The sequence below is a fragment of the Enterobacter sp. BIDMC 29 genome, from assembly GCF_019378755.1.
GTDB lineage: Bacteria > Pseudomonadota > Gammaproteobacteria > Enterobacterales > Enterobacteriaceae > Enterobacter > Enterobacter ludwigii.
The window spans coordinates 3,547,176-3,661,696 of record NZ_CP080000.1 but is presented as its reverse complement, the minus strand read 5'-3'; the positions used below and the strand labels follow the sequence as shown (position 1 = coordinate 3,661,696).

The following is a 114,521-nucleotide window of genomic DNA, read 5'->3' as shown; positions in this document are numbered from 1 at the left end:
TGAGCGGGGAGGTCACGCGGCAGATTTCCCCTTCACTCTGGAACACCACACCGGGGAAGGCGAACCAGGGTACGCTGTCCGCCTGACGGTGCCGCCAGGCGAGGATCCCGGTTTCGGTGCTGCCATAGATTTCATCCGGCCAGACGTTAAGCCAGCCATGGGTCTCCGTGACATCGCACCAGGGCAGCATTCCCCCAGCGGAGATCAGCATCACGACGGGAGGGGCAGTCAGCTCGGTATCCAGCCGTTTCAGGAACGCCGGACTGCTGATAAAAAGGTACTGCCTGTCGTGAGGGAGTGCCGCCAGCTGCTCAGCGTAATAAAGCATGGCGGCGTGCAGCGGAAGCCCCATCGCCATTGGCAACATGATGCGGAACGTCAGGCCATAGAGATGTTGTGGTACGACCGAGGCCACAATGCTGCAGCCCGCCAGGCGTTCGCCAAAACGGTTCGCCAGCAGGCATGCTTCACGGTCCAGGCTGGTGATGTGCTTAATGACCCGGCGTGGGGTGCCCGTGGAGCCCGAGGTAAAAAGCTCAACAAAGCGCGCGTCGTCAATGACGGGCAACGGTGCCCATTGGCGCGCGGTCTGGGGGGAGGAGGTCACCACAATGACCTTTCCCTGAATATCCAGCGTCTGATCGCTCAGGACACCGCTAAACAGCGACTGCTGTTCGTCGAGCAGAGAGACCCGGCTATGGCCTGGAATGACCGGGGTTTTACCGGCATGCAGTGAGGCCAGCAGCGCAACAATAAACAGGTAGCTGTTTTCAAAGCACAGCGCCCAGCGTTCACCCTCCTGCTGTCGCAATGCTTCTACCAGCAAGGTGACATCGTGGCGCAACTCACCCAGCGTCCAGGTGCGATCGTCAAGCCAGGCGATCGGCGTGTCGTCAGGGCGTGGAGCATTTAACCACTGGCCCAGCGGGAGGGGTTTATTCATCGAGCTTCTCTTTTTTCATCACCCGTTGACGCACCAGCCACTCTGTCGCCATCAGCGTGCCCATCAGAAAATAAGCCACCATACCGTTCCACACTGTCCAGACATGCATATCGCCGTGTAGCACGGTAAACAGGGCTATCGCACCGTTACCGAGGAAAAACCCGCACCACACCAGCGTCACCTTACGGGTATATCGCACACCCGCCGGAGGCAAATTCGATTCACGCAGACGTGCCAGCCGTTCAACCAGCGGCATGGTTGTCCACAGTGAGCCGCCAAACACGGCCAGCATCACGAGATTAACCACCACCGGATAGAGCAGCAGCCACTGGTGCGCTTTCAGCAGATAGCTTGCCGCGCAGAGCGCCAGGCCTGCCAGCGCAATGCACTGCACCACATACCGCATCGGGCCTGCGTTTCGCCGCGCCTGATGCAGACGCAGCACCAGCACCAGGGCCATCAGCGGCAACAGCCAGTGCAGACCGTTGTGCGTCAGCCCCAATCCAATCAGCAATGGCCACGCCAGCAACACGACTCCCGTCAGGAGTGGGATCGCCGGAAACGCTCGTCCTCCAGGCACGGTGGTTTACTCGTCGCGCAAAAGCTGAGCGACAGCGTCAACCACATCCTGCACGGTACGGACAGATTTGAAGGTTTCCGGTTTGATTTTCGTCCCCGTTTTCTTCTGCAGGTGAACAATCATGTCCACTGCATCGATACTGTCCAGATCCAGATCTTCGTACAGGCGAGCCTCAGGCGTGATTTCCTGTGGGTCGAGTTCAAACAGCGTAGCCAGGAGTTCGCAGACTTCCTGATAAATGGTTTCTTGTTCAGTCATAACGGATCACATCTCAGGCGCGTTGAGCGTTGATAAAAGAAGCCAGCGTGGCGACGGAAAAGAAGTGCTGACGCATCTCTTCGCTTTCGGCAGACAGCACCACGCCATACTGGTTTTTCACGGCCAGGCCAAGTTCGAGGGCGTCGATAGAGTCGAGGCCCAGTCCATCACCAAACAGCGCAGCATCGGTATCGATATCCTCGGCGGTAAGCTCGTCCAGATTCAGCGTAGTGATGATGAGATTTTTAATTTCAAGATGAAGCGCTTGCATCATTAATTCCTGACAAAGATTGAAGGCCTGATGTTAATCGATGCTGCAGATGCCGGTTTAACTGCCTTGCCGCCAGTGCCGGTTCTTGTGTCTTCGCATCGTAAAAAGCGTCGATATTCACGCGATCGCGAACATCTACGGTGAAAACAGGTTTTACGGGCGGTACGTCGTACCAGTGACTTTTTTTATCCAGCAGAGGTTCGCTGCAGTGGATCACCACGATGCGCAGGTCGCTGTGGCAGCGCACGGCAATATTTGCCGCGCCGCGCTGGAGGGATATTGCCTCTCCCGAGCGGGTTCGTGTGCCCTCCGGAAAGATTAACAGCGTGTCGCCCTGGGCCAGACGCTGCTGGCTTGCACTGAGGAGCGTTTCCGCTTCGCTGTTAATCAGGTAATCCGCTGCGCGAATGACGCCGCTGACAAATGGGTTGCGAAGCAACGCACTTTTCACCAGACAGTCGGTTTCGGGCATGACGGACGCCAGGATCACGTAATCAATCAGCGTCGGGTGATTGGCCACCACCAGACAACCGCGGTCCCCGCGAAGGGCGTCAAGATTGTGAATGCGATAGTCCAGTACCCCGGTGCCACGGGCGACATGTAAGAAAAAGCGGAAGCTGCCCGCGATACTGCGACGCGCCAGGCGACGGCGTCTGGCGCGGTCGCGCTGAACCAGCAACAGCAGATTGAACCACACCAGCGACAGCAACAGCCCGCCCGTGCCAAACAGCACGAAGCAGAAGCCGGTCATCATCAGACGCCATAACCAGTTGATACGGGCAGTCAGGCGGCTCATTCGCGTGTCCATTGCCACAGCAGACGTTCGCCTGAAACCACAAACTGCCGTTCATCGCGGAGGTAACGTTTCAGGAACATCAGGCTCTGCGGCAGGGGAGGTTCTTCACCCGTGCTGCCGCTGCGGGTTTCGCACTGCAGTGTGCTCCCGGCTTCAATCACCAGGGCCAGCGCGTAGGGCCAGGTGGGCATCTGCGGCGGTAAACCCGGATGATAAAAATCGGGCAGGGCGCCGTCAAAATCGACCAGCAAGACGCGGGAATAGCCCGCCTGAAGCAGGCTCAACACTTCACATAATGCCTGCTGGAAGGTGTCCTGCCCGGCAGAAACAGAAGACGAGACGATGGGGTGTTGCGCAGTGATCGTCAGGTTGCCCACCGCCGAATTGTGCACGGACATGGCAAAGTCTGTCGGCGAGACGGCCTGACCGGTCGCCAGGGAGTGCAGGATGCGGAAATTACGCTCCAGTTCGCCATGACGGCTGGAATAGACAACGGCATCAATCGCGTGACGGCGAAGCAGGGTGAGTCCGAGGTCTACCGCCAGCTTACTGCCCGAGTTGAGGCGGCGCGCGGTCATCATCGGCAGTTCGGTAAGCTTAGGCAGCGGCGCAGCCGGGTCGAGGGTTAGGTGCTGGCGTGACCACGCCTGCCACTCTGCGGCATCGCTCAGGCCTGGCGCTCTTGCCTGCCAGTCAATTATGTTCAGTGAAAATTTCATCTACGCGCGTCCGCGGAAAACCATCATTAAAAGACAGGCAAGCCTGCCGGGCAGTTCAACTGCTCTATTGTTCAATTTTTTGACAAATCAATAGGGTATGACCTACCCCTAGGTTGTCCAGCCGCTGTTCTACGTGGAAACCGGCCCGCTCCAGGTAGTGATAAAATTTCTCTACACTGTAAAACCGGCTGTTGCCGTTCGCCATACAGGTGAAATAAAGCGAGGTAGCATTCAGGCTGAATGAGGCGGCTTCAAATTTTTGGGCATCCCAGAACAGTTCCATGATGCACAGTCGCGCGCCGGGCTTCATAACCTGTGCAACGCGAGTCAACATGGCGACAATCTGGTCCGGAGAGAAACAATCCAGGAACTGGCTCATCCACCAGATATCGGCTTCACCCGGCAATGTCGCATGACTAAGCATATCGACAGCATGGAAGCCAATGCGATGAGATAAACCTGCTTTTTCGATGTTTTCCTGCGCCAGCGTTATCTGCTGTGGCAGGTCAAGGATCGTCACGGCAACATTGTCGTCATAGCGGCAGCAGCGTAACGCCCATTTACCCGTATTTCCGCCCACATCGTACAATTTTGTCGGCGAGCTTGCGAATATATATGGCAGCGCCGCGTCGAAAGCGGCATCAGAATAGTAATGATCAAAAGCGAACCAGCTCTCTTTTGCCTGCGCGGGTAGTTGTGATAATGCCGGATAGATGGTTGGCCAGTTGCCAAACACGGATAATCCCGCCGGTTTTTCTTCCTGCAGGGCATCGGCCAGATGGAATAACCCCTGGTAACAAACATCCTGCGTGAAATCCATATTCACGCGAGTCATGGTGTCATGCAATAAGAAATGGCCCACCTTTGCCAGGAAATAGCGCCCTTCTTTACAGGTAACGATCCGTCCGCTTAATCCCATATCCAGCAATACGCTTACACTATAACTGCTCAGGGTACTGTTTTCGGTTATTTCCTCGAGACTTGCCCCTGTTTTCCCTTTTTTATCCAGCCAGGAAAGCACGCCCGAATTACGCAGACAACGCGCGGTCTGAAACAGCATCGGCGCAAAAGCGATGCGTTGCGCTTCGGTAATGGCGTCCAGCGCGTTGAGGGTGTCCTTTTCGTACATGCGTGCGTAACCTTATGAGGCCGAGAAAAACGTTATCGGGCCATTTCGGCCCGACATGAGGAAAATATTACAGCGCGGCGCCTGCAGAGAGGTTCATCTGAATATCGTGGTCGAGGTTATGCACCCAGCGGTTATAGTTTTTGTGAATTTTACCGTCGGCGGCTTTCAGGTTCATACTGCTTTCGTAATTAATTGAATAGCTTGTCGCAGAATAAGGAATACGGATTTCGACCGAGTGGTCGCGTGCCTGCAGACGGCCTTTAATTACGCCCGGGCCCGCTTCGCTCATGATCCAGTCGCGCTTCTGGCCTGCTTTCAGAATGGCGGTTTTCACCTGCTCAGCAGTGTGGCCTGTACTGACAGTAGCGTGAACCTGATCGATTGGGGCGGTACGCGCGCAACCGGCCAGTGCGCCGACGACAGCAACAGCAGCAAACCATTTAATGATCTTTTTCATCAACAACTCCGTATCAATAATAACAATTTAAATCAGTAATTTTAAAAAATTATATTTTGGCGGGGTATTATCGCTAATGAGGATAATTGTTGTCGATATAAAAGTGGGTATTTATTTTACGTGACGGGAGGTGTAATGCATTGAAATGAAAGGGTGAGAATTATATGCCGTGTAATTTGCGTTAAATAAATATTTGCATGACGATTCATTTATTAGGGCGGGATAAATAACGCGAAATCCTCCTTACCGAAAATGAAAATTACCGCGCGGTGAGCGTCGCGGTAATTTTCGGTGTGTTGCACAGTTACGCGCTGTGGGACCCGTTATCCCGGCAGTCGGCTTTTCGGTCGCCCGGGACCCAACAGGATCGCCAGTTTGCTGCCACCTTTGGTGGTTTCCATCCAAATCTTACACACGCTGGTCAGCGGGACTGACAGTAACATCCCGACCGGTCCCAGCAGCCATCCCCAGATCAGCAATGACAAGAACACCACCAGCGTCGACATTCCGAGACGGTGGCCCATCATGCGCGGCTCAAGGATATTGCCCAGCACCATATGCACGACCAGAAACAGCGCCCCCACCAGCATGCACTCGTAAAAGCCATTGAACAGAAACGCCTGAATCATCGGCGGCACGGCGGAAAGCACCGCGCCGATGTTGGGTACGTAGTTCAGCAGAAACGCCAGTACGCCCCACATCAGCGCGAACTGCACGCCCATCAGCATCAGTCCCAGCCAGACAATCACCCCGGTCCAGACGCTTAACAGCGTTTTCAGGGCCAGATATTTGGACACGCCCTTCAGGGCCCGGTGTAAACCCGCAATATGAATTTGCGGGTTATTCAGCGCAAAGCGCAGCTTATAAGGAACATGGCGGACCTCGAACAGCATAAACACCACCGTCATCACCAGCAGCAGGATGCTGGCCATCGCGCCGGAAAGGCCGGTCATCAGGGTGGTGGCGTAGGTCATGACCTTCTCTGAATCCATGCGGCGTAACATCCGCTCGGGTGAGATATGCAGGTTAAGAAAAGGCATCATCTCCTGAAGCGAAACGATCTTACGCGTCAGCTCTTTGTTGTACTGCGGGAGCATGGTGGAGAATTCACTGAGCGACGCCGCCAGCACGCCGAAAAGCGCCGTCAGGGCAATCATCATCACGATGACCACGATAGTAATGGCCACCGGACGGCTGATGCCCCGGCGCAAAAACCAGGTCACCAGCGGATTAAGCACAATGGCAAAAAAGAGCGCCAGCAGGAGCTGGACAATAATGTCAGCGGCAGCATGGATACCTGCGAGGATAACCACCAGGCAGGCGAGTTTTAATAAGATGTGAAGTCCTGCTTTGTCGGACTGGTTCGGTATCATGCGGGTTCCTTAATGTGATAGCCCGTTAAGTGTAGTGCCCGGCGGCCGCTTCGTCTGGAGCCGATAATCTGAAAGTCAGTGCTGATTTTCTTATCCTGCCGTGGTAATAGTGAAACACTGTTGTAAAAATTCAGGTTAAACCCCATGCCAGAGTATGCCGCCGAACCGGCGCTGAGCGGATTGCGCCTCAATCTGCGCATTGTTTCCGTTGTGATTTTTAACTTCGCCAGTTATCTGACGATTGGCCTGCCGCTGGCGGTGTTGCCGGGCTATGTCCATGACGTCATGGGTTTTAGCGCATTCTGGGCGGGGCTGGTCATCAGCCTGCAGTATTTCGCCACGCTCCTGAGCCGCCCGCATGCCGGGCGCTATGCGGATCTGTTTGGGCCAAAGCGCATCGTCATTGTGGGGCTCTGCGGCTGTTTTCTGAGTGGTCTGGGCTACCTGCTGGCCGCCACCACCAGCCACTGGCCGCTGGTCAGCCTGGCGCTGCTCTGTCTGGGGCGAGTGATTCTGGGTATCGGACAAAGTCTGGCGGGTACCGGTTCGACGCTGTGGGGTGTGGGTGTGGTGGGTGCGTCCCATATTGGCCGGGTGATCTCGTGGAACGGTATCGTCACCTACGGCGCGATGGCACTGGGCGCACCACTGGGGGTGATCTGTTATGCCTCTGGCGGGCTATCCGGGCTGGCTATCACCATTATGGTCGTCGCGCTGCTCGCGATTCTGTTTGCCCTGCCGCGCCCCAAGGTGAAGGCCAGCAAAGGCAAGCCACTGCCGTTCAGGGCGGTGCTGGGGCGCGTCTGGCCTTATGGTATGGCGCTGGCGCTGGCAACCACCGGCTTCGGCGTGATCGCCACGTTCATCACTCTCTTCTATGACGCCAAAGGCTGGGACGGCGCAGCCTTTGCCCTGACGCTGTTTAGCTGTGCGTTTGTCGGCGCGCGTTTGCTCTTCCCGAACGGTATCAACCGTCTGGGGGGACTGAATGTGGCGTTGATCTGCTTTGCGGTAGAGATTGTCGGGCTGGTGTTGACCGGGATTGCCACCGCACCGTGGATGGCGAAAATGGGCGTTTTCCTCGCCGGCGCTGGCTTTTCGCTGGTCTTCCCGGCACTCGGCGTGGTCGCGGTAAAAGCCGTGCCACAGCAGAACCAGGGGTCGGCGCTGGCGACCTACACGGTGTTTATGGACATGTCGCTGGGCATTACCGGGCCGCTGGCGGGGCTGGTGATGGCGTGGGCAGGGGTTCCGGTAATCTATCTTGCCGCGGCGGGGCTGGTGGTTATCGCATTGATGCTGACATGGCGGCTAAAAAAATGGCCCCCGGTGCAGGCACCGGAGGCCACGTCATCATCGTGAAGAATTACTGGATCACGATGGTGTTAATGATGTTTTCAGCAGCCGTCTGCGCTTTCTGCTGATTTTCCGCCGGCAGGGTGATCTGCAGGGTCAGCAGTTTATTATCGACCTTACCAAGCACCACGGAAGAGTAAGCGGTCTGGCCTTTTGCTGAAATGATGCTGTCCAGCTGTTGCAGCGTGTGGCCTTTCAGTTCGATAGATTTATTGGTCACAACTTGCAGCTGCGGATCGCGGCTGCGCTGCTGATCTTCCAGACGTTTGGTCATGACGGCCAGGTCTTCGCTGGTGTCGTCGCCCACAATCACAATAACGGCTTTCTGCCCGGTTGCATCGGAGTAAACGTGCATATTGTTCGCCTGGGTACCCAGCTTGCCGCTCTGGTCAGTCATATCTGCTGGCAGAGAGAAACTGAGTTTACCGTCCAGCAGACTCACCGGCTGACCGGTGGCGTTGCTCTCTGCAGACGCGCCCTGAGCAGGCGTTTTCGTGTCGCTGTTATCACAGGCTGCAAGGCCCACAACCAGCAGGCCAATCCCGACATATTTAACCAGATTGCGCATTAACTTCTTCCTTTCGATAAACGGCCATAACGGCTGATTGGCTCATCTTATCACAACTGATAAAGCGAACCCTTAACCAGCCTGCAATGCTGTGATTTCAGATTTATCTGCGAGTCTTTTCAGCAGCATATTCAGCAGGACGCCGTACATCGGCAGGAAGAACACAATGCTGATAAGCACCTTGAAGCAGTAGTCCACAAGGGCGATTTCCATCCAGTGCTGGGCCATAAATGCGTCCGGGCTACGCCAGAATGCGATAAAGAAGAAGGCCAGCGTGTCGCTGACGTTGCCGAACAGCGTGGACGCCGTGGGTGCCATCCACCAGCGATGATTTTGACGCAGGCGGTTAAACACGTGAACGTCGAGGATCTGCCCCAGCGCGTAGGCCATAAAGCTGGCGGAGGCGATACGGGCGACAAACAGGTTGAAGTGCGTTAACGCCTCGAACCCCTGCCAGCTTCCCATATAAAACAGGGAAGAGATCACGTACGAAATGAACAGCGCCGGCAGCATGACCGCAAAAATAATGCGGCGAGCCAGCGGTGCGCCGAAAATACGCACGGTCAAATCAGTGGCGAGAAAAATAAACGGGAAACTGAACGCGCCCCACGTGGTATGAAAACCAAAGATGGAGATCGGGAGTTGCACCAGATAGTTGCTGGAGGTAATCACCAGCAAATGAAAAAGCGAAAGCCAGAACAACGCTTTAACGCGCTGCGAATCAGAAAACTGCATCATGTTGTAACCTTTTTATACGTTGGGGTGAGGGAACCCAATAAAAACCGCAGCATGATACTGCTTTGGCCGGACATTGCAATGGTTAGTTTTTACGCAATCGTTAACCTGGTTGCATTGCCGACGATGGGGCGTAAACTACAGCCGTTTTTACCTGACCGAGAAGAACATGACCGATCTGTTTTCCAGCCCAGACCACACCCTTGATGCTCAGGGCCTTCGCTGCCCGGAGCCGGTAATGATGGTACGTAAAACCGTGCGCAACATGCAGACCGGTGAGACGCTGCTGATCATCGCCGACGACCCCGCCACCACCCGCGACATTCCCGGTTTTTGTACCTTTATGGAACATGAGCTAGTGGCACAGCAGACCGAAACGCTGCCGTACCGGTATGTGATCCGTAAGGGGTAAGTGCGGCCTGATGGCCTCACCACGACCCTCTCCCACCGGGAGAGGGAGAAAACCTTTCTAAACCATCGTTTCAAAATTTCACGCTTTTGTGAGGCGCTTCACCTCCGCTTTTCCGGCCGTAGTCTAGTTTTTAAGCGTACAAAAATAAAACACTGTTTTAACGCTTATCTCACTACCCTGGAGTTGACCCGATGAAAACGACCCTCAAGCCGTTACTGGCCGCCCTGTGCCTCTCCGCTTTTGCCTGCTCTGTCGCTGCGCAAACCATCAAAGCCGCCGATGTGCACCCTGAAGGCTACCCGAACGTGGTGGCGGTTCAGCAAATGGGTGAAAAACTCAAACAACAAACCGATGGCAAGCTGGAGATTAAGGTTTTCCCCGGCGGCGTGCTGGGGGATGAAAAACAGATGATTGAGCAGGCGCAGATGGGGGCGATCGATATGATCCGCGTCTCGATGGCGCCGGTGGCGGCCATCCTGCCCGATATCGAAGTCTTCACGCTGCCCTACGTTTTCCGCGATGAAGACCACATGCACAAAGTGATCGACGGGGATATCGGCAAGCAAATTGGCGATAAGCTGACCGCCAACCCGAAATCACGACTGGTGTTCCTCGGCTGGATGGACTCCGGCACCCGCAACCTGATCACCAAAGATCCGATTGTTAAACCCGACGATCTGAAAGGGAAGAAAATCCGCGTACAGGGCAGTCCGGTGGCGCTGGCGACGCTGAAAGATATGGGTGCTAACGCGGTGGCAATGGGGGTGAGCGAAGTTTACAGCGGGATGCAAACCGGCGTGATTGACGGCGCGGAGAATAATCCACCGACCTATGTCGCGCATAACTATATGCCGGTCGCCAAAAACTACACCCTCAGCGGCCACTTTATCACCCCGGAAATGCTGCTCTACTCAAAAGTGAAGTGGGACAAACTCAGCGCCGACGAGCAGAAAAAGATCCTGACCCTGGCCCGTGAAGCCCAGTTTGAACAACGTAAGTTGTGGGAAGCCTATAACGCCCAGGCGCTGGAAAAAATGAAGGCTGGCGGGGTGCAGTTCCACGAGATCGACAAAACGGTATTTATCAAAGCCACAGAGCCGGTGCGCGCCCAGTATGGCGAAAAGCATCAGGATCTGATGAAAGCCATCGCTGACGTCAAGTAACCGGAGTACGTATGTCCGAACTTTATCTGAAGTGGATGGACCGTCTCTACCTGCTGGCGATGGCCGTGGCGGGCATCTCGCTGCTGGTGATGACGATTGTGATCCCCATCGGCATCTTTTCGCGCTATGTGCTTAACCGCGGTGAATCCTGGCCGGAGCCGGTTGCCATCATCTGCATGGTGACCTTCACCTTTATCGGCGCGGCGGTCAGCTACCGTGCCGGTTCGCACATTGCGGTGAATATGCTCACCGACCGGCTGCCCGGGCCGTTAAAAACCGTCTGCGCACGGGCCGTTGATCTGCTGATGCTGCTGATCGCTGGCCTGATGTTCTGGTACAGCTACTGGCTGTGCGTCGAACTCTGGGAGCAACCGGTCGCCGAATTTCCGGTCCTGACCTCCGGCGAGAGCTATCTGCCGCTGCCGGTGGGCTCTGCCGTTCTGATCCTGTTTGTGATTGAGCGCCTGCTGTTTGGCTCGCAGGAAAACCGTCCCGTCGTGCTGATCGGCAACCACAGTTAAGGGGTGAACAATGGATGCATTCGTTTTGTTATTCACCCTCGCCATTTTGCTGGCGCTGGGGATGCCGGTGGCCTTTGCCGTCGGGCTAAGCGCCGTCGCGGGCGCGTTGTGGATAGATTTACCCCTCGAGGCGCTGATGATTCAGATAACCAGCGGGGTGAATAAATTCACGCTGCTGGCGATCCCCTTCTTTATTCTCGCGGGTGCGATTATGGCGGAAGGGGGGATTGCCCGACGGCTGGTCAATTTCGCCTACGTGTTTGTTGGCTTTATTCGCGGTGGGCTGTCGCTGGTGAATATTGTGGCCTCCACGTTCTTCGGCGCGATTTCCGGCTCGTCGGTGGCGGATACGGCCTCCATTGGCAGCGTAATGATCCCGGAGATGGAGAAGAAGGGCTATCCACGCGATTATGCGGCGGCGGTGACCGCCAGCGGATCGGTACAGGCGATTTTGATCCCGCCCAGCCACAACTCGGTAATTTATTCCCTCGCGGCAGGCGGAACGGTCTCTATCGCGACGCTGTTTATCGCGGGGGTGCTGCCAGGGCTGCTGCTCGGCGTAAGCCTGATGGCAATGTGTCTGGGCTTTGCCCGCAAACGTGGCTACCCGAAAGGGGAAAAAATTCCCTTTAAGCAGGCGCTGAAAATCACGCTGGACGCGCTGTGGGGGCTGATGACTGTAGTGATTATTCTCGGCGGGATACTGTCCGGGATATTTACCGCAACGGAATCCGCTGCTGTGGCCTGTCTGTGGGCGTTCTTTGTCACCATGTTTATCTACCGGGACTACAAATGGAACGAGCTGCCGAAGCTGATGTGCAGGACGGTGAAAACCGTCACCATCGTGATGATACTGATTGGCTTTGCGGCGGCGTTTGGCGCGGTGATGACCTACATGCAGCTCCCGAGCCGTATCACCGAGTTCTTCACCTCGCTCTCCGATAACAAGTACGTGATCCTGATGTATCTCAACATCATGCTGCTGCTGATCGGCACGTTAATGGACATGGCGCCGATCATCCTGATCCTGACGCCAGTGCTGTTGCCGGTGACCAATTCGCTGGGCATCGATCCGGTGCATTTTGGGATGATCATGATGGTGAACCTGGGGATCGGGCTGATTACGCCGCCGGTCGGTTCGGTGCTGTTTGTGGCGAGCGCGGTAAGTAAACAGAAAATCGAGCATGTGGTTCGCGCCATGCTGCCGTTTTACGGCATGCTGCTGGTGGTGCTGGCGATGGTGACGTACATCCCGGCCATCTCGCTGTGGCTGCCGCGCGTGTTAGGGATGCAGTGACGCCGTTTTCCGCCCTCTCCCGGTGGGAGAGGGCATCTCGTGTTATTGTCGACGTAATAAGCGGAGCGCGTTCGCCGTCACCAGTACCGTCGCGCCGGTATCCGCCAGTACCGCCAGCCACAGGCCGGTTATACCGAGCAGCGTGGTGACCAGGAAAATCCCCTTCAGGCCCAGCGCAATCCCGATGTTCTGACGGATATTGGCCCGCGTGGCGCGCGCCAGAGCAATCATCTGCGCCAGCCCGGTCAGGCGGTTATGGGTGAGCGCCGCGTCGGCGGTTTCGAGCGCCACGTCGGTGCCGCTGCCCATTGCAATGCCAATGGTGGCGGCTTTCATCGCCGGGGCATCGTTGATGCCGTCACCCACCATTGCCAGCGGTGCATGGTTGTTCAGTTCCGTTACGGCGCGTACTTTATCCGCAGGCAATAACCCGGCTTTAAACGCCAGCCCCAGCTCACCGGCAATCGCTGCCGCGGCTCGCGGGTTATCCCCGGTGAGGATCACCCCCTGCACGCCCAGTTGATGCAGCGCGGCGACGGCGTCTTTTGCATCGTCACGCAGCGTGTCACGCAGTGCCAGCATCCCTATCGCCACGCCGTTTTGCACCACCATCACCACGGTTTGCCCGGCCTGTTCCAGCGCCTGGACTGGCTGGCTCAGCCCGGCCGCCGGAAACGTATTCGCGGCAACGATCAGGACGTTATTCCCTTCAACGTCGGCTTCAATCCCGGACCCGACCAGCGCCCGCTGTGCGGTGGCGGCAGGGATGTCCAGCCCACGCGACTGCGCTTCGCGGACTATTGCCTGTGCCAGCGGGTGGGTGGAGCCTTGTTCGACGGCAGCGGCCAGGGTGAGCAGCGTGTTTTCACTGACCTCCTGAGGATAAATGCCCGTGACCTGCGGTTTACCCACCGTCAGCGTACCGGTTTTATCGAAGGCGATATGTTGCACCTGGCTCAGCTGCTCCAGCGCCGCACCGCCTTTAATCAGCGCTCCACGACGCGCCGCGGCCGCCAGGCCGGAGGTAATGGCCGCCGGCGTGGAGATCACCAGCGCGCACGGGCAACCAATCAGCAGCAACGTCAGACCTTTATAAACCCAGCCTTCCCAGGCTGCGCCCAGGAACAGCGGTGGAATAATTGTCACCAGCAGGGCGACCAGCATGATGGCGGGGGTGTAGATCCGGCTGAAGCGATCGATAAAGCGCTCAACGGGTGCGCGACGCTCCTCGGCCTCTTCAATCAGCTTCAGGATGCGGTCGATGGCGCTCTCACCCGGTCCGGAGAGGACCGTGAGTTGCACCAGACGATCGACGCTGGTGGCGCCTGCAGGCACTTTCTCGCCCGCTGAGCGTTCAACCGGAATCGACTCGCCGGTGAGGGCACTTTCATCGAAACTCGCCGTGGCGGTAAGCAGTTCACCGTCCGCAGGCAGACGCCCGCCGGCGGCGACCTCAATCACATCACCCGGGCGCAGCGTGTTAATTGCCACCGTCTGGCGTTCGCTGCCCGTCACCCGCGTTGCGGTTTCCGGTTTCAGCGCCATCAGCGCGCTGACCCCTTTCCGTGCCCGACTCGCCGCCCAGCCCTCAAGGCGCTCGCCAATTAAGAACAGCAACAGCACCATGGCCGCTTCCGCCGTCGCGCCAATAAACAACGCGCCGATCGCCGCCACGCTCATCAGCGTTTCGATGGCGAACCAGCTTCCGCTTTTCATCAGCCGCACGGCCTGACGGGCAATCGGAAACAGTCCGACAAGCGTCGTGGCGATGAACGCCAGGTTACCGAACGGGTGGTTAAACTGCTCCAGACCCCAGCTCAGGGCCATCATGATGACAAGGGTGATAATGGGCAGGTTTTCTCGCAGGGCTGACGTCTTTTCGACAGATGCGGTTTCGCTGCGCAGGCTGTAACCGGCCTTACTGACGGCGGCTTCAACCAGCGTGCTGATGTCATTATCGGCGCTGACCAGCAGCTTCTCGGTGGCGAAAAGTACCTGGACGTGGCTGACGCCCGGGACCTGTTTTACCGCGTTTTCGACTTTACGGGCGCAGGCCGCGCAGTCCATACCGTTGACCACCCAGCTGTAGCGGTTTGCGCTTTCCGGGAGCGGCGGCGTGTTTTGCGTTTCGCATGCGCCGTCGCAGCAGCAGTCGTCCTTCGCGGGAACAGGGCTGAACTTAAGTGCCGAGAATTGTGGAACTTTTTTAGGTGTTTCTGGAGTCGACATGGCAGTCTCCGGTAATGATAATTTTCTCATTAACCGCAGCATACACTCTGGAGTCGACTCCAGAGTCAAGGCTTATTTAGATATACAGTGAACGCACAATCAGGAAGTGCCCGGCAAAGTAGCAGGCGGCGGCAATCGCGTTATCCGCACGGAAGCGGCGACGATAGTGGCTGCCCAGCCAGACGATATTCCCGAGTAACAGCAGCGTGGCACCAAAGAACGCGGACATTGCCGGTGCCGTCGGACGGAAGAACCACAGTTCACCCGCCAGCCATACCATCACCAGCGTCATGGCGATAAACGTGCAGACAGGCAAGCGCATCTCTTCCAGACGCGTCCAGATCACCGCGATCAGCAGCGCGCCAATGACCAGCAGCACCAGCGGCAGCGGCCAGAAGAAGGAGAGCGTCATCTGGCTGGCGAAGTAAATGGTATAAAGCAGATGCGACAGGAAAAATGCCCCAACGGCATACAGCAGGCGCTGTCGCGGCAACAGGGTTAAGGCATCACCAATCAGGGACGCACACAGACCGGCAAGAACCAGATAGCTGACGGCGTTAAACATGGGCGCTTGCCAGGCAAGCAGCAGGAGTAACAACAGCGTGACGGGTTTAAACAACCATCGCTGCCAGGCAGGGCCGCGATAGGATGCATCGACGTAAAGCCATGCGGAAAAACAGACAGCGATAAATGACCAAAGCATATTAACTCCCTGTAACTGTTGAGTCTGAATAATCAGTTTCTTATTCAGTGTAGTGATGGGGGCAGGCGTTTGGCAATGCCGGGGAAGGCAAGGTATCCTGAATTCCGTATAATCTGATGGGATTTTTGAATGAGCAAGATGCCGCTTTTTTTCGTTATCGTGGTGGCGATTATCGTCATTGCCGCCTCCTTTCGTTTCGTGCAGCAGCGCCGTGAGAAGGCGGACAACGATGCCGCGCCGTTGATGCAAAAACGCGTGGTGGTAAGCAATAAACGCGAGAAAGCCCTCAATGACCGACGCTCGCGCCAGCAGCAGGTTACGCCGGCGGGAGCCACCGTGCGCTATGAAGCGAGCTTTAAGCCGGAAACCGGCGGGCTGGAGATGACCTACCGTCTGGAGGCGCAGCAGTACCATCAACTGACGGTGGGAGAAAAAGGGATTCTGAGTTACAAAGGGTCGCGGTTTGAAGGGTTTACGCCAGATCGGTAATGTTCCCTCTCCCGCAGGGAGAGGGGTAGGCTGAGGCTTGAGGCGCCTTACTTCTTCGCCTGGGCCTTAAATTTCTTCATCCACACCAGCAGTTCAAATACGCCAAAAATAAACACGCGCAGCTGCTGCCAGCCGGTCATCTGCGGACCGTCTTTTGGCAGGCCGTTTTTCAGCATCACCATCTGCAGGGCGTGCATGAAGGTGGTAAAAATAAAGGCCACGTTCACAAAGATGTTCATCGGGCGCGGGAACGGGTGCACCAGATTGAGGAGCAGAAATGCCCAGACGCCCAGCATCAACAAACGTCCCACATTAATCAGTACTGGCATTGGATTCTCCTTGTGCCTGACGGTGATACAGACGATAAGCGACCTGACCTGCCACTTTTTCTCGGTGCAGATCCCAGTGAACCGGGACCGGCGGTAAACCATTTTCGACTTCGCTTTCGACGTAGATTAACGCGTCATCCGCCAGCCAGCCGTTGTTTTCCAGCAGGGATAACGTCTCTTCCAGCAGCCCCTTGCGGAACGGCGGGTCGACAAACACCACGTTGTGCGGCGTGCCCTTTTGCGCGAGGAAGCTCAGTGTGTTGGTATTCACTACTTTGGCATTGGTCGCTTTCAGCGTTGCCAGATTTTGCTGCAACGTCTGCGCGACGCCGCGCTCCATCTCCAGCAGCGTGGCGCTGGCGGCATAGCGCGACAGCGCCTCCAGACCCAGCGCGCCGCTGCCCGCGAAGCAGTCAAGGCAGTGGGCATCCACCATTGAGGGGGCCAGCCAGTTAAACAGCGTTTCGCGTACGCGGTCCGTGGTTGGGCGTAGTCCGGGGCTATCCGGCACCGGTAATTTCCGGCCTCGCCACTGGCCGCCGATAATACGAATTTGACCGGCTGGGGCGCGGTTGGGTTTCTTCATCTCTGGAAAGCTCTGTTAACAATTGGCCTGCGATTGCGGGCGGTGATGTCAATTAAGTAAAGTGTTAGACTATTTCATCATTTTTTTAGCTTCCATGTATATAGCGCCGCGAGGAGTGTAGTCGCAGATGGCAAAACAAAAAAAACGTGGCTTCTTTTCCTGGCTGGGCTTCGGTGAAAAAGAGCAAGAAACAGAGCAGAAAACCGAAGAACAACAAGCCGTTGAAGAGCAGTCTCAGCCTGAAACGCCGGTAGAAACTGCCGCCGTTGTCGACGCGGAAGAGCACGCGCACAGCAAAGAAGAGACCGAAGCCTTTGCTGAAGAGGTGGTGGAAGTTACCGAACAGGTTCAGGAAAGCGAGAAGCCAGAACCCGTTGTGGTAGAAGACGTTATCGATACGCCGCAGGCGATTATCGAGCATGAAACGTTGCCGCTGCCGGAAGAGGTGAAAGCCGAAGAGGTTTCAGCGCAGGAGTGGCAGGCCGAGGCAGAAACCGTCGAAATTGTTGAGGCGGTGGAAGAAGAAGCACAAGACGAGCCAGCGCTTACCGACGAAGAGCTGGAAGCCCAGGCGCTGGCGGCAGAAGCGGCGGAAGAAGCGGTTATCGTCGTGCCGGTGGAAGCGCAACCAGAGCAGGGTGAAGAGGTCGCTCAGGAGCAGGAAAAACCCACCAAAGAAGGGTTCTTCGCCCGCCTGAAGCGTAGCCTGCTCAAAACCAAAGAAAACTTAGGTTCCGGATTTATCAGTCTGTTCCGCGGCAAGAAGATCGACGACGATCTCTTTGAGGAGCTGGAAGAGCAACTGCTGATCGCCGACGTTGGGGTGGAAACAACCCGTAAGATCATCGCCAGTCTGACCGAAGGGGCGAGCCGCAAGGAGCTGCGTGACGCCGAAGCGCTGTACGGTCTGCTGAAAGACGAGATGGGCGAAATCCTCGCAAAAGTTGACGAACCGCTTAATATTGAAGGCAAAACGCCATTTGTTATTCTGATGGTTGGCGTGAACGGTGTGGGGAAAACCACCACCATCGGCAAGCTGGCGCGACAGTTTGAGCAGCAGGGCAAATCGGTAATGCTGGCGGCAGGTGATACCTTCCGTGCGGCGGCGGTTGAGCAGCTGCAGGTCTGGGGCCAGCGTAACAACATCCCGGTGATTGCGCAGCATACCGGTGCGGATTCCGCCTCCGTTATCTTTGACGCTATCCAGGCGGCGAAGTCGCGTAATGTGGATGTGCTGATTGCCGACACCGCAGGGCGTTTGCAGAACAAAGCGCACCTGATGGAAGAGTTGAAGAAAATCGTCCGCGTCATGAAGAAGCTGGACGAAGAGGCACCGCATGAAATTATGCTGACCATTGATGCCAGCACCGGACAGAACGCCATTAGCCAGGCGAAGCTGTTCCATGAAGCGGTAGGGCTGACCGGGATCACGCTGACCAAACTGGACGGCACCGCGAAAGGCGGGGTGATCTTCTCCGTGGCCGATCAGTTCAATATTCCTATCCGTTACATCGGTGTGGGCGAGCGTATTGAGGATTTACGTCCGTTTAAAGCGGACGACTTTATTGAGGCACTATTTGCCCGAGAGGACTAACAATGATTCGCTTTGAACACGTCAGCAAGGCCTATCTCGGTGGGAGACAAGCGCTGCAGGGGGTGACATTCCACCTGCAGCCAGGCGAGATGGCATTCCTGACCGGCCATTCCGGCGCGGGGAAAAGTACCCTGCTCAAGCTTATCTGTGGGATCGAGCGGCCGAGCGCCGGGAAAATCTGGTTCAGCGGCCATGATATTAGCCGTCTGAAAAACCGTGAGGTGCCGTTCCTGCGTCGTCAGATTGGCATGATTTTCCAGGACCACCACCTGCTGATGGATCGCACCGTTTTCGATAACGTGGCCATTCCGCTGATTATTGCCGGTGCCAGCTATGATGATATCCGTCGTCGCGTCTCTGCGGCGCTGGATAAAGTCGGGCTGCTGGACAAAGCGAAGAACTTCCCGATCCAGCTGTCTGGCGGTGAACAGCAGCGTGTGGGGATTGCCCGTGCGGTGGTGAACAAACCTGCGGTACTGCTGGCGGATGAACCGACCGGTAACCTGGACGACGCCCTGTCAGAAGGGATTTTGCGTCTGTTTGAGGAATTTAACCGCGTTGGGGTGACGGTATTGATGGCGACGCACGACATCGGGCTGATTTCCCGTCGTTCGTACCGCATGCTGACCCTGAGCGACGGTCATTTGCACGGAGGCCTCGGTGAATAAGCGTGATGCAATAAACCAGATTCGGCAGTTCGGAAACCGGTTTGACCGCTTCCGTAAGCCGCAGGGCGGCGGTGACGGCAATCGTAATGCGCCAAAGCGTGCGAAAGCGGCGCCTAAGCCGAACTCCCGCAAAACCAACGTGTTCAACGAGCAGGTGCGTTATGCCTTCCACGGTGCGCTGCAGGACCTGAAAAGCAAACCGCTGGCGACGTTCCTGACGGTGATGGTGATTGCCATCTCCCTGACGCTGCCAAGCGTCTGCTACATGGTCTATAAAAACGTTAACCAGGCGGCGTCGCAGTACTATCCTTCTCCGCAGATCACGGTCTATCTGGATAAGGCGCTCGACGATAACGCGGCGGCGCAGGTTGTGGGGCAAATCCAGGCCGAACAGGGCGTAGAGAAAGTGAATTATCTCTCTCGTGAAGAAGCCCTGGGTGAGTTCCGTAACTGGTCAGGCTTTGGCGGTGCGCTGGACATGCTTGAAGAGAACCCCCTCCCGGCCGTGGCGGTGGTGATCCCGAAACTCGATTTCCAGGGGACCGATTCGCTCAACACCCTGCGTGACCGCATCACCCGTATCAACGGGATTGATGAAGTGCGCATGGATGACAGCTGGTTTGCGCGTCTTGCTGCGCTGACCGGGCTGGTAGGGCGCGTGGCGGCGATGATTGGTGTGCTGATGGTGGCGGCGGTCTTCCTCGTCATCGGTAACAGCGTGCGCCTGAGCATTTTCGCGCGTCGCGACACCATCAACGTGCAGAAACTGATTGGTGCGACGGATGGCTTCATCCTGCGTCCGTTCCTGTACGGCGGCGCATTGCTCGGTTTTTCCGGCGCATTTCTTTCACTGATATTGTCAGAAATTTTGGTGATGCGGCTGTCCTCTGCCGTAACCGAAGTGGCGCAGGTTTTCGGAACGAAGTTTGATATCAGCGGCTTAGGGTTCGATGAGTGCCTGTTACTGCTGCTGGTGTGCTCGATGATCGGCTGGGTGGCAGCATGGCTGGCAACCGTGCAACATTTACGTCACTTTACTCCCGACTAATAAAAGCGTGATATAATCTTTCCCTGCACCGAGATGTTCGCTCTGCAGGGAAAGCGTCCCTGTTGTCTCTTCCCCTGTTATCATCTCCATGTCACAATTTGTGCGTAATTTATTCACCGTTGCACCTGGAACTTGTGGATAAAATCACTGTCTGATAAAAGAGTGAATGCTAATCTCGTGGCTCAAACGCTTTGGCATGGTTGTTGCCTGATGGGGACAGCCTGGACCAGAAGAAACATTGAGAGGAATGAATGACCAAAGAAATGCAAACTTTAGCTTTAGCCCCTGTTGGTAACCTGGAATCTTATATCCGGGCTGCGAACACCTGGCCGATGTTAACGGCCGAGGAAGAAAAGGAGCTTGCTGAAAAGCTGCATTACCAGGGCGATCTGGAAGCAGCGAAAAAGCTGATCCTGTCTCACCTGCGCTTTGTTGTTCACATTGCTCGTAATTATGCGGGCTATGGCCTGCCGCAGGCGGACTTGATTCAGGAAGGTAACATCGGTCTGATGAAGGCTGTACGTCGCTTCAACCCGGAAGTGGGTGTGCGACTGGTCTCCTTCGCCGTGCACTGGATCAAAGCAGAAATTCATGAATACGTGCTGCGCAACTGGCGTATCGTGAAAGTCGCCACGACAAAAGCGCAACGTAAACTGTTCTTCAACCTGCGTAAAACCAAGCAGCGTCTGGGCTGGTTCAATCAGGATGAAGTTGAAATGGTGGCGCGCGAGCTGGGCGTATCCAGCAAAGACGTGCGTGAGATGGAATCCCGTATGGCCGCGCAGGACATGACCTTCGATATGTCCTCCGACGACGACGGCTCTGACAGCCAGCCAATGGCACCGGTTCTGTATCTGCAGGATAAAACCTCTAACTTTGCTGACGGCATTGAAGAGGATAACTGGGAAGATCAGGCCGCGAACAAGCTGACTTCAGCAATGGAAGGCCTCGACGAACGTAGCCAGGATATTATCCGCGCCCGCTGGCTGGACGAAGACAACAAGTCCACGCTGCAGGAGCTGGCCGACCGCTACGGCGTCTCCGCTGAACGTGTGCGTCAGCTTGAAAAGAACGCCATGAAAAAACTTCGCGCCGCTATCGAAGCGTAATTTCCGCGATGTTCCCGATAACCCTCGAATGCAAATTCGGGGGTTTTGTTTTTTTATCTCCCGCTCTGGCGAATTCCCTCCCCCTGGCAAACACTTACAGATGCGCTAAGCAGGTGAATTTCTCAGGGGGACAGGGTGAAAAACAGTGAACTGAATGACCGGCGTTTGCAGGCGACGCCGCGCGGTATCGGCGTGATGTGTAACTTCTACGCCGATAAAGCCGAAAATGCCACGGTGTGGGACGTTGAGGGTAACGAGTATATCGACTTCGCCGCCGGGATTGCGGTGCTGAATACCGGCCATCGGCATCCAAAAGTTATTGCCGCCATCGAAAAACAACTCCACGCATTTACCCATACGGCATATCAGATTGTCCCGTACGAAGGCTATGTGGCGCTTGCCGAGCGCATCAACCAACGTGTACCCGTTGATGGGCCTGCCAAAACGGCTTTCTTCTCTACGGGAGCAGAGGCGGTCGAAAACGCGGTAAAAATTGCCCGCGCGTATACCCGTCGTCCTGGCCTGATCGCCTTTGGCGGTGCCTTCCACGGCCGTACCTTTATGACGATGGCGTTGACGGGGAAAGTGGCGCCGTACAAACTCGGTTTCGGTCCGTTTCCCGGATCGGTTTATCACGCACACTATCCAAATGATCTGTACGGCGTCAGCACGGCAGAAGCGTTAAAAAGCCTCGAACGCATCTTCAAAGCCGACATTGCGCCGGACCAGGTGGCGGCCATTATCCTGGAACCGGTTCAGGGGGAGGGGGGATTCAACATTGCCCCCGCCGATTTTATGCAGGCCCTGCGCGAACTGTGCGATACGCACGGAATTTTGCTGATTGCCGATGAAGTGCAAAGTGGCTTTGCGCGAACCGGCAAGCTGTTCTCGATGGAACACCATTGCGTGAAGCCGGATTTGATCACCATGGCGAAAAGCCTGGCCGGCGGAATGCCGCTCTCGGCGGTCTCTGGCCGGGCGGAGGTGATGGATGCCCCCGCACCTGGCGGGCTGGGCGGGACTTACGCCGGCAACCCGCTGGCGATTGCCGCAGCCCATGCCGTGATGGATGTGATTGATGAAGAGGATCTCTGCACGCGCGCGGCGCATCTTGGCCATCATCTGGTGGAAGTGCTGAACAAAGCGAAGGGCGACTGTCCGTTTATTGCCGATATCCGTGCCCAGGGCTCAATGGTGGCGGTGGAGTTTAATGACCCGCAAACCGGGCTGCCGTCGCCGGAATTCACGCGTCAGGTCCAGGAGCGTGCGTTACAGGAAGGTCTATTGCTGCTGAGCTGCGGCGTGTACGGCAACGTTATCCGTTTCCTCTATCCGCTTACCATCCCCGAAGTTCAGTTCCGTAAAGCGCTGGATATTATCTCCGCGTCGCTGACACGTTAAAGCCCTGGCCCGGCGGTGATCCCTGCCGGGCTTATCATATATTCATTTCAAATTAGCTATTCCAAAATCATAAAAATGGGGTATGTTTTAGCAGAGTATGCTGAAAAAGCGCGACTGTCATACCTATAACTGAAATAAAGCGCTACACAACAACATCACGACAATCGTAATAACCATAATAATGGGGAATCTCAGGATGAATATGAAGGGTAAAGCGTTACTGGCAGGATGTATCGCGTTGGCATTCAGCACGATGGCACAGGCCGATATTAAAGTGGCTGTCGTGGGCGCGATGTCCGGTCCGGTAGCACAGTACGGCGACCAGGAATTTACCGGCGCAGAACAGGCGGTTGCAGACATTAATGCTAAGGGCGGCATCAAGGGCGAAAAACTGCAGATCGTAAAATATGATGATGCCTGTGACCCGAAACAAGCGGTTGCCGTGGCGAACAAAGTGGTGAACGACGGAATCAAATACGTTATCGGTCACCTGTGCTCCTCTTCCACGCAGCCCGCGTCTGATATCTACGAAGACGAAGGCATTCTGATGATCACCCCGGCTGCAACGGCGCCGGAGCTGACCGCACGTGGCTATAAGCTGACCCTGCGTACCACCGGTCTGGATTCAGACCAGGGCCCAACCGCGGCAAAATACATTCTGGACAACGTGAAGCCGAAGCGTATCGCGATTGTTCACGACAAACAGCAGTATGGTGAAGGTCTGGCACGTGCCGTGCAGGATGGTCTGAAGAAAGGCAATGCCAATGTGGTCTTCTTCGACGGTATCACCGCCGGTGAGAAAGACTTCTCCACTCTGGTGGCGCGTCTGAAGAAAGAGAATATTGATTTCGTTTACTACGGTGGCTATCATCCTGAAATGGGCCAGATCCTGCGTCAGGCACGTGCGGCCGGCCTGAAAACCCAGTTTATGGGCCCGGAAGGGGTTGCGAACGTTTCCCTGTCTAACATCGCCGGTGAGTCTGCTGAAGGCCTGCTGGTGACCAAACCGAAGAACTACGACCAGGTGCCTGCGAACAAACCGATCGTGGATGCCATCAAGGCGAAGAAACAGGATCCAAGCGGCGCGTTCGTCTGGACCACCTACGCTGCGCTGCAGTCTCTGCAGGCGGGTCTGAACCAGTCAGCCGATCCGGCTGAGATTGCCACCTGGCTGAAAGCCCACTCTGTCGATACCGTGATGGGTCCGCTTTCCTGGGATGCGAAGGGCGATCTGAAAGGCTTCGAGTTCGGCGTGTTTGACTGGCATGCTAACGGAACGGCGACCGACGCCAAATAAAAGCAAACGGCAACCTTTCGGTTGCCGTTTTAGTATTTTCACCCTCTCCTGTGGGAGAGGGGCGGGGTGAGGGCATCAGGCGGCATTCAGCAAACCTGACGTTTCTCCCACCCGTTTTCCTGCGCCGTAAACCCTAACGCCTGCATAAACGCCGCCATCACGCCGCGGTCTTCCACGCCCACGTCGGCCATCCACCAGGAGGTAACGTTCGGGTTTTCACGGATTATCTCTTCAATTAAATACTGCCCCACACCGCGACGACGGGTCACGTCACGTACGCGCAGTGAGTCCAGCGCCCCTTCGGTGCCGCTCAGGGTCACGCGAACCGCGGCGAGCAGACGCTCGTTAAAGCGTGCGGCGTAGATGCGGTGTGTCTCATCGACGCGGAGCGACGAAGGGGAGTATTCCGGCCAGATCTTGCCCAGGTCGATATGATCCTGGTCGCTAAAGGTCACCAGACGCACGATAGTCAGTTTCATTAGCTGCTTGTCCAAATCAAATTGAGTAGGGGCAGTGTACTCAATTTATTCCCTCAGCGGCTTCCTCTTTTTATCCCGGTTCACCAGGTGATTAGTTTTTTGGCAGCGCAAAGGGCAGTTTGAAAACACATGGATCGAAAAATAAGCAGAATTTTAACCTGAATGGCAGTGAATTATTCGGCGCTTTGTACCGTTATTTTATGCTGCAAACTGCAATTTTATTTGTTTATCTCTGCCTTGTTTCAGAATATTATCTTTGCTTAATCGCCTGAAAAATAGAGATTTTAGTCTGGTTTTTATGAAAAAACTGCGCTAAACCATTAAAGGCGCTGGTAAAAATAGCGTTGTGCATTAAAAGTACAGAATGCTTTTTAACCATAATAAAACAAAATATATACACGACATCACGAATGGGGATTCAGAGATGAAAAGGAACGCGAAGACGTTACTCGCGGGGATGGTTGCATTGGCGATTTCGCATGCAGCCATGGCGGAAGATATTAAGGTTGCTGTAGTGGGTGCGATGTCCGGTCCTGTTGCCCAGTGGGGGGACATGGAGTTCAACGGTGCTCGCCAGGCAATCAAAGACATCAACGCCAAAGGCGGCATCAAAGGCGACAAGCTGGTTGGCGTGGAATATGACGACGCCTGCGATCCCAAACAGGCCGTCGCGGTTGCTAACAAAATCGTGAACGATGGTATTCAGTACGTGATTGGCCACCTGTGCTCGTCGTCCACCCAGCCTGCGTCTGATATCTACGAAGACGAAGGCATTCTGATGATAACCCCGGGCGCAACCAACCCTGAACTGACTCAGCGCGGTTATCAGCACATCATGCGTACTGCCGGTCTGGACTCGTCTCAGGGACCAACCGCCGCCCGATACATCCTCGACACCGTCAAGCCGACGCGCATCGCCATTATTCATGACAAACAGCAGTACGGCGAAGGCCTGGCGCGCTCCGTTCAGGACGGGCTGAAAAAAGGCGGCGCGAATATCGTCTTCTTTGATGGCATCACCGCTGGCGAGAAAGATTTCTCCGCGCTGATCGCCCGTCTGCAAAAAGAGAATATCGATTTTGTTTACTACGGCGGCTACTACCCGGAAATGGGTCAGATGCTGCGTCAGGCGCGTTCGGTCGGGCTGAAAACCCAGTTTATGGGGCCAGAAGGCGTCGGTAACGCCTCCCTGTCGAACATCGCCGGGGACGCAGGCGAAGGCATGCTGGTGACGATGCCAAAACGCTATGACCAGGATCCTGCGAACAAGGCTATCGTAGACGCGCTCAAGGCGCAGAAGAAAGATCCAAGTGGTCCGTACGTCTGGATCACCTACGCGGCGGTGCAGTCTCTGGCAACCGCGCTGGATCGCACCGGCAGCAAAGAACCGCTGGATCTGGTGAAAGATTTAAAAGCACACGGGGCGAACACCGTGATTGGGCCGCTGAACTGGGATGAGAAAGGCGATCTGAAGGGATTTGAGTTTGGTGTCTTTAAGTGGCACGCCGACGGTTCGTCCTCGGTCGCCAAATAATTATCCCACCGCCCGGACCGCCGGGCGGGTATAAAAAGGTTTGCATATGTCCGAGCAGTTTCTCTATTTCCTGCAGCAGATGTTTAACGGCGTCACGCTGGGAAGCACCTACGCGCTGATCGCCATCGGCTACACGATGGTTTACGGCATTATCGGCATGATTAACTTCGCCCACGGCGAGGTCTACATGATCGGTAGTTATGTCTCCTTTATGATTATCGCCGCCCTGATGATGATGGGTATCGACAGCAGCTGGCTGCTGGTCGCCGCCGGGTTTGTCGGCGCGATTGTGATTGCCAGCGCCTATGGCTGGAGCATTGAACGCGTGGCGTACCGGCCGGTGCGTAGCTCCAAACGCCTGATTGCGCTGATCTCCGCCATCGGGATGTCGATCTTCCTGCAAAACTACGTCAGCCTGACGGAAGGCTCGCGCGACGTGGCGCTGCCAAGCCTGTTCAACGGTCAGTGGGTGGTCGGTGCCAGCGAGAACTTCTCTGCCTCTATCACCACCATGCAGCTGGTGATCTGGGTGGTGACCTTCGTTGCGATGCTCGCCCTGACGGTCTTTATCCGCTACTCGCGTATGGGACGCGCCTGCCGTGCCTGCGCAGAAGATCTGAAGATGGCGAGCCTGCTTGGCATCAACACCGACCGCGTTATCGCCCTGACCTTTGTGATTGGGGCAGCGATGGCGGCGGTCGCGGGTGTCCTGCTGGGGCAGTTCTACGGCGTTATCAACCCGTACATCGGCTTTATGGCCGGGATGAAAGCCTTCACCGCGGCGGTCCTGGGCGGTATCGGCAGTATTCCAGGCGCGATGATTGGCGGCCTGATCCTGGGCGTGGCCGAAGCGCTCTCCTCCGCGTATCTGAGTACGGAATATAAAGATGTGGTGTCGTTTGCCCTGCTGATTCTGGTTCTGCTGGTAATGCCTACCGGTATTCTGGGTCGTCCGGAGGTAGAGAAAGTATGAAACCGATGCATTTCGCAATGGCGCTCCTCTCTGCCGCCATGTTCTTCGTGCTGGCAGGCGTCTTTATGGGCGTCCAGTTAGAGCTGGACGGCACAAAACTGGTGGTGGATACCGCCGCCGACATTCGCTGGCAGTGGATATTCATTGGCACCGCGGTCGTGTTTCTGTTCCAGATGCTGCGTCCTGTGTTCCAGAAGACGCTGAAAAGTGTCTCCGGTCCGAAATTCGTTCTGCCGGCTCTCGACGGCTCAACCGTTAAGCAGAAGCTGTTCTTCGTGGCGCTGCTGGTGGCTGCGGTGGCGTGGCCGTTTGTGGTCTCTCGCGGTACGGTCGATATCGCGACCCTGACCATGATCTACGTGATCCTCGGTCTGGGCCTGAACGTGGTGGTGGGGCTGTCTGGCCTGCTGGTGCTGGGCTACGGTGGTTTCTACGCCATCGGGGCCTATACCTTCGCGCTGCTGAACCACTATTACGGTCTCGGCTTCTGGACCTGTCTGCCGCTGGCGGGCCTGGTCTCCGCCGCGGCGGGCTTCCTGCTGGGCTTCCCGGTCTTACGCCTGCGCGGTGACTATCTGGCGATTGTGACTTTAGGCTTCGGCGAAATCGTGCGTATCCTGCTGCTCAACAACACCGAAGTGACCGGCGGCCCGAACGGGATCAGCCAGATCCCGAAACCGACCTTCTTTGGTCTGGAGTTCAGCCGTACGGCTCGCGAAGGGGGCTGGGATACTTTCAGCAACTTCTTTGGCGTGAAGTACGATCCGTCCGACCGGGTGATTTGGCTCTACCTGGTGGCGCTGCTGCTGGTGGTGCTTACCCTGTTCGTGATTAACCGTCTGCTGCGTATGCCGCTGGGCCGTGCGTGGGAAGCGCTGCGTGAAGATGAAATCGCCTGCCGTTCACTGGGCCTCAACCCGACCCGCATCAAGCTGACTGCGTTTACCATCAGCGCCGCGTTTGCCGGTTTTGCCGGTACGCTGTTTGCCGCGCGTCAGGGCTTTGTCAGCCCCGAATCGTTCACCTTTGCTGAATCTGCCTTTGTACTGGCGATTGTGGTGCTCGGCGGTATGGGCTCGCAGTTTGCCGTTATTCTGGCGGCCATTCTGCTGGTGGTCTCCCGTGAGCTGATGCGCGACTTTAACGAATACAGCATGCTGATGCTGGGTGGTTTGATGGTGCTGATGATGATCTGGCGTCCGCAGGGCTTGCTGCCGATGACCCGTCCACAGCTGAAGCTGAAAAACGGGCAAGCGAAAGGAGAGCAGGCATGAGCCAGCCATTATTATCCGTTAACGGCCTGATGATGCGTTTTGGCGGCCTGCTGGCCGTCAACAACGTGAATCTGGATCTGCACAAGAAAGAGATTGTCTCCCTGATTGGCCCTAACGGCGCGGGGAAAACCACGGTCTTTAACTGCCTGACCGGTTTCTACAAGCCGACGGGTGGTACCATCAAGCTGCGCGACCAGCATCTGGAAGGGCTTCCGGGCCAGCAGATTGCCCGCATGGGGGTGGTGCGTACCTTCCAGCACGTGCGTCTGTTCCGCGAGATGACGGTGATAGAGAACCTGCTGGTGGCGCAACACCTGCAGCTCAAAACCGGCCTTTTCTCTGGCCTGCTGAAAACCCCGGCCTTCCGCCGTGCTCAGGATGAAGCGCTCGACCGCGCCGCCACCTGGCTTGACCGTATCGGCCTGCTGCAGCATGCGAACCGTCAGGCCAGCAACCTGGCCTACGGTGACCAGCGTCGTCTGGAGATCGTGCGCTGCATGGTGACGCAGCCAGAAATCCTGATGCTCGATGAACCGGCGGCAGGGCTTAACCCGAAAGAGACCAAAGAGCTGGACGAGTTGATTGCCGAACTGCGCGATCATCACGACACCACCATCCTGCTGATTGAGCATGATATGAAGCTGGTGATGGGCATTTCTGACCGTATCTACGTGGTAAACCAGGGCACGCCGCTGGCAAACGGGACGCCGGAAGAGATCCGCAACAACCCGGACGTGATCCGTGCATACCTGGGCGAGGCATAAGATGGAAAAAGCGATGTTAACGTTCGACAAGGTTAATGCTCACTACGGCAAGATACAGGCGCTGCACGATGTCAGCCTGCATATTAATCAGGGCGAAATCGTCACCCTGATTGGCGCGAACGGTGCGGGTAAAACCACGCTGCTCGGCACCCTGTGCGGCGACCCGCGCGCCACCAGCGGGCGGATTGTCTTTGATGGCAAAGATATTACCGACTGGCAAACCGCCAGAATCATGCGTGAAGCGGTGGCGATTGTCCCGGAAGGGCGTCGCGTCTTCTCACGCATGACGGTGGAAGAGAACCTTGCGATGGGCGGCTTCTTTGCTGACCGCGACCAGTACCAGTCCCGCATCAAATGGGTCTATGAGCTGTTTCCGCGTTTGTGGGAGCGCCGTATTCAGCGGGCCGGCACGATGTCCGGTGGTGAACAGCAGATGCTGGCGATTGGCCGCGCGCTGATGAGCCAGCCGCGTTTGCTGCTGCTGGATGAACCGTCGCTCGGTCTTGCGCCGATCATCATTCAGCAGATCTTCGACACCATCGAACAGCTGCGTAAAGAGGGGATGACCATCTTCCTCGTCGAGCAGAACGCCAACCAGGCGCTGAAGCTCGCCGACCGCGGCTACGTGCTGGAAAACGGCCACGTGGTGCTCTCCGATACCGGCGACGCGCTGCTGGCAAACGAAGCGGTGCGAAGCGCCTATCTCGGCGGCTAGATAAAAGCAAAAGCAAAAAGGCAACGTCAGTTGCCTTTTTTCATGCAGGGCACCAGACCGCACCGAACTTACCCCAACCGCCTTCACACAACCATCATCCGCCTGACGTTTTGTTGTCATCTCACTGTAAAGAAACAGTTATTTTTCTGTCATTCGAGCATGTCATGTTACCACGCGAGCATAAAAACGCGTGATATCGCGCATCCGGCACAATAAGAGAGATGACAATGACATCGTTACGACACACAGCTTTGGGTCTGGCAATGGGGCTGACTTTTGCGGCGAACGCAATGGCTGTCACCACCATTCCGTTCTGGCATTCCATGGAAGGGGAGTTGGGTAAAGAAGTTGACTCCCTGGCGCAGCGTTTCAACGACACCCATCCGGATTACAAAATTGTGCCGGTGTACAAAGGTAACTACGAGCAGAGCCTGAGCGCGGGCATTGCCGCTTTCCGTACCGGTAATGCACCTGCGTTGCTTCAGGTTTACGAAGTCGGTACTGCGACCATGATGGCCTCTAAAGCCATTAAACCGGTCTACGAAGTGTTTAAAGACGCAGGTATCAACTTCGACGAATCGCAGTTCGTGCCGACCGTAGCGGGTTACTACACCGATTCCAAAACCGGTCATCTGCTGTCTCAGCCGTTTAACAGCTCCACGCCGGTGTTGTACTACAACAAAGACGCCTTCAAGAAAGCCGGTTTAGATCCGGAACAACCGCCAAAAACCTGGCAGGATCTGGCGGCGTACACCGCTAAGCTGAAAGCGGCAGGGATGAAGTGCGGCTACGCCAGCGGCTGGCAGGGCTGGATCCAGATTGAAAACTTCAGCGCCTGGCACGGCCTGCCGGTGGCCACTAAAAACAACGGCTTCGACGGCACCGACGCGGTACTGGAGTTCAACAAGCCAGAGCAGGTGAAGCACATCGCTCTGCTTGCCGATCTCAACAAGAAGGGCGATTTCAGCTACTTCGGGCGTAAAGACGAATCCACCGAGAAGTTCTACAACGGTGACTGTGCGATTACGACCGCCTCTTCCGGCTCTCTGGCGGATATCCGTCATTACGCAAAATTCAATTACGGCGTAGGCATGATGCCTTACGACGCTGACGTGAAAGGCGCACCGCAGAACGCCATCATCGGTGGGGCGAGCCTGTGGGTCATGCAGGGCAAAGACAAGGGCACCTACAAGGGCGTGGCCGAGTTCCTCGACTTCCTGGCGAAACCAGAGAATGCCGCCGAATGGCATCAGAAAACCGGCTACCTGCCTATCACCACGGCCGCGTATGACCTGACCCGCGAGCAGGGCTTCTACAGCAAAAACCCGGGCGCGGATATCGCGACGCGTCAGATGCTCAACAAGCCGCCATTGCCGTTCACCAAAGGCCTGCGTCTGGGGAACATGCCGCAGATCCGTACCATCGTAGATGAAGAGCTGGAAAGCGTGTGGACCGGGAAGAAAACCCCACAGCAGGCCCTGGATTCTGCGGTAGAGCGCGGTAATCAGCTGCTGCGCCGCTTTGAGCAATCAACAAAGTCTTAATCATTTTACCCTCATCCTGTCCCTCTCCCTGCGGGAAGGGCTGGGGTGAGGGCTACCTACGCTGAGCTAAACTATGTCCTCATCCCGTCCGGTGTTCCGTTCGCGCTGGCTGCCGTATTTGCTGGTCGCGCCGCAGCTGGTCATCACCGTTATCTTCTTTATCTGGCCTGCGGGCGAGGCGCTCTGGTACTCGGTACAAAGCGTCGATCCGTTTGGGCTTTCCAGCCAGTTTGTCGGGCTGGATAACTTTACCGCGCTGTTCCATGACAGCTATTACCTCGACGCCTTCTGGACGACCATGAAGTTCAGCGCGCTGGTCACTGTCAGCGGCCTTGTCGCATCGCTCTTTTTCGCGGCGCTGGTGGATTACGTGGTGCGCGGCAGCCGTCTGTATCAGACGCTGATGCTGCTACCTTACGCCGTGGCGCCTGCCGTCGCCGCCGTGCTGTGGATCTTCCTGTTTAATCCAGGGCGCGGGCTGATTACCCATTTCCTGGCGGAGTTCGGCTACGACTGGAACCACGCCCAGAACAGCGGTCAGGCGATGTTCCTGGTGGTCTTTGCATCGGTGTGGAAACAGATCAGCTACAACTTCCTGTTCTTCTTTGCTGCGCTGCAGTCTATTCCGCGCTCGCTGGTTGAAGCTGCGGCGATTGATGGTGCAGGGCCGGTCCGTCGTTTCTTTAGGCTGTCGCTGCCGCTGATTGCCCCGGTGAGTTTCTTCCTGCTGGTGGTCAACCTGGTTTACGCCTTCTTCGACACCTTCCCGGTGATCGACGCCGCTACGGCCGGTGGCCCGGTACAGGCCACGACGACGCTTATCTATAAGATCTATCGCGAAGGCTTTGCCGGTCTGGATCTCTCGGCATCCGCCGCCCAGTCGGTCGTGCTGATGTTCCTCGTCATCCTTCTCACGGTAGTGCAGTTCCGTTATGTCGAAAGTAAGGTGCGCTACCAATGATCGAGAACCGTCGCGGGCTGACGATGTTCAGCCACACCATGCTGATTTTGGGCATCATCGTTATTCTGTTCCCGCTGTACGTGGCCTTCGTTGCCGCCACGCTGGACACCAAAGCGGTGTTTGATACGCCGATGACGTTGATCCCAGGCGGGCATCTTTTCGAAAACATGAAAACCATCTGGACCCAGGGCGTGGGCGCTAACAGCGCGCCATTCTGGCTGATGATGCTGAACAGCTTCATCATGGCGTTCGGTATTACGGTGGGCAAAATCACGGTGTCGATGCTCTCGGCGTTCGCCATCGTCTGGTTCCGCTTTCCCCTGCGTAACCTGTTCTTCTGGATGATCTTCATTACCCTGATGCTGCCGGTCGAAGTGCGTATCTTCCCGACGGTGGAAGTGATCGCCAACCTGAAGATGCTGGACAGCTACGCAGGTTTAACCCTGCCGCTGATGGCCTCGGCCACCGCCACCTTCCTGTTCCGCCAGTTCTTTATGACCCTGCCGGACGAGCTGATTGAGGCCGCGCGTATTGACGGAGCCTCGCCGATGCGCTTCTTCCGTGACATCGTGCTGCCGCTGTCGAAAACCAACCTTGCGGCGCTGTTTGTCATCACCTTTATCTACGGCTGGAACCAGTATCTGTGGCCGCTGCTGATTATTCAGGACGTCAATCTTGGCACCGCCGTGGCGGGCATCAAAGGCATGATCGCCACCGGTGAAGGCACCACGCTCTGGAACCAGGTGATGGCGGCGATGCTGCTCACCCTTATCCCCCCGGTCGTTATCGTTTTAGCCATGCAACGTGCGTTCGTGCGTGGTTTAGTGGACAGTGAGAAATAAGATGGCAGGTTTAAAATTACAGGCAGTGACCAAAAGCTGGGACAACAAAACCCAGGTCATTCAGCCGTTAACGCTCGACGTGGCGGACGGGGAATTTATCGTGATGGTTGGCCCGTCAGGCTGCGGAAAATCGACGCTGCTGCGCATGGTTGCCGGGCTTGAACGTGTGACCAGCGGCGATATCTGGATCGATCGCCAGCGCGTGACCGAGATGGAGCCGAAGGACCGGGGTATCGCGATGGTGTTTCAGAACTACGCCCTTTACCCGCACATGAGCGTGGAAGAGAACATGGCCTGGGGGCTGAAAATCCGCGGGATGGGCAAAAGCCATATCGATGAGCGCGTGAAAGAGGCGGCGCGTATTCTGGAACTGGATGGCCTGCTCAAGCGACGTCCGCGTGAACTGTCCGGCGGACAGCGCCAGCGTGTGGCGATGGGGCGCGCCATTGTGCGTGACCCCGCGGTGTTCCTGTTCGACGAGCCGCTCTCAAACCTTGATGCCAAGCTGCGCGTGCAGATGCGCCTTGAGCTGCAGCAGTTGCACCGTCGTCTGAAAACCACCTCCCTGTATGTGACGCACGATCAGGTGGAAGCGATGACCCTCGCCCAGCGCGTGATGGTGATGAACAAAGGCGTCGCCGAGCAGATTGGCACCCCGGTAGAGGTATACGAGAAACCGGCCTCCCGCTTTGTGGCGAGCTTTATTGGCAGCCCGGCGATGAACCTGCTGGAAGGGCGGATCAGCAGCGCGGGTACGCACTTTGAGCTGGAAAGTGGGATGGCGCTGCCCGTAAACGGGTACTATCGTGGCTATGCCGGGCGTAAGATGACGCTCGGTATCCGCCCGGAACATATTGGGTTAACCTCACAGGCGGAAGGCGGCGTGCCGCTGGTCATGGACACGCTGGAGATGCTGGGGGCTGACAACCTGGCGCACGGACGTTGGGGTGAACAAAAAATGGTGGTGCGTCTGGCCCATCAGGAGCGCCCTAAAGCAGGCAGCACGCTGTGGCTGCATCTGCCGGAAAATCACCTGCACGTATTCGACGGTGAAACAGGACAACGTATATGAGTAACTGGCCTTATCCCCACATCGTCGCCCACCGGGGCGGCGGTAAACTGGCGCCGGAAAACACGCTGGCGGCTATCGATATGGGCGCGCATTACGGTCACACGATGATCGAGTTCGATGCCAAGCTATCGAAAGACGGCGAGATTTTCCTTCTGCATGATGACAACCTCGAACGCACCAGCAATGGCTGGGGCGTGGCGGGAGACCTGCCGTGGCGCGATCTGCTGAACGTCGACGCCGGAAGCTGGTACAGTAGCGAGTTCAAAGGCGAGCCGCTGCCGCTACTGGCGGAAGTGGCCGACCGCTGTCGCCTGCATGGCATGATGGCCAATATCGAAATCAAACCAACCATCGGCACCGGGCCACTCACAGGTAAAGTCATTGCGCTGGCCGCGCGTGAGCTGTGGGAGGGCATGACGCCACCCCTGCTGTCGTCGTTTGACATTGATGCCCTGGAGGCGGCGCAGGCGTCCGTTCCGGCGTTGCCGCGCGGACTGCTGCTCGACACGTGGCGTGATGACTGGCGTGAGCTGACCAGCCGTTTAGGGTGTGTGTCGATTCACCTGAACCACGCGCTGCTGGATGAGGCACGGGTAAACGTGTTGAAAGAGGCAGGGCTGCATATTCTGGTCTATACCGTCAACAAACCCCAGCGCGCGGCGGAGCTGCTGCGCTGGGGGGTGGACAGTATCTGTACCGATGCGATTGACGTGATCGGCCCGAACTTTAGTTCTGTGAAGAATTAAGCATCCCGCCATTCGACGGTGACTGGGACGGCAGCATATGCTGCTGTCCGCTGCCCGACGAGGTCATCCCGCCCAGCATTCCGCCGTTCGGGTTAGGCAGCGGCTGCTCACGCACCTGACCCTGCTGTATGCGCTGGGTGTTGGTGTTCATCTGGTTTTGCAGGCTTTGCTGCTGCATCTGGGTCTGCGTTTTCAACTGCTGGTTCAGCATCCCTTTCTGCTGTTGCTGCTGGCTCATCATCTCCGTTTGCATACGCTGCTGGCTTGGAATGACGTAGCCCTGCTGGTTCGGGTTGTTCATCGTATTGAGTGGCTGTGCGAGCGCGGCAAACGGAAGCAGCGCCGTAAGAATCAGTAAGCGTTTCATTGTCATCTCCTTCTTTTGAGGCTTCTCTTAAGTTTACCCTGATTTCACCATGACGATGATTTTTTAGGAGTTGTGAACCAGGCTTAAGCGGGGAATATGGCCCTCTTCACCTGGAGAACAATAATGATGAAACCAACGTTTTTGCGCTGGATAGCGATCGCCGCGCTGATGGCAGGCGGCACATTTAGCGTGGCGGCCAACCCGCCAGCGGCTCCGCCAGTCTCGTACGGCGTGGAGGAAGATGTTTTTCATCCCGTGCGAGCAACGCAGGGTATGGTGGCGTCGGTGGATGCGCTGGCAACGAAAGTGGGCGTTGATATTCTCCGGCAGGGCGGTAATGCGGTGGATGCGGCAGTCGCGGTGGGCTATGCGCTGGCGGTGACGCATCCGCAGGCGGGGAACCTGGGCGGCGGCGGCTTTATGATGCTGCGGACCAAAGACGGCAAAACCACCGCCATCGACTTCCGTGAGATGGCCCCCGGACAGGCTTCCCGCGATATGTTCCTTGACGATCAAGGCAACCCGGACAGCAAAAAATCTCTGACCTCGCATCTCGCCTCCGGTACGCCGGGCACCGTCGCAGGCTTCTCCCTGGCGCTGGAAAAATATGGCACCCTACCGCTCAACAAAGTGGTACAGCCTGCGATTAAGCTCGCCCGCGAAGGTTTTGTGGTGAATGACGCCCTGGCTGACGATCTTAAAACCTATGGCAGCGAAGTGATTCCGAATCACGAAAACAGCAAGGCTATCTTCTGGAAAGACGGTGAACCGCTGAAGAAGGGCGATAAGCTGGTGCAGAAGAACCTGGCGAAAAGTCTGGAGCTGATTGCGGAGCACGGCCCGGATGCGTTCTATAAAGGGGCGATTGCCGACCAGATTGCCGAAGAGATGCAAAAGAACGGTGGGCTTATCACCAAAGCGGATCTCGCGGAGTACAAGGCCGTCGAGCGTGAGCCGATTCACGGAAGCTATCGCGGCTATGACGTTTTCTCGATGCCACCTCCGTCTTCCGGCGGCATTCACATCGTGCAGATCCTCAACATTCTTGAAAACTTCGATATGCACAAGTTCGGCTTCGGCAGTGCGGATGCCATGCAGGTGATGGCAGAGGCGGAAAAACGCGCCTACGCCGACCGTTCAGAATACCTGGGCGACCCGGACTTCGTGAAGGTGCCGTGGCAGGCGCTGACCAATAAAGCCTATGCCAAATCGATTGCTGATGAGATTGACATCAACAAGGCCAAACCGTCGAGCGAGATCCGCCCGGGCAAGCTGGCACCGTATGAGAGCAACCAGACCACCCACTTCTCGGTGGTGGATAAAGACGGTAACGCGGTGGCGGTGACCTATACCCTCAATACCACCTTTGGTACAGGCATCGTGGCAGGCAACAGCGGGATTCTGCTCAATAACGAGATGGATGACTTCTCGGCCAAACCGGGGGTGCCGAACGTCTACGGCCTGGTGGGCGGGGATGCAAATGCGGTCGGGCCGAAGAAGCGTCCGCTGTCGTCCATGTCGCCTACCATCGTGGTCAAAGACGGTAAAACCTGGCTGGTGACTGGTAGCCCTGGCGGCAGCCGTATTATCACCACGGTGCTGCAGATGGTGGTGAACAGCATCGACTTTGGAATGAATGTCGCCGAAGCGACGAATGCACCGCGTTTCCACCATCAGTGGCTGCCGGACGAGCTGCGTGTTGAGAAGGGCTTTAGCCCGGACACCTTAAAACTGCTGGAGCAGCGCGGACAGAAGGTGGCGCTGAAAGAGGCAATGGGCAGCACCCAGAGCATTATGGTCGGCCCGGACGGCACGCTGTTTGGGGCCTCGGATCCGCGTTCGGTGGACGATTTGACGGCGGGGTTCTGATTTTATTGCCCGGTAAGCGTCGCGCTACCGGGCAATTTATCACTTCAGCCGCGCCATGTAATACGCGTCCACATAGTCGCCGTTACGCAGGGCGAAGTTCCTGCCGGTCCCTTCGATTTCAAACCCAAACTTCTTATACAGCGCCAGTGCCGCTGGGTTATCCGCAAAAACCGTGAGCTCAATGCGTTCAATGCGCAACCAGTTGTCGCAGAGATTGACCATTTCGCGCATGAGCGCACGACCCACACCGCGTCCCTGTACATCAGCGGCCACGCTAATGCCGAACGTTGCAACGTGGCTGCGGCGGGGATTTTCCATCACATCGAGTGCCATATGGCCAACCACTCGCTGGTCAAGACAGGCGACGAGATGCCGTCTTCCCGGTTTCGTCGCGACCCGGTCATGCCACATATCCATTGAGGGATGGGGAAGTTGTAGCGTGTCGTGATACACCCCAGGATGCGACATAATGTCACGTAACGCTTCTGCATCGCGGGCTTCGATATGGCGTATCACAATCTCACTCATTCCTTCATCCTCAGTCAGTTAAACGTCCATTCCAACATCAGTGAGATTAAAATTTGAGTCAACTGCTAATTTTTGCAAAAAAGATTGGACAAGTGCGAATGAGAATGATTATTATTGCTCTGCGTTCAGGAAGACCACGACGGGAACCTGAAAGCACGACATTGCTCACATTGCTTCCAGTATTACTTTAGCCAGCTTTTCGCTGGCTTTTTTTTGTCTTTTTTCGCCCGCTCCCCGTGGAAGAGGGCTGGGGTGAGGGCAAAACTTGCGCTATGGTTGCACTCAGTAACCTTAAAAAGGACTGAGCCATGACATTACATTGCGCATTTATTGGATTTGGCAAAAGCACCACGCGTTACCACCTTCCGTATGTTCTCAACCGCAAAGACAGCTGGCACGTTGCCCATATCTACCGGCGTCGCGCGAAGCCGGAAGAGCAGTCTCCCCAGTACTCCCATATTCATTTCACCTGCGATCTTGATGAGGTCCTCAACGATCCGCAGGTCAAACTGGTGATTGTCTGTACCCACGCTGACAGCCATTTCGAGTACGCAAAACGCGCGCTGGAGGCGGGCAAAAACGTGCTGGTGGAAAAGCCGTTTACCCCGACAATGGCAGAGGCGAAAACGTTGTTTGACCTGGCGAAGCGCAAAGGGCTGACCGTCACGCCGTACCAAAACCGCCGCTTTGACAGCTGCTTCCTGACGGCAAAAAAAGTGATTGAGAGCGGTAAACTGGGTGACATCGTCGAGATTGAAAGCCACTTTGATTACTACCGCCCGGTGGCCGAAACGCATCCCGGCCTGCCGCAGGATGGCTCATTCTATGGTCTGGGCGTGCATACGCTCGATCAAATCATCTCTCTGTTTGGCCGACCGGACCACATTGCGTACGACATCCGCAGCCTGCGCAACAAAGCCAATCCGGATGACACCTTCGAAGCCCAGCTGTTTTACGGCGACCTGAAAGCCATCGTCAAAACCAGCCATCTGGTGAAAATTGACTACCCGAAATTTATTGTGCATGGCACCGGAGGCTCGTTTATCAAGTACGGTATCGACCAGCAGGAGACCAGCCTGAAGGCGAACATTATGCCCGGCGACCCGGGGTTTGCGGCGGATGACTCCGTGGGCGTGCTGGAGTATGTCAACGCAGAGGGCATCACCGTTAAAGAGGACGTGAAACCCGAAGCGGGTGACTATGGCCGCGTTTACGATGCGCTGTATGAGACCCTGACTAACGGTGCACCCAATTACGTCAAGGAATCTGAAGTTATGACCAATCTCGAACTCCTTGAACGGGCCTTCGAACAGGCCTCTCCTGCCACGATAACCCTCGCCAGATAAGAAATTATGACTCCTCTTTGCTTGTTCTAAATTTTTGAACAGAGGAGTCAATTTTCACCCTCTATGATCCCAGGCCGTTTGCGTCCACACTTACTCCATCGAAACGAACTGAGGGTGAAACAATGATCTACTTACGCAAAGCAAACGAACGTGGTCACGCGAATCATGGCTGGCTGGACTCATGGCATTCATTCTCGTTTGCTGACTACTACGACCCGAACTTTATGGGCTTCTCCGCACTGCGCGTCATTAACGATGACGTGATTGATGCAGGCCAGGGCTTCGGTACCCACCCGCACAAAGACATGGAAATCCTGACATATGTGCTGGAAGGGGCGGTTGAGCACCAGGACAGCATGGGCAACAAAGAGCAGGTTCCGGCGGGTGAATTCCAGATTATGAGTGCGGGTACCGGGGTGCGTCACTCTGAATACAACCCAAGCAAAACGGAAAAACTGCACCTGTATCAAATCTGGATCATTCCGGAAGAAACCGGCATCACCCCGCGCTACGAACAGCGCCGCTTTGATGCTAAACAGGGCAAACAGCTGGTGCTCTCTCCGGATGCGCGTGACGGTTCGCTGAAAGTGCACCAGGATATGGAACTGTACCGCTGGGCGCTGGCAAAAGACGAACAGTCTGTCCATCAGATTGCCGCTAACCGCCGCGTCTGGATCCAGGTGGTGAAAGGCGAGGTGTCTATTAACGGCACGAAAGCTACCACGGCGGATGGTCTGGCAATCTGGGATGAGCAGGCACTGTCCGTGCATGCCGACAGTGAAAGCGAAATTCTGCTGTTTGATCTGCCACCGGTGTAATAAATCATAAATAAATGCCCATCCTTCCCTTTGACAGGGGAAGGATGGGCTTTGTCCGTGATAAACTGAGCAAATCTATCACTTACGATTTCTCAGGACGATGAAAAAGAAACGCCCCGTACTTCAGGATGTAGCCGATCGCGTCGGTGTGACCAAAATGACGGTCAGCCGGTTTTTACGTAACCCGGAACAGGTTTCCGTGGCGTTGCGTGGCAAGATTGCCGCTGCCCTCGATGAACTGGGGTATATCCCTAACCGCGCCCCCGATATTCTTTCGAATGCGACCAGCCGCGCGGTTGGCGTCCTCCTGCCTTCCTTAACCAACCAGGTTTTTGCCGAGGTGTTGCGCGGCATTGAAAGCGTGACCGATGCCTTTGGCTATCAGACCATGCTCGCTCACTATGGGTACAAGCCGGAACTGGAAGAAGAACGTCTTGAGTCCATGCTCTCCTGGAACATCGACGGCCTGATTTTAACCGAACGTACTCACACCCCCCGTACGCTAAAAATGATTGAAGTGGCAGGCATTCCGGTGGTGGAGCTGATGGACAGCCAGTCGCCGTGTCTCGATATTGCGGTGGGCTTTGATAACTTCGAAGCGGCGCGCCAGATGACGGCGGCCATCATCGCCCGCGGCCATCGGCATATTGCCTACCTGGGTGCACGTCTGGATGAACGTACTATCATCAAACAGAAGGGATACGAGCAGGCAATGCTCGACGCCGGTTTAACACCGTACAGCGTGATGGTTGAGCAGTCCTCATCCTACACGTCGGGTATTGAGCTGATGCGTCAGGCACGACGCGAGTATCCGCAACTGGACGGTATTTTCTGTACCAACGATGACCTTGCGGTCGGTGCAGCGTTCGAATGCCAGCGTCTGGGGCTGAAGATCCCCGAAGATATGGCGATTGCCGGTTTCCACGGCCACGACATCGGCCAGGTGATGGAACCCCGTCTGGCGAGCGTCCTGACACCGCGTGAACGTATGGGCCGTATTGGCGCAGAACGCCTGCTGGCGCGCATACGTGGCGAGACGGTGACGCCGAAAATGTTAGATTTAGGTTTCACCTTGTCACCGGGTGGATCTATTTAAGCTGACAAATTTGAAGTGGGTCACACTTATTCACTTCGCGCACGTTTGGATATTGCTTCTCTTTTGCCCCAGCAGGACAATGTTACCGATAACTGTTACCCGTAACAATTGACTGAGGGACACCCTTTGAGCACGACTAATCATGATCACCACGTTTACGTCCTGATGGGCGTTTCCGGTAGCGGTAAATCTGCCGTGGCCAGCGAAGTGGCGCATCAACTTCATGCGGCGTTTCTTGATGGCGACTTCCTCCATCCGCGCAGCAATATCATGAAAATGGCCTCCGGCGAGCCGCTGAACGATGACGACCGCAAACCGTGGTTGCAGGCGCTGAATGACGCCGCGTTCGCGATGCAGCGTACCAACAAGGTCTCCCTGATCGTCTGCTCCGCGCTGAAAAAAACCTACCGCGACCTGCTGCGTGACGGCAACCCGAACCTCTCTTTCATCTATCTGAAAGGCGATTTCGAGGTGATTGAAAGCCGTCTGAAGGCGCGTAAAGGCCACTTCTTCAAAACCCAGATGCTGGTGACGCAGTTCGAAGCGTTGCAGGAGCCGGGTGACGATGAGAAAGACGTCTTAGTGGTTGATATCGATCAGTCACTGGAGGGTGTTGTTGCCAGCACCATCGAGGTCATTAATAAAAGGCAGTAAGTTTTGAGTACATTAACGCTAGTTTTAACAGCAGTTGGTTCCGTATTGCTGCTGCTGTTTTTAGTGATGAAAGCGCGTATGCATGCTTTCGTTGCCTTAATGGTGGTGTCTATTGGTGCAGGTCTCTTTTCCGGTATGCCGCTCGATAAGATCGCAGCGACGATGGAAAAAGGGATGGGAGGCACGCTGGGTTTCCTGGCCATTGTGGTCGCGCTGGGTGCGATGTTTGGCAAGATCCTGCATGAGACGGGCGCAGTCGACCAGATTGCCGTCAAAATGCTCAAATCCTTCGGACACAGCCGTGCGCACTACGCGATTGGCCTCGCCGGTCTGATTTGTGCACTGCCGCTGTTCTTCGAAGTGGCCGTGGTGCTGCTGATTAGCGTGGCGTTCTCGATGGCGCGCCATACCGGCACTAACCTCGTGAAGCTGGTGATTCCGCTGTTTGCGGGCGTGGCGGCTGCGGCGGCGTTCCTGCTGCCTGGGCCTGCGCCGATGCTGCTGGCTTCTCAGATGCACGCCGATTTTGGCTGGATGATCCTGATTGGCCTGTGTGCGGCAATCCCGGGAATGATTATTGCCGGCCCGCTGTGGGGCAACTTCATCAGCCGTTACGTTGAGCTTCACATTCCGGATGACGTCACCGAGCCGCACCTTGGCGAAGGCAAAATGCCGTCCTTCGGCTTCAGCCTGGCGCTGATCCTGCTGCCGCTGGTGCTGGTGGGGCTGAAAACCATCGCCGCGCGTTTCGTGCCGGTGGGGTCTACCGCGTACGAATGGTTTGAGTTTATCGGCCACCCGTTCACCGCGATCCTGGTGGCGTGTCTGGTGGCGATGTACGGCCTGGCGATGCGCCAGGGCATGCCGAAAGACAAAGTGATGGAAATCTGCGGCCATGCGCTGCAGCCTGCGGGTATCATTCTGCTGGTGATCGGTGCCGGTGGCGTGTTCAAACAGGTGCTGGTGGATTCCGGCGTGGGTCCGGCGCTGGGCGAAGCCCTGACCGGCATGGGGCTGCCCATTGCGGTGACCTGTTTCGTACTGGCTGCGGCGGTGCGTATCATCCAGGGCTCTGCGACGGTGGCATGTTTAACCGCCGTGGGTCTGGTGATGCCGGTGATTGAACAGCTTAACTACTCCGGTGCCCAGATGGCCGCGCTCTCAATCTGCATTGCGGGCGGTTCGATTGTGGTGTCACACGTCAACGACGCCGGCTTCTGGCTGTTCGGTAAATTTACCGGTGCGACCGAAGCGCAAACCCTGAAAACCTGGACACTGATGGAAACCATCCTCGGCACGACGGGTGCCATTGTCGGGATGATTGCGTTTACGCTGCTGAGTTAAACCCGGCTAAAAGCAAAAGGACAACGTGAGTTGTCCTTTTTTGTTTTTACCTAGCCCTTCATCCACGCGCGGATCCCGTCCAGGAACATCTGCGTTGCCATCATCACCAGAATCAACCCCATCAGGCGCTCCAGCGCGTTTACGCCTTTCTCACCCAGCAGACGCAGGAACAACGACGACTGCAGCAGAATGATAAACGTCCCGCCCCAGGCAATCAGCAAGGCAATCACCAGATGGCTCATCTGATTGGGGTACTGATGCGACAGCAGCATCAGCGTTGCCAGAATCGTCGGTCCGGCGACAAGGGGAATCGCCAGCGGCACAATAAACGGCTCTTCCCCCGCGGGCAGGCCGCTGCTGCTGCCTTCGGCGCTCGGGAAAATCATCTTAATCGCTATCAGGAACAGGATAATCCCACCGGAAATCGAAACCGTTTCGGCACGCAGATTCAGGAAGGCGAGGATTTTCTCACCGGCAAACAGGAAGATGAACATCACCAGCAGCGCGATAAGCAGCTCGCGGATCATGATCGCCCGACGGCGTTTGGGTTCGGTGTGCTTCAGCACCGACATGAAGATAGGCAGGTTGCCCAGAGGATCCATTATCAGGATCAATAAAACCGCCGCGGATATGATTTCACTCATTAAAATTATCCCTGAAACTCTCTATGGTTATTATGATGATTAGCGCTATTTCTGATTGGCGGGCCATCATCGATTAATTTCGCTTGCGACTTTGGCAGCATTTTGTAATGTGAAGCATATCCCAGTTGAATACTGGTTTGCACAATCAGCACACACCCTCTGCAGGAAAAAAATGCTATGAAAAACGTTGGTTTTATCGGCTGGCGCGGTATGGTCGGCTCTGTTCTCATGCAACGCATGGTTGAAGAGCGCGATTTTGACGCCATCCGCCCGGTCTTCTTCTCCACTTCCCAGCTCGGCCAGGCTGCACCTTCTTTTGGCGGCAGCACCGGTACGTTGCAGGATGCTTTCGATCTGGAAGCGCTGAAGGCACTCGACATTATTGTCACTTGCCAGGGCGGCGATTATACCAACGAAATTTATCCAAAGCTGCGTGAAAGCGGCTGGCAGGGCTACTGGATTGATGCGGCGTCTTCACTGCGCATGAAAGACGATGCCATCATCATTCTCGACCCGGTCAACCAGGACGTCATCACCGACGGCCTGAACAACGGCGTAAAAACCTTTGTCGGCGGTAACTGCACCGTCAGCCTGATGCTGATGTCCCTCGGCGGCCTGTTCGCACAGGACCTGGTGGAGTGGGTCTCCGTGGCGACTTACCAGGCCGCATCCGGCGGCGGTGCGCGTCATATGCGCGAGCTGCTGACGCAGATGGGCCAGTTGCACCACAGCGTTGCGACCGAGCTGACAAATCCGGCCTCCGCTATTCTCGATATCGAGCGTAAAGTCACCGAGCTGACCCGCAGCGGCGAGCTGCCGGTGGATAACTTTGGTGTACCGCTGGCCGGTGGTTTGATCCCTTGGATCGACAAACAGCTGGATAACGGCCAGACCCGCGAAGAGTGGAAAGGTCAGGCTGAGACCAACAAAATACTCAATACCGCGAACACCATTCCAGTTGACGGTCTGTGCGTACGTATCGGCGCGCTGCGCTGCCACAGCCAGGCCTTCACGATTAAACTGAAAAAAGATGTGTCGATTCCGACCGTGGAAGAGCTGCTGGCTGCACACAACCCGTGGGCGAAAGTGGTTCCAAACGATCGCGACATCACCATGCGTGAATTGACCCCGGCTGCCGTCACCGGCACGCTGACCACCCCGGTGGGTCGTCTGCGTAAGCTGAACATGGGGCCGGAGTTCCTTTCTGCATTCACCGTCGGCGACCAGCTTCTTTGGGGCGCAGCCGAGCCGCTGCGTCGCATGCTGCGCCAGCTGGCGTAATAATTTGTTAAACCCCGGGGGGTGATTTTCACCCCCTTTTCCGCGTACTACATGGAGTAAAACGCATATGTCTTATTTTTTATCAGGAGTCATTTAGAGCGTTGGCTATGCTTTAAGGAAGAGTTATTTCTTACCTGAGGTTAGGACGGGGCTGAGAGGATGCCCGTTCAGGTCAAATTAAAGTCGTCCCAGGCGCTAAAAAAGGACGACATAAAAAACAGGATGAATACCATGTCCGATCGTGTGGATAGAGACGTGATTAATGCGCTTATTGCGGGTCATTTTGCCGACCCCTTTTCCGTACTGGGGATGCACCGTACCGAGGCCGGGCTGGAAGTCCGGGCACTGTTACCGGATGCCACAGAAGTGTGGGTTATCGAACCCAAAACCGGCCGCAAGGTCGGCAATCTGGAATGCCTCGATTCTCGTGGCTTCTTTTCGGGCGTAATGCCCCGTCGTAAAAACCCTTTTCGTTATCAGCTTGCCGTTATCTGGCATGGTCAGCAAAATCTCATCGATGATCCCTACAGTTTTGGGCCTCTTTTACAGGAGATGGACGCGTGGCTGCTGTCTGAAGGTACCCACCTGCGACCTTATGAAACGCTGGGTGCCCATGCCGATACGATGGATGGCATCACCGGCACGCGGTTTGCCGTGTGGGCGCCTAACGCCCAGCGAGTTTCCGTTGTCGGCCAGTTCAACTACTGGGATGGCCGTCGTCACCCGATGCGTCTGCGCCGTGAAAGCGGTATCTGGGAGCTGTTTATCCCCGGCGCGCACAACGGCCAGCTGTATAAATTCGAGATGATCGATGCGCACGGCAAGCTGCGTATTAAGTCCGACCCGTACGCCTTCGAAGCGCAGATGCGTCCAGAAACCGCGTCAATGATTTGCGGCCTGCCGGAAAAAGTTGTCCAGAGTGAAGAACGCAAGCAGGCCAACCGCTTTGATGCGCCAATCTCCGTCTACGAAGTGCATCTCGGTTCCTGGCGTCGCCATACCGATAATAACTTCTGGCTCAGCTACCGGGAGCTTGCCGACCAGCTGGTTCCGTACGCGAAATGGATGGGCTTTACCCACCTTGAGCTGCTGCCAATTAATGAACACCCGTTCGACGGAAGCTGGGGTTATCAGCCGACCGGGATGTATGCCCCGACGCGTCGCTTCGGCACGCGCGATGACTTCCGCTATTTTATCAATGCCGCGCACGCCGCCGGGTTAAACGTGATCCTCGACTGGGTGCCGGGCCATTTCCCGTCCGATGATTTTAGTCTTTCAGAGTTTGACGGCACTAAGCTGTACGAGCACAGCGACCCGCGCGAAGGCTATCACCAGGACTGGAACACGCTGATCTACAACTACGGTCGTCGTGAAGTGGCAAACTACCTCGTGGGCAATGCGCTGTACTGGATTGAGCGCTTTGGCATTGATGCCCTGCGCGTTGATGCCGTGGCGTCGATGATCTACCGCGACTACAGTCGCAAAGAAGGCGAGTGGATCCCGAACGAGTATGGCGGCCGTGAAAACCTGGAAGCGATTGAGTTTCTGCGCAACACCAACCGTATTATCGGCGAGCAGGTAGACGGTGCGGTGACGATGGCGGAAGAGTCCACCGACTTCCCTGGCGTCTCCCGTCCACCGTCAACCGGCGGACTGGGGTTCTGGTACAAATGGAACCTGGGGTGGATGCACGACACGCTCGACTACATGAAGCTGGATCCCGTCTACCGTCAGTATCACCATGACAAACTCACCTTCGGGCTGCTCTACAACTACACCGAGAACTTCATGCTGCCGCTGTCGCATGACGAAGTGGTGCATGGCAAAAAATCCATTCTCGACCGCATGCCGGGCGATGCATGGCAGAAGTTCGCCAACCTGCGCGCCTACTACGGCTGGATGTTCGCCTTCCCGGGTAAAAAACTGCTGTTTATGGGCAATGAGTTCGCCCAGGGGCGCGAGTGGAACCACGACACCAGCCTCGACTGGCATCTGCTGGAAGGGGGCGACAACTGGCACCACGGCGTGCAGCGTCTGGTGCGGGACCTGAACCTGACCTACCGTCACCACAAAGCCCTGCATGAGCTTGATTTTGACCCGTACGGTTTCGAGTGGCTGGTGGTGGATGACCATGAGCGCTCGGTGTTTGTCTTTGTGCGGCGGGATAAAGCCGGCAACGAAATTATCGTCGCCAGCAACTTTACCCCTGTACCGCGCCATCATTATCGTTTCGGGATTAACCAGGCCGGCAAGTGGCGTGAAATCCTGAATACCGATTCCACGCACTACCACGGCAGCAATGCCGGTAACGGTGGTCTGGTGCAAAGCGATGCCATTGAAAGCCACGGGCGACCGAATTCCCTGAGCCTTACGCTACCGCCACTCAGCACCATCTGGCTGATCCGGGAGGGGGAATGACCCAGCTTACGGCAGGTAAACCCGAACCGCTCGGGGCACGTTTTGATGGAAAGGGGGTGAATTTCACGCTCTTTTCTGCCCATGCGGAGCGGGTTGAACTGTGCGTATTTGACGGCGAGGGTAATGAACATCGTTACGACCTGCCGTCTCGCACAGGAGATACCTGGCACGGCTACCTGGCCGGGGGACGGCCAGGAATGCACTACGGCTATCGCGTACACGGCCCGTGGGCACCTGCGCAGGGGCACTGGTTTAACCCGGCGAAGCTGCTGATCGATCCGTGTGCGCACCGCGTGGATGGCGAGTTTAAAGACGACCCTATTTTCCATGTCGGCTACGGTGAACCCGACCACCGCGACAGCGCCCCCGTGGCGCCTAAAAGCGTGGTGGTGAACGATCTCTACGACTGGGAAGACGATGCCCCGCCGCGCACGCCGTGGGGCAACACCGTTATCTACGAGGCGCATGTTAAAGGGCTGACGTATCTGCATCCGTCGATCCCGAAAGAGATGCGCGGCACCTACAAGGCGCTCGGTCATCCGACCATGATTACCTACCTTAAGCACCTCGGGATCACGGCCCTGGAGCTGTTGCCCGTCGCGCATTTTGCCAGTGAACCTCGTCTGCAGCGGCTGGGGCTCAGTAACTACTGGGGCTACAACCCGCTGGCGATGTTTGCGCTCGAACCCCGCTATGCCGCTCATCCGGACAAGGCGCGGGACGAGTTTCGTGATGCGGTAAAGGCGCTTCATGCGGCAGGTATTGAGGTCATTCTGGACGTGGTACTGAACCACAGTGCGGAAAGCGATCTCGATGGACCGACGCTCTCCATGCGCGGAATTGATAACCGTAGCTATTATTGGATCAGGGACGATGGCGATTACTTCAACTGGACCGGTTGCGGTAACACGCTCAATCTCAGCCACCCGGCGGTCATGCATTTCGCGTATGAATGCCTGAAGTACTGGGTGGACACGTTCCACGTCGACGGTTTTCGTTTTGATCTGGCACCCGTTATGGGGCGTACGCCGGCCTTCAGTCAGCAGGCGCCGCTGTTTGAAGCGATCAAAAACTGTCCGGTGCTGTCACAGGTGAAGCTCATTGCCGAGCCGTGGGACATCGGTGAAGGGGGTTATCAGGTCGGGAATTTCCCGCCCCTGTTTGCCGAGTGGAACGATCACTATCGCGATGCCGCGCGCCGCTTCTGGCTGGAACGGAATCTGTCGCTGGGGGAGTTCGCCGGACGCTTTGCCGGGTCCAGCGATCTTTTTAAGCGCGATGGCAAACGACCGTCTGCGACGATCAACCTGCTGACGGCGCACGACGGTTTTACGCTCCGGGACTGCGTTTGTTTCAATCAGAAACACAATGAAGCGAACGGCGAGGAGAATCGCGATGGCACTAACAATAACCATAGCTTCAATCATGGTATAGAAGGGTTAGGCGGAAGCCTTGATGTTATCGAGCGGCGACGCGCCAGCGTGCATGCGCTGCTGACAACGCTGTTATTGTCGCAGGGCACGCCGATGCTGCTGGCAGGCGATGAACATGGTCACAGTCAGCATGGTAACAACAATGCGTATTGCCAGGACAACACGTTGACCTGGCTCGACTGGGGTGAAGCGAACAGCGGGTTAATTCACTTTACCGCTGCGCTGATCCATCTTCGCCAGCAAATTCCCGCGCTCACCGCCGATCGCTGGTGGGAAGAGGGCGACGGTAATGTCCGCTGGCTGAATCAAGACGCGCAACCCTTAAGCGCGCAAGAGTGGCAACACGGCGTACCACGCCTGCAAATCCTGCTTTCGGAGAGGTGGCTGGTCACGCTGAACGCGACGGATGACGTCGCTGAGATTGTTTTACCTGACGGGGAATGGCGCGCTGTTCCCCCATTTGCCGGAGCGGATAATCCGGTAGTAATGGCTGTCTGGCACGGGCCTGCGCACGGAGTGTGCGTATTCCAAAGATGATAAAAAAGGAGTTAGTCATGGTTAGATTAGAGAAGAACGATCCCTTAATGTTGGCACGCCAGCTACCATTAAAAACTGTTGCCCTGATACTCGCAGGCGGGCGTGGTACTCGTCTGAAAGATTTGACCATCAAACGCGCCAAACCTGCCGTCCACTTTGGTGGTAAGTTCCGTATTATCGACTTTGCGCTCTCCAACTGCCTGAACTCAGGCATTCGCCGCATTGGCGTCATTACGCAGTATCAGTCGCATACTCTGGTGCAGCACATCCAGCGCGGCTGGTCATTCTTCAGTGAAGAGATGAATGAGTTTGTTGATCTTCTGCCTGCCCAGCAGCGCGTTCACGGTGAGAACTGGTATCGCGGGACGGCGGATGCGGTGACGCAAAACCTCGACATTATTCGCCGTTATAACGCGGAATACATCGTGATCCTCGCGGGCGATCATATCTACAAGCAAGACTACTCCCACATGCTGATCGACCACGTCGAAAAAGGGGCGCGTTGCACCGTGGCATGCCTGCCCGTGCCTGTTGCTGAGGCGACGGCATTTGGGGTGATGCACGTCGACGCCGACGACAAGATTATCGATTTTGTCGAAAAACCGGCGAACCCACCGACAATGCCAGGGGACGATACCAAATCGCTCGCCAGCATGGGGATCTATGTCTTTGATGCCGATTATCTTTACGCGCTTCTGGAAGAAGACGACAAAGACGAAAACTCCAGCCACGACTTCGGCAAAGATATCATTCCGAAAATTACCAAAGCTGGCATGGCGTATGCACATCCCTTCCCGTTGTCCTGCGTGCAGTCTGATCCGAATGCTGAACCTTACTGGCGCGACGTCGGAACGCTGGAGGCCTACTGGAAGGCAAACCTCGATCTCGCGTCGGTGACGCCTGAACTGGATATGTACGACCAGAACTGGCCAATCCGTACCCACATGGAATCGCTGCCGCCGGCGAAATTCGTTCAGGACCGCTCCGGCAGTCACGGCATGACGCTGAACTCGCTGGTGTCCGGCGGATGCATTATCTCGGGGTCGGTGGTGGTGCAGTCGGTGCTGTTCCCCCGCGTGCGCGTGAACTCATTCTGTAATATCGATTCGGCGGTGCTGCTGCCGGATGTCTGGGTCGGACGCTCATGCCGTCTGCGCCGTTGCGTTATCGACCGTGCCTGCGTCATACCTGAAGGCATGGTGATTGGTGAAAATGCGGAAGAAGACGCGCGTCGTTTCTACCGTTCGGAAGAGGGGATCGTGTTAGTAACACGGGAAATGTTGCGGAAGCTGCAGGTCAAACAGGAGCGATAATGCAGGTTTTACATGTATGTTCTGAGATGTTCCCGTTGTTAAAAACGGGCGGTCTGGCGGATGTTCTTGGCGCATTGCCTGCGGCGCAAATCGCCGGGGGTGTAGATACCCGAGTTCTGTTGCCCGCTTTTCCGGATATCCGGCGTGGTATTCCAGATGCAAAGGTGGTCACTCGTCGTGAAACCTTCGCCGGACGCATCACCCTGCTGTTTGGACATTACAATGGCGTAGGCATTTACCTGATTGATGCGCCGCATTTATACGATCGACCGGGTAGCCCGTATCACGATACGAACCTGTTCGCCTATACCGACAACGTGCTGCGTTTCGCACTGCTCGGCTGGGTCGGTGCTGAAATGGCAACCGGGCTGGATCCGTTCTGGCGCCCGAATGTGGTACACGCTCACGACTGGCACGCCGGGCTTGCACCGGCGTATCTGGCGGCGCGCGGCCACCCGGCGAAATCGGTCTTTACCGTTCACAACCTGGCGTATCAGGGCATGTACTATGCCCATCACATGAATGACATCGATCTGCCATGGTCGTTCTATAACATGCACGGCCTGGAGTTTAACGGGCAGATTTCGTTCCTGAAAGCCGGCATCTACTACGCCGATCACATTACGGCCGTGAGCCCGACCTACGCCCGGGAAATTACCCAGACGGAGTTTGGTAACGGTCTGGAAGGGTTGCTGCGACAGCGCCATCGTGAGGGCCGCCTGTCGGGGATCCTCAACGGCGTTGATGAGCAGATCTGGAATCCGGAGACCGATCTTCTGCTGGCGGCACGCTATGGCCGCGATTCCGTGGAAGACAAAGCGGAAAACAAACGCCAGCTGCAGATTGCGATGGGGCTGAAGGTGAACGATAAAGTGCCGCTGTTCGCCGTCGTCAGCCGTCTGACCAGCCAGAAAGGGCTGGATTTAGTGCTGGAGGCGCTGCCGGGCTTACTGGAGCAGGGGGGACAACTGGCGCTGCTCGGTGCCGGCGACCCGGTGCTGCAGGAAGGTTTCCTTGCGGCAGCGGCGGAACACCCCGGGCAGGTAGGGGTGCAGATTGGCTATCACGAAGCGTTTTCGCACCGGATTATGGGCGGTGCTGACGTCATTCTGGTGCCGAGCCGTTTCGAACCGTGTGGCCTGACGCAGCTCTATGGCCTGAAATACGGCACGCTGCCGCTGGTACGTCGTACCGGCGGGCTGGCGGATACCGTATCGGACAGTTCTCTGGAAAACCTTGCGGACGGTATCGCCAGCGGGTTTGTCTTTGAGGACAGTAATGCCTGGTCGCTGCTGCGGGCGATTCGGCGTGCTTTCGTCTTGTGGTCCCGTCCATCTCTGTGGCGTTACGTTCAGCGTCAGGCGATGTCTCTGGACTTTGGCTGGCACGTTGCGGCGCAGTCATACCGCGACCTTTATCAACGCTTGATGTAACGAGGCGAAGTTACTGATATGAATGCTCCTTTTAGCTATTCTTCACCCACGCTCAGCGTTGAGGCGTTAAAGCACTCTATCGCCTATAAGCTGATGTTCACCATCGGGAAAGACCCGGTCATCGCCAACAAACACGAGTGGCTGAACGCCACGCTGTTTGCCGTGCGTGACCGCTTAGTGGAACGCTGGCTGCGCTCTAACCGCGCCCAGCTCTCACAGGAAACGCGGCAGGTTTATTACCTGTCGATGGAATTTTTGATTGGCCGCACGCTGTCCAATGCGCTGTTGTCGCTCGGTATCTATGACGACGTCAAAACCGCACTGGAAGAGATGGGGTTAGATTTAGAAGAGCTGATTGACGAAGAGAATGACCCGGGCCTCGGTAACGGCGGCCTGGGGCGCCTGGCCGCCTGTTTCCTGGACTCGCTGGCGACGCTGGCCCTGCCGGGCCGCGGCTACGGGATTCGCTACGACTACGGCATGTTCAAACAGAACATTGTGGAAGGCCGACAGAAAGAGTCTCCGGACTACTGGCTTGAGTACGGCAACCCGTGGGAATTCAAACGACACAATACGCGCTACAAAGTGCGCTTTGGTGGCCGTATTCAGCAGGAGGGAAAAAAATCCCGCTGGGTTGAGACGGAAGAGATCCTGGCCGTGGCCTATGACCAGATTATCCCCGGCTACGACACCGATGCCACCAATACCCTGCGCCTGTGGAGCGCCCAGGCCAGTAGCGAAATCAACCTCGGTAAATTCAACCAGGGCGACTATTTTGCGGCGGTGGAAGATAAAAACCACTCTGAAAACGTCTCCCGCGTACTTTATCCGGATGACTCGACCTATTCCGGACGCGAACTGCGTCTGCGTCAGGAGTATTTCCTTGTGTCCGCGACGATTCAGGACATCCTGAGCCGTCATTATCAGCTGCACAAAACCTACAGTAACCTGGCGGAAAAAACCGCCATTCACCTCAACGACACCCACCCGGTGCTTTCGATCCCCGAGCTTATGCGTCTGCTGATCGACGAGCACAAGTTCAGCTGGGATGATGCGTTTGAAGTGACCTGCCAGGTCTTCTCGTACACCAACCACACCCTGATGAGCGAAGCGCTGGAAACCTGGCCGGTCGACATGCTCGGTAAAATTTTGCCGCGCCATCTGCAGATTATCTTTGAGATTAACGACTACTTCCTGAAGACGCTGCAGGAGCAGTATCCGAACGATACTGGCCTGCTGAGCCGGGCTTCAATCATTGATGAATCCAACGGTCGCCGCGTGCGTATGGCCTGGCTGGCGGTGGTGATCAGCCACAAGGTGAACGGGGTTTCCGGACTGCACTCGAACCTGATGGTGCAGTCGCTGTTTGCTGATTTCGCGAAGATCTTCCCGACGCGTTTTTGCAACGTGACGAACGGTGTTACCCCGCGTCGCTGGCTGGCGCTGGCTAACCAGCCGCTCTCCGACGTCCTGGACGAACATATTGGCCGCACCTGGCGTACCGATTTGAGTCAGCTGGGCGAGCTTGAACAGCACCTGGATTTCCCGGCGGTGAACAAAGCCGTGCGTGAAGCCAAGCTTCTGAACAAGAAGCGGCTGTCGGTGTATCTTGCGCTGCACCTGAACGTGGTGGCCAACCCGAAAGCGTTGTTTGATGTGCAAATCAAGCGTATCCATGAGTACAAGCGACAGCTCATGAACGTGCTGCACGTCATCACGCACTACAATCGCATCAAAGCCGACCCAACGGCCGACTGGGTGCCACGGGTGAAAATCTTTGCCGGTAAGGCGGCGTCGGCATACTACATGGCGAAGCACATTATTCATCTCATCAATGATGTGGCGAAGGTGGTCAACAACGATCCGGATATCGGTGACAAGCTGAAGGTGGTCTTTGTCCCGAACTACAGTGTGAGTCTGGCGCAACTGATCATTCCGGCGGCGGACCTGTCTGAGCAGATTTCCACGGCCGGTACGGAAGCTTCCGGCACCAGTAATATGAAGTTTGCCCTGAATGGCGCACTGACCATCGGTACGCTGGATGGCGCGAACGTTGAGATGCTGGAGCATGTCGGGGCAGAGAATATCTTTATCTTCGGTAACACGACAGAGGAGGTGGAGGCGCTTCGCAGGAAGGGCTACTCGCCGCGCGAGTACTACGAAGAAGATGAAGAGCTGCGTCAGGTGTTGACGCAAATCGCCACCGGCGTGTTTAACCCTGAAGAGCCGAGCCGCTATCGCGATCTGGTCGATTCACTGATTAACTTTGGTGACCACTATCAGGTGCTGGCGGATTACCGCAGCTATGTCGACTGCCAGGACAACGTGGACGAGTTGTACCGTCAGCAGGAGAAGTGGACCAGCGCCGCGATGCATAACATCGCCAATATGGGCTATTTTTCATCAGACCGTACTATCAAAGAATATGCTGAAACTATCTGGCATATCGATCCCGTGCGGTTATAAAAAAACAGAGCCGGGTGGCGGCTTCGCCTGACCCGGCTTATGCAATCTGCAGGCCCGGGAAGCGTAACGCCACCGGGCTTTTTTACATCACGATGCTAATGACAGCTCACGCTTTCCCGCGTTCTGCGCCAGCCACTGCGCCACGCGCGACTGCTGCTCGGCATCCAGCCACATCCCTTCTTTGGTACGACGCCAGATGGCATCATCCAGGCGGCGCACCCACTCGTTTTCAACCAGATAGCGCAGTTCGGCTTCGTAAAGTTCGTGACCGAAATGTTCACCCAGGTCGGCAAGCGTTTTGGCTTCACCCAGGATCCATTCCGTATTACTGCCGTAGGTACGGGCGTAGTGACGCGCCATCCCTTCGGTGATGAACGGGTAGCGACGGCGCAGTTTCGCGGCATAATCATCGCGGTTATCCCCGATATCGCCGCCAGGCAATACGGCTCCTTTAGTCCAGGCCGGGCCAATGCCTTTGTAGTACGGCACCAGTTTTTCCAGCGCGTGTTCGGCCAGCTTACGATAGGTAGTGAGCTTGCCGCCAAAGACCGACAGCAGCGGTGCCTGGCCGTCCACGTCATGAATATCCAGCGTATAGTCGCGGGTGATGGCCTGCGGTGAGTCCGATTCGTCATCACACAGCGGACGCACGCCGGAGTAAGTCCAGACCACGTCATCGCGTGCCAGCTGTTTTTTGAAGTGCGCGTTATACACTTTCAGCAGGTAGCTGACTTCACTCTCGTCGATCTCGACATTTTTCGGATCGCCTTTGTACTCCACGTCGGTGGTGCCGATGATGGAGAACTCGTCCATCCACGGGATCACAAACACGATACGTTTATCTTCGTTTTGCAGGATATAGGCCTGCTTCTGGGTATGCACGCGTGGCACGACAATGTGGCTGCCTTTGATCAGGCGGATGCCGTACGGCGAAGGCAGGTGCATTCCCTCATCAAAGAACTGTTTCACCCACGGACCGGTGGCGTTTACCAGGCCGCGCGCTTTCCAGCTGAACTTCTCGCCGGTATCCACGTCTTCCGCTTCAACAACCCACAGGCCGTTTTCACGACGGGCAGCCGTGGCGCGGGTGCGGGTTTTCACCTCGCCGCCCTTTTTCACCACCATCTGCGCATTGGCAAGGACCAGACGCGCATCGTCTACCCAGCAGTCGGAATATTCGAATCCGCGCACGATTTCAGGTTTAAGGACCGATTCTGAGCCAAAACGCAAACCGGTCGATCCTGGCAGGCTGGTACGTTTGCCCAGATGATCGTACATAAACAGACCGATTCGAATCATCCACGCCGGACGCAGATGCGGGCGGTGGGGCAGGCGAAAGCGCATCGGAATCGCCAGATGCGGAGCCATTTTCAGCAGCACTTCACGTTCGGCCAGGGCTTCGCTGACCAGGCGGAATTCGTAGTGTTCCAGGTAGCGCAGGCCACCGTGGATCAGTTTGGAGCTGGCGGACGAGGTCGCGCAGGCGAGATCGTTAGCTTCCAGCATCAGCACGGATAAACCGCGTCCTGCAGCATCGGCCGCAATCCCGGCACCGTTGATGCCACCGCCTATCACAATCAGATCTTTGGTTTCCATAACACCCTCACGCACTTTCGTTAAAGCTCAGAAATGTTCGATATCGCTCATAATAGCAAAGGAACGCGCTTTTGGTAACATCAAAAAAACAATTTAGAGTGATATGGATAACATAATGGCGTTTACCCGCCGCCAGGACGTACACTACGGGGTAAAATAGTGCCGCTTGATGCCCTCGCCCAACCGTCTCACTTCAGGAGAGAGTGGGGGGTGAGAGGAAGCGCACCACACCTGAATATAAGATGAGAGCACCATGGATCAGTTTGAATGTATTAACGTAGAAGAAGCCCATCAGAAAATGCACCAGGGAACGGCTGTGCTGGTGGACATCCGCGATCCACAGAGCTTTGCGATGGGCCACACGCCAGGCGCGTTCCACCTGACCAACGACTCCCTGGGCGCGTTTATGCGCGATAACGACTTCGACACGCCGGTGATGGTCATGTGCTACCACGGCAACAGCAGTAAAGGTGCAGCGCAGTACCTGCTTCAGCAGGGCTACGATGCGGTTTACAGTGTCGATGGCGGCTTCGATGCCTGGCATCGTCATTTCCCGGCAGAAGTTGAATACGCGTTTGAGCGCTGATACCGCTATACTGTCCCCTTTTGTGTGGAAATAAGCGACGGCTGCCCATGTTGATGATCACCTCTTTTACCAACCCGCGCGTCGCCCAGGCGTTTGTCGACTATATGGCGACGCAGGGCGTTATTCTGACCATCCAGCAACATCATCAGACCGATGTGTGGCTGGCCGACGAGAGCCAGGCCGCGAGGGTAAATGAGGAGCTGGCGCGATTCCTTGAGAACCCTGGCGACCCGCGCTATCTGGCCGCAAGCTGGCAATCAGGCCAGACGGACAGCGGGCTGCACTATCGCCGTTTTCCCTTCTTTGCCACCGTGCGCGAACGCGCGGGTCCGTTTACGCTGCTGCTGATGGCGGCCTGCATTATCGTGTTCATTATGATGAACGTGGTCGGCGACCAGAGCGTCATGATCGCCCTGGCATGGCCCTATGACCCTTCACTGGACGTTGACGTCTGGCGCTATTTTACCCACGCGCTGATGCACTTCTCGGTGATGCATATTCTCTTTAACCTGCTGTGGTGGTGGTACCTTGGCGGTGCCGTCGAGAAGCGTCTGGGCAGCGGGAAGCTGATTGTGATCACCGTCATCAGTGCCCTGTTGAGTGGCTATGTGCAGCACAAATTCAGCGGCCCGTGGTTTGGCGGATTATCAGGTGTTGTGTATGCCCTGATGGGCTATGTCTGGCTCAGAGGTGAGCGCGATCCTGAAAGTGGCATCTATCTGCAACGCGGGTTAATAACCTTTGCGTTAATATGGCTAATTGCCGGATGGTTTGATCTGTTTGGTATGTCTATCGCCAATGGTGCACACGTCACCGGGCTGGCCGTTGGGCTGGCGATGGCGTTTGCCGACACGCTCCATGCGCGAAAACGAACATAATTCTCAGGGATAATTGATGAAACAAACACAACGTCATGACGCCATTATCGAACTGGTTAAAAAACAGGGATATGTCAGCACCGAAGAGCTGGTCGAGCAGTTTGCCGTCAGCCCGCAGACCATTCGTCGTGACCTGAACGACCTTGCCGATCAAAACCGTATTCTGCGCCACCACGGCGGGGCGGCGCTGCCGTCCAGCTCGGTCAACACCTCATGGCATGACCGTAAAGCCACGCAAACGGCGGAGAAAGAGCGCATTGCGCGGAAAGTCGCCAGCCAGATCCCTAACGGGGCGACGCTGTTTATTGATATCGGCACCACGCCAGAAGCGGTCGCCCATGCGCTGCTGGATCATGAAAACCTGCGCGTCGTGACCAATAACCTGAATGTCGCGAATACCCTGATGCAGAAAGACGATTTCCGCATCATCCTTGCGGGCGGCGAGTTACGTAGCCGCGACGGCGGCATCATCGGTGAAGCGACGCTCGACTTTATCTCTCAGTTCCGTCTCGATTTCGGCATTCTCGGGATCAGCGGTATCGACAGCGATGGCTCCCTGCTGGAGTTTGATTATCATGAAGTCCGCACCAAGCGCGCGATTATTGAGAATTCACGCCACGTTATGCTCGTGGTGGACCACTCCAAGTTTGGCCGTAACGCGATGGTGAATATGGGCAGCATCAGCATGGTTGATGCGGTTTATACCGACGTGATGCCGCCGGCAGGCGTGATGCAGGTGATTAAGGATAATAATCTGCAGCTGGAACTGTGCTGACGTAAAAGCAAAACGGCAACCGAAGGTTGCCGTTTTTAGTTTCTGCAAAACAGGCCCGGGTAAGGGCACCCACGCGCACCAGAATTACACGCCGTACCCCATCATCTTCAGCAATTGCTGTGCATGCTGCACCGCATCCTGACGATGGGCGACGCCCAGCTTCTGATAGAGATTGCGGATATGGGTTTTGATGGTGGTCGCTGCCACCGCCAGTTCACCGGCGATCTGCTCGTTGCTGTAGCCTGAGTAGATCAGCCCCAGCACCTGCCATTCGCGCTGAGTGAGCGGGCTGGTGCGGATCAGTTCCGGTACTTCCGGATGGTTCAGCAGACGTTCAACGAAGTTCTCATCAAAGTGCGCAAACTTATGGCGATGGTGCTGGTTAATCTCGCGCAGAATACGCTGGGCACGATGCTGATCCAGCTCTGGCAGCGTATTGAGTTGAATCAATTGTCGCAGCTGCTGGGCCATCACTTCACCTTCAATGACAAAGTGGCTGATAAACCCGGTGCGGTTCGCCAGCTGCAGCGCTTCCAGCAGGACGCGCTGGGCATCGTTTTTGCGGCCCGCCTGCCAGTAAAGCTGGTTCAGCAGAAGCAGGTTGCGGTTGAGATCGCTCATCAGCCGCAGGCTGCGGGCGTTTTCATTAAGCTCTTCCAGCACGATTTCGGCAGGTTCTAATTCACCGAGCAGGATCTGGACGCGGGCAATGTTGCGCCACTGGCTCTGCAGGAAGTGGTTGTTGGCAAATTCCGGTTTAGGGGTCTGACGTAACCAGTTGGCGGCGGATTTTTTGTCGCCGGTCATCTGCCAGTAAATCACCCGCACCTTATCGGCGTTGGACACCCAGTCGCTGTGGTACTGACCGTTACCGAGCAGGTTTTCCAGACGGTTAAGGTGGTTGCGGGCGTTATCGAGATCGCCACGCGCCAGCGAGCACTGAACCAGCAGCGCCAGACACTGCAATTGCTGCTGTGGCTGGAAGCTGGAGAGAACGTCCACACCCTGACGGGCGCAGCTTTCCGCTTCATCCAGACGCGACCATGCCCAAAGGAGCTGTGCACGAATGCGCAGCAGGAACTCGTGCATCGGCAGCTGTTCCAGATGCTGCTCACGAATCAGCTGGAAGGCCTTTTCCTGATTTTCCCAGGCGGCCTGCAGGAACCCCTGCGCAAACAAAATTTCACTTTGCTGGATCAGGCTCCACAGCGCGTAATGCCAGACATCGTGGCGGCGGGCCATCTGTTCAGTTTGTTGCATGAGCGAAAGGGAGCGCGTCAGCTCGCCTTTGCAGTGCAGAACTTCACCGTGTACCGAGGTGGCCACAATACGGCTGTAGAAATTGGCCAGCGGCAGTTCATCCAGCGCAACCATCGCCAGGCGCTCCGCCTCTTCCGGGTCACCGTCGTTAATCGCCACCTGCGCTCGCAGGGCGTTGAATTCGCCGTGCAGGGTGGCATCCATATCGCTTTCCATCTCCTGCTCGGCACGTGCCAGCAGGGTATTTACTTCACTGTAGCGATGCTGGCTCTGCATCAGCCAGGCCTGCAGCAGCACCAGGCGCGGATTCTCCAGCAGGCTCTCCCACGGCAGGGCTTTCAGTGACTCTTCAAGCAACGTCAGCTCGCTGTGGTTAAACAAGCCCCATGCGTGGTTAAGGAGGATATCGCGCAGCATGCCGGCATCACCGGCGGCAAGCGCGTGGTGAATCGCCTCGCTCGGGAAACCTTGTGCCATCCAGCTTTCGGCGGCGGCGCGATGGATTTCAGGCAGTTCCGTCGCAAGCTCCCACTGACAGCGCTGGCGCAGGAAGCTGCCAAACAGTGGGTGATAGCTGAACCACTCGCCGGGATCGTCCATTCGGGTCAGGAACAGGCCCTGGCGCTCAATCTCTTCCAGCTGCAGCTGACCGTTTTCACAGCCGGTCACGCGCACGATCAGCGCGTCGTTCATGGAACGCAGCAGAGAACTTTTGAGCAGGAAATTTCGGGTCGACGGATCAACGCTGTTCAGCACTTCGTCGACGAGATAATCAGAAAGATGGCTCGCGTTAATCCCCGCCAGGCGACGCGCAGACTGGTGCGTCGGGCTGTTATTTTGCCGGGCAGAGAGAGCAATCAGCTGCAGCGCCGTCGCCCAGCCGGCGACATCATCACACAGGCGGCTGCTTTCGGAGGCCTCAATTGGCGAGTTCAGTCGACAGTCAAAGAACTGTTTGGCTTCCTGATGGGTAAAGGCCAGCTGCTGGCTGCCGACTTCCAGCAGCTGATCGCGCACGCGCAGGTTGGCGATGCCCAGTTGCGGCAGGTTACGCGACAGCACGACCAGGGTCAGGTTTTCCGGCTGATGACGCAGGAAGAAACGCATCGATTCATGGATAACCGGGTTAGTGATGAGATGATAATCATCAATCACCACGTACAGCGGGCGATGCCATTCGGCCAGTTCGATAAACAGCTGTGAGAAAAGGGAAGACAGACTGGCGTACTGGCGCTTTTGCACCATGACCTCACTGGCGACGCAGTGTCCGTTGGTTGCCTGCTGAATGGCGGCAATCAGATAGCTGGCAAAACGCTCTTGCTGGTTATCGCCCTCATCAAGGGAGTACCAGCCAAGGTCGCTCTTACCTGCGGCCCATTGCGAAATGAGCGTAGTTTTTCCATAACCTGCAGGGCTCGTAACCAGCGCCAGTCGGAAATTATGCGCGCCGGAAAGTTTAGCCAGCAGACGCTCGCGGACCACTGTATGGTCAAGACGAACCGGGCGACTTAATTTAGACGGAATCAACATAGTTTTCACTTCACTGTGGGGAACGAGAGAATTTATTTTTTTTGCGCTTCGTAATTAATAGCTATAAGGTCGGCCAGAAAGAGAACTATTGCAAGTTATGTCTGGGTTTTGTGGCTCTGAATTTGCACTCTGTCACAAAACATTCAGGCGAGTACCGGAACTTTTCCAGAATGGCTTTAACACCGCGTCAGCGCTGGCTTGTCCCAGTGTCACACGGTTACGCTGAAACTGGTTTCAGAAAGGTATAGTGACGTCAAATTTAATAAAGTTCGGGTAAAGTTGAGTGAGATTAATAATCCCCTTAGGTAAGGCCCCATTGCAGAAATATTATTCTGCGTAAGTAATCATTTCGGCGCGGATTAATTTCATCCGAAACTGTATTTCATTTTTTTGACATTCTCCCCGGTTATCTTTTTTTCTTCCTGGCACACTCACACTATGCTCTCAGAGTGGCCTTGATCACACTTTTATGCTCATCCCCGCTACTCCTCCCTGCCTAATCCCCTGCGGGATGAGGAAGAGGCGAAATGAGCCTGGCACACTAGCGCCAACATGTGTTTTCTCTCTACAGGATGCCAATTCCCTATGTCACAGCCTACCTTTAACAAAGCTCAATTCCAGGCTGCCCTGACGCGTCAGTGGCAGCGTTTTGGCCTTCACGCTGCAAACGAGATGACGCCTCACCAGTGGTGGCAGGCAGTGAGCGGTGCGCTCGCGGAGCAGCTGGATGCTCAACCGTTGGCAAAACCGACGAAAGACCAGCGCCACGTTAACTACATCTCAATGGAGTTCCTGATTGGCCGTCTGACAGGTAATAACCTGCTGAACCTCGGCTGGTATCAGGAGGTGGGTGATGTGCTGAAAGAGCATGACATTAACCTTACCGACCTGCTGGAAGAAGAGATTGACCCGGCGCTGGGTAACGGTGGTCTGGGACGTCTGGCGGCCTGTTTCCTTGACTCGATGGCCACCGTCGGTCAATCGGCCATTGGCTACGGTCTGAACTACCAGTACGGCCTGTTCCGTCAGTCGTTTGCTGATGGTCATCAGATGGAAGCGCCGGATGACTGGCACCGCAATACTTACCCCTGGTTCCGCCACAATGCACAGCTTGATGTGCAGGTAGGCATTGGTGGTAAAGTCACGAAGCAGGGGCTGTGGGAGCCTGCGTTTACCCTGACCGGCGAAGCCTGGGATCTGCCGGTGCTGGGCTACCGTAACGGCGTGGCGCAACCGCTGCGTCTGTGGCAGGCAAAGCACGCTCATCCCTTCAACCTGACCAAATTCAACGACGGCGATTTCCTGCGTGCCGAGCAGCAGGGGATCGACGCTGAGAAACTGACCAAAGTCCTTTACCCGAACGACAACCATCTGGCGGGCAAGAAACTGCGTCTGATGCAGCAGTACTTCCAGTGTGCCTGTTCCATTGCGGATATTCTGCGTCGTCATCACCTGGCGGGCCGCAAGCTGGCGCAGCTGCCGGACTTCGAAGTGATCCAGCTTAACGATACGCACCCGACGATTGCGATTCCTGAACTGCTGCGCGTGCTGATTGACGAGCACCAGCTGAGCTGGGATGACGCGTGGGCGATCACCAGCCGTACGTTTGCCTATACCAACCACACCCTGATGCCTGAAGCGCTGGAGTGCTGGGATGAGAAGCTGGTGAAAGCCCTGCTGCCGCGTCATATGCAGATCATCAACAAGATTAACGACGCGTTTAAAAAGCAAGTGGATAAAACCTGGCCGGGCGACAAAGCGGTGTGGGCGAAGCTGGCTGTGGTCCATGACAAACAGGTGCGCATGGCGAACATGTGCGTGGTGAGCGGTTTTGCGGTGAACGGTGTGGCGGCGCTGCACTCGGATCTGGTGGTGAAAGACCTGTTCCCGGAATACCACCAGCTGTGGCCGACCAAATTCCATAACGTGACCAACGGCATCACGCCGCGTCGCTGGATTAAGCAGTGCAACCCGCTGCTGGCCGGCCTGCTGGACAAAACCCTGAAGAAAGAGTGGGCCAACGATCTGGACCAGCTTATCAATCTGGAAAAGTATGCCGACGACGCGGCATTCCGCGAGCAGTACCGCGCCATTAAGCTCGAAAACAAAGTGCGTCTGGCGCATTTTGTCAAAGCGCGTACCGGGATTGAGATCAACCCGAACGCCATTTTCGATATTCAGATCAAACGTCTGCATGAGTACAAACGCCAGCACCTGAACCTGCTGCACATTCTGGCGCTGTATAAAGAGATCCGCGAGAACCCGCAGGCTGACCGCGTACCGCGCGTGTTCCTGTTTGGGGCGAAAGCCGCACCGGGCTACTACCTGGCGAAAAACATTATCCTCGCCATTAATAAAGTGGCCGCGGCCATCAATAACGATCCGAAAGTGGGTGACAAGCTGAAGGTGGTGTTCCTGCCGGACTACTGCGTCTCTGCAGCTGAGATGCTGATCCCGGCGGCGGATATCTCCGAGCAGATCTCCACGGCAGGGAAAGAAGCTTCCGGTACCGGCAACATGAAGCTGGCGCTGAACGGTGCGCTGACCGTCGGTACGCTCGACGGCGCGAACGTCGAGATCGCCGAAAAGGTGGGGGAAGAGAACATCTTTATCTTCGGCCATACCGTCGAAGAAGTGAAAGCCCTCAAAGCCAAAGGTTACGACCCGGTGAAATGGCGTAAGAAAGACAAAGTTCTTGATGCGGTTCTGAAAGAGCTGGAAAGCGGGAAATACAGCGATGGCGATAAACATGCCTTTGACCAGATGCTGCACAGCATGGACAAACACGGCGGTGACCCGTATCTGGTCATGGCGGACTTTACGGCCTATGTGGACGCGCAAAAACAGGTCGACGTGCTGTATCGCGACCAGGAAGCGTGGACCCGGGCGTGCATTCTGAACACCGCCCGCTGCGGGATGTTCAGTTCTGACCGCTCAATCCGTGATTATCAGGCTCGTATCTGGCAGGCAAAACGCTAAGGAAGCGCGATGGAGAGTAAACGTCTGGACAGTGCCGCGCAGGCGGCGGGGATCAGCCTCAGTTACATTAATGCTCACGGCAAACCACAGTCTATTGGCGCCGACACCAAAAGACGTTTGCTGGATGCCATGCACAAGACCGACGCGAAAGCGTCGGTTGCTCCGGTGCCGAACGTGAAGGTGTTTACCGCCGGTAAAAAGATGCCGCTAACGGTAAACGGGCGCGGCGAATTTAGCTGGCTGCTCACGACCGAAGAGGGGCAACAGCACAAAGGCCACGCCACCGGTGGCAAAGCGCTTAACCTTCCGGCAAAACTGCCGGAGGGCTATCACACGTTAACCCTCACGCAGGACGACCAGCGTTTTCATTGTCGGGTGATTGTTACGCCAAAACGCTGCTATGAGCCGCAGGCGTTGCTCGAGGGTAAAAAGCTGTGGGGGGCCTGCGTGCAGCTCTACACGCTGCGCTCTGACAGCAACTGGGGTATCGGCGATTTTGGCGACCTGAAAAAGATGCTGGCGGATGTGGGCGAGCGCGGCGGTGCGTTTATCGGCCTCAACCCCATTCATGCGCTCTATCCGGCGAACCCGGAAAGTGCCAGTCCGTACAGCCCGTCATCCCGTCGCTGGCTGAACGTGATTTACATTGACGTGAATGCCTTAGACGATTTCAAAAGCAGCAAAGAGGCGCAGGCGTGGTGGAACCTCACGACCACTCAGCAGGCGCTGAAGCAGGCGCGCGAGACGGACTGGGTAGACTATGCCACCGTCACCGCACTGAAAATGGCCGCATTACGTCTGGCGTGGAAAGGTTTTTCGCAGCGTGATGACGAGCAGATGTCGGCTTTCCGCCAGTTTGTAGCTCAGGAAGGCGAGAGCCTTTACTGGCAGGCGGCGTTCGATGCATTGCACGCTTATCAGGTAAAAGAGGACGAAATGCGCTGGGGCTGGCCGGTATGGCCGGAAGCGTATCAATCTGTCGATACGCCCGAAGTGCAGGCGTTCTGCAAAAAATATGCTGACGAGGTGGACTTCTTCCTCTGGCTGCAGTGGCTGGCTTACAGCCAGTTTGCCGCCTGCTGGCAGGTGAGCCAGGGCTATAAAATGCCGATTGGTCTGTACCGCGATCTGGCCGTTGGCGTGGCAGAAGGCGGGGCGGAAACCTGGTGTGACCGCGAGCTTTATTGCCTGAAGGCCTCCGTGGGCGCACCGCCGGATATTCTTGGCCCGCTCGGCCAGAACTGGGGTTTGCCGCCGATGGATCCGCACGTCATGGCTGCGCGGGCTTACGAGCCGTTTATCGACCTGCTGCGCGCCAACATGCAAAACTGCGGCGCGCTGCGAATTGACCACGTGATGTCCGTCCTGCGTCTGTGGTGGATCCCTTATGGTGAAACGGCTGACCACGGCGCGTATGTACAGTATCCGGTTGACGATCTGCTCTCGATCCTGGCGCTGGAGAGTAAACGTCATCAGTGCATGGTGATCGGCGAAGATCTCGGTACCGTGCCGATTGAGATTGTCAGTAAGCTCCGCGACAGCGGCGTTTACTCCTATAAAGTGCTCTATTTTGAAAACGACCATGAGAAAACCTTCCGCGCGCCGAAAGCGTACCCTGAACAGTCAATGGCAGTCGCGACGACGCATGACCTTCCTACGCTTCGTGGCTATTGGGAAAGCGGCGATCTGACACTCGGTAAAACGCTGGGTCTGTATCCGGATGAAGAGGTCTTACGTGGGCTGTATCAGGATCGCGAGCTGGCGAAGCAAGGGTTGCTTGATGCGTTACACAAGCATGGCTGCCTGCCGAAACGCGCCGGGCATAAGGCATCACTGATGTCGATGACGCCTACGCTCAACCGCGGATTGCAGCGCTATATCGCCGACAGCAACAGTGCCCTGCTGGGTCTGCAGCCGGAAGACTGGATTGATATGGCGGAGCCGGTGAACATTCCGGGTACCAGCTATCAGTACAAGAACTGGCGTCGCAAATTGTCCATCACGCTTGAGAAGATGTTTGCCGATGACGGGGTGAACAGGCTGATTAAGGATTTGGATAAGCGCAGAAAAGCGGTGGGTAAAACGCGGTAGTCTCACAGAGAGAAGAAAGCCGGGTAAGCGCAAGCTACCCGGCTTTTTGATATCAGATAACCATGTTCAACAGCAGAACCCCGACCAGACCACATACCGAAATAATGGTTTCCAGTGCAGACCAGGACTTGATGGTTTCACCGATAGTCAGGTTGAAATATTCCTTGAACAGCCAGAAGCCCGGATCGTTCACGTGAGAGAAAATCACGCTACCGGAACCTACCGCGATAACCATCAGCTCAGGGCTCACGCCCGTCGTCGCAATCAGCGGCGCAACGATACCACCGGCGGTGATTGCTGCAACGGTTGCAGAGCCGAGCGCGATACGCAGCACCGCAGCGATAGACCACGCCATCAGCAGCGGTGACACATTGGTTTCATGCATCATGGCCGCGATGTATTTATCCACGCCGCTGTCGACCAACACCTGCTTGAACGCACCGCCACCACCGATAATCAGCAGCATCATGGCAATGATTTTGATGGAAGAGGTCAGCGTGTCGTTAATCTGATCCATTGAACGACCACGGTTCAGGCCGAAGGTGAACATCGCAATCAGCACCGCAATCAGCGTCGCCATCACCGGGTCGCCCAGGAATTCGGCAACGGACAGGAACGGGTGGCCTTTTGGCAGGATCATTTCCGCCACGGCACGCATCGCCATCAGGATGACCGGTACCAGAGAGGTCCAGACGCTGACGCCAAAACCAGGCATCTCTTCTTCCGTGAAGGTTTTCGCGCTGTACAGACCTTCCGGGATAGGCTTATCAATCCCTTTCAGGAAGCGGGCATAAACCGGGCCGGCCAGGATCACCGTCGGGATTGCCAGAATCGTACCGAACAGCAGGGTTTTACCCATATCGGCATGGAAGATGGTGGCGATCGCGGTTGGACCCGGGTGTGGTGGCAGGAAACCGTGCGTAACGGACAGCGCGGCGGCCATCGGTACACCGACATACAGCAGTGGAATGTTCGCTGCCGCTGCGATGGTGAACACCAGTGGCAGCATCAGCACGAAGCCCACTTCATAGAACAGTGCAAAACCGACGGTAAACCCGGTTAACACGACCGCCCACTGGATATTCTTCTTACCAAATTTGGCAATCAGCGTGGTGGCAATACGCTGGGCGCCCCCACAGTCCGCCAGCATTTTGCCGAGCATAGCGCCAAAGCCCATGATCAGTGCCAGGCTACCGAGCGTGCCGCCGACACCGGCTTTAATGGAGCTGATGACTTTCACCAGCGGCATCCCTTGCATCAGACCGACTGCAAGTGCCACCAGAACCAGAGCGATAAACCCGTTCATTTTGAACCGGATCATCAAGAGCAGTAATAACACAACACCGATAGCAACGATGACTAATGGCATGATTTACCTGGCCTTTGAATTGTTATGGGTAACGTCATTGTTTCAACGACAAATTCCGATTGTCCCAACTGGGAACAGAGTGTTAACGGCACTAATACTGTTGCCTTGGAAACTATTAAGTTTAGTCGGCTGTTATGAAGGTGCTTAGTGCCCACGAGAATGATACGGGTAACATGTCGTGGTTGAGAATCACCCTGGGGGGCTAAATTTGAATTATGAGACGCAGGTCAACATATGGGGAGGCAAGGCAGGGAGGGGAAAGCAGGCCCGGTAAGCATAGCGCCACCGGGCAAAAGCAGGCGGACGCTTAGTAGTAAGAGTGCTCGCCGCGCTGGTGTTCGGTCAGATCGCGCACACCTTTCAGTTCCGGGAATTCGTTCAGCAGCTGCTTCTCGATCCCTTCTTTCAGCGTGACATCAACCATTGAACAACCGTTACAGCCGCCGCCGAACTGCAGGATCGCCAGGCCGTCTTCAGTGATTTCCATCAGGGAAACACGCCCGCCGTGGCCCGCCAGCTGCGGGTTGATCTGAGACTGCAGCAGGTACTCGACGCGCTCCATCAGTGGGGCATCGTCAGACACTTTACGCATTTTGGCGTTTGGCGCTTTCAGGGTCAGCTGAGAACCCAGCTGATCGGTGACGAAATCGATCTCCGCATCTTCAAGATACGGTGCGCTCAGCTCATCAACGTAAGCCGTGAGCTGTTCAAATTTAAGGGCAGTGTCAGTCGCTTCCACTGCGTCCGGAGGACAATAAGAGACACCACATTCTGCATTCGGAGTGCCTGGATTGATCACAAACACGCGGATCTGCGTCCCTTCTTCCTGATTTGCCAGCAGTTTGGCAAAGTGCGCTTGTGCAGAATCGGAAATACGGATCATAGCTTTGGCCTAATAGTTGACTAAATTACCTGGGTATAATCATACGCCCATTGAAGAAGGGCTACAAGGTACGGCACAGACACCATACCTGAACCGACGCGGCGCCGCTTTGCAAAAGCAGTCGGGAAAGTTCAGCAACGGTACTGCCTGTGGTGACGACATCATCCACAATCGCGATATGGAGGCCTTTGACCGGGAATTCAAGACGAAAGGCATTTTTGAGGTTCCTTTTGCGAAGCCGGGCCGTGAGCTGATGCTGGATAGCCGTATTATGGACGCGTTTGAGCGCACGGGCGTCGTACCGGCAACCGAGCCATCGCGCGAGCGGGCGGCAGAGCAGGTCACTTTGGTTGTAGCCGCGTCGCCAGTGTCGGCGACGGTATAAAGGCACGTTGACCACCATGTCGATGTTCGGCAGGCCGCGGGTGCGTCGCGCCTGTAAAACGGCCAGCAGTAACAGGCGGGCGAGGGGACGCGCCAGCACACTCTGGCCGGCAAACTTCAGCGCATGAATAAGGCCGCTTAACGGCGCAACATAATCATCCACAGCCACCAGGGCACACCACGGCGGCGCTTTTTTCAGGCAGCGGCCGCAGGGAACGTCCCGGCCGGTGGCATTTAGCCCACACTGCGGACACGTCATCGCCTGCCTTTTCAGCGAGCGGGTGCAAACGGAGCAGACGCCCCATGTGCTGAGGGCAAGCGGCATCCGGCATAGCCAGCACAAGCCAGGCACTGTTAACATGTGCAACCTCCATGTGAAAAAAGAGAACAGTAACTGATGAAGACGCTGTGGTGGCAGACCGTAGGGACGGGAAATTGCCATCTTGTGCTGCTGCACGGATGGGGCCTGAATGCCGAAGTATGGAATTGCATAACCGGGGAACTCACCTCGCAATTTACCCTGCATCTGGTGGATTTACCGGGCTTTGGCCGCAGTCGCGGCTTTGGGGCAATGTCGGTTGAGGAGATGGCGCAGCAGGTGCTGGACGCTGCGCCGCAGCACGCCATCTGGCTGGGCTGGAGCCTGGGCGGGCTGGTGGCGAGCCAGATTGCCTTGACCCATCCCGAGCGCGTGCGTGCGCTGGTCACGGTAGCCTCGTCACCGTGCTTCAGTGCAAAGGACGACTGGCCGGGCATAAAACCGGATGTGCTGGCCGGGTTCCAGAAACAGTTGAGCGAAGACTTCCAGCGGACCGTTGAGCGTTTCCTGGCCCTGCAGACAATGGGAACCGACACCGCGCGTCAGGATGCCAGAGCGCTGAAGCAGACCGTGCTTTCCCTGCCGATGCCGGACGTTGAGGTGCTTAACGGGGGGCTTGAGATCCTCAAAACCGTCGATTTGCGTGAGCCGCTGGCCGCGCTGGCGATGCCGCACCTGCGTATCTACGGCTACCTCGACGGGCTGGTGCCGCGCAAAGTGGTTCCAGTGCTGGATTCACTCTGGCCACAAAGTGAGTCTCTGGTGATAAATAAAGCCGCGCATGCGCCGTTTATCTCTCATCCGGCGGAGTTTTGTTCAGCGCTCGTTGCGTTAAGTCAACGTTTAGACTGATTATTTTCTATCCAGCCTGGAAAAAGTTTCACACCGCAACCATACTCCAGATGTCGTTGCGGTTGTTCTGCCTACGATAATCAAAACAACAATCCTATGGAGAGTCAGGCTATGAAACTTGTTACAGGTATCGTCACTTCTCTGGTTATTGGGTCACTTTCATTTGGCGCCTTTGCGGCACAAGAGCTGGAAAAAGATAAAGTTGCCGGGATGAATCTGACCAAAGTTGGTGAGATTTCTACGTCTGACACGACCGCGCCGATGGACGCCAAAAGAGAGCTGTCTAAGAAAGCGGATGAGCTGGGTGGGAAGTACTACGTCGTCACCAGTGCCGAAAAACAGACCAAAAACGTGCGCGCAACGGCGGACGTCTATAAGTAATACGATAATGCCGGGCAGCGATGCCCGGCATTATGCGCGCAGTGCCCACCACTCTCTGAGGCAGGCTTTTCCTTCCGGGCAGCTTTTACAACTGCCGGAAAGGCAGCCTTCCGCCTCTTCCTGAATACGCACCGCTTTTCCCATGGCTTCCAGCCTTTCCAGCATGGCATCGATCATCGGCTGCGGCGTATGCAGGGTGAGGCTCAGCTGTTTCGCCTCCATTCGCCCTTGTAACGCCAGCAGGTCACGTACCTGAATCAACGATGCCATGGCTTACCCCTTAGTGACAGTCGCCCGCCGGGCTGTTGCAGCAGGTGGCAGCCGTTTTGCGGTTTGCCAGCAGGTTGATATCAACCCGGCTGCGTGCCCGGCGTAGCAGGCCGAGAACGAGCACGTTAAACAGCACAACCGCCAGGATGCACACCAGGCTATACCGCGGGTGCTGGCTAAAGTTAACGGTCTGATAAAAGAGTGTCGCCAGCGAGTAAGCGATGTTGAGCCCCCACAGAATGGAGAAGCCCATCCAGCCACGGCTGGACTCGCGGGCAATCGCGCCCATGACGGAGATGCACGGAATATAGAGCAGAACAAAGATGAGGTAGCTGTAGGCCGCAGAGGCGCTACCAAATTTCTCGCTCATCACGCCCATGGCACCCATTGCCATTTCGCCGTCACCTTTACTGGCCTCGATAGGGTTCGCCAGCACGCTCAGGCTGAAGGTGTCTTTCAGGCTCTGCCATGTCTCTTCGACGGCGCCCAGCAGTTCGTTACCGAGATGAAACTCTGCCGGATTGAACGCTTGCTCCTGGATGTTCTCCGCGGTGTAGAGCGTATTCAGGGTCCCGACGACCACCTCTTTCGCCATCGCACCGGTGAACAGACCGACGGTCGCCTGCCAGTTATCGTCATGGACGCCGATCGGTTTGAAGACCGGGGTTATGACGCGGCTGACGGAGGCGAGGGCGGAGTCGTTGATGTTATCCGCAGCCTGTCCGCTCAGGGTGAAGCTGTTCAGCGCGCTCAGGAAAATACTCACGATAACAATCACTTTACCGGCACGCAGGACGAAGCCTTTCAGGCGCTGCCAGGTCTGGATCACCAGGCTTTTAAGATGGGGGACGTGGTAGACCGGCAGTTCCATAACGAACGGCGACGCTTCGCCGCGCATGATGGTGTGTTTCAGCATCAACCCCGTGAGAATGGCCATGACGATACCCAGCACGTACAGCGAGAAGACCGCCAGTGCCCCCTGCTGCCCAAAGAAGGCCGCGGCAAAGACCGCGAAGATAGCCAGTCGTGCACCGCAGGACATAAACGGTGCCATCATAATGGTCATCAGACGTTCACGCGGTGCATCCAGCGTACGGGCACCCATAACCGAGGGCACGTTACAGCCGAAGCCCACGATCAGCGGCACGAAGGATTTGCCTGGCAGACCGAGCGCCTGCATCAGGCGATCCATGACGAAGGCGGCGCGTGCCATGTAACCGGAATCCTCAAGGAAGGAGAGGAACAGATACATCATGCCGATTTGCGGCACCAGAGGCAGTACGGTGTTGATACCACCGCCAATCCCCTGGGCAAGGAAGATGGTCAGCCATTCCGGGAAATGCAGGGTGTAACCCACCCACTGAATGCCATGAACAAAGATAGCAACGGAACCGGCATCGAAAATCGGCTGGAGTGCGCCACCAATGTTAATGGCGAGCAAGAACATCAGGTACATCACCAGCAAGAAGACCGGCAAACCGAGGAAGCGGTTAAGCACAACCTTATCCACGGCCGCGGTGAAGCGGCTCGGTTCCGCCGTCAGGGCGTTACTGACCACGTCGCAAATCGCGGCGATGGCCTGATAGCGAGCATCAGCGATATGCAGGGCCGGATCATCCAGCTCGTCGCTCAGACGGGCGAGGACCACGTCCAGTTTATCTGCCGCATGACCAGCATAGGCGCGGCTGTAGATATCCCCTTCCAGCATTTGCAGGCCGAGCCACAGGCGCTGTTTCGCGGGCATGCTTTGGTCCATCTCTTGTGCCAGCAGATCCGCTTCGCGCAGAAGTGGCTGGGCGTAGTGCACCAGCTCAACGTTACGATTTCCCGCGTGGCGATCGATAGCCAGTTTCAGGGCATCAATACCGCGGGCGCGCGTCGACACCAGCGGAACGACCGGGCACCCCAGCCGTGCGGAGAGGGCATCGACGTCGATGCGCAGTTTCTGTTTCTCTGCAATGTCGAGCATGTTGAGCGCCACGATGCAGGGAATGCCCAGCTCCAGCAGCTGCAGCGTCAGGTAGAGGTTACGCTCAAGGTTTGAGGCATCAACCACGTTGATGAGCAGATCCGCGTCGCCGCTAAGAATATAGTGGCAGGCAATCTGCTCATCGAGCGAAGTTTGCGAGGAGATCGTGGTTAAGGAGTACGTGCCGGGCAGGTCAACCAGCGTGACCTGGTGATCTGTTGTTGAGAACAGGCCTTCTTTACGTTCAACCGTTACGCCAGCCCAGTTACCGACGCGCTGGCGCGCACCCGTGAGCTGGTTAAATAGCGTTGTCTTGCCGGAATTAGGATTGCCAATTAAGCCAATAGTTAATTTTTTCATTTTTCTGGACTCACTGAAACCGCTGGCTTGTTATCGGGATAAGGCTTCGACTTCTATTAATGCGAGATCTTTTTTACGCAATACCAGATTTACGCGTCGGGTTTCGATATGCACCGGATCACCTAACGGGGCGACGCGCACAACCTGAAATGACGAGCCGGGCAGCATGCCCAGCGACAGCAGCTTTTGTCGATAGGCCGGGCTAATTTCGTGGGTAAAACCGGTAATTTTCCATGCACTGTCTGGAGTGAATTGCATAATGCCTGATTCCACGAGAGGTTAAAATATCTACTATGGGATGATAATGAGAATAGTTTTTATCAGCAATAATAAAACTGTGACGGAATGTTGTTTGCGGTATTAATTTACGGCCTGTTTGACCTTGCTCAATATTTACGGATTCTGCGGCAGGGAGAGGAAAGGCTTATTTGTTAATAGTGTGATCACTGATGGTTGAAATATAGATATACAACCGGTTTCATATTTTACAATTAATTTCGGCGGGATAACGGCCCGGTGAGTGACGCATCACCGGGCCTTTTTTATGCGGTTAGCGTTTCTTACCCATTGCTGCCGCCAGCGCATCCATCATGGCGCTGTTGCCTGCAGGCTGGGCGTCACGTCCGCGTGGCTTCGCCGCTTTTGCGGCCGGGCGCTGCTGCTCGCGTCCGCCGCCGTTACTGCCGCGGCGCGCGCTGGTTTCACCTGGCTGCTCGTCCAGACGCATCGTCAGGGCGATACGCTTACGCTGCAGATCCACTTCCATCACCTTCACCTTCACGATGTCGCCCGCTTTGACCACGGTATGCGGATCTTCAACGAATTTATCGGCAAGGGAAGAGATGTGGACCAGACCGTCCTGGTGCACGCCGATATCGACAAACGCGCCAAAGTTGGTGACGTTAGTGACCGCCCCTTCGAGTACCATGCCTGGAAGCAGATCATTCATGGTTTCAACGCCGTCGGCGAAGGTCGCGGTTTTAAACTCAGGACGCGGATCGCGGCCTGGTTTTTCCAGTTCTTTGATGATGTCCGTGACCGTCGGCACCCCGAACTGTTCGTCGGTAAAATCGACCGCCTTCAGGTTACGCAGCGCGCTGCTGTCGCCCATCAGGTCTTTCAGCGCCTGCTGGGTTGCGGCCAGAATGCGTTCCACTACCGGGTACGCTTCCGGGTGAACGGTTGAGGCATCCAGCGGGTTATCGCCGTGGTTGATGCGCAGGAAGCCCGCGCACTGCTCAAACGCTTTTGGCCCCAGACGGCTCACCTTCAGCAACTGCTGGCGGTTCTGGAACTGGCCGTTTTCATCACGCCAGGCAACGATGTTTTGCGCCATCATGCGGGTTAAGCCCGCCACGCGGGTCAGCAGGGGAACAGAGGCCGTGTTCAGGTCAACGCCGACGGCGTTTACGCAGTCTTCCACGACCGCATCCAGCTTACGGGCCAGCTGAGTCTGGCTCACGTCATGCTGATACTGGCCGACGCCGATGGATTTCGGGTCGATCTTAACCAGCTCCGCCAGCGGATCCTGCAGACGACGGGCGATAGAAACTGCACCGCGCAGGGAAACGTCCAGGTCCGGGAACTCCAGCGCGGCCAGTTCAGACGCCGAATAGACGGAAGCGCCCGCCTCGCTGACAATCACTTTCTGTGCGGTGACTTTCGGGAACTGTTTCTGCACATCGAGGTAGAAACGCTCGGTTTCACGGGAGGCCGTACCGTTGCCGATGGCCACCAGCTCCACGTTGTATTTCTCGCACAGCGCCGCAACCACGACGGCAGCCTTCGCCGCCTGGCCGGTATGCGGATAAATGGTGTCGGTAGCCACCAGCTTGCCGGTACCGTCAACCACGGCCACTTTTACGCCGGTACGCAGACCCGGATCGAGCCCCATGGTGGCGCGCAGGCCGGCAGGTGCGGCCATCAGCAGGTCGTGCAGGTTACGGGCGAAGACGTTGATTGCTTCGTCTTCGGCGCGTTCACGCACGGTGCCCATCAGTTCGGTTTCGAGGTGCATTAGCACCTTGATGCGCCACGTCCAGCTCACCACGCCTTTGCGCCAGCTGTCTGCCGGCGCGTTGTTCAGGCGAAGGCCGAGGTGGTCGATAATGATCTGCTCGCAGTGGCTCTCTTTTGGTGGCTCGTCAAACTGCGGGTCGGCATTCAGGGAGAGCTGGAGCACGCCTTCGTTGCGGCCGCGGAACATCGCCAGCGCGCGGTGTGAAGGGGTGGTAGAGATGGGTTCGTGATGATCGAAATAATCGCGGAACTTGGCGCCTTCTTCCTCTTTCCCGCTGACCACGGTAGAGACGATGTGGGCGTTTTTCCACAGATAGTCACGCACTTTCGCGAGCAGGGCGGCATCTTCGGAGAAACGCTCCATCAGAATATAGCGCGCGCCGTCGAGTGCGGCTTTGGTGTCTGCGACCCCTTTATCGGCATCGAGAAACTTCGCGGCTTCGGTTTCCGGGTCGTGGGACGGTTCATTCCACAGCAGTTCGGCCAGCGGCTCCAGGCCTGCCTCAATGGCAATCTGTCCACGGGTGCGGCGCTTCGGTTTGTACGGCAGATAAAGGTCTTCGAGTTCGGTTTTGCTCAGGGTGCCGTTGATTGCGGTTTCCAGCTCGCTGGTCAGTTTTCCCTGTTCGCCGATGGATTTGAGGATCGCCTGACGACGGTCTTCCAGTTCGCGCAGGTAACCGAGACGGGTCTCCAGGTTACGCAGCTGCGTGTCATCCAGACCGCCGGTGACTTCCTTACGATAACGTGCAATAAACGGCACGGTGTTCCCTTCATCAAGCAGGCGAACGGCAGCTTCTACCTGTTCGGCTCTGGCCTGAAGTTCACCCGCAATAATGCGGCAGAGCGAATCTTTCATCATGGCTTTATCATCTGTTGAGTCGAAAAAATCAGGGGATAGTTATACGGGCTGACACGGCAAAATGCCAGCCGCGGAGGGCGCTCTCGGACTATTTAACGTACGTAATTTCGTTGACGTACCAGCTGGCTTCGCCGCCAGGGGTCTGCACGACGGCCAAATCGCCCACTTCCTTTTTCAGCAGCGCACGGGCCATTGGTGAGTCGATAGAGATGTAATCCTTACGACCAAAAATTTCGTCATAGCCGACGATGCGAAAACGCAGGGTGTCGCCATCGTCGTTCTCAATCTCGACCCACGCGCCGAAAAACACTTTGCCTTCCTGCTGTGGGGAGTAATCCACTATTTTGAGGTTCTCAAGGCATTTGGTCAGATAGCGGACCCGGCGGTCGATTTCACGTAACCGTTTTTTGTTGTACTGGTAGTCAGCATTTTCACTGCGATCGCCCAGGCTTGCTGCCCAGGTCACTTTCTTGGTCACTTCAGGACGCTCTTCGCGCCACAGGTAATCCATCTCTTTTTTGAGTTTCTCATACCCTTCGCGGGTGATCAGGGGCGTTTTCATGGGGTGACCTTAAGACTCGACATCATTGCATTCTTTGCGCACATTACGTATCACGTAGTCTAACAGACAACGTTAATAATGATTTATGTGATGAAATGTGCAGATAAGCTGCTGTTAAATATGCTTTGTAACAATTTCGACTAGAATTTATACCAGAATTAGCTGGTCGAACACGTGCACTTTTTTAGAATACGCTGTTATTAGACTATCCGAACCTTTGGGAGTACACACAATGCAAGAGAACTACAAAATTCTGGTCGTGGATGACGACATGCGCCTGCGTGCGCTGCTTGAGCGTTATCTGACCGAGCAGGGCTTCCAGGTTCGTAGCGTGGCCAACGCTGAGCAGATGGACCGTCTGCTGACCCGCGAATCATTCCATCTTATGGTACTCGACCTGATGCTGCCTGGTGAAGACGGGCTTTCCATCTGCCGCCGTCTGCGTAGCCAGAGCAACCCTATGCCGATCATCATGGTGACGGCGAAAGGGGAAGAGGTTGACCGCATCGTTGGTCTGGAAATCGGCGCTGACGACTACATTCCAAAACCGTTCAACCCGCGGGAACTGCTGGCCCGTATTCGCGCCGTGCTGCGCCGTCAGGCGAACGAACTGCCTGGCGCACCGTCGCAGGAAGAAGCGGTGATTGCGTTTGGTAAGTTCAAGCTGAATCTCGGTACCCGTGAGATGTTCCGTGAAGATGAACCTATGCCGCTCACCAGCGGTGAGTTCGCGGTGCTGAAAGCGCTGGTCAGCCACCCGCGTGAGCCGCTTTCACGTGACAAGCTGATGAACCTGGCGCGCGGCCGTGAATACTCCGCAATGGAACGTTCCATTGACGTGCAGATCTCCCGTCTGCGCCGCATGGTGGAAGAAGATCCGGCGCATCCTCGTTATATTCAGACCGTATGGGGTCTGGGCTACGTGTTTGTCCCGGACGGCGCTAAAGCATGAGGCGAATGCGCTTCTCTCCGCGAAGCTCATTTGCCCGTACGCTGTTACTGATTGTCACCCTGCTGTTTGTCAGCCTGGTGACAACCTATCTGGTGGTGCTGAACTTTGCGATCCTGCCGAGCCTCCAGCAGTTCAATAAGGTTCTGGCATACGAAGTGCGTATGCTGATGACCGATAAACTGCAACTGGAGGACGGCACGCAGTTAGTTGTTCCCCCGGCGTTTCGCCGTGAAATCTACCGTGAGCTGGGTATTTCGCTTTACTCCAACGAAGCGGCAGAAGACGCTGGCCTGCGCTGGGCGCAGCATTATGAGTTCCTCAGCCAGCAGATGGCGCAGCAGTTAGGTGGCCCGACGGAAGTGCGCGTTGAGGTCAACAAAAGCTCGCCGGTCGTCTGGCTGAAAACCTGGCTGTCACCCAATATCTGGGTGCGTGTCCCGCTGACCGAAATTCATCAGGGTGACTTCTCACCGCTGTTCCGCTACACCCTTGCCATTATGCTGCTGGCGATAGGCGGCGCGTGGCTGTTTATTCGTATACAGAACCGACCGCTGGTCGACCTGGAGCACGCTGCGCTGCAGGTCGGTAAAGGGATTATTCCTCCGCCACTGCGTGAGTACGGCGCCTCAGAAGTGCGTTCCGTGACGCGGGCCTTTAACCATATGGCGGCCGGCGTGAAACAGCTGGCAGACGACCGTACGCTGCTGATGGCGGGCGTGAGTCATGACCTGCGCACGCCGCTCACGCGTATCCGTCTGGCGACGGAGATGATGGGCGAAGAGGATGGTTATCTTGCGGAGTCCATTAACAAGGACATCGAAGAGTGTAACGCCATCATCGAGCAGTTCATTGACTACCTGCGCACCGGGCAGGAGATGCCGATGGAGATGGCCGATCTGAATGCGGTACTCGGTGAAGTGGTCGCGGCGGAAAGCGGCTACGAGCGGGAAATCGATACCGATCTGCAGGCCGGTGAAATTCAGGTGCGGATGCACCCGCTTTCCATTAAACGTGCGGTGGCCAATATGGTGGTTAACGCGGCCCGTTATGGCAATGGCTGGATTAAAGTCAGCAGCGGGTCTGAGCTCAACCGCGCCTGGTTCCAGGTCGAAGATGACGGTCCGGGCATTAAGCCAGAGCAGCGTAAGCATCTGTTCCAGCCGTTTGTGCGGGGCGATAGCGCGCGCAGTACCAGCGGAACTGGCTTAGGCCTGGCGATTGTGCAGCGTATTGTGGATAACCATAACGGCTTGCTGGAGATTGGGACCAGTGAGCGGGGCGGTTTAAGCATTCGCGCATGGTTACCGGTGCCGGTGACGCGCGGGCAGGTGAGAGAGAGTTAAAAAAGGGTGGCAAAAGCCACCCTTTTTTTTGCAGGTCGGGTCAGGTATTACAGCTTCGGTCCCGCACTCACCAGCGCTTCACCTGCCGGGGTATCGGTATACTTCTCGAAGTTCTCAATAAACAGTTTCGCCAGCGATTCTGCTTTCTCACGCCACTGCTCCGGTGAACCGTAGGTATTGCGTGGGTCGAGAATACGGGTCTCTACGCCCGGCAGCGCCGTCGGGATTGCCAGATCAAACATCGGCAGCGTGAAGGTTTCGGCGTTATCGAGTGAACCATCCAGAATGGCGTCGATAATGGCGCGGGTATCTTTGATGGAGATACGTTTGCCGGTGCCGTTCCAGCCGGTATTCACCAGGTACGCCTGCGCACCGGACGCCTGCATACGTTTAACCAGCACTTCCGCGTACTGCGTCGGGTGCAGCGACAGGAACGCTGCGCCGAAGCAGGCGGAGAAGGTTGGCGTTGGCTCCGTCACGCCGCGTTCGGTACCGGCCAGTTTGGCGGTAAAACCAGACAGGAAGTGGTACTGCGTCTGGCTGGCGGTCAGGCGGGACACCGGAGGCAACACGCCGAACGCATCTGCCGTCAGGAAAATCACCTTCGTCGCGTGGCCCGCTTTTGACACCGGCTTCACGATGTTGTCGATGTGGTAGATAGGGTAAGACACGCGGGTGTTTTCGGTTTTCGAAGCATCGTCGAAGTCGATCGTTCCATCGGCACGCACGGTGACGTTTTCCAGCAGCGCATCGCGGCGGATGGCATGGAAGATATCTGGCTCCGCTTCTTCAGACAGGCGAATGGTCTTCGCGTAGCAGCCCCCTTCGAAGTTAAACACGCCGTCATCATCCCAGCCGTGCTCGTCATCGCCAATCAGACGACGTTTCGGATCGGTAGAAAGGGTGGTTTTACCGGTGCCGGACAGGCCGAAGAACACCGCCACATCCCCTTTTTCACCGACGTTTGCCGAACAGTGCATGGAGGCGATACCGCGCAGCGGCAGCAGGTAGTTCATCACCGAGAACATCCCTTTCTTCATTTCGCCGCCGTACCAGGTACCGCCGATCAGCTGAATACGCTCGGTCAGGTTAAAGGCGATGAAGTTTTCGGAGTTAAGACCCTGCTCTTTCCACTGTGGGTTCGTGCATTTCGCCCCGTTCATCACGATGAAGTCAGGGGTGAAATCCTGCAGCTCTTTGTCGTCAGGACGAATAAACATGTTTTTCACGAAATGCGCCTGCCAGGCCACTTCAGTGATAAACCGCACGGAAAGGCGGGTATCGGCGTTAGCGCCGCAGAAAGCATCAACGATAAACAGACGCTTGCCGGAAAGTTGATGGGTAACGAGCCCTTTCAGATGCTGCCAGGTTTCCGGAGAGAGCGGTTTGTTATCGTTCTTCCCTTTGCCTTTATCAGCCCACCACAGCGTGTCGCGGGTGGTCTCGTCTCGGACGATGTATTTATCTTTCGGCGAACGACCGGTAAAGATACCGGTATCGACGGCGATAGCACCAAGGTTAGTCAACACACCTCGCTCGTATCCTTCCAGTGCTGGATTGAGCTCTTCCTGATACAGCGTATCGTAATCGGGGTTGTAGACGATTTCCTGGACGTCGTGAATACCATAAGCCTTGAGATCTTGCGGGGTTAAACCAGTAACACGCATATCACTGCTCCTTAGCCAATATGTACTGTCTGAAATTGTAGGGTTTTTGTGAGGTTGTTAACCGCGACGGGGCTCATAGATTTACGCATCTGGACAAAACCCTTACTAACGGAAAACGCTGCGACTCCAGTCACAGGGCAGGCGGATTATCGCAGGAATCGCTTTTTGGTTGGGGAAAATGTTCCGAAAAGGTTAATGGCTGGTGATTTTATCGGAAGGAATGTGAATGTAATCGCATACACGTAAGAAAATTACGTAAGAGTTACAGTGTTAAAAACGATTCAGCCAGAGAGGGCTTTTTTGCACCTTGCCCTCTCGCAAAAGGGAGAGGGCAAGGTGAGGGCAGGCTTTGCTTAGTGGACCTGAGGATCCGCCGGGGAGGCGTTGTTGCGGATCTCAGCAATATCCATCGAATTGAACACGTAGTGCGTACCGCAGTAGTCACAGTGCATATCGATTTCGCCGTCTTCCGCCATGATGCTGTCGATCTCTTCATCCGGCAGGGTCTTCAGCGCGCCAGCGCAGCGTTCACGTGAACAGGTGCACTTAAATTCCACCGACTGTGGGTCGTAAACCGTCACTTCTTCTTCGTGATAAAGACGCCACAGGACATCGGTCGCCGACAGGGTGAACAGCTCTTCTGCTTTGACGGTTTCCGTCAGGGTCGCGAGGTGCTCGAAGTCGTTGGTCTGCGCGTCCTGCGCAGGCAGAACCTGCAGCAGCATACCGCCAGCAGCAGGCTGACCGTCTACTTCACCGGTGCGGATGAACAGACGCGTCGGCAGCTGTTCTGAACGCATGAAGTAATCTTCCAGGCAGGCTGCCAGCGTATCGCCTTCGAGGCCAACCACGCCCTGATAGCGCTCACCTTCCTCCGGGGAGATGGTGATGACCAGATAGCCATTACCCACCAGCGTTTTCAGGTCCGCGTTTTCAGGAACATCGCCCTGTACGCGCGCCACGCCGCGCATCTGCTGCTGGTTATTACCGTTGATGACCGCCAGGGTCATAGGGCCATCACCCTGCAACTGCACGGTGATATCCCCGGCAAATTTCAGGGTGGCAGTCAGCAGGCTGGTGGCAACCAGCAGTTCGCCCAACAGGGTTTTCACCGGCAGCGGGTAGTTGTGGTTTTCCAGAATCTGTTTCCAGGTTTCGGATACGGTGACCAGCTCGCCGCGCACGGCGAATTGTTCAAACAGATAGCGGTGTAATTGGTCGTGTTGGGCCATAATAGTCTCTCGTGCAGGTGAGGGTTACTCGGTCTCACCGTGTTTAAATTTCATCAGATCGCGGCGCTCTTTTTTATCCGGACGCCGGTCCGGGTGGGGCATTGTCAGCGCATTCATTTTGCGCGCCAGCGCGGTCTTCTCGCGTTTTTCAATGCTCTCAGCCGTCTCTTCATACAGCAGTACGGCTTCGGTTGCGGGCCGTCGTTGTTCAGTAATGGCTTTAATCACCACGGTACGTTCATCGTTGCCCTGACGCAGCGTTAAGGTGGCATTCAGTTCGACCAGCTTGCTCGGTTTGCTGCGCTGGCCGTTGTAATGCACTTTACCGCCGTCGATCATGTCGCGGGCAAGGGCGCGCGTTTTATAAAAACGGGCCGCCCACAGCCATTTATCCAGTCTTACCCCTTCAGAGGGTTTTTCTTTCATGGCCTCTCCTTCACGGTCAGTGAGGGGATCATCTGGCGATAGTCGTTCAGCCCCGGATGGCGCAGATAGCTTTTTTCAGCCAGGCCAGAGTCAGGATTGGTAACGCCCAGACAATAGCGAATGCCAAACCTGGCCGCGGAATCCAGAATAGGCTCGCTGTCATCAATAAACAGCGTACGTTCCGGCTGCAAACCGGTCTCTTCTGCCACCGCATGCCACAACCGCTGATCCTCTTTCGGATAACCAAATGTGTGGGTGGAAAGTAATAAATCAAGGTGCGAAGCAAGACCCGTATGCTCCAGCTTCACGGCCAGATTGTGAGGATGGGCGTTGGTCAGCAAGATACGGCGCTTGCCGCTCGCTTTCAGCGCATCCAGAAAAGGCACGGTATCCTCACGCAGTACGGCGCGCGGGCCCTGGGCGGTGGTCATGGCACAAATATCCAAACCGAGGCGCTCGCTCCAGTAGTCAAGACAGTACCAGTTTAGCGTATGCTGCACCGCGCTATATTGCGAACGAATGAATTCCTGCGCTTCTGCCGGGGAGATCCCCTGCTGTTCACCATAGGTTTCCGGAACCAGCTTTTGCCAGAAATAGTTATCAAAGGCGAGATCGAGCAGCGTGCCGTCCATATCCAGCAGAACGGTATCAACCTCCTGCCAGGCGATATCAAGATGCATAAGGGGGAACTCCAGCCTGAAGAAACGTGCGCGACAGGGTAGCACATCTTGTCGCGCATCGACGTTATCAGATCAGGCTCTCAGAGGAGGGGATCAGCTTAGGGTTAAGGCAATTTTCGTAATACTGCTGGATGTCGGCAAGCCTGGTGCGTGAGCGCTGATAGCGACGCAGCGCCATAAAACCGTTCCAGCAAATGCATACCAGCATCGCAATCATCAGCAGCGAGGTGCCAATGTAGCGCCACAGGCCAGCGCTGTCTGGCATGCGGTGCAGGCCGATGTGGCGCGTGCCGTTGGCATCGGTAAAGATACTCGTCACAATCCCTTCAGCGCTAAACGGCGTCTGCATCAGCATCTGCGCCAGGCGCTGGAACTGGCCCCACTGTTCCTGAGCCGGGTAGTCATAAAGTGCGACCTGCGGGTATGGCTGATCGACCAGGTCGCTCCCTTCATCACTGACAATCACAAAGCCGCCCGGTGCCGGGCTATTCAGCGCCTGCGCCGCGCGGGTAGTTTCGCGCATCACGAAGGGTGCGGTTGACGTAGCGACCAGATTATCCAGCGACTCGGCGCTGACCGGACGCAGCAGCACGTTAACGCCATCCAGCCGGCCCGCTTCCGCGCGTTTCACCAGCGAATCCCAGTCTTTACTGTTACCCAGGTTCACAAGGGCGTTTTTGAGACGTACGCATTCGTCCTGAGCGGAACACAAATCCTGTGTTTTCAGAACGATGTCACCAAAGTCGTCCAGAAGCACCATCCCCGATTTCTGAATGGCCGAGCGCAGGGCAGGGCTCACGCGTGAGTCGTCATCGGGTTTTGGGTGCAGCTGGCGGTTGACCGTCTGGGTAAGCGACGTGGCTTTATTGACAACCTCAGATTCAGGCAGCGGCAGCGGCGGCGCGTCATTCCAGATAATTTGCGAGCAATCGAACGGCATGAACGGCGAGCTCTGACGCGTATTCCATGCGCCAGGCGTATGAATGTTACACATCCCGGTGCCCTTCAGGCGCAGCGTATCACCGACCCGCACGCCAGCCTCGTCCAGTTGGTTGACGCTGGTTGCCTCAATGGTTTGCGCCCCTTTTATCCATGACAGGGTAAATTTAATGGGCATATCCAGCGGGACAAACAGCAGAAGCATGATAAAGACCAGCGCTGCCCCCCCGGCAATGACCGCACTGCGTAACCAGTGCTGAAGCGGGAAGTTTTTTACTTCATCATGCAGGGATAAAAAGCGCCCCTGGCGCACCACATGGCGGTCAAGGTAGATATCGATATCGGTTTTCTGCCCTAAATCCTGGGCAATCCACGGCTGCCAGTGGCGCGGGTAGATAAGATCGATAATACCAAGCGAGATATTATTGAGGTGCTCCTGGTCACTCTCACCGAACAGACCCCAGCGCTTAGGAGTACCGCGCAGGCAGTGGATCTCACGTAGCGAGGTTTTTGCCGGCGGGGCAAAGAGCCCCCACAGCCCGGCTGCCAGCAACAGCACCGCACCGCCAGCCAGCCAGGGGACAAACACATCCGGCGTCAGCAGGCAGATGAAAAAGAGCAGGAACGCGGCCACGATCAGAATCGCTTCGCGAATCCCGTCAGGGCGGCTCAGGGCGTACTCTTCATGCGTCTCCTGGCGAATGTTCAGCAGCTCGATCTGCTCTGTCTCTTCGCCACGAATGGAGGCCTGCGTTGAGCTTGCGCGTTCCAGCGCAAAACGCGGGGCTTCCTGAAGATATTCATTCAACGTATGGCCGTTGAGCGAGATAACCAGCGGCAACGAATCGGTATGGATCAGCTCTACGCTGTTTTCGTCATTAATGTACTGCTCCCAGGACGGGGGCAGATGCACTTCAACCGAATCCAGGTAATAGCGCCATTTATTGGGATCGTCTGTGGTGATGCCATAGCGGGTGATGGAGCGCGTCACACTGAGCACTGTGTCACTTTGCGCATTTAACTTGAGCGCCACCGGCGCAGCAGTTGCCCCCGTCGGCCCAGGTGTTAACTGAGAACGGTTCAGTGTTTCGAGATAGTTTTCTACTGCATCGCGCTCTTCTTGCGTCAGTTTACGCGTCGTCGCACCGGCAAAGGCGTTTAAAAAGGGCAGCCGGTAACGACGCCTTACGCGACGCCTGTATACCCACCCTGCAACCAATGCGCCGGCCAGCATAGCAGCGAGAACAATCAAAATGGTGCTCATGCTTTCCCCATCTTACTTATCTTCTTACAGGTGTAGTCAGTAGCACCTTTAACATTGAATGAGAGTCTGTGGTTGGCTATCGGCAAGTATGGAGTCGAACTTGAGCATTCTGAAGCGCATCCCAGTGACCGATGATGATAGCAAAGCCTGTTATGGCGCGATATCAGCAAATTCCTGGAAACATTTCAACCTCTTGACATTTGTTTTGAATTGAGGATTGATTCCTGTTACGTTGCATAAATGTAAATACAGAACAATTGACATTGCCGAAACCGTGCGGCGTATCGCACAATAAAGCCAGTTCCCACTGCTAAGACCCCATCACGATGAGCAAACCACTACAAAAACCCACCATTCTGAATGTCGAAACAGTCGCAAAATCGCGCCTGTTTAATGTCGAAAGTGTGGATCTGGAGTTCAGCAACGGTGTGCGTCGCGTTTACGAACGTATGCGCCCTTCTTCGCGCGAAGCGGTGATGATTGTTCCTGTCGTCGACGACCATCTGATCTTAATCCGCGAATATGCCGTGGGAACCGAATCTTACGAACTTGGGTTCTCGAAAGGGCTCATCGATCCGGGTGAAACGGTCTTTGAGGCGGCCAATCGCGAGTTGAAAGAAGAGGTCGGTTTTGGCGCGAACGAACTGACGTTCCTGAAAAAACTGAGCATGGCACCCTCCTATTTTTCCAGCAAAATGAACATTGTGGTTGCTGAGGATCTCTATCCAGAATCGCTGGAAGGGGACGAGCCGGAGCCACTGCCACAGGTTCGCTGGCCGCTGGCCCATATGATGGACCTGCTCGAAGACCCTGACTTTAACGAGGCCCGCAACGTGAGCGCGCTGTTCCTGGTACGCGAATGGCTGAAGGGGCAGGGGCGGTTATAACAGCCTGATGTCTACAACGTGTGAGAGAACAAAAAAAACGGCAACCTGAGGTTGCCGTTTTTACGTTGCCCGTTAGAACAACTCGTGCGTTTCGCCGTTATCAATGATTTCTGTACCCACCTCATGCACCGCCTGTGTGGTTGGCTGCGTGCCCTCGATGAAATACTCTGCACGGCTATTGCCGCCATTGGCGAGCTGCCCGGTGCTGCGGTCGATATTGACGGTAACCACGCCCGGTGGTGGCGTCAGCGGTTGCTCCGGAACGCCTTCCAGCACGGATTTCATATAGGCATCCCAGGCCGGTTGCGCACTCTTCGCGCCGCCTTCGTAGCCAGAAATCTGATCTTTAATCGCGCCTGAAGCCGTGGTGCGGCCTAAATCACGGCGATGATCGTCAAAACCGATCCAGACTGACGTCACCACGCCCGGGCCGTAACCGGAGAACCACGCATCTTTCGAGCTGTTTGTTGTCCCCGTTTTACCGCCGATATCATGGCGCTGTAAATCACGTCCTGCCCGCCAGCCGGTCCCTTGCCAGCCAGGTTCGCCGAAGATGTTGGTGTTCAGCGCGCTCTTTATCAGGAACGACAGCGGCGTGTTGATGACATGCGGTGCATACTCCTGCGCCCCGCTCTGCGCTACCAGCGACTGGTTAGCCTGTTCCAGCTGCGGCTGCGGCAACACAGGGTTCGTCTGCTCCTGAGACACGGCAACGTCTTCCATGTCTTTGTTTTCAATCACCTCAGATTTTGGTGTATTGCCGTAAATGACCGGAATATCGCAGTCAGGGCAGGCAATTTTCGGCTTCGCTTCAAACAGCACGCCACCCTGGTCGTTCTCGATTTTACTGATGAAGTACGGGTCAATCAGGAAGCCGCCGTTAGCCATCACCGAGTACCCCCGCGCCACCTGAAGCGGCGTAAAGGACGCAGACCCTAACGCCAGCGATTCGGTGCGCACGATGTTCTGAGCCGGGAAACCGAAGCGTTGCAGATATTCCGCGGCATAGTCGACACCCATCGCACGCATTGCGCGCACCATCACCACGTTTTTCGACTGCCCAAGACCCTGACGAAGACGAATAGGGCCTGAATATTCCGCCGGTGAGTTCTTCGGCTGCCAGTCAGAACCGGCACCAGCATCCCAGCGGGAGATAGGCACGTCGTTCAGGATACTGGCGAGAGTCAGTCCCTTATCCATTGCTGCGGTGTAGAGGAACGGCTTGATGTTAGAGCCAACCTGACGCAACGCCTGGGTGGCGCGGTTAAATTTGCTCTGGTTAAAATCGAACCCACCGACCAGGGCCAGCACGGCACCGTTCTGCGGATTGATGGACACCAGGGCCGAGTTAACGTCTGGCACCTGCGCCAGCCACAAGCTGTCGCCCACCTTGCGTACCCAGATTTGCTGTCCGGTCTGGACGACATCCGTCACTTTACGCGGCGTCGGGCCTTGCAGGGTGTCTGAGCGGTACGGGCGAGCCCAACGGATCCCGTCCATACGCAGGGAGACAGACGTTCCATCCGCCAGCGTTGCCACCGCTTCCTGCGGATCGGCCTGAGTCACCACGGCGGGAAGGAGCGGGCCATAGGTGGGCAGCGCTTTCAGCGTACTGGTGATTTTTTTGCTGTCCCAGGCGCTTTCGCCGACTTTCCACAGCACATTCGACGGGCCGCGATAACCGTGGCGCATGTCGTAATCCATCACGTTGTTACGCACCGCTTCCTGAGCCGCCTGCTGAACGTTGCGGGTCACGGTGGTGTAAACGCGGTAGCCATCTTCGTAGGCTTTATCGCCGTAGCGGCTCACCATCTCCTGACGCACCATTTCGGTGAGATAAGGGGCAGAGAAGGCAATCTCCGGCGCATGGTAGTTGGCATCGATGACATCGTTGCGCGCCTGTTCGTACTCGCTCTGGCTGATATAGCCTTCGCTCAGCATACGTGACAGGACGACGTTACGACGCGCCGTAGCGCGTTCAAGCGAGTAGAGCGGGTTGAAGGTCGATGGCGCTTTAGGCAGACCGGCAATGGTCGCCATTTCGCTTAACGTCAGCTGCTCGACAGGTTTACCAAAGTACACCTGCGCGGCCGCACCAACACCGTAGGCGCGGTAGCCGAGGTAGATTTTATTGAGGTACAGCTCAAGGATCTCGTCTTTGCTCAACAACTGCTCAATACGGATCGCAAGGAACACCTCTTTGATCTTACGGGTCAGGGTCTTTTCTGGGCTAAGGAAGAAGTTACGCGCCAGCTGCTGTGTAATGGTACTTGCCCCCTGAGAGGCATGACCGGAGAACAGCGCAATACTTGCAGCACGGAAAATCCCCACCGGATCGACACCGTGGTGCTCGTAAAAACGGCTGTCCTCGGTAGCGATAAAGGCTTTGACCATCACGGGCGGAATTTGATTTAAGGTCAGCGGGATACGACGCTTTTCGCCGTACTGCGCCATTAACTCGCCATCGGCGCTGTAGACCTGCATCGGGATCTGGAGTCGCACATCGCGAAGCGTAGCGACATCAGGCAGCTGCGGCTCAATATATTTGTACAAACCATAAATCGAGCCTGCTCCCAGCAGAATGCAACAGACTGCAAGGATTAATAAATACTTTACGAACTTCACCGGAGATTTCCCATTTGGTTTCACTTGGGCAGTTTCTAAACAATCGCGCGGTAGTATAAAGGCAAGCCTGATTCATTGATATAGCCGTCACCTGACGGGCGATAAGGAGATCGTGAAGCATGGCTTTCAAAACATGGCAAACAGGCGTTCATATTCAACAGGATAGGGTGCAGATAGTGGCGCTGGCCCGGGAGCGGTCGGGCTGGCGTTTGTGCCGCTGGTGGGCTATCACTCTGGCCGACGGGATTATCCGGGATGGCAAAATTTGCCAGCCTGAACAACTGGTTGACGCCCTGCGCGACTGGCGGAAAACGTTGCCCCACTCCCACCGGGTGTTTCTCTCATTTCCGGCGGCACGCACGTTGCAACGATCGCTTCCCCGTCCGGGCGTGGCGCTGCGCGACAGCGAACAGCTCTCCTGGCTGGGGGCGACGCTCGCGCGTGAACTGGAGATGGCTGCTGACACGCTCTGTTTTGATTATGCGCAGGATACGTTCAGCAATACATTCCATGTCACCGCTGCACAAAACAACGAGATTAACCCCCTGCTGACGCTGGCAAAGATGTTGCGTTTACGGCTCGTGACGATCACCCCGGATGCCAGTGCGCTGGCGAATCTTCTTCCTGCGGTAGCGCCGGCGCAGTGTGTCGCCTGGCGGGATGGGCATCAGTGGCTTTGGGCGATGCGCCATCAGTGGGGACGGCGTTTTACCACGGAAGCGGAAAACGTGGCCGATCTCGCGGCACTGCTGGCCCTCACGCCGCAGGACATTGCCCTCTTTGATAGCCAGCGAGACCCCTGGGACGCCCTGGTTCGTTGCCATGCCCCTCTGCCGGCATGCGGCGCTGATTATACCGTCGCGCTGGCGCTGGCCATGAGTGAGGTGCCGGAATGAGCATGACGAACTTTCTGCCGTGGCGGCGGCAGCGACGCGTGCGCTGCCTGCGATTCTGGGGCGTACTGTTTGTCGCTACGTGGCTGCTGATACTGATGGGGGTTTTCAGCCTGCGGATGAATCCTCTCGTGATGACGCGTGCGCTGCATATTCAACTGGCGGGCATGCAGTCCGTGCAGCAGGCGCTGGTGTCTCGTACAAGGTCAGGCACGGAGACGCCAATGCCCGCGCCAGCGCCTCAACAACGCGCCTGGCAGCCGGTGCTGGAGTCCTTTGCCGGGATGATGCCATCCCAGGTCTGGCTGACCGAACTGCGCTATCAGCCCCCTTCACTGATGTTAACCGGATATGCCGCAACACTCCCCGCGCTCTCTGCTCTGCGGGATGGGCTCGGAAAGATGGCGGGGTTTACCCCCGGGCCGACAGGGGAATTACAGCAGGACGACCAGGGGCGCTGGAGGTTCACCTTTCATCTGCGAAGCGAGGGCTAACGCGTGGAAACCTTGTTCGAACGCTGGTGCGAAAGCAGCCCCCGATGGCGGGTGCTGTGCTGGTGTCTGAGCGTTCTCTTTCTGGGGAGTACGACGTGGGGCATGGTGCTTCGACCGGTAACAAAGCAGGTGGCTGAACTTCAGCGGCAGGTCAGCGAGGCCGCACAGGCTAATGTCTCGCTATGGCCCGCCGCCAGTCAGGTGCCGCAGCGTCACGCCCCCCGTGAAGCCACGGTAATGACGCCTTTTTCGCCACTCGAGTTTCAGGGGGCGGGTACAAGACTGGTTCACTGGAAGCCGTTGCAAAACGGAGGGGAACTGACGCTGGATGCTGAATGGCAGGCCATCCCGATTGTTTTCAGCCGGCTGGCGCAGCGGGATGTTCAGGTTGCCGCCTTTGCTCTCTCTGCACAGGGTTCGGCATTACGCCTGCGGGTGGAGCTGGAGGAGCAGCATGCGAAATAGCGCGCGTTGCCTGCTGGTGAGTTGCGCCCTGTTAGTGACCGGGATGCGGGATCCTTTTCACCCGCCGGATGACCCTTGTGCGGTAGGGCAACTGGCGCAGTGGCATTACCACGGGATGGTGGGCGGCACTCAGGACACTGGCATTTTACAGGACGGGCAAAAGCGCTGGCATCGCCTGACACCGCAACAGCGTCTCCCGGTGGGCTGGCGGGTAACGGCCCTCAATGAAAGGGAACTGGTCGTCGATGTGGGGGATGCATGTGAACCCAGACAATGGACGTGGCAACGAGAAGGAACGAAAAAGAATGAACATAAGGATAACGCTGTGGCTGCTGGCGTTCAGTCATCCGCTGTGGGCCGCCGCGCCAAAGCCGGTCACGCTGGTGGTGGATGAGGTACCGGTGGTGCAGGTGCTACAGGCGCTGGTTGCACAGGAGAACCGTAATCTGGTGGTATCGCCAGATGTCAGCGGCACGCTGTCGCTCAATCTGACGCGCGTCCCCTGGCGACAGGCGCTACAGACGGTCGTCACCAGCGCCGGGCTTGTTCTGCATGAAGAAGGGGGCATTTTTTATGTTCACACCGCAGCCTGGCAGCGTGAACAGTTGGAACGCAAAGAGCAGGAGCGGACACGCCGACAGCTTGATGCGCCGCTGGTCTCGCACAGCATACCTTTTTCTTACGCTGACGCCGGGGAGCTGCAAAAAGCGGCGGAAAAACTGCTCAGTCCAAAAGGGAGTTTGTCTGTCGACAAGCGTACCAACCGTCTGCTGATACGGGATAACCAGGCGGTGTTTGATACGCTGCAGAACTGGGCGACACAGATGGATATCCCTGTCGAGCAGGTGGAACTGGCGGCGCATATCGTGACCATCAATGAAAAAAGCCTGCGTGAGCTGGGGGTGAAGTGGAATCTCGCCGACGCAACGGAGGCGGGCAAGGTCGGGCAACTCACAACGCTTGGCAGCGATCTGTCCGTGGCAAACGTCACCACCCATGTGGGTTTTAACATTGGGCGGATTAACGGCAGGCTGCTGGATCTGGAGTTGTCGGCGCTGGAGCAAAAGCAGCAGGTCGATATCATCGCCAGCCCACGACTGCTGGCCTCGCATATGCAACCGGCCAGTATTAAGCAGGGCAGTGAGATCCCATATCAGGTCTCCAGCGGTGACAGCGGGGCGACCTCCGTGGAATTTAAAGAGGCGGTGTTAGGCATGGAGGTGACGCCAGTGGTGCTGCCCGGCGGTCGCGTACGCCTGAAGCTGCACATCAGTGAAAATATGCCAGGACAGGTGCTGCAGCAGGCCGATGGTGAAACGCTCGCCATCGATAAACAAGAAATTGAAACCCAGGTGGAAGTAAAAAGCGGAGAAACGCTGGCGCTGGGCGGAATTTTTTCGCAAAAGAATAAAACCGGAAGCGATCGCGTGCCTGGGCTGGGCAACATCCCGTGGCTTGGACAGCTTTTTCGCCATGACGGAAAGGACAATGAACGACGGGAGTTAGTGGTGTTTATTACACCACGACTGGTCGGTATTCGCTGAAGAGTCACGATCCTCCCAATGATTTTGCATTCAGATTGTTGCAGATGTTTGACGTGGGGCATGAATTAGCATACAAGGAGTACCGATTTGAGTTGGACTTACGTCTTATTGCCTTATGCGTCTGGTGCGGTGATTTAATCAGTTGCCAAACAAGCCGGAGTATTGAGATAATTTTTAGTCTGACTCTCGCTCTATTGCATATGAGGTTTCAGTTCATGTCCTGCTACGCCGGGTGTCTGCGAAGCGGGGATTACCATTAACGAATAGTCTTAGTAGTACCGATAAAATGGCAGAGAAACGCAATATCTTTCTGGTTGGGCCTATGGGTGCCGGCAAAAGCACTATTGGGCGTCAGTTAGCTCAACAACTCAATATGGAATTTTACGATTCTGATCAAGAGATTGAGAAACGAACCGGAGCTGATGTGGGCTGGGTTTTCGACGTAGAAGGCGAAGAAGGTTTCCGTGACCGAGAAGAAAAAGTGATCAACGAACTCACGGAAAAGCAGGGCATTGTTCTGGCAACAGGCGGTGGCTCTGTCAAATCTCGCGAAACCCGCAACCGTCTCTCCGCCCGTGGCGTAGTGGTCTATCTCGAGACGACCATCGAAAAACAGCTGGCACGTACGCAGCGCGATAAAAAGCGCCCGCTGCTGCAGGTTGAAACGCCACCACGCGAAGTTCTGGAAGCGTTGGCCGATGAACGCAATCCGCTGTACGAAGAGATTGCTGATGTGACCATTCGTACTGACGATCAGAGCGCTAAAGTGGTTGCAAACCAGATTATTCATATGCTGGAAAGCAACTGATTCTGGCTTTATATACAATCGCCTGCGGGTAAAAGCATTAAAGGTGGATGTCGCGTCATGGAGAGGATTACAGTTACTCTCGGGGAACGTAGTTACCCAATCACCATCGCGGCTGGTTTGTTTAACGACCCAGCTTCCTTTTTACCACTGAAAGCGGGTGATCAGGCGATGCTGGTCACCAATGAGACGCTGGCTCCGCTTTATCTCGACCGCGTTCGCCACCTGCTTGAACAGGCGGGCGTTAAAGTCGACAGTGTGATTCTGCCCGATGGCGAGCAGTATAAAAGCCTGGCGGTACTGGATACCGTCTTTACCGCATTGCTGCAAAAACCGCATGGTCGCGATACAACACTGCTTGCCCTGGGCGGCGGTGTTGTGGGCGATCTGACGGGCTTTGCGGCTGCAAGTTATCAACGTGGTGTGCGTTTTATTCAAATCCCTACCACGTTACTGTCTCAGGTCGACTCTTCTGTCGGCGGCAAAACGGCCGTTAACCATCCGCTCGGTAAAAATATGATTGGCGCGTTCTACCAGCCGGCATCGGTGGTGGTGGATCTCGACTGTCTGAAAACCCTACCGAAACGCGAGCTGGCTTCTGGCCTGGCTGAAGTGATCAAATACGGCATTATTCTGGATGGCGAGTTCTTTGACTGGCTGGAAGAGAATATGGATGCGTTGCTGCGCCTGGATGAGGCGAAACTGGCTTACTGCATTCGTCGTTGTTGTGAGCTGAAAGCGGAAGTTGTCGCTGCAGACGAGCGTGAAACGGGCTTACGTGCTTTACTGAATCTTGGGCATACGTTTGGTCACGCGATTGAAGCCGAAATGGGTTACGGTAACTGGCTTCACGGTGAAGCAGTCGCTGCCGGAATGGTAATGGCTGCCCGCACTTCTGAACGTCTGGGGCAGTTTAAACCGGAAGAGACGGCACGCATCATCACGCTGCTTGAGCGTGCGGGCTTGCCGGTAACCGGGCCGAAAGAGATGTCGGCACAAGCGTATTTACCCCACATGATGCGCGATAAAAAAGTATTGGCAGGTGAGATGCGTCTTGTACTCCCGCTTGCAATAGGGAAGAGTGAAGTACGCGGCGGAGTGCCGCATGATGTGGTTCTTGGCGCTATTGCTGACTGTCAGCAGGCGTAACAACTAGAAAGGTCAGGCCACTGTTACAGGTGGTCGTTTAGCTTCAGGCGAAATGCAAAGTCGTTGGCATAAGCCTTTGAGTGGGGTGTTAAATGGATGAATTCAAACCAGAAGACGAGCTGAAACCCGATCCCAGCGATCGTCGTACTGGTCGTTCTCGTCAATCTTCAGAACGTGATAACGAGCCGCAGATCAACTTTGACGATGTTGATCTGGATGCAGACGATCGTCGCCCTTCGCGTAGCCGCAACGCGCGTGATGAGCGAGAAGAAGAAGAGGGTTATGAGTCCGAAGAAGATTCAATGGACGAAGAGCCTGTAGAGCGTCGCCCACGTAAACGTAAAAAAGCCGCTGCGCAGAAACCCGCCTCCCGCCAGTACATCATGATGGGACTCGGCGTTCTGGTGCTCGTGCTGCTGATTGTCGGTATTGGTTCTGCGCTAAAAGCGCCTTCGACCCCTTCCGGTGAGCAAGCGGCATCCACTGAGAAGAGCATCAGCCTCTCTGGTAACGATGCGACCGATCAGGCGAATGGTGCACAGCCAGCGCCGGGTACCACCTCCGCCGAGCAGACTGCCGGAAATACAACACAGCCGCAGGATGTTTCTCTGCCGCCAGTTTCTTCTACCCCCGCACAGGGTCAGGCACCTGCCACGCCGGAAGGCCAGCAGCGTGTAGAAGTTCAGGGCGACCTGAACAATGCCCTGACGCAGCCGCAAAATCAGGCGCAGGTGGACAATGCCGTGGTTAACTCTACGCTGCCAACTGAACCTGCGACCGTTGCGCCGATTCGCGGTGGTAACGCTCAGCCGCAAACGGCTGCAACCGAAACCAAACCACGCCAGACGCAACCTGCGACCCGTCCTGAACGTAAGCAGGCTGTGATTGAACCTAAGCGTGAAACCAAACCTCAGGCAGTCGTCAAAGCGCCTGAAGTGAAAGCGCCGACTCAGACAAAACGTACTGAAACGGCCACGGTGAGCGAACCGGCAAAAGCACCGGTTACGCAGACTGCACCGAAAGCAACGGCGACCACCACGGCACCRGCTGCMACTGCACCTACTGCAACTGCACCTGCAGCGACGGCAACAACCAGCGCCGCAGCAGGCAAGACTGCAGGTAACGTCGGTTCACTGAAGTCAGCCCCGTCCAGCAATTACACGCTGCAGCTGAGCAGTTCGTCTAACTATGACAACCTCAACGGTTGGGCGAAGAAAACAAATCTGAAAAACTATGTGGTTTATCAGACGACCCGTAATGGTCAGCCGTGGTACGTGCTGGTAAGTGGCGTTTATGCTTCAAAAGATGAAGCGAAACGTGCTGTTGCAACGCTGCCCGCCGACGTTCAGGCGAAAAACCCATGGGCTAAGCCAATTCATCAGGTTCAGGCTGATCTGAAGTAATGTTTAAAGCGCAGGATGCTGTCGGAGCTTTCTCCACAGCCGGAGAAGGTGTAATCAGTTAGTCAGCATGAAAAAAAATCGCGCTTTTCTGAAATGGGCAGGGGGGAAATACCCCCTGCTCGATGATATTAAAAAGCACCTGCCGAAAGGCGAGTGTCTTATCGAGCCCTTTGTGGGCGCTGGATCGGTATTCCTGAATACCGATTTTTCTCGTTATATCCTGGCGGATATCAACAGCGACCTCATTAGCCTCTACAACATCGTCAAGCTGCGGACCGACGAGTACGTGGAAGAGGCTCGGAAGCTGTTTACACCCGAGCACAATAATCCGGACGTTTACTACCAGTTCCGCACTGAATTTAATCAAAGTCAGGATCCGTTCCGCCGGGCGCTGCTGTTCCTCTATCTCAATCGACACGGCTACAACGGTCTGTGCCGGTATAATCTTCGTGGTGAGTTTAACGTGCCGTTTGGCCGTTATAAGCGTCCGTATTTCCCACAGGATGAGTTGTATCACTTTGCTAAAAAAGCGCAGAATGCCGAATTCCACTGTCTCTCCTATGAAGAGTGCATGGAGCTGGCAGGCGTAAACTCGGTGGTCTATTGCGACCCGCCTTACGCACCGCTGTCCGCGACGGCAAATTTCACCGCTTATCACACCAACAGCTTCAGTCCGGCCGAGCAGGCCCGTCTGGCGGAGATGGCGGAAAAGCTGGTCAGCAAAAGAATTCCGGTGTTAATTTCGAATCACGATACCCCTGATACGCGCGAATGGTACAAAGCCGCGAAGCATTTTCAGGTCAAAGTGCGGCGTAGCATAAGCAGCAACGGCGGCACACGTAAAAAGGTGGACGAACTCCTGGCTCTTTATCGCCCCTGAGCCGTTTTGCCCGCCGGTAAACACATTTCAAGGAGATGCGGATGAAACAGTTTTTGATTGCTCCCTCAATTCTGTCGGCCGATTTTGCCCGCCTGGGTGAAGACACTGCAAAAGCACTCGCGGCGGGCGCGGATGTCGTCCATTTCGACGTTATGGATAACCACTACGTTCCTAATCTGACCATTGGCCCGATGGTGCTTAAAGCGCTGCGTAACTACGGTATTACCGCGCCGATTGACGTCCATCTGATGGTGAAGCCTGTTGACCGTATCGTGCCTGATTTTGCCGCTGCGGGAGCCAGTATCATCACCTTCCACCCTGAAGCGTCTGAACATGTGGATCGCACGCTGCAGCTCATCAAAGAGAATGGCTGTAAAGCGGGTCTGGTTTTCAACCCGGCTACGCCGCTGAGCTATCTCGACCATGTGATGGATAAGCTGGATGTCATTTTGCTGATGTCCGTTAACCCGGGCTTTGGCGGTCAGTCGTTTATCCCTCATACGCTGGATAAACTGCGTGAAGTGCGCCGTCGTATTGATGAGTCAGGTTACGACATTCGTCTGGAAGTCGACGGTGGCGTAAAAGTGAATAACATTGGTGAAATTGCGGCAGCGGGCGCGGATATGTTCGTTGCAGGTTCAGCGATTTTCGACCAACCGGATTACAAAAAAGTCATTGATGAAATGCGCCGTGAACTGGCGAAGGTAAGTCATGGATAAATTGCAGGCAACCCGGGGTATCGCATTTGACCTCGACGGCACGCTGGTCGACAGCGCGCCGGGCTTAACCAGCGCCGTAGACCAGGCGCTGTATGCTCTTGAACTGCCCGTTGCGGGCGAAGAGCGTGTCATCACGTGGATTGGCAATGGCGCCGATGTCCTGATGGAGCGCGCGTTGACATGGGCCCGCCAGGAGCGTGTGTCCCAGCGTTCCGCACAGGGTAAACCGAGCGTGGATCATGCGGATATCCCCCAGGAAGAACAGCTGCGTATCCTGCGTAAATTGTTCAATCGTTTCTATGAAGAGACGGTCGAAGAGGGCAGTTTCCTGTTCCCGGATGTCGCAGAAACGCTGAGTGCGCTTCATGCCAACGGCATTCCGCTGGGGCTGGTGACAAACAAACCGACACCTTTTGTCGCCCCTCTGCTGGAAGCGCTGGATATCGCGAAGTATTTTTCCGTCATTGTTGGCGGTGATGATGTGCAGAACAAAAAGCCGCATCCGGAACCGTTACTGCTGGTGGCAGGAAAATTATCCTTAACGCCCGCGGAGCTGCTCTTTGTCGGGGATTCCCGCAATGATATTCTGGCTGCCAGAGCGGCGGGTTGTCCTTCAGTGGGATTAACCTATGGCTACAACTACGGTGAGGCCATCACGCTGAGTGAGCCGGACGTCGTGTTCGACCACTTCAAAGATTTGTTGCCCGCACTCGGGCTTTCGCACAGTGATAATCAGGAATTGAATAATGACTAAGCCCATCGTTTTTAGTGGCGCACAGCCGTCAGGTGAATTGACCATTGGTAACTACATGGGTGCGTTACGTCAGTGGGTCAGCATGCAGGATGATTACCATTGCATTTACTGCATCGTGGATCTGCATGCTATCACTGCACGTCAGGATCCTGAGAAGCTGCGTAAGGCCACCCTGGACACCCTGGCGCTGTATCTGGCCTGCGGAATTGATCCTGAGAAGAGCACCATTTTCGTTCAGTCTCACGTTCCAGAGCATGCGCAGCTGGGCTGGGCGCTGAACTGCTACACCTACTTCGGCGAACTGAGCCGCATGACGCAGTTCAAGGATAAATCCGCGCGCTACTCAGAAAACATCAACGCCGGTCTGTTTGATTACCCGGTACTGATGGCAGCAGACATTCTGCTGTACCAGACCAACCAGGTGCCGGTTGGCGAAGATCAGAAACAGCATCTGGAACTGAGCCGCGATATCGCCCAGCGCTTTAACGCGCTGTATGGCGACGTGTTCAAAGTGCCTGAGCCGTTCATTCCGAAATCCGGCGCACGCGTGATGTCGCTGCTGGAGCCAACCAAGAAGATGTCCAAGTCTGACGATAACCGCAACAACGTTATCGGCCTGCTGGAAGATCCGAAATCGGTGGTTAAAAAGCTCAAGCGTGCGGTGACCGACTCCGATGAGCCACCTGTTGTGCGTTACGACGTGCAGAACAAAGCGGGCGTCTCCAACCTGCTGGATATCCTCTCCGGTGTGACGGGTCAGAGCATTCCTGAGCTGGAACAACACTTCGAAGGCAAGATGTATGGTCACCTGAAAGGGGAAGTGGCGGATGCCGTTTCCGGCATGCTGACCGAGCTGCAGGAGCGTTATCACCGCTACCGTAACGACGAAGCTTTCCTGCAGAAAGTAATGAAAGAGGGCGCGGAAAAAGCCAGTGCCCGCGCGTCTGAAACCCTTAAAGCGGTGTACCAGGCGATTGGGTTTGTGGGTAAACCATAACCCTGTTTTGTCGGGTAAGCATGAGCGCTCCCCGACAAAAAACGCGCTGAGCCAGACAAAAAACCGGGACATTCCCGGTTTTTTTACGCCTGAAAAACGCTTACTGCTGTGCGGCCGGGCCGCAGCCACCGATGATCTTCGAAATGGAAATTGCCGGGTGCAGCAGGTAATCATAGCTGCAGTTATTTTTGGTATTTTGAACGTGACCGGTGCAGGCGGTCAGAGTCGATAACATGCCTACCAGAACGGCGGCTTTTGCCAGTTTAAACATACGCATTCCTTGTCTGAAAAAACGAAAATTGGATCTAACGTGAGGGAATAAATGGAAAAATTCCATTTCGCGGGCGGTATGTTATCGGGAGCGGTAAGAGGGGAGTAGTCCGCATAAGGACTACTCCGGGAAGGGGGAATATGCGTTAGTGATTCGAGAACCAGTTCAGTTTATCGCGCAGCTCCACCACGCGTCCGACAATAATCAGCGCCGGGCTTTCAACCTGCTGTGCCAGCTCACCTAACTGGGTCAGCACGCCGTTCACCACGCGCTGCTTAATGGACGTGCCGTTTTCCACCAGCGCGACGGACATATCCTCTTCCATGCCGTGCTCAAGCAGTTTGGCCTGAATGGTCGCGGCCTGGTTTAACCCCATATAGAACACCAGCGTTTGTTTTTCGGCGGCCAGGTTATGCCAGTCCAGCTCACTGCCGGTTTTCAGGTGTCCCGTCACCAGGCGTACGCTCTGGGCATAGTCACGGTGGGTCAGCGGAATGCCCGAGTAAGCTGAGCAACCGGAGGCTGCCGTGATGCCCGGCACCACGGAAAACGGAATACCCGCGTTGCACAACGTTTCCAGCTCTTCACCGCCGCGACCAAAGATAAACGGGTCGCCACCCTTGAGGCGTACCACGCGTTTTCCTTTTTGCGCTTCGCGCAGCAGGATCTGGTTAATCTCCTCCTGCGGCACACAGTGGTACCCGGCACGTTTACCGACAAATACGCGGTCAGCATCGCGGCGGACCAGGTTCATTATCTCATCGGAGACCAGACGGTCATAAACCACAATATCCGCCTGCTGGATCTGCTGCAGCCCTTTCAGCGTCAGCAAACCGGCATCGCCCGGGCCGGCACCCACCAGCACCACTTCACCACGATGATCCAGCGGCTCGCAGAGCAACTGCGCCGTCGTCTCTTCCACCGCTTTATGATCCTGATTCGCCAGCGACTGGGCCAGCCTGTCATTCACAAAGAATTTTTCCCAGAAGCGGCGGCGTTCACCCACGGTCGCGAAGGTTTGCTTAACCCGGGAACGCAGCTGCCCGGCATAGTGGGCAATCTGGCCAAGATGCTGCGGCAGGATGGCTTCCAGTTTTTCCCGCAGCAGGCGGGCCAGAACGGGAGAGCGGCCGCCGGACGATACCGCAATCATCAGCGGCGAACGGTCAATGATCGACGGCATGATAAAGCTGGCCTCCTTCGGGGCATCCACCACGTTACAGAAGATGCGGCGCGCTTCACAGGCGTCGCTGACGCGCTGATTCACTTCATCGTCATCCGTGGCGGCAATGGTCAGCCAGCAGGTATCAAGCAGGGATTCATTAAACCCCCCCTGCACCAGCGTGAGCATCCCTTCTTTTTCCCAGGCCTCAAACTGCGGGGCAAAAGCCAGGGCGTTAACGGTGAGTCGGGCTCCTGCTTCTAACAGCAAGCGCGCTTTGCGTTCAGCCACATCGCCGCCGCCTACAAGCAGACAGTCGCGATGGCGTAATTGACAGAAAATCGGCAGGTGGTCCACGACATTACCTCACAGCATTCAAGGAGGGGGTAAGAAATTGAGGTCAGGATAACAGCAGGAATCGTACAGAACATACGGTTTTTCCTACCGTTACCCATAAGGGGTCATAAGCTTTTCATATTGAAAAGGCGAGAGATTAGCCTTTCAGCTGCACCTTACCGTCCTTCACGCGGACATCGTAGGGCGTCACGGAATAATGCTCATCTTCCATGCAATACCCGTCGCGTAAACGAAAACGCTGTTTCTTCAACGGGCTGGCGACCCAGAGTTCACCCTGATGCTCCGCGATTAATCCCCGGGACAGGACGCTGGCCTCAAAGAACGGGTCGATATTGCTGATGGCAAAAACCTGTTCATCATGGCGAGGGCGGAATATCGCGACCTGCTCGTTACCCAGCAGGGCACAGACCCCGGTGGCAGGCAGAATGTCGTTAATGTTGCAGATGTTTACCCACTGGCTCATGCGTTTTCCTCCACCAGAGTCACCGGAATACGTTCATAAGGTGTCGCCGGACGATGTTGCTCGCGTTCTGCCACAACCTGCACATTCGGGTCGCGCTGGGTGCTGTTGATAAAGTGTCTGAAGCGAGTCTGCGCCGCCGGGGTGTTGACAGTTTCAGTCCACTCGCAGATCACCGCCTCGCGCAGGCGCGCCATTTCCGCTTCCAGATGGTCGTTCAGGCCCAGTTTGTCGTCAATGATGACCGATTTCAGGTACTCGATGCCGCCTTCCAGGTTATCGAGCCAGGACGCGGTACGGGTCAGCTTATCGGCGGTACGGATGTAGAACATCATAAAGCGGTCGAGATACTGAATCAGCGTATCGCGGTCGAGGTCAGCCGCCAGCAGGTCTGCATGGCGTGGTTTCATGCCGCCGTTACCACAGACGTACAGGTTCCAGCCTTTCTCGGTGGCGATGATACCCACATCTTTACCCTGCGCTTCCGCACATTCGCGGGTACAGCCGGAGACGCCAAACTTCATTTTGTGCGGTGTACGGATGCCTTTGTAGCGGTTCTCCAGCTCCACACCGAAGCCGACGCTGTCGCCTACGCCGTAGCGGCACCAGGTACTGCCCACACAGGTTTTTGCCATACGCAGCGCTTTCGCGTAGGCGTGGCCGGTTTCGAATCCCGCGTCAATCAGCTGACGCCAGATTTCAGGCAGGTCATCTTTCTGCGCACCAAACAGGCCGATACGCTGAGAGCCGGTGATTTTGGTATACAGGTTAAATTCACGCGCGATACGGCCAACGGCGACCAGCCCTTCCGGGGTGATTTCGCCACCGGCGGAGCGTGGGATGACGGAGTAAGTCCCGTCTTTCTGAATGTTCGCCAGGAAGTTATCGTTGGTATCCTGCAGCGGTGTATGCTCTGGTTTGAGAACGTACTCGTTCCAGCATGAGGCCAGCAGGGAACCCACGGTAGGTTTACACACTTCACAGCCATAACCCTGGCCGTGTTTCGCCAGCAGTTCGTCGAAGGATTTGATGCCTTCCACGCGGATCAGGTGGTACAGCTCCTGGCGAGAGTAAGCGAAATGCTCGCACAGGTTATTGTTGACTTCGATACCCTGTTTCGCCAGTTCTGCGTTCAGAACCTGTGTGACCAGCGGGATACACCCACCGCAGCCGGTACCGGCTTTGGTTTCTGCCTTCAGGGCCGCGACGGTATGGCAGCCTTTATTGATGGCCGAAATCAGCATGCCTTTGGTCACATCGAAGCAGGAGCAAATCTGCGCGCTGTCGGGCAGTTTATCCACGCCGATGGACGGCTTACCGCTGGACGCATGCGCCGGAAGGATCAGCGCGTCCGGGTTTTCCGGCAGTTCGATGGCGTTCAAGACCAGCTGAAGCAGGTTACCGTAGTCGCTGGTATCGCCCACCAGCACCGCGCCGAGCAGGGTTTTGTTGTCCTGACTGACGATAAGACGTTTGTACACCTCTTTGCTTTCATCGAGGTAAACATAGCTGCGTGCGCCCGGCGTGCGGCCATGCGCATCGCCAATACCGCCTACGTCTACGCCCAGCAGTTTCAGCTTGGCGCTCAGGTCAGCCCCTTCGAAGGCGTTCTGGTTGCCGAGAATATGGTCAACGGCAACCTGCGCCATTTTGTAGCCAGGCGCGACCAGACCGTACACGCGGTTGTTCCAGCTGGCGCATTCGCCGATGGCGTAGATATCCGGGTCGGAGGTCTGGCAGGTATCGTTAATCATGATCCCGCCGCGCTGAGCGACGGCCAGACCGCACTGGGTGGCCAGCTTGTCGCGCGGGCGAATACCGGTAGAGAAGACGATAAAGTCCACTTCCAGTTCGCTGCCATCGGCAAAGCGCATGGTTTTCCGCGCTTCGGTGCCTTCCTGCACAATCTCTTTGGTATTTTTGCTGGTGTGAACCTTCACGCCCATGCTTTCGATTTTACGGCGCAGCTGGTCACCACCCATGTGGTCAAGCTGCTCTGCCATCAGCATCGGGGCAAATTCGATGACGTGGGTTTCAACACCGAGGTTTTTCAGCGCACCGGCGGCTTCCAGACCCAGCAGCCCCCCCCCGACCACGGCGCCACGTTTACTGCGGCGGGCACATGATTCGATCGCATTGAGATCTTCGATGGTACGATAAACGAAGCAATCCTGCGTTTCCGAGCCTTTGATCGGCGGGATCCACGGGTACGAGCCAGTCGCCATGATCAGCTTGTCGTAAAAAACCGTACGTCCGGCGCTGGAGTGGATCACTTTTTCCTGACGGTTGATGGTGATAGCGCGTTCGCCCACCAGCACTTTCACGCCATGCTTCTCGTAGAAACCATCGCGCACCAGAGAGAGCTCTTCAGCGGTATGATGGGAGAAGTAGGAAGACAAGTGCACACGGTCGTACGCCTTGCGGGGTTCTTCACAGAACACGGTAATATCGAACTGGTTAGCATCGGCTTTATCGAGAAGATCCTCAATAAAGCGGTGGCCGACCATGCCGTTACCGATGATAGCGAGTCTGACTTTGCTCATTTTTGCCTCGATTTCTTTTCTATTACTGCCTACCTTAACGATTCAGCAGTGGCACTTATTGATGCAAATCAAATACGCCTTCGCCTACTCCTTAGGTGGTATATGACTGATTTGTCAGGATTTTTATAAGTTGTGGAAATCGCTGGCTTTTCGAGGTCGCCGATTTTGTGTACAAATTAAGGGGCGCGTTGTCAAAAATGCGTACTCCCAAATTTCAGCCGCGTTTTTCAGGGGAAAGGCATGTCTACAACACCGCTTGGGCTTATCCAGAATGTTCGCTTACCGGGTCGCGAAGGGCTGTGGCAAATCGCCATTGAGCAGGGCCGTTTTGGTGGCATTACGCCGATGGGCGATACCGAAGACGAAAACGTAAGAATCTTAAACGCGCGTGGCGGCCTTGCCATCCCCCCGTTTATAGAACCGCATATCCACCTTGATACCACCCAGACGGCAGGCGAGCCGAGCTGGAACCAGTCCGGTACGCTGTTTGAAGGCATTGAGCGCTGGGCGGAGCGTAAGGCACTGCTTAGCCATGAAGATGTAAAAGCGCGCGCCTGGAAGACGCTGAAAGGGCAAATTGCCAACGGTATTCAGTTTGTGCGTACCCACGTGGACGTCTCTGACCCGACGCTCACCGCCCTGAAGGCCATGCTGGAGGTGAAGCAGGAGGTTGCGCCGTGGATCACGCTGCAAATCGTGGCGTTCCCGCAGGAAGGCATCCTTTCTTACCCGGACGGCGCGGCGCTCCTTGAGGAGGCGTTGAAACTGGGCGCCGATGTGATCGGGGCAATCCCGCATTTTGAATTCACCCGCGAGTATGGCGTGCAATCGCTGCACATTGCCTTTGAACTGGCGAAGAAATATGACCGTCCGCTGGATATCCACTGCGATGAAATTGACGATGAGCAGTCCCGATTTCTGGAAACGGTGGCCACTCTGGCCTATGAGTCAGGGTTAGGCCCACGGGTCACGGCCAGCCATACCACGGCGATGCACTCCTATAACGGGGCATACACCTCGCGGCTTTTCCGCCTGCTGAAGATGTCAGGCATCAACTTTGTCGCCAATCCACTGGTGAATATCCATTTACAGGGACGCTTTGACGATTATCCCAAACGACGCGGGATTACCCGAGTGAAGGAGCTGCTGGAGGCGGGGATCAACGTCTGTTTCGGGCATGATGATGTCTTCGACCCGTGGTACCCGCTTGGCACCGGCAATATGCTGCAGGTACTGCATATGGGGCTGCATGTGTGTCAGATGATGGGGTATTCGCAAATCGACAACGGTTTGAACCTGATAACCCACAACAGCGCCCGAACCTTCGGCCTGACGGATTACGGTATCGAAACGGGAAATCTGGCTAACCTGATCGTGCTGCCTGCGGAGAGCGGGTTTGAAGCGGTGCGCTGCCAGGTGCCGGCGCGCTGGTCGATTCGGGAGGGGCGAGTGATTGCCACGACGCAGCTTGCGCAGACGTGGATCAAAATGGACGACGTTGCGGAAGAGCACATCTTCACGAAAAACAGCCCCTTCGCTGAGCGCAAAGGGGCGTAGGGGATCAGTGGGACGCCGCTGCCGTATTATGCTGGCGGTGGCGGGTCACAAAGCCCAGAACCAGGCACATCACAAACACCACCGCGTACAAACCGTTAGCGGTATGCAGTGCGGCCAGCGGGCCGCTGTGGGCGACGATCGGGCCGGTGACCACGAAGGTCAACATGGTGCCGATGGTGCCGCAGGTCAGCACGAAGTTCACCAGTTTCGGTGACGCCACTTTGGTCTGCAGAGAGCCCAGCGTAATGATAGAGGTGTAAATCGCACTGGAGAAGAAGCCCAGGGTCAGGATGAACCACGGCATATGCTCCGGTGAACCGTTAATGAACAGGTACATCAGCACGGTTGCCATGCCCGCCAGCACGGTCAGAATGCGCTGCAGGTCGAAGAAGCGCAGGATGAAGCTAAACGCCCACATGCCGAACATGTAAGACATCCAGAAATCGCTCACCAGTTTACCCGCGTCGTTCAGGCTCATGCCCAGGCCTTTGGCGTATTCCGGCACCCAGGAGATAAAGCCCAGCTGACCGAGGATATAGCACAGTGCGGCCGCGGAGAGGAACAGTACGCCGATACCCCATTTCTCTTTCGCGACCGGCTCGTCCGTGGATTGCGCTTTTTTGCCCAGAACCGGGAATTCACAGCCGAAGGTCAGAATAAAGATTGCCACGTAGACCAGACCGATACAGGCATAAACCCAGTACCACTCAATGCTGCGTGCCAGCAGAACGGCCGCTACCATCGGGAAAATCATCCCCGCCATGCTGAAGAAGGAGTCGGTAAACAGCAGACGTGCGCCACGCTGACGACCTTCATACATATGGGTAATCAGGAACGTACCGATGGACATCGTAATACCGCTCACCAGACCCAGCACAAACATGGCGGCAGAGAACAGGGCGATGCTGTGGCTCACCATTAAACCCGCTACCGCGGCGACCATCAGCACGAAACCAAAACGCAGCTGCGTTTTCAGTGGAACAATTTCCATCAGCCAGGCATTCAGGAAAATGGAGATCAGGATCCCGGCGTTGAGGAAGGTAAAGGTGTTACTCATGCTGGAAACGGGCAGCTGGAAGTAGTCTGCGATATTACCCATCACCATCCCGGTGACGATCACCAACGCGCCGGTCAGGGCGTAGGAGAAGAAGCTGATCCATGTGAGCTTGATACGATTGCTGTTAGTCATGTCTGGCCTGTTCAGGAAAAGAAAAGCGCCCGAGGGGCGCTGAGAGCGGGCAGATTTTAGACATTAAAGTGATCCATTCATATCTTTTAAGAGAAATTCGAACACTATTGCAGGTTTTTATGTGATTCAGATCACATTAATAGGCTTCATAACCAATCGTTTGCGTGGTTACAACTGTTTCAATTTCGTAAAATTAGGTAAAAGGCTGGTCTCCGTTCATACTGCTCTTTAGAATCAAGCCATTCGCTTTTTATACTGCGCTTTGTTAAGGAATTCTCATGCTCAAATCAACGCTGGCGGCTGTCGCAGCTGTGTTTGCTCTTTCTGCCGTTTCCCCTGCTGCGCTGGCAGCCAAAGGAGACCCTCACGTTCTGCTGACCACCTCCGCCGGGAATATTGAGCTGGAACTGAATAGCCAGAAAGCTCCGGTTTCTGTGAAAAACTTCCTCGACTACGTGAATAACGGTTTCTATAACGGCACCACATTCCACCGTGTGATCCCGGGCTTTATGGTGCAGGGCGGTGGTTTTAACGAGCAAATGCAGCAAAAGCAGCCTAACGCACCGATTAAAAATGAAGCGGATAACGGCCTGCGCAACACCCGCGGTACCATCTCTATGGCGCGTACGGCAGATAAAGACAGCGCCACCAGCCAGTTCTTTATCAACGTGGCGGATAACGCCTTCCTCGACCACGGTCAGCGCGACTTCGGTTACGCGGTCTTCGGTAAAGTGGTGAAAGGGATGGATGTGGCTGACAAGATTTCTCAGGTGCAGTCCCATGACGTTGGCCCATACCAGAATGTGCCGACGAAACCGGTTGTGATCCTCTCTGCAAAAGTTCTGCCGTAACCTTCTTTGACACGGGCGCTTCTCGCCCGTGTTTCGCTCCCCTCCCTGCGAAAGCGCGTTTTGCTGCTTATACTTGTGGCACACGGACATCTTCAGGGAGGCGTTAAGTGAAAAAACTCACCGATAAGCAAAAATCCCGTCTCTGGGAGCAGCAGCGAAACAGTAATTTCCAGGCCAGCCGCCGCCTTGAGGGGGTTGATAGCCCGCTCGTTACGCTAAACGCCCAGGATGCGCAAAGCCGTCTTGAAGAACTCAGGAGGCACTATGAGCGATAAAATCGGTGACGATCGTGACCCGTATCTCTACCCGGGTCTGAATGTGATGCGTAACCGTCTGAATATCCGCCAGGCTGACCGTCTTGCAAAGGCATCCTATGAGATCACCGCGCTGCGGGTGGCGACGCTCGGCTTAGGCCCGTCGGCGCCGGGGTTGCCGCATCTCTGTGCAATCCACCGCCACCTTTATCAGGATATTTTTGACTGGGCGGGCGATATCCGCGAAATCGATATTTATCAGGGCGACACCCGCTTCTGCCACTTCGCCTACATCGAGAAAGAGGGCAATGTCCTGATGCAGGATCTCGAGGAAGAGGGGTATCTCAACGGTCTGCAGAAAGAGGAGTTTGTGGCCCGCCTGAGTCACTACTACTGTGAGATCAACGTGCTCCATCCCTTCCGGATTGGCAACGGTATCGCTCAGCGGATCTTCTTCGAACAGCTCGCCATCCATGCAGGCTATCAGCTGAGCTGGAAAGATATCGACCCGGGCAAATGGGCGGCGGCCAACCAGAGCGGCGCAATGGGCGATTTAACGGCCCTGAACGCCATCTTTGCCAAAGTAGTGAGCGAAGCGCGGGAAACTGAGTAGAATAGGGCGGCACGTTTTTCGGGAGCCGCCATGATTCTGCTGATTGATAACTACGATTCCTTCACCTGGAACCTTTACCAGTATTTTTGTGAACTGGGTGCAGAGGTGGTGGTCCGCCGCAACGACGACATCAGCCTGGCCGAAATCGACGCGCTTGACCCGCAGAAAATCGTTATCTCGCCGGGGCCCTGCACGCCGTCGGAATCGGGCATTTCGCTGGATGTCATTCATCACTACGCCGGTAAGTTGCCCATTCTTGGCGTCTGCCTGGGCCACCAGGCCATTGGGCAGGTGTTTGGTGCCACCATTGTGCGCGCCGCCAAAGTGATGCATGGCAAAACCGCGCCGGTGACCCATACCGGCACGGGCGTGTTTACGGGGCTTAATAATCCGCTTACCGTGACGCGCTACCATTCGCTGGTCATTGACCCGTCAACGCTGCCGGAATGCTTTGAGGTTACCGCCTGGAGCGATACCCGGGAGATCATGGGGATCCGACATCGTGAATGGGACCTCGAAGGGGTGCAATTCCACCCGGAGAGTATCCTCAGCGAGCAGGGACACCAGCTGCTGGCAAATTTCCTCAATCGTTGAATAGTGGTTGCCTTACTGTGATTTTTTATGCATATTTTGTGATTATATTTTCACAATCACTGTGACATAAAATGGATGGTCATGACATGGCAACTGAACAATCTGCAATTACCCGCGCGACATTCGATGAAGTCATTCTGCCGATTTATGCACCGGCTGAGTTTATCCCGGTAAAAGGGAAAGGCAGCCGAGTCTGGGATCAGCAGGGGAAAGAGTATGTTGATTTCGCCGGCGGGATTGCGGTGACGGCGCTGGGTCATTGCCATCCTGCGCTGGTGGAGGCGCTGAAAACCCAGGGGGAAACCCTGTGGCATACCAGCAACGTCTTTACCAACGAACCGGCGCTGCGTCTGGGCCGTAAGTTAATCAGCGCGACCTTCGCCGAACGCGTGCTGTTTATGAACTCCGGTACCGAAGCGAACGAAACCGCCTTCAAACTGGCGCGCTACTATGCCTCCACGCGCCACAGCCCGTACAAAACCAAAATCATTGCTTTCCACAACGCCTTCCACGGTCGCTCGCTGTTTACCGTTTCCGTCGGCGGACAGCCAAAGTATTCCGACGGTTTTGGACCAAAACCGGCCGATATTATCCATGTGCCGTTTAACGATCTGCATGCGGTAAAAGCGGTAATGGATGACCACACCTGCGCGGTGGTGGTGGAGCCGATCCAGGGAGAGGGCGGCGTAACGGCTGCCACGCCTGCGTTCCTGAAAGGGCTGCGCGACCTGTGCAATGAGCATCAGGCGCTGCTGGTATTTGATGAAGTGCAGTGCGGGATGGGCCGTACCGGCTCCCTGTTTGCCTACATGCATTACGGCGTGACGCCGGATATTCTGACCAGCGCCAAAGCGCTCGGCGGCGGCTTCCCGGTCAGTGCGGTATTAACGACGCAGGAGATTGCCTCCGCGTTCCACGTGGGTTCCCACGGCTCCACATACGGCGGTAACCCGCTGGCGAGTGCCGTCGCGGGTGCCGCGTTCGACATTATCAACACCCCTGAGGTTCTGAGCGGCGTCAACGCGAAGCGTGAGCTTTTCGTGAAGCATTTGCAGCAGATTGATGACCAGTATGACGTCTTCAGCGAGATCCGCGGGATGGGGTTACTGATCGGCGCGGAGCTGAAGCCACAGTACAAAGGCCGTGCGCGCGATTTCCTGCACGCCGCCGCCCATGAAGGGGTGATGGTGCTCAATGCCGGGCCGGACGTGATGCGCTTTGCGCCGTCGCTGGTGGTCGAAAATCAGGACATTGAAGACGGGTTAAACCGTTTTGCCGCGGCGGTCGCGAAGATCGTAAACGCTTAAGACTCCGTTCGCGTTAAGCGACGGGTTAACCATATCCCGTGGTGAGGGCGCTGACGCCATGCTACCGACGAAATGGTGTGCATGGTGTTCAGATGCCCGAGAACGCGCTGCAGATGCTGCTCCAGGGTACTCATTGGCCCGTGGGTGAGCGTCTCTGGCGCCTCCAGAATGTTCGAATCCCCTGACTCGCCAGGCGCGTCATACTCGAGTCGCTGCTGACACCGCTGCAGGGCAATCTCACACGACTGCAGGTAGCGCTGCGCCAGATCGGGCGTCAGCATCGTATGTTCCCGCGCCAGCGTGGTCATGGCGTTGATATGTTCAACGATAAACTGGCTGTGCGTCACCCAGAGCTTCATGTCCGCCAGATAGTGCGAGTTAAAGCCGGGCTCCTGCATGGCCTGATTCAGCGAGTTAAACAGGGCGTTATGCGCCTGGTTGACCTTCATCCGCTGATACGCCAGCGGAGAGGGCTGCGGGTCGTCACTCAGGATCAGGCGAATGGCCTGCTGGTCGGCCTCCAGCGCATCATGGGCGTTCTGTCTGAGCAGCCCGCTTTGCCACTGAGGCCACAGCCAGACCATGCCGCCAAAGGCAATCAGGCAGCCGATCAGGGTATCGACCAGCCTGGCGATAATAAACTGCTCGCCGTTGAGCGTGAGCAACTGCAGGGTATACACCGCCGTTACCGTAAAGCCCACCATCGCCCAGCCGTAGTTTTTGCGGATGATCAGGTAGCTCACCATCGTGATCACCAGCATCCCTGCCAGCGTATAGCCTTCCGGCACGTGAAAGTGCAGCGTAACGCCCGCAATGATCAGCCCCGCCATCGTTCCGCCTGCCCGGTGCAGAATGCGCACCCGCGTCGCGCCATAGCCGTTCTGGGTGACAAACAGGATGGTCATTAAAATCCAGTACGGTTTGGGCAGATGCAGCGCCATGCCCATCAGGCTGGCAATGCTCAGCATCACGCTAATTCGCGCGGCGTTGCGCAGGGCAGATGATTTAAGGGAGAGGTAGCTTCTGAGCGCCGGCAGCAGCGGCAGGCGTTTTTGTTTGTCGGCCATCAGGTCGCGCGGATAAAGCGGACGCTGGGTTCGTAACACGCGGGCGATACGGCTGAAGTGCCAGGCGGCAAACTGACCCACCGGGTTGTCTTCATGCTGACGGGCAATCTTCTCCAGCGCGCCGAGCTGTTTGTCCATGTTAAAGCGCGTGGGGTAGCGGTGATACAGAATATCGTCAGCCAGCACCCGAAGGCGCGCGGAGACGGTTTGCGCGTTCCAGCGGATCACCGCTTCGGCATGGCTGCGCTCGACCAGTTTTTGCACCTCCTGCGGCTGGTGCAGGCTCACGGAGATATGCTCCTGTAAGTCCAGCCCCACCTGAAAGACGCGCAGCAGCCGCTTATATTCGTGGTTCTTATTGGCGGCGAGCATATGCAGCTGCTGATAACACTGGCTTATCAGGTCCACCACCTTTTGCTGACGCGTCAGCAGCGGCGGCAGTGATTTTTCTGGATCGGTATGCTGGGTGAGCAAGGTGTATTTGGCTTCACAGTAATCCGCCAGCTGCACGTAGAGCAGGCTCAGGGATTCCCGCAGCGGCTGTTCCCGCCACAGCCAGAACCAAAACCAGTTAAACAGCCCGTACCACAGCGTACCGAGGGCGTAGATCAGCAGCGGCTCCCACACCGGCATGTTGCCCGCAAGGCTCAGCGTGAAGATGGCGGCAATCAGCGACGCGGGAAGCAAACGCGCGTGCAGTGAGCTGATTTCAGCGGTTACGCCCAGGGTCATCGCCAGGACGGTGAGGATCAGCGGCAGCGGGATATCGCGGGCCAGCAAAAGCTGCACGGCGAGGCTACAGCCCGCAAACAGCGAGCCGCCCACGATCAGCCGTTTGAAAAAGCGCTTATGCGGTGTATCCAGACCGGCAATGTTGCAGCAGGCGGGAACGAGAGAGAAGAGCAGACCTTGCTGAAGATGGCCCAGAATCAGGCCCACGGCCACAGGAAGGCACAACACCAGCGTTTGTCGCAGTGCGTAGTTAACTTCCGGGTGATAAATCAGCCTGCGCCACATGGGGAATAGAGACAAAAACGGCGTGACACCTTGCGCTTGCGATGGCCCGCCGTTTGAGCGGAATTAACGTGTTCCGTAAACCACAATGGTTTTACCGTGTGCGGAGATCAGGTTCTGATCTTCCAGCATTTTCAGAATACGGCCCACTGTTTCACGGGAGCAACCGACAATCTGACCGATTTCCTGACGGGTAATTTTAATTTGCATGCCATCAGGGTGAGTCATCGCATCGGGTTGTTTCGCCAGATTCAGCAGGGTCTGAGCGATACGGCCGGTCACGTCCAGGAAGGCGAGGTTACCCACTTTCTCAGATGTCACCTGCAGACGGCGCGCCATCTGCGAAGAAAGACGCATCAGGATGTCAGGGTTAACCTGAATCAACTGACGGAATTTCTTGTAGGAAATTTCAGCCACTTCACATGCTGTCTTTGCACGAACCCAGGCGCTACGTTCCTGGCCTTCTTCAAACAGGCCCAGTTCACCGATGAAATCGCCCTGGTTCAGATAAGAAAGGATCATCTCTTTCCCTTCTTCATCTTTGATCAGCACTGCCACCGAGCCTTTGACGATGTAATACAACGTTTCCGCTTTTTCACCCTGGTGAATCAGCGTGCTCTTCGATGGGTACTTATGAATGTGGCAATGAGACAAGAACCATTCGAGAGTCGGGTCTGTTTGCGGTTTGCCAAGCACCATGCGCTGTTATCCTCTGTTATAAGCTGTCACCAGAGTCATAAGATGCATCCGGACTCTGGGGTTGCAATCGAATTCTTACCCATACCCTGGGAAGTCGGCTATCGTAACGTTTCGCAGCCAGTAAAGTTTGATGTCCTCTGCATACATGTGTAACGTCAATGTATTACTGTAGCATCCTGAGTGTTTTAGCATAGCTTTCGCCGCGTGTCTCCTGGTGTCTCGCTTCAGCATGACGCAGGTCGCCTTCCATTGCGAGAAATGTAACGCACGCGTAATCTGTCACCAAAAATGCAACGTTGGAGTGAGTGAATATGCAAGCGCGTGTGAAATGGGTTGAAGGTTTAACGTTCCTGGGCGAGTCCGCTTCAGGACACCAGATTTTGATGGATGGTAACTCCGGCGATAAAGCACCAAGCCCAATGGAAATGGTGCTGATGGCAGCAGGTGGATGCAGCGCAATTGATGTGGTGTCGATCCTGCAAAAAGGCCGTCACGATGTGACCGACTGCGAAGTAAAACTCACCTCAGAACGCCGCGAAGAGGCACCACGCCTGTTTACCCACATTAACCTGCATTTCATCGTCAGCGGGAAAGAACTGAAAGACGCGGCGGTCTCACGCGCGGTCGATCTTTCAGCGGAGAAATACTGCTCGGTCGCCTTAATGCTCGAGAAAGCGGTAAAAATTACGCATTCGTATGAAGTGATCGACGCCTGATATTGGGGGGCATCGTTCATCCTGATGCCCTCACCGAAACCCTCTCCCACGCGGAGAGGGAAATCATCAGGCGATTTTCTTCCCTTCTATCAACCGCTGCACCAGCGGCATCATAATTAATTCCATTGCCAGCCCCATTTTTCCGCCCGGAACCACTAACGTATTCATGTGCGAAATAAACGAGCCCTGCAGCATCGCCAGCAGCCAGGGGTAATCAATGCCGTCGAGATTGCGGAAATGGATAACCACAAAGCTCTCATCCAGCGACGGGATACTTTTGGCGGCGAACGGGTTAGAGGTGTCCACTGTCGGTACGCGCTGGAAGTTGATATGCGTGCGGGAGAACTGCGGCGTCAGATAAGTAATGTAGTCTTCCATGGAGCGCACGACGGAATCCATCACCGCCTCACGTGAATGGCCGCGCTCGCTGATGTCACGCGTCAGCTTCTGGATCCACTCAAGGTTCACGATGGGCACCACGCCAACCAGCAGATCCACGTGACGCGCCACGTCATGCTGCGGCGTCACCACGCCACCGTGCAACCCTTCGTAAAACAGGACGTCGGTCGGTTCCGGCAGCGGTTGCCAGGGGGTAAAGGTGCCTGGCACCTGGTTCCAGGGAACGGCTTCATCGTAGGTGTGCAGATATTTGCGTGACTGCCCCTTGCCGCTCTGGCCGTACTCCTGAAAGGTTTGCTCCAGCAGGCCGAAGTCATTGGCCTCCGGGCCGAAGTAGCTGATGTGTTTACCCAGATCGCGCGCCTTGCGGATAGCCATATCCATCTCCGGGCGCGTGTAGCGGTGAAAGCTATCGCCTTCGACCTCCGCCGCACGGAGATTCAGTTGGGCGAAAATCTTACGAAAAGCGAGGCTGGTCGTGGTGGTTCCCGCACCACTCGAACCCGTAACGGCAATAACCGGATGTCTGGCAGACATAGCAACTCCCTGACTGGAAAGGTTTAAAGATCAGCCATGAAACGCGTTGCGGGGCATGATATTGACCGTCTCATGCAGTTCAGACCATACCAGCACCACGTCGCCGCTTTTGAGTTGGCGCTTCACATCGTTGACCTTTTGCTCAAGCGAACGTTCATGTTCACCATAATCGGTACCTTCGCGCAAGACAAAGCTTTCAATCAGATTATCGAGCGTTTCGGGGGAGAGATCCTGCCACGGAATAATCATTTTGCACCGTCCAGATAAGGGGTAAGCCAGTCAGGAATACGCGACTCCAGCCACATTTTCGGGCGGCGCAACGTTCCACCGATGAACCCCACGTGACCACCATGCTCTGTCAGCTGATAGTGAACGTTGGCAGGCAGAAATTCCTGCGCGGGGATTG

General features: G+C 56.1%; 108 protein-coding genes (2 of these 108 cut by a window edge). 63 read left to right on the top strand and 45 right to left on the bottom strand.

The annotated features are described in order from the left end of the window. From JTA15_RS16340 to JTA15_RS16300, 9 genes are all read right to left on the bottom strand, one after another. A protein-coding gene (locus JTA15_RS16340) for an AMP-dependent synthetase (protein WP_219372497.1) crosses the window boundary here: on the bottom strand, positions 1–943 show its 5' portion. It extends 419 nt beyond the left edge of the window; only the first 943 of its 1,362 coding nucleotides appear in the window; the start codon lies at positions 941–943; its stop codon lies beyond the left edge, outside the window. Continuing rightward, entirely contained in the window at positions 936–1,523 is a 588-nt protein-coding gene (locus JTA15_RS16335) for a hypothetical protein (RefSeq protein WP_219372496.1), read from the bottom strand. The genes JTA15_RS16340 and JTA15_RS16335 overlap by 8 nt, the downstream gene beginning before the upstream one ends. Positions 1,524–1,529: 6 nt before the next feature. After that, a complete protein-coding gene (locus tag JTA15_RS16330) occupies positions 1,530–1,781 on the bottom strand; it encodes an acyl carrier protein (protein WP_014172033.1) in 252 nt (83 codons plus the stop codon). Positions 1,782–1,794: 13 nt separating this feature from the next. Beyond that, positions 1,795–2,052, bottom strand: coding sequence for a phosphopantetheine-binding protein (locus JTA15_RS16325; protein WP_020884530.1), 258 nt, complete (start codon positions 2,050–2,052; stop codon positions 1,795–1,797). Next, positions 2,033–2,848 (bottom strand): 1-acyl-sn-glycerol-3-phosphate acyltransferase, encoded by an 816-nt coding sequence (locus JTA15_RS16320; RefSeq protein ID WP_134180065.1) that lies wholly within the window; start codon positions 2,846–2,848, stop codon positions 2,033–2,035. Before JTA15_RS16320 ends, JTA15_RS16325 begins: the two co-directional genes overlap by 20 nt. Beyond that, positions 2,845–3,567, bottom strand: coding sequence for a beta-ketoacyl synthase chain length factor (locus JTA15_RS16315; protein WP_134180063.1), 723 nt, complete (start codon positions 3,565–3,567; stop codon positions 2,845–2,847). Before JTA15_RS16315 ends, JTA15_RS16320 begins: the two co-directional genes overlap by 4 nt. Before the next feature lie 64 nt (positions 3,568–3,631). After that, a complete protein-coding gene (locus tag JTA15_RS16310; RefSeq protein WP_014172029.1) occupies positions 3,632–4,696 on the bottom strand; it encodes a methyltransferase in 1,065 nt (354 codons plus the stop codon). 67 nt (positions 4,697–4,763) lie between these two features. After that, positions 4,764–5,153 carry a hypothetical protein gene (locus JTA15_RS16305; protein WP_020884534.1) on the bottom strand — a complete coding sequence of 130 codons (390 nt, stop codon included), beginning with the start codon at positions 5,151–5,153 and terminating at the stop codon, positions 4,764–4,766. Positions 5,154–5,476: 323 nt separating this feature from the next. Continuing rightward, positions 5,477–6,526, bottom strand: a complete 1,050-nt coding sequence (locus tag JTA15_RS16300; protein WP_014172027.1) for an AI-2E family transporter — start codon at positions 6,524–6,526, stop codon at positions 5,477–5,479. A gap of 144 nt (positions 6,527–6,670) precedes the next feature. Here JTA15_RS16300 and JTA15_RS16295 point away from each other — a divergent pair, with 144 nt between their 5' ends. Next, on the top strand, positions 6,671–7,888 hold the full coding sequence (locus JTA15_RS16295) for an MFS transporter (protein ID WP_134180059.1): 1,218 nt from the start codon (positions 6,671–6,673) through the stop codon (positions 7,886–7,888). Between the two features lie 4 nt (positions 7,889–7,892). Here JTA15_RS16295 and JTA15_RS16290 read toward each other — a convergent pair whose 3' ends face one another. Both JTA15_RS16290 and JTA15_RS16285 read right to left on the bottom strand, forming a co-directional pair. Then, on the bottom strand, positions 7,893–8,450 hold the full coding sequence (locus JTA15_RS16290) for a DcrB family lipoprotein (protein WP_014172025.1): 558 nt from the start codon (positions 8,448–8,450) through the stop codon (positions 7,893–7,895). 72 nt (positions 8,451–8,522) lie between these two features. Further along, positions 8,523–9,188, bottom strand: coding sequence for a 7-cyano-7-deazaguanine/7-aminomethyl-7-deazaguanine transporter (locus tag JTA15_RS16285; protein ID WP_020884536.1), 666 nt, complete (start codon positions 9,186–9,188; stop codon positions 8,523–8,525). A 166-nt stretch (positions 9,189–9,354) separates the two neighbouring features. Between JTA15_RS16285 and tusA the strand changes: the two genes are divergently transcribed. The 4 genes from tusA to JTA15_RS16265 all read left to right on the top strand — a co-directional run bounded on the left by tusA (position 9,355) and on the right by JTA15_RS16265 (position 12,578). Then, positions 9,355–9,597 carry a sulfurtransferase TusA gene (gene tusA, locus JTA15_RS16280; RefSeq protein WP_020884537.1) on the top strand — a complete coding sequence of 81 codons (243 nt, stop codon included), beginning with the start codon at positions 9,355–9,357 and terminating at the stop codon, positions 9,595–9,597. A gap of 191 nt (positions 9,598–9,788) precedes the next feature. After that, positions 9,789–10,760, top strand: a complete 972-nt coding sequence (locus JTA15_RS16275) for a TRAP transporter substrate-binding protein (protein WP_014172022.1) — start codon at positions 9,789–9,791, stop codon at positions 10,758–10,760. Between the two features lie 11 nt (positions 10,761–10,771). Further along, entirely contained in the window at positions 10,772–11,281 is a 510-nt protein-coding gene (locus tag JTA15_RS16270; RefSeq protein WP_014172021.1) for a TRAP transporter small permease, read from the top strand. Between the two features lie 10 nt (positions 11,282–11,291). Next, a complete protein-coding gene (locus JTA15_RS16265) occupies positions 11,292–12,578 on the top strand; it encodes a TRAP transporter large permease (RefSeq protein ID WP_014172020.1) in 1,287 nt (428 codons plus the stop codon). A 42-nt stretch (positions 12,579–12,620) separates the two neighbouring features. Here the strand turns inward: JTA15_RS16265 and zntA are convergent, their stop codons facing one another. Together zntA and JTA15_RS16255 are read right to left on the bottom strand one after the other, a co-directional pair. Further along, positions 12,621–14,807: a Zn(II)/Cd(II)/Pb(II) translocating P-type ATPase ZntA gene (gene zntA / locus JTA15_RS16260; protein WP_219372495.1), complete on the bottom strand. Its 2,187-nt coding sequence runs from the start codon at positions 14,805–14,807 to the stop codon at positions 12,621–12,623. Between the two features lie 76 nt (positions 14,808–14,883). Continuing rightward, complete coding sequence (locus JTA15_RS16255; RefSeq protein ID WP_014172018.1) at positions 14,884–15,510, bottom strand: lysoplasmalogenase; 627 nt, start codon at positions 15,508–15,510, stop codon at positions 14,884–14,886. A 129-nt stretch (positions 15,511–15,639) separates the two neighbouring features. On the opposite strand from JTA15_RS16255, the gene JTA15_RS16250 reads away from it, so the two are divergent. After that, positions 15,640–15,999 (top strand): DUF2500 domain-containing protein, encoded by a 360-nt coding sequence (locus JTA15_RS16250; protein ID WP_047954783.1) that lies wholly within the window; start codon positions 15,640–15,642, stop codon positions 15,997–15,999. Between the two features lie 47 nt (positions 16,000–16,046). Here the strand turns inward: JTA15_RS16250 and JTA15_RS16245 are convergent, their stop codons facing one another. Beyond that, entirely contained in the window at positions 16,047–16,328 is a 282-nt protein-coding gene (locus tag JTA15_RS16245; RefSeq protein WP_014172016.1) for a DUF1145 family protein, read from the bottom strand. Further along, positions 16,312–16,914, bottom strand: a complete 603-nt coding sequence (rsmD, locus tag JTA15_RS16240) for a 16S rRNA (guanine(966)-N(2))-methyltransferase (protein ID WP_020884541.1) — start codon at positions 16,912–16,914, stop codon at positions 16,312–16,314. Before rsmD ends, JTA15_RS16245 begins: the two co-directional genes overlap by 17 nt. Positions 16,915–17,041: 127 nt before the next feature. Between rsmD and ftsY the strand changes: the two genes are divergently transcribed. The 6 genes from ftsY (at position 17,042) to livJ (ending at position 24,031) form a co-directional block, all read left to right on the top strand. Next, positions 17,042–18,508 carry a signal recognition particle-docking protein FtsY gene (ftsY, locus tag JTA15_RS16235; protein WP_040018227.1) on the top strand — a complete coding sequence of 489 codons (1,467 nt, stop codon included), beginning with the start codon at positions 17,042–17,044 and terminating at the stop codon, positions 18,506–18,508. Positions 18,509–18,510: 2 nt separating this feature from the next. Further along, positions 18,511–19,176: a cell division ATP-binding protein FtsE gene (ftsE, locus tag JTA15_RS16230; RefSeq protein WP_014172013.1), complete on the top strand. Its 666-nt coding sequence runs from the start codon at positions 18,511–18,513 to the stop codon at positions 19,174–19,176. Beyond that, complete coding sequence (gene ftsX, locus JTA15_RS16225) at positions 19,169–20,224, top strand: permease-like cell division protein FtsX (RefSeq protein WP_014172012.1); 1,056 nt, start codon at positions 19,169–19,171, stop codon at positions 20,222–20,224. Before ftsE ends, ftsX begins: the two co-directional genes overlap by 8 nt. Before the next feature lie 251 nt (positions 20,225–20,475). Further along, entirely contained in the window at positions 20,476–21,333 is an 858-nt protein-coding gene (gene rpoH, locus JTA15_RS16220; protein ID WP_014172011.1) for an RNA polymerase sigma factor RpoH, read from the top strand. A 135-nt stretch (positions 21,334–21,468) separates the two neighbouring features. Continuing rightward, positions 21,469–22,734: a 4-aminobutyrate--2-oxoglutarate transaminase gene (locus tag JTA15_RS16215; protein WP_219372494.1), complete on the top strand. Its 1,266-nt coding sequence runs from the start codon at positions 21,469–21,471 to the stop codon at positions 22,732–22,734. A gap of 196 nt (positions 22,735–22,930) precedes the next feature. Continuing rightward, on the top strand, positions 22,931–24,031 hold the full coding sequence (livJ, locus tag JTA15_RS16210) for a branched chain amino acid ABC transporter substrate-binding protein LivJ (RefSeq protein WP_074148115.1): 1,101 nt from the start codon (positions 22,931–22,933) through the stop codon (positions 24,029–24,031). An 86-nt stretch (positions 24,032–24,117) separates the two neighbouring features. On the opposite strand, the gene panM is transcribed toward livJ, so the two are convergent. Beyond that, positions 24,118–24,510: an aspartate 1-decarboxylase autocleavage activator PanM gene (panM, locus tag JTA15_RS16205; protein WP_020884545.1), complete on the bottom strand. Its 393-nt coding sequence runs from the start codon at positions 24,508–24,510 to the stop codon at positions 24,118–24,120. Positions 24,511–24,934: 424 nt separating this feature from the next. On the opposite strand from panM, the gene livK reads away from it, so the two are divergent. The 10 genes from livK (at position 24,935) to ugpQ (ending at position 34,935) form a co-directional block, all read left to right on the top strand. After that, complete coding sequence (gene livK, locus JTA15_RS16200; RefSeq protein WP_049022901.1) at positions 24,935–26,044, top strand: high-affinity branched-chain amino acid ABC transporter substrate-binding protein LivK; 1,110 nt, start codon at positions 24,935–24,937, stop codon at positions 26,042–26,044. A gap of 46 nt (positions 26,045–26,090) precedes the next feature. Further along, the gene (gene livH, locus JTA15_RS16195; protein WP_020884547.1) at positions 26,091–27,017 is read left to right on the top strand and encodes a high-affinity branched-chain amino acid ABC transporter permease LivH; all 927 of its coding nucleotides are present in this window, start codon (positions 26,091–26,093) and stop codon (positions 27,015–27,017) included. After that, entirely contained in the window at positions 27,014–28,291 is a 1,278-nt protein-coding gene (livM, locus tag JTA15_RS16190; protein ID WP_014172003.1) for a branched chain amino acid ABC transporter permease LivM, read from the top strand. Before livH ends, livM begins: the two co-directional genes overlap by 4 nt. Beyond that, complete coding sequence (livG, locus tag JTA15_RS16185) at positions 28,288–29,055, top strand: high-affinity branched-chain amino acid ABC transporter ATP-binding protein LivG (RefSeq protein WP_014172002.1); 768 nt, start codon at positions 28,288–28,290, stop codon at positions 29,053–29,055. The genes livM and livG overlap by 4 nt, the downstream gene beginning before the upstream one ends. A gap of 1 nt (position 29,056) precedes the next feature. Then, on the top strand, positions 29,057–29,770 hold the full coding sequence (gene livF, locus JTA15_RS16180) for a high-affinity branched-chain amino acid ABC transporter ATP-binding protein LivF (protein WP_020884549.1): 714 nt from the start codon (positions 29,057–29,059) through the stop codon (positions 29,768–29,770). A 227-nt stretch (positions 29,771–29,997) separates the two neighbouring features. Continuing rightward, positions 29,998–31,314, top strand: a complete 1,317-nt coding sequence (ugpB, locus tag JTA15_RS16175; protein ID WP_032679132.1) for a sn-glycerol-3-phosphate ABC transporter substrate-binding protein UgpB — start codon at positions 29,998–30,000, stop codon at positions 31,312–31,314. Between the two features lie 73 nt (positions 31,315–31,387). Beyond that, positions 31,388–32,275 (top strand): sn-glycerol-3-phosphate ABC transporter permease UgpA, encoded by an 888-nt coding sequence (ugpA, locus tag JTA15_RS16170; protein ID WP_014171998.1) that lies wholly within the window; start codon positions 31,388–31,390, stop codon positions 32,273–32,275. Continuing rightward, positions 32,272–33,117: a sn-glycerol-3-phosphate ABC transporter permease UgpE gene (gene ugpE, locus JTA15_RS16165; RefSeq protein ID WP_014171997.1), complete on the top strand. Its 846-nt coding sequence runs from the start codon at positions 32,272–32,274 to the stop codon at positions 33,115–33,117. Before ugpA ends, ugpE begins: the two co-directional genes overlap by 4 nt. A gap of 1 nt (position 33,118) precedes the next feature. Then, the gene (locus JTA15_RS16160) at positions 33,119–34,189 is read left to right on the top strand and encodes a sn-glycerol-3-phosphate import ATP-binding protein UgpC (RefSeq protein ID WP_020884551.1); all 1,071 of its coding nucleotides are present in this window, start codon (positions 33,119–33,121) and stop codon (positions 34,187–34,189) included. Then, positions 34,186–34,935, top strand: coding sequence for a glycerophosphodiester phosphodiesterase (gene ugpQ / locus JTA15_RS16155; protein WP_219372493.1), 750 nt, complete (start codon positions 34,186–34,188; stop codon positions 34,933–34,935). Before JTA15_RS16160 ends, ugpQ begins: the two co-directional genes overlap by 4 nt. On the opposite strand, the gene JTA15_RS16150 is transcribed toward ugpQ, so the two are convergent. Further along, positions 34,916–35,302, bottom strand: coding sequence for a DUF2756 family protein (locus tag JTA15_RS16150; protein ID WP_020884553.1), 387 nt, complete (start codon positions 35,300–35,302; stop codon positions 34,916–34,918). The genes ugpQ and JTA15_RS16150 overlap by 20 nt on opposite strands. A gap of 126 nt (positions 35,303–35,428) precedes the next feature. Between JTA15_RS16150 and ggt the strand changes: the two genes are divergently transcribed. After that, positions 35,429–37,171, top strand: a complete 1,743-nt coding sequence (gene ggt / locus JTA15_RS16145; RefSeq protein WP_025202845.1) for a gamma-glutamyltransferase — start codon at positions 35,429–35,431, stop codon at positions 37,169–37,171. A 39-nt stretch (positions 37,172–37,210) separates the two neighbouring features. On the opposite strand, the gene yhhY is transcribed toward ggt, so the two are convergent. Next, complete coding sequence (gene yhhY, locus JTA15_RS16140; protein WP_014171992.1) at positions 37,211–37,699, bottom strand: N-acetyltransferase; 489 nt, start codon at positions 37,697–37,699, stop codon at positions 37,211–37,213. A gap of 308 nt (positions 37,700–38,007) precedes the next feature. Between yhhY and JTA15_RS16135 the strand changes: the two genes are divergently transcribed. The 5 genes from JTA15_RS16135 (at position 38,008) to gntU (ending at position 42,957) form a co-directional block, all read left to right on the top strand. Continuing rightward, entirely contained in the window at positions 38,008–39,045 is a 1,038-nt protein-coding gene (locus JTA15_RS16135) for an oxidoreductase (protein WP_219372492.1), read from the top strand. A 122-nt stretch (positions 39,046–39,167) separates the two neighbouring features. Beyond that, positions 39,168–39,863: a pirin family protein gene (locus JTA15_RS16130; protein WP_014171990.1), complete on the top strand. Its 696-nt coding sequence runs from the start codon at positions 39,168–39,170 to the stop codon at positions 39,861–39,863. 100 nt (positions 39,864–39,963) lie between these two features. Next, positions 39,964–40,959: a gluconate operon transcriptional repressor GntR gene (gene gntR / locus JTA15_RS16125; RefSeq protein ID WP_014171989.1), complete on the top strand. Its 996-nt coding sequence runs from the start codon at positions 39,964–39,966 to the stop codon at positions 40,957–40,959. 126 nt (positions 40,960–41,085) lie between these two features. Continuing rightward, a complete protein-coding gene (gene gntK, locus JTA15_RS16120; RefSeq protein WP_020884556.1) occupies positions 41,086–41,613 on the top strand; it encodes a gluconokinase in 528 nt (175 codons plus the stop codon). Between the two features lie 3 nt (positions 41,614–41,616). Beyond that, positions 41,617–42,957, top strand: a complete 1,341-nt coding sequence (gene gntU, locus JTA15_RS16115; protein ID WP_014171987.1) for a gluconate transporter — start codon at positions 41,617–41,619, stop codon at positions 42,955–42,957. Positions 42,958–43,007: 50 nt separating this feature from the next. Here the strand turns inward: gntU and yhgN are convergent, their stop codons facing one another. Further along, positions 43,008–43,601: an NAAT family transporter YhgN gene (gene yhgN / locus JTA15_RS16110; protein ID WP_003861574.1), complete on the bottom strand. Its 594-nt coding sequence runs from the start codon at positions 43,599–43,601 to the stop codon at positions 43,008–43,010. 177 nt (positions 43,602–43,778) lie between these two features. Between yhgN and asd the strand changes: the two genes are divergently transcribed. From asd to glgP, 6 genes are all read left to right on the top strand, one after another. Beyond that, positions 43,779–44,882, top strand: coding sequence for an aspartate-semialdehyde dehydrogenase (gene asd, locus JTA15_RS16105; RefSeq protein WP_044866040.1), 1,104 nt, complete (start codon positions 43,779–43,781; stop codon positions 44,880–44,882). A gap of 231 nt (positions 44,883–45,113) precedes the next feature. Continuing rightward, the gene (glgB, locus tag JTA15_RS16100; RefSeq protein WP_047954779.1) at positions 45,114–47,300 is read left to right on the top strand and encodes a 1,4-alpha-glucan branching enzyme; all 2,187 of its coding nucleotides are present in this window, start codon (positions 45,114–45,116) and stop codon (positions 47,298–47,300) included. Next, positions 47,297–49,270, top strand: coding sequence for a glycogen debranching protein GlgX (glgX, locus tag JTA15_RS16095; protein WP_219372491.1), 1,974 nt, complete (start codon positions 47,297–47,299; stop codon positions 49,268–49,270). Before glgB ends, glgX begins: the two co-directional genes overlap by 4 nt. A gap of 17 nt (positions 49,271–49,287) precedes the next feature. Beyond that, positions 49,288–50,583, top strand: a complete 1,296-nt coding sequence (gene glgC, locus JTA15_RS16090; protein WP_020884559.1) for a glucose-1-phosphate adenylyltransferase — start codon at positions 49,288–49,290, stop codon at positions 50,581–50,583. Next, entirely contained in the window at positions 50,583–52,016 is a 1,434-nt protein-coding gene (glgA, locus tag JTA15_RS16085; protein ID WP_219372490.1) for a glycogen synthase GlgA, read from the top strand. The genes glgC and glgA overlap by 1 nt, the downstream gene beginning before the upstream one ends. Before the next feature lie 18 nt (positions 52,017–52,034). Continuing rightward, positions 52,035–54,482: a glycogen phosphorylase gene (gene glgP, locus JTA15_RS16080; protein WP_014171981.1), complete on the top strand. Its 2,448-nt coding sequence runs from the start codon at positions 52,035–52,037 to the stop codon at positions 54,480–54,482. Positions 54,483–54,569: 87 nt separating this feature from the next. Here the strand turns inward: glgP and glpD are convergent, their stop codons facing one another. Further along, positions 54,570–56,078 carry a glycerol-3-phosphate dehydrogenase gene (glpD, locus tag JTA15_RS16075; RefSeq protein WP_020884561.1) on the bottom strand — a complete coding sequence of 503 codons (1,509 nt, stop codon included), beginning with the start codon at positions 56,076–56,078 and terminating at the stop codon, positions 54,570–54,572. Between the two features lie 253 nt (positions 56,079–56,331). Between glpD and glpE the strand changes: the two genes are divergently transcribed. The 3 genes from glpE to JTA15_RS16060 are packed head-to-tail and all read left to right on the top strand — an operon-like array spanning position 56,332 to position 58,317. Then, positions 56,332–56,664, top strand: coding sequence for a thiosulfate sulfurtransferase GlpE (gene glpE / locus JTA15_RS16070; RefSeq protein WP_020884562.1), 333 nt, complete (start codon positions 56,332–56,334; stop codon positions 56,662–56,664). 47 nt (positions 56,665–56,711) lie between these two features. Continuing rightward, positions 56,712–57,542 carry a rhomboid family intramembrane serine protease GlpG gene (glpG, locus tag JTA15_RS16065; RefSeq protein WP_106503540.1) on the top strand — a complete coding sequence of 277 codons (831 nt, stop codon included), beginning with the start codon at positions 56,712–56,714 and terminating at the stop codon, positions 57,540–57,542. Positions 57,543–57,558: 16 nt separating this feature from the next. Continuing rightward, on the top strand, positions 57,559–58,317 hold the full coding sequence (locus JTA15_RS16060) for a DeoR/GlpR family transcriptional regulator (protein WP_008503060.1): 759 nt from the start codon (positions 57,559–57,561) through the stop codon (positions 58,315–58,317). Between the two features lie 84 nt (positions 58,318–58,401). On the opposite strand, the gene malT is transcribed toward JTA15_RS16060, so the two are convergent. Beyond that, positions 58,402–61,107 (bottom strand): HTH-type transcriptional regulator MalT, encoded by a 2,706-nt coding sequence (gene malT / locus JTA15_RS16055; protein WP_020884564.1) that lies wholly within the window; start codon positions 61,105–61,107, stop codon positions 58,402–58,404. 585 nt (positions 61,108–61,692) lie between these two features. On the opposite strand from malT, the gene malP reads away from it, so the two are divergent. Together malP and malQ are read left to right on the top strand one after the other, a co-directional pair. After that, positions 61,693–64,086, top strand: coding sequence for a maltodextrin phosphorylase (gene malP, locus JTA15_RS16050; RefSeq protein WP_044857698.1), 2,394 nt, complete (start codon positions 61,693–61,695; stop codon positions 64,084–64,086). A 9-nt stretch (positions 64,087–64,095) separates the two neighbouring features. Further along, positions 64,096–66,177: a 4-alpha-glucanotransferase gene (malQ, locus tag JTA15_RS16045; RefSeq protein ID WP_219372489.1), complete on the top strand. Its 2,082-nt coding sequence runs from the start codon at positions 64,096–64,098 to the stop codon at positions 66,175–66,177. A gap of 52 nt (positions 66,178–66,229) precedes the next feature. On the opposite strand, the gene gntT is transcribed toward malQ, so the two are convergent. The 3 genes from gntT to gntX all read right to left on the bottom strand — a co-directional run bounded on the left by gntT (position 66,230) and on the right by gntX (position 69,174). Beyond that, positions 66,230–67,546, bottom strand: a complete 1,317-nt coding sequence (gene gntT / locus JTA15_RS16040) for a gluconate transporter (RefSeq protein WP_014171973.1) — start codon at positions 67,544–67,546, stop codon at positions 66,230–66,232. 307 nt (positions 67,547–67,853) lie between these two features. Then, positions 67,854–68,429, bottom strand: coding sequence for a Fe-S biogenesis protein NfuA (gene nfuA / locus JTA15_RS16035; RefSeq protein WP_003861601.1), 576 nt, complete (start codon positions 68,427–68,429; stop codon positions 67,854–67,856). 61 nt (positions 68,430–68,490) lie between these two features. Beyond that, positions 68,491–69,174, bottom strand: coding sequence for a DNA utilization protein GntX (gene gntX / locus JTA15_RS16030; RefSeq protein WP_044867734.1), 684 nt, complete (start codon positions 69,172–69,174; stop codon positions 68,491–68,493). A gap of 36 nt (positions 69,175–69,210) precedes the next feature. Between gntX and bioH the strand changes: the two genes are divergently transcribed. After that, positions 69,211–69,984 carry a pimeloyl-ACP methyl ester esterase BioH gene (bioH, locus tag JTA15_RS16025; protein ID WP_219372488.1) on the top strand — a complete coding sequence of 258 codons (774 nt, stop codon included), beginning with the start codon at positions 69,211–69,213 and terminating at the stop codon, positions 69,982–69,984. Between the two features lie 111 nt (positions 69,985–70,095). Further along, positions 70,096–70,365 carry a YdgH/BhsA/McbA-like domain containing protein gene (locus tag JTA15_RS16020; RefSeq protein WP_020884569.1) on the top strand — a complete coding sequence of 90 codons (270 nt, stop codon included), beginning with the start codon at positions 70,096–70,098 and terminating at the stop codon, positions 70,363–70,365. Positions 70,366–70,395: 30 nt separating this feature from the next. Here JTA15_RS16020 and feoC read toward each other — a convergent pair whose 3' ends face one another. The 5 genes from feoC to greB form a co-directional block, all read right to left on the bottom strand. Then, positions 70,396–70,635 carry a [Fe-S]-dependent transcriptional repressor FeoC gene (feoC, locus tag JTA15_RS16015; RefSeq protein ID WP_014171968.1) on the bottom strand — a complete coding sequence of 80 codons (240 nt, stop codon included), beginning with the start codon at positions 70,633–70,635 and terminating at the stop codon, positions 70,396–70,398. Positions 70,636–70,645: 10 nt separating this feature from the next. Further along, positions 70,646–72,964, bottom strand: a complete 2,319-nt coding sequence (gene feoB / locus JTA15_RS16010; RefSeq protein WP_219372487.1) for a Fe(2+) transporter permease subunit FeoB — start codon at positions 72,962–72,964, stop codon at positions 70,646–70,648. Between the two features lie 30 nt (positions 72,965–72,994). Beyond that, positions 72,995–73,222, bottom strand: coding sequence for a ferrous iron transporter A (gene feoA, locus JTA15_RS16005; RefSeq protein WP_020884570.1), 228 nt, complete (start codon positions 73,220–73,222; stop codon positions 72,995–72,997). A 292-nt stretch (positions 73,223–73,514) separates the two neighbouring features. Then, complete coding sequence (locus tag JTA15_RS16000) at positions 73,515–75,845, bottom strand: Tex family protein (RefSeq protein ID WP_219372486.1); 2,331 nt, start codon at positions 75,843–75,845, stop codon at positions 73,515–73,517. 88 nt (positions 75,846–75,933) lie between these two features. Next, positions 75,934–76,407, bottom strand: coding sequence for a transcription elongation factor GreB (gene greB, locus JTA15_RS15995; protein ID WP_014171964.1), 474 nt, complete (start codon positions 76,405–76,407; stop codon positions 75,934–75,936). A 232-nt stretch (positions 76,408–76,639) separates the two neighbouring features. Here greB and ompR point away from each other — a divergent pair, with 232 nt between their 5' ends. Both ompR and envZ read left to right on the top strand, forming a co-directional pair. After that, a complete protein-coding gene (gene ompR, locus JTA15_RS15990) occupies positions 76,640–77,359 on the top strand; it encodes a two-component system response regulator OmpR (protein WP_006177890.1) in 720 nt (239 codons plus the stop codon). Beyond that, positions 77,356–78,702: a two-component system sensor histidine kinase EnvZ gene (envZ, locus tag JTA15_RS15985; RefSeq protein ID WP_014171962.1), complete on the top strand. Its 1,347-nt coding sequence runs from the start codon at positions 77,356–77,358 to the stop codon at positions 78,700–78,702. The genes ompR and envZ overlap by 4 nt, the downstream gene beginning before the upstream one ends. Before the next feature lie 47 nt (positions 78,703–78,749). Here envZ and pckA read toward each other — a convergent pair whose 3' ends face one another. The 5 genes from pckA to JTA15_RS15960 form a co-directional block, all read right to left on the bottom strand. Next, positions 78,750–80,369: a phosphoenolpyruvate carboxykinase (ATP) gene (gene pckA / locus JTA15_RS15980; RefSeq protein WP_014171961.1), complete on the bottom strand. Its 1,620-nt coding sequence runs from the start codon at positions 80,367–80,369 to the stop codon at positions 78,750–78,752. A 353-nt stretch (positions 80,370–80,722) separates the two neighbouring features. Beyond that, positions 80,723–81,601 carry an Hsp33 family molecular chaperone HslO gene (gene hslO / locus JTA15_RS15975; RefSeq protein WP_014171960.1) on the bottom strand — a complete coding sequence of 293 codons (879 nt, stop codon included), beginning with the start codon at positions 81,599–81,601 and terminating at the stop codon, positions 80,723–80,725. 24 nt (positions 81,602–81,625) lie between these two features. Then, the gene (gene hslR, locus JTA15_RS15970) at positions 81,626–82,027 is read right to left on the bottom strand and encodes a ribosome-associated heat shock protein Hsp15 (protein ID WP_020884572.1); all 402 of its coding nucleotides are present in this window, start codon (positions 82,025–82,027) and stop codon (positions 81,626–81,628) included. After that, positions 82,024–82,707 carry a GMP/IMP nucleotidase gene (yrfG, locus tag JTA15_RS15965; RefSeq protein WP_025202858.1) on the bottom strand — a complete coding sequence of 228 codons (684 nt, stop codon included), beginning with the start codon at positions 82,705–82,707 and terminating at the stop codon, positions 82,024–82,026. Before yrfG ends, hslR begins: the two co-directional genes overlap by 4 nt. A 67-nt stretch (positions 82,708–82,774) precedes the next feature. Beyond that, positions 82,775–84,910: an intracellular growth attenuator family protein gene (locus JTA15_RS15960; protein WP_032679110.1), complete on the bottom strand. Its 2,136-nt coding sequence runs from the start codon at positions 84,908–84,910 to the stop codon at positions 82,775–82,777. Positions 84,911–85,236: 326 nt separating this feature from the next. Between JTA15_RS15960 and nudE the strand changes: the two genes are divergently transcribed. After that, a complete protein-coding gene (gene nudE, locus JTA15_RS15955) occupies positions 85,237–85,797 on the top strand; it encodes an ADP compounds hydrolase NudE (protein WP_014171956.1) in 561 nt (186 codons plus the stop codon). A gap of 72 nt (positions 85,798–85,869) precedes the next feature. Here the strand turns inward: nudE and mrcA are convergent, their stop codons facing one another. Further along, a complete protein-coding gene (gene mrcA / locus JTA15_RS15950; RefSeq protein ID WP_219372485.1) occupies positions 85,870–88,422 on the bottom strand; it encodes a peptidoglycan glycosyltransferase/peptidoglycan DD-transpeptidase MrcA in 2,553 nt (850 codons plus the stop codon). A gap of 119 nt (positions 88,423–88,541) precedes the next feature. Between mrcA and JTA15_RS15945 the strand changes: the two genes are divergently transcribed. The 12 genes from JTA15_RS15945 (at position 88,542) to trpS (ending at position 98,525) form a co-directional block, all read left to right on the top strand. After that, positions 88,542–89,318, top strand: a complete 777-nt coding sequence (locus JTA15_RS15945) for a DNA utilization protein HofM (RefSeq protein ID WP_183516895.1) — start codon at positions 88,542–88,544, stop codon at positions 89,316–89,318. Beyond that, on the top strand, positions 89,315–89,809 hold the full coding sequence (locus JTA15_RS15940; RefSeq protein ID WP_219372484.1) for a PilN domain-containing protein: 495 nt from the start codon (positions 89,315–89,317) through the stop codon (positions 89,807–89,809). The genes JTA15_RS15945 and JTA15_RS15940 overlap by 4 nt, the downstream gene beginning before the upstream one ends. A gap of 3 nt (positions 89,810–89,812) precedes the next feature. After that, positions 89,813–90,274: a HofO gene (locus tag JTA15_RS15935; protein ID WP_219372483.1), complete on the top strand. Its 462-nt coding sequence runs from the start codon at positions 89,813–89,815 to the stop codon at positions 90,272–90,274. Beyond that, positions 90,264–90,668 (top strand): HofP DNA utilization family protein, encoded by a 405-nt coding sequence (locus JTA15_RS15930; RefSeq protein WP_219372482.1) that lies wholly within the window; start codon positions 90,264–90,266, stop codon positions 90,666–90,668. Before JTA15_RS15935 ends, JTA15_RS15930 begins: the two co-directional genes overlap by 11 nt. Beyond that, complete coding sequence (gene hofQ, locus JTA15_RS15925; protein ID WP_219372481.1) at positions 90,580–91,818, top strand: DNA uptake porin HofQ; 1,239 nt, start codon at positions 90,580–90,582, stop codon at positions 91,816–91,818. The genes JTA15_RS15930 and hofQ overlap by 89 nt, the downstream gene beginning before the upstream one ends. 286 nt (positions 91,819–92,104) lie before the next feature. Beyond that, positions 92,105–92,626, top strand: coding sequence for a shikimate kinase AroK (gene aroK, locus JTA15_RS15920; protein WP_003861630.1), 522 nt, complete (start codon positions 92,105–92,107; stop codon positions 92,624–92,626). A 57-nt stretch (positions 92,627–92,683) separates the two neighbouring features. Beyond that, positions 92,684–93,772, top strand: coding sequence for a 3-dehydroquinate synthase (gene aroB / locus JTA15_RS15915; RefSeq protein WP_020884580.1), 1,089 nt, complete (start codon positions 92,684–92,686; stop codon positions 93,770–93,772). 92 nt (positions 93,773–93,864) lie between these two features. Next, the gene (damX, locus tag JTA15_RS15910) at positions 93,865–95,175 is read left to right on the top strand and encodes a cell division protein DamX (protein WP_219372480.1); all 1,311 of its coding nucleotides are present in this window, start codon (positions 93,865–93,867) and stop codon (positions 95,173–95,175) included. Between the two features lie 67 nt (positions 95,176–95,242). Further along, positions 95,243–96,055, top strand: coding sequence for an adenine-specific DNA-methyltransferase (dam, locus tag JTA15_RS15905; RefSeq protein ID WP_014171946.1), 813 nt, complete (start codon positions 95,243–95,245; stop codon positions 96,053–96,055). 41 nt (positions 96,056–96,096) lie between these two features. Next, the gene (gene rpe / locus JTA15_RS15900) at positions 96,097–96,774 is read left to right on the top strand and encodes a ribulose-phosphate 3-epimerase (RefSeq protein WP_014885523.1); all 678 of its coding nucleotides are present in this window, start codon (positions 96,097–96,099) and stop codon (positions 96,772–96,774) included. Continuing rightward, positions 96,767–97,528, top strand: a complete 762-nt coding sequence (gene gph / locus JTA15_RS15895) for a phosphoglycolate phosphatase (protein ID WP_020884582.1) — start codon at positions 96,767–96,769, stop codon at positions 97,526–97,528. Before rpe ends, gph begins: the two co-directional genes overlap by 8 nt. Next, positions 97,521–98,525, top strand: coding sequence for a tryptophan--tRNA ligase (trpS, locus tag JTA15_RS15890; RefSeq protein ID WP_014171943.1), 1,005 nt, complete (start codon positions 97,521–97,523; stop codon positions 98,523–98,525). Before gph ends, trpS begins: the two co-directional genes overlap by 8 nt. Before the next feature lie 100 nt (positions 98,526–98,625). On the opposite strand, the gene JTA15_RS15885 is transcribed toward trpS, so the two are convergent. From JTA15_RS15885 to nirB, 4 genes are all read right to left on the bottom strand, one after another. Beyond that, complete coding sequence (locus JTA15_RS15885; protein WP_020884583.1) at positions 98,626–98,796, bottom strand: YhfL family protein; 171 nt, start codon at positions 98,794–98,796, stop codon at positions 98,626–98,628. A 145-nt stretch (positions 98,797–98,941) separates the two neighbouring features. Beyond that, positions 98,942–100,315 carry a siroheme synthase CysG gene (gene cysG, locus JTA15_RS15880; RefSeq protein WP_020884584.1) on the bottom strand — a complete coding sequence of 458 codons (1,374 nt, stop codon included), beginning with the start codon at positions 100,313–100,315 and terminating at the stop codon, positions 98,942–98,944. Positions 100,316–100,451: 136 nt separating this feature from the next. Beyond that, positions 100,452–100,778, bottom strand: a complete 327-nt coding sequence (nirD, locus tag JTA15_RS15875; protein WP_219372479.1) for a nitrite reductase small subunit NirD — start codon at positions 100,776–100,778, stop codon at positions 100,452–100,454. Next, positions 100,775–103,318: a nitrite reductase large subunit NirB gene (gene nirB, locus JTA15_RS15870; protein WP_014171939.1), complete on the bottom strand. Its 2,544-nt coding sequence runs from the start codon at positions 103,316–103,318 to the stop codon at positions 100,775–100,777. Before nirB ends, nirD begins: the two co-directional genes overlap by 4 nt. A 240-nt stretch (positions 103,319–103,558) precedes the next feature. Between nirB and JTA15_RS15865 the strand changes: the two genes are divergently transcribed. Further along, entirely contained in the window at positions 103,559–104,875 is a 1,317-nt protein-coding gene (locus tag JTA15_RS15865; protein ID WP_219372478.1) for a cytosine deaminase, read from the top strand. Positions 104,876–104,879: 4 nt separating this feature from the next. Here the strand turns inward: JTA15_RS15865 and tsgA are convergent, their stop codons facing one another. Continuing rightward, positions 104,880–106,064, bottom strand: coding sequence for an MFS transporter TsgA (gene tsgA, locus JTA15_RS15860; RefSeq protein WP_219372477.1), 1,185 nt, complete (start codon positions 106,062–106,064; stop codon positions 104,880–104,882). Positions 106,065–106,342: 278 nt separating this feature from the next. Between tsgA and ppiA the strand changes: the two genes are divergently transcribed. From ppiA to JTA15_RS15835, 5 genes are all read left to right on the top strand, one after another. Further along, on the top strand, positions 106,343–106,915 hold the full coding sequence (gene ppiA / locus JTA15_RS15855; protein ID WP_014171936.1) for a peptidylprolyl isomerase A: 573 nt from the start codon (positions 106,343–106,345) through the stop codon (positions 106,913–106,915). A 107-nt stretch (positions 106,916–107,022) separates the two neighbouring features. Further along, entirely contained in the window at positions 107,023–107,190 is a 168-nt protein-coding gene (locus JTA15_RS15850; RefSeq protein WP_014171935.1) for a YhfG family protein, read from the top strand. Beyond that, the gene (locus tag JTA15_RS15845; protein WP_025202869.1) at positions 107,180–107,782 is read left to right on the top strand and encodes a putative adenosine monophosphate-protein transferase Fic; all 603 of its coding nucleotides are present in this window, start codon (positions 107,180–107,182) and stop codon (positions 107,780–107,782) included. Before JTA15_RS15850 ends, JTA15_RS15845 begins: the two co-directional genes overlap by 11 nt. 30 nt (positions 107,783–107,812) lie before the next feature. Continuing rightward, a complete protein-coding gene (gene pabA, locus JTA15_RS15840) occupies positions 107,813–108,376 on the top strand; it encodes an aminodeoxychorismate synthase component 2 (RefSeq protein ID WP_047954763.1) in 564 nt (187 codons plus the stop codon). An 86-nt stretch (positions 108,377–108,462) separates the two neighbouring features. Beyond that, positions 108,463–109,683, top strand: a complete 1,221-nt coding sequence (locus JTA15_RS15835) for an aspartate aminotransferase family protein (RefSeq protein ID WP_219372476.1) — start codon at positions 108,463–108,465, stop codon at positions 109,681–109,683. On the opposite strand, the gene JTA15_RS15830 is transcribed toward JTA15_RS15835, so the two are convergent. Beyond that, a complete protein-coding gene (locus JTA15_RS15830; RefSeq protein ID WP_020884592.1) occupies positions 109,680–111,767 on the bottom strand; it encodes a YccS/YhfK family putative transporter in 2,088 nt (695 codons plus the stop codon). The two genes, JTA15_RS15835 and JTA15_RS15830, sit on opposite strands and share 4 nt — an antisense overlap. A gap of 63 nt (positions 111,768–111,830) precedes the next feature. Further along, positions 111,831–112,463, bottom strand: a complete 633-nt coding sequence (crp, locus tag JTA15_RS15825; RefSeq protein WP_000242758.1) for a cAMP-activated global transcriptional regulator CRP — start codon at positions 112,461–112,463, stop codon at positions 111,831–111,833. A 311-nt stretch (positions 112,464–112,774) separates the two neighbouring features. On the opposite strand from crp, the gene JTA15_RS15820 reads away from it, so the two are divergent. Continuing rightward, on the top strand, positions 112,775–113,179 hold the full coding sequence (locus JTA15_RS15820) for an OsmC family protein (protein ID WP_025202873.1): 405 nt from the start codon (positions 112,775–112,777) through the stop codon (positions 113,177–113,179). Positions 113,180–113,245: 66 nt separating this feature from the next. Here the strand turns inward: JTA15_RS15820 and JTA15_RS15815 are convergent, their stop codons facing one another. The 3 genes in view from JTA15_RS15815 to JTA15_RS15805 are tightly spaced (at most 30 nt apart) and all read right to left on the bottom strand, a layout consistent with a single transcriptional unit that may run on beyond the window. Next, on the bottom strand, positions 113,246–114,115 hold the full coding sequence (locus JTA15_RS15815) for a phosphoribulokinase (RefSeq protein ID WP_014171927.1): 870 nt from the start codon (positions 114,113–114,115) through the stop codon (positions 113,246–113,248). A 30-nt stretch (positions 114,116–114,145) separates the two neighbouring features. Further along, positions 114,146–114,364: a YheU family protein gene (locus JTA15_RS15810; RefSeq protein ID WP_003861664.1), complete on the bottom strand. Its 219-nt coding sequence runs from the start codon at positions 114,362–114,364 to the stop codon at positions 114,146–114,148. Further along, positions 114,361–114,521, bottom strand: the 3' end of a protein-coding gene (locus JTA15_RS15805; protein ID WP_014171925.1) for a hydrolase. It continues 862 nt past the right edge of the window; 161 of the gene's 1,023 nt are visible here — the last part of the coding sequence; its start codon lies off the right edge, out of view; the stop codon is at positions 114,361–114,363. Before JTA15_RS15805 ends, JTA15_RS15810 begins: the two co-directional genes overlap by 4 nt.

Bases quoted from the DNA above. Each gene is read 5' to 3' on its own strand.
- JTA15_RS16285 (WP_020884536.1), bottom strand. From the start codon at position 9,188: ATGATGCAGTTTTCTGATTCGCAGCGCGTTAAAGCGTTGTTCTGGCTT.
- malQ (WP_219372489.1), top strand. From the start codon at position 64,096: ATGGAGAGTAAACGTCTGGACAGTGCCGCGCAGGCGGCGGGGATCAGC.
- JTA15_RS16315 (WP_134180063.1), bottom strand. From the start codon at position 3,567: ATGAAATTTTCACTGAACATAATTGACTGGCAGGCAAGAGCGCCAGGC.
- nfuA (WP_003861601.1), bottom strand. From the start codon at position 68,429: ATGATCCGTATTTCCGATTCTGCACAAGCGCACTTTGCCAAACTGCTG.
- glgX (WP_219372491.1), top strand. From the start codon at position 47,297: ATGACCCAGCTTACGGCAGGTAAACCCGAACCGCTCGGGGCACGTTTT.
- trpS (WP_014171943.1), top strand. From the start codon at position 97,521: ATGACTAAGCCCATCGTTTTTAGTGGCGCACAGCCGTCAGGTGAATTG.
- JTA15_RS16150 (WP_020884553.1), bottom strand. From the start codon at position 35,302: ATGAAACGCTTACTGATTCTTACGGCGCTGCTTCCGTTTGCCGCGCTC.
- JTA15_RS15830 (WP_020884592.1), bottom strand. From the start codon at position 111,767: ATGTGGCGCAGGCTGATTTATCACCCGGAAGTTAACTACGCACTGCGA.
- malT (WP_020884564.1), bottom strand. From the start codon at position 61,107: ATGTTGATTCCGTCTAAATTAAGTCGCCCGGTTCGTCTTGACCATACA.
- JTA15_RS15945 (WP_183516895.1), top strand. From the start codon at position 88,542: ATGGCTTTCAAAACATGGCAAACAGGCGTTCATATTCAACAGGATAGG.
- JTA15_RS16310 (WP_014172029.1), bottom strand. From the start codon at position 4,696: ATGTACGAAAAGGACACCCTCAACGCGCTGGACGCCATTACCGAAGCG.
- JTA15_RS16255 (WP_014172018.1), bottom strand. From the start codon at position 15,510: ATGCTTTGGTCATTTATCGCTGTCTGTTTTTCCGCATGGCTTTACGTC.
- JTA15_RS16330 (WP_014172033.1), bottom strand. From the start codon at position 1,781: ATGACTGAACAAGAAACCATTTATCAGGAAGTCTGCGAACTCCTGGCT.
- ggt (WP_025202845.1), top strand. From the start codon at position 35,429: ATGAAACCAACGTTTTTGCGCTGGATAGCGATCGCCGCGCTGATGGCA.
- aroB (WP_020884580.1), top strand. From the start codon at position 92,684: ATGGAGAGGATTACAGTTACTCTCGGGGAACGTAGTTACCCAATCACC.
- ftsE (WP_014172013.1), top strand. From the start codon at position 18,511: ATGATTCGCTTTGAACACGTCAGCAAGGCCTATCTCGGTGGGAGACAA.
- livG (WP_014172002.1), top strand. From the start codon at position 28,288: ATGAGCCAGCCATTATTATCCGTTAACGGCCTGATGATGCGTTTTGGC.
- glgB (WP_047954779.1), top strand. From the start codon at position 45,114: ATGTCCGATCGTGTGGATAGAGACGTGATTAATGCGCTTATTGCGGGT.
- JTA15_RS16275 (WP_014172022.1), top strand. From the start codon at position 9,789: ATGAAAACGACCCTCAAGCCGTTACTGGCCGCCCTGTGCCTCTCCGCT.
- nirB (WP_014171939.1), bottom strand. From the start codon at position 103,318: ATGAGCAAAGTCAGACTCGCTATCATCGGTAACGGCATGGTCGGCCAC.
- JTA15_RS16245 (WP_014172016.1), bottom strand. From the start codon at position 16,328: ATGCCAGTACTGATTAATGTGGGACGTTTGTTGATGCTGGGCGTCTGG.
- rpe (WP_014885523.1), top strand. From the start codon at position 96,097: ATGAAACAGTTTTTGATTGCTCCCTCAATTCTGTCGGCCGATTTTGCC.
- JTA15_RS16320 (WP_134180065.1), bottom strand. From the start codon at position 2,848: ATGAGCCGCCTGACTGCCCGTATCAACTGGTTATGGCGTCTGATGATG.
- ugpA (WP_014171998.1), top strand. From the start codon at position 31,388: ATGTCCTCATCCCGTCCGGTGTTCCGTTCGCGCTGGCTGCCGTATTTG.
- ompR (WP_006177890.1), top strand. From the start codon at position 76,640: ATGCAAGAGAACTACAAAATTCTGGTCGTGGATGACGACATGCGCCTG.
- ppiA (WP_014171936.1), top strand. From the start codon at position 106,343: ATGCTCAAATCAACGCTGGCGGCTGTCGCAGCTGTGTTTGCTCTTTCT.
- JTA15_RS16270 (WP_014172021.1), top strand. From the start codon at position 10,772: ATGTCCGAACTTTATCTGAAGTGGATGGACCGTCTCTACCTGCTGGCG.
- feoC (WP_014171968.1), bottom strand. From the start codon at position 70,635: ATGGCATCGTTGATTCAGGTACGTGACCTGCTGGCGTTACAAGGGCGA.
- panM (WP_020884545.1), bottom strand. From the start codon at position 24,510: ATGAAACTGACTATCGTGCGTCTGGTGACCTTTAGCGACCAGGATCAT.
- JTA15_RS15810 (WP_003861664.1), bottom strand. From the start codon at position 114,364: ATGATTATTCCGTGGCAGGATCTCTCCCCCGAAACGCTCGATAATCTG.
- JTA15_RS16135 (WP_219372492.1), top strand. From the start codon at position 38,008: ATGACATTACATTGCGCATTTATTGGATTTGGCAAAAGCACCACGCGT.
- ugpE (WP_014171997.1), top strand. From the start codon at position 32,272: ATGATCGAGAACCGTCGCGGGCTGACGATGTTCAGCCACACCATGCTG.
- bioH (WP_219372488.1), top strand. From the start codon at position 69,211: ATGAAGACGCTGTGGTGGCAGACCGTAGGGACGGGAAATTGCCATCTT.
- JTA15_RS16130 (WP_014171990.1), top strand. From the start codon at position 39,168: ATGATCTACTTACGCAAAGCAAACGAACGTGGTCACGCGAATCATGGC.
- JTA15_RS16295 (WP_134180059.1), top strand. From the start codon at position 6,671: ATGCCAGAGTATGCCGCCGAACCGGCGCTGAGCGGATTGCGCCTCAAT.
- ftsY (WP_040018227.1), top strand. From the start codon at position 17,042: ATGGCAAAACAAAAAAAACGTGGCTTCTTTTCCTGGCTGGGCTTCGGT.
- JTA15_RS16160 (WP_020884551.1), top strand. From the start codon at position 33,119: ATGGCAGGTTTAAAATTACAGGCAGTGACCAAAAGCTGGGACAACAAA.
- JTA15_RS16060 (WP_008503060.1), top strand. From the start codon at position 57,559: ATGAAACAAACACAACGTCATGACGCCATTATCGAACTGGTTAAAAAA.
- glgP (WP_014171981.1), top strand. From the start codon at position 52,035: ATGAATGCTCCTTTTAGCTATTCTTCACCCACGCTCAGCGTTGAGGCG.
- JTA15_RS16325 (WP_020884530.1), bottom strand. From the start codon at position 2,052: ATGCAAGCGCTTCATCTTGAAATTAAAAATCTCATCATCACTACGCTG.
- malP (WP_044857698.1), top strand. From the start codon at position 61,693: ATGTCACAGCCTACCTTTAACAAAGCTCAATTCCAGGCTGCCCTGACG.
- tsgA (WP_219372477.1), bottom strand. From the start codon at position 106,064: ATGACTAACAGCAATCGTATCAAGCTCACATGGATCAGCTTCTTCTCC.
- JTA15_RS16000 (WP_219372486.1), bottom strand. From the start codon at position 75,845: ATGATGAAAGATTCGCTCTGCCGCATTATTGCGGGTGAACTTCAGGCC.
- livM (WP_014172003.1), top strand. From the start codon at position 27,014: ATGAAACCGATGCATTTCGCAATGGCGCTCCTCTCTGCCGCCATGTTC.
- JTA15_RS16300 (WP_014172027.1), bottom strand. From the start codon at position 6,526: ATGATACCGAACCAGTCCGACAAAGCAGGACTTCACATCTTATTAAAA.
- glpG (WP_106503540.1), top strand. From the start codon at position 56,712: ATGTTGATGATCACCTCTTTTACCAACCCGCGCGTCGCCCAGGCGTTT.
- ugpQ (WP_219372493.1), top strand. From the start codon at position 34,186: ATGAGTAACTGGCCTTATCCCCACATCGTCGCCCACCGGGGCGGCGGT.
- nirD (WP_219372479.1), bottom strand. From the start codon at position 100,778: ATGAGCCAGTGGGTAAACATCTGCAACATTAACGACATTCTGCCTGCC.
- aroK (WP_003861630.1), top strand. From the start codon at position 92,105: ATGGCAGAGAAACGCAATATCTTTCTGGTTGGGCCTATGGGTGCCGGC.
- gntX (WP_044867734.1), bottom strand. From the start codon at position 69,174: ATGTTAACAGTGCCTGGCTTGTGCTGGCTATGCCGGATGCCGCTTGCC.
- feoB (WP_219372487.1), bottom strand. From the start codon at position 72,964: ATGAAAAAATTAACTATTGGCTTAATTGGCAATCCTAATTCCGGCAAG.
- JTA15_RS16020 (WP_020884569.1), top strand. From the start codon at position 70,096: ATGAAACTTGTTACAGGTATCGTCACTTCTCTGGTTATTGGGTCACTT.
- hofQ (WP_219372481.1), top strand. From the start codon at position 90,580: ATGAACATAAGGATAACGCTGTGGCTGCTGGCGTTCAGTCATCCGCTG.
- yhgN (WP_003861574.1), bottom strand. From the start codon at position 43,601: ATGAGTGAAATCATATCCGCGGCGGTTTTATTGATCCTGATAATGGAT.
- JTA15_RS16305 (WP_020884534.1), bottom strand. From the start codon at position 5,153: ATGAAAAAGATCATTAAATGGTTTGCTGCTGTTGCTGTCGTCGGCGCA.
- envZ (WP_014171962.1), top strand. From the start codon at position 77,356: ATGAGGCGAATGCGCTTCTCTCCGCGAAGCTCATTTGCCCGTACGCTG.
- JTA15_RS15885 (WP_020884583.1), bottom strand. From the start codon at position 98,796: ATGTTTAAACTGGCAAAAGCCGCCGTTCTGGTAGGCATGTTATCGACT.
- hslO (WP_014171960.1), bottom strand. From the start codon at position 81,601: ATGGCCCAACACGACCAATTACACCGCTATCTGTTTGAACAATTCGCC.
- rsmD (WP_020884541.1), bottom strand. From the start codon at position 16,914: ATGAAGAAACCCAACCGCGCCCCAGCCGGTCAAATTCGTATTATCGGC.
- JTA15_RS16290 (WP_014172025.1), bottom strand. From the start codon at position 8,450: ATGCGCAATCTGGTTAAATATGTCGGGATTGGCCTGCTGGTTGTGGGC.
- JTA15_RS15865 (WP_219372478.1), top strand. From the start codon at position 103,559: ATGTCTACAACACCGCTTGGGCTTATCCAGAATGTTCGCTTACCGGGT.
- JTA15_RS15820 (WP_025202873.1), top strand. From the start codon at position 112,775: ATGCAAGCGCGTGTGAAATGGGTTGAAGGTTTAACGTTCCTGGGCGAG.
- yhhY (WP_014171992.1), bottom strand. From the start codon at position 37,699: ATGAGTGAGATTGTGATACGCCATATCGAAGCCCGCGATGCAGAAGCG.
- glgC (WP_020884559.1), top strand. From the start codon at position 49,288: ATGGTTAGATTAGAGAAGAACGATCCCTTAATGTTGGCACGCCAGCTA.
- JTA15_RS16265 (WP_014172020.1), top strand. From the start codon at position 11,292: ATGGATGCATTCGTTTTGTTATTCACCCTCGCCATTTTGCTGGCGCTG.
- JTA15_RS15940 (WP_219372484.1), top strand. From the start codon at position 89,315: ATGAGCATGACGAACTTTCTGCCGTGGCGGCGGCAGCGACGCGTGCGC.
- gph (WP_020884582.1), top strand. From the start codon at position 96,767: ATGGATAAATTGCAGGCAACCCGGGGTATCGCATTTGACCTCGACGGC.
- JTA15_RS15845 (WP_025202869.1), top strand. From the start codon at position 107,180: ATGAGCGATAAAATCGGTGACGATCGTGACCCGTATCTCTACCCGGGT.
- ugpB (WP_032679132.1), top strand. From the start codon at position 29,998: ATGACATCGTTACGACACACAGCTTTGGGTCTGGCAATGGGGCTGACT.
- JTA15_RS16250 (WP_047954783.1), top strand. From the start codon at position 15,640: ATGAGCAAGATGCCGCTTTTTTTCGTTATCGTGGTGGCGATTATCGTC.
- livK (WP_049022901.1), top strand. From the start codon at position 24,935: ATGAAAAGGAACGCGAAGACGTTACTCGCGGGGATGGTTGCATTGGCG.
- glgA (WP_219372490.1), top strand. From the start codon at position 50,583: ATGCAGGTTTTACATGTATGTTCTGAGATGTTCCCGTTGTTAAAAACG.
- livJ (WP_074148115.1), top strand. From the start codon at position 22,931: ATGAATATGAAGGGTAAAGCGTTACTGGCAGGATGTATCGCGTTGGCA.
- asd (WP_044866040.1), top strand. From the start codon at position 43,779: ATGAAAAACGTTGGTTTTATCGGCTGGCGCGGTATGGTCGGCTCTGTT.
- dam (WP_014171946.1), top strand. From the start codon at position 95,243: ATGAAAAAAAATCGCGCTTTTCTGAAATGGGCAGGGGGGAAATACCCC.
- greB (WP_014171964.1), bottom strand. From the start codon at position 76,407: ATGAAAACGCCCCTGATCACCCGCGAAGGGTATGAGAAACTCAAAAAA.
- gntT (WP_014171973.1), bottom strand. From the start codon at position 67,546: ATGCCATTAGTCATCGTTGCTATCGGTGTTGTGTTATTACTGCTCTTG.
- pabA (WP_047954763.1), top strand. From the start codon at position 107,813: ATGATTCTGCTGATTGATAACTACGATTCCTTCACCTGGAACCTTTAC.
- glpD (WP_020884561.1), bottom strand. From the start codon at position 56,078: ATGGAAACCAAAGATCTGATTGTGATAGGCGGTGGCATCAACGGTGCC.
- nudE (WP_014171956.1), top strand. From the start codon at position 85,237: ATGAGCAAACCACTACAAAAACCCACCATTCTGAATGTCGAAACAGTC.
- tusA (WP_020884537.1), top strand. From the start codon at position 9,355: ATGACCGATCTGTTTTCCAGCCCAGACCACACCCTTGATGCTCAGGGC.
- pckA (WP_014171961.1), bottom strand. From the start codon at position 80,369: ATGCGTGTTACTGGTTTAACCCCGCAAGATCTCAAGGCTTATGGTATT.
- crp (WP_000242758.1), bottom strand. From the start codon at position 112,463: ATGGTGCTTGGCAAACCGCAAACAGACCCGACTCTCGAATGGTTCTTG.
- feoA (WP_020884570.1), bottom strand. From the start codon at position 73,222: ATGCAATTCACTCCAGACAGTGCATGGAAAATTACCGGTTTTACCCAC.
- JTA15_RS15835 (WP_219372476.1), top strand. From the start codon at position 108,463: ATGGCAACTGAACAATCTGCAATTACCCGCGCGACATTCGATGAAGTC.
- glpE (WP_020884562.1), top strand. From the start codon at position 56,332: ATGGATCAGTTTGAATGTATTAACGTAGAAGAAGCCCATCAGAAAATG.
- livF (WP_020884549.1), top strand. From the start codon at position 29,057: ATGGAAAAAGCGATGTTAACGTTCGACAAGGTTAATGCTCACTACGGC.
- rpoH (WP_014172011.1), top strand. From the start codon at position 20,476: ATGACCAAAGAAATGCAAACTTTAGCTTTAGCCCCTGTTGGTAACCTG.
- yrfG (WP_025202858.1), bottom strand. From the start codon at position 82,707: ATGCATCTTGATATCGCCTGGCAGGAGGTTGATACCGTTCTGCTGGAT.
- JTA15_RS15960 (WP_032679110.1), bottom strand. From the start codon at position 84,910: ATGAGCACCATTTTGATTGTTCTCGCTGCTATGCTGGCCGGCGCATTG.
- hslR (WP_020884572.1), bottom strand. From the start codon at position 82,027: ATGAAAGAAAAACCCTCTGAAGGGGTAAGACTGGATAAATGGCTGTGG.
- JTA15_RS15815 (WP_014171927.1), bottom strand. From the start codon at position 114,115: ATGTCTGCCAGACATCCGGTTATTGCCGTTACGGGTTCGAGTGGTGCG.
- livH (WP_020884547.1), top strand. From the start codon at position 26,091: ATGTCCGAGCAGTTTCTCTATTTCCTGCAGCAGATGTTTAACGGCGTC.
- JTA15_RS15930 (WP_219372482.1), top strand. From the start codon at position 90,264: ATGCGAAATAGCGCGCGTTGCCTGCTGGTGAGTTGCGCCCTGTTAGTG.
- zntA (WP_219372495.1), bottom strand. From the start codon at position 14,807: ATGTCGACTCCAGAAACACCTAAAAAAGTTCCACAATTCTCGGCACTT.
- gntR (WP_014171989.1), top strand. From the start codon at position 39,964: ATGAAAAAGAAACGCCCCGTACTTCAGGATGTAGCCGATCGCGTCGGT.